Raw genomic sequence first — 115343 nt, forward strand, 5'->3', positions numbered from 1 at the left:
TTGATTGTTGGTGTTTCGCACATTCTGACTTTTGTCGGAGTAGAAGGCCTGATGAAGCTACGGGTTGGATTGTATTTGATCTCGTTAAGTGTATTTCTTCTTTCTCTGATCTACTATGGGAAACTTGTCAAAGTCTCACCGCCAACTGCTGGGGCAAGGGGAAATGCGAGGGGCCCAACAATCAAAACTAGCAGTGAGGATGAAGACAATAAATAGGATTCCTAATTTTGTCAGTGAAGACAGGAGAGTCCGATACTACTGCAGTTCTCGGTCACAATCCAGAGTATGTTCATTCACTATGATTGAGTTGAGAGATATAGGAGTTCAGATTTCTTTCTTTCCACCAGTAGCTTGGTACGCCCGTTCTGTTAGACGAGATTCTACGTGATCATCATTAAGAATGTGGATTAATTCCCACACATTTTGCCTATTTTCGACTTCAATCCATTGATCTCCATTTTCTTCTACGACCTCGATTCCCTCTCGTGCATATTCAGTGATCACCCAATCAATATCGTCCATATCGATCATATCGTAGAGTCCCGTCCTTTGGACATCATCAAATTTCCTCATCATAATTGGATTGCTAAGGATAGCGTCCTCAACCATATCCATATCTTCAAACTCGATATCATTTTCTTTCACCGTTTCAATGACATCCTCCGCAACTTCTTCATATACTTTATGATAATCAAACATCTGTTCGAATCTCCAATCATTAAATATGTACAAAACATCCTCATAATAGACTGCATCCAAACGATCTGGAATCGAAATGATTGGCTCATCCATTGGCTCATGGCCCTCATCATTATAGTAGAGGTTAAAGAGGCTTGTATTACCCAGAAGCTGATTTTTCCAATAATGTTGCAATCCGACCACCATGTTGTCTTCATGATCTCGGATTCGGATTGCTTGGAAATCAGGGTCAATACCCTCATGATATGTTGTACTTTCGATATCCCGTTCGTTGAATAGTTCCTCAATCCGTTCTAACATCGGAAAATCTTCGATGGTGAGATATTTTATATATTCGCGGTTGTCTCTTGCCTCACCATATCGGCATAATCGCTTTCGATTATCGCGGAGGGCTGCAGCATTTACTTTGACTCGTTTTCGTACAAGCTCTTGCAGTTCATCTAATGATTCCGGTGGAAGTTCTACATCACCAAATGAGAAGGAAATATCATCACTATCGCCGTGTTTTTTTGCGATAATAAAATCGCGATATCGATTAGCTCCGTTCCTTGCTAATTCTCCCTCATGAGTGAGGAACTCAGGAATTTCAGAGAAAGCCTCTCTAAGATCCTCGTCGCTTGGTGGCATGATATAAGAGTGATTGAACAGAGATGTTAAAAATCTATTCTTACACTGCTATATATACGTTCGAACCCGCCCGCACCGCATCTAAATGTGTTTCAGTAGAAAGCTGTTCAGATTTCGGGGCGACAACAAGATCAACATTACCAGAATCAGCATCCTCAACCTCGTAAATATGGTAGCCGAATGCTGCTAAGACAGGATTCACATATAGTTGATCGGATTGAACTTGTATTGATCCTAACACACCAAAGAACACTGCTAAAACGAACCAGCTCTCCCAGAGAGCATAATCTAGACTAATGAACGGGAAGATATATGCAACCAAATAGCTCGTTAGAAGGTCATTCCGACGACGAACTGACGAAATATGCTTTGGGTTTGGCTCTTCGCTTTCTCGGAGATCCATGATCTTTTGAAGAACCCATCCAGAGCCGATCAAGAGTACTATAAATACTATAGACACAGACGGTATTTCATATCCTACAAGAGTGTGGGTGAGATCGCGAGTTATCACAGCCATTATAGCATAGAAGGGTATATAAGAGCTAGCGAAGAGCGCGATTTTCACCCAAAGCCTAAATTCTCTCATGAAGATTCTCTGTATCGAGGGTTGAACAGCTTCTTTCGTGTCAGTTGATTGTATGGGTAAGCTCTTACAGGTTTCGATGAGGCTATTGATTTCTAAACGGGGATTCCTATTATGAACGCGGTGGTTAAGACTCAATCGGATTTGAGACCAATCAAAAGTTCAGCGGCTTACCGAATCCACGTAGTTGTACCTAGCAAATTCCGGTGTCCTCGAAGTCCAGTTTTGACTCTACAGAACGTGAAAGATTGAGCCGTTCGTTTAGAAATCAGCCTTGGCCTCGCTTGAAATGTCCTCAAGGACGGGGTTCGCGGACGTAGTCAAAGATTCTGCCATAGGAGGAACTCGACAGGAAAGTATGAAGTTCAGTGAACCGAGTGGTGGTCTATGGGAGGACTTCCGTTCGAGATCGGGCAGGCATACCACCGGGTCGAGGATATTCACGAAGAGTTCGGCGGAAACAGATATAGTGGAATCGCACCGTGTGCGGATCACCCGTACGTATTCATCTTCTTCGGCGAATCCGGGGAATGGCACGGGTATGACGACGAACTTCTCGATGATGGGAGGCTACTCTATACCGGAGAAGGGCGGGATGGAGATATGGCGATGGATGCCGGAAACGCAGCGATCCGGGATCACGCAGAAAATAACGACGAGATCCATGTCTTCGAAAGCGGCGAAGGCGCGTGGGAAGTGTCCTACGTCGGCCAGTTCGAATATGAGGTTCATCACTGGACGCGTCTACCAGACCGAAGCGACAATATGCGCGATGCAGTTCGATTCGAGCTCGTCCCCGCTGGTGGTGTAGAAATCGATACTGGGGTCACGAGCCTGGATGATATCTCCGTGGACGAGCTATACGATCAGGCCGAGGCAAGTGTGAACGGCGAAGGCCGAACGACAAGCGAATCGCGATCTCGTACCACGTATCCGCGATCGGAGGTCGTTAGAAAATACGCGCTCCGAGTCGCTGACAGTGTCTGTCAAGGCTGTGGCGACGATGCACCGTTTCTCACTGATGATGGAGATCCTTTCCTCGAGGTACATCATCTTTGGCGGCGCAGTGATGGTGGGACAGACCATCCGAAGAATGTCATCGCACTATGTCCGAACTGCCATCGACGGGTCCACCATGGACGTAATGGAGACGAATTCAACGAGGACCTGATTGACAAAGCAGAGGAATTGCGGCCAAGATAATGGGATTTTCTTGAAAACGGTCTTCATCGGTATGGTTACCCAATCATGTGAATTCCATCACCATTATGGAAATGCTTATTCTGATTCGATAACATGTTTACTGTAGCAAGTTACATGAGTGAACAAACGGATTACCAACCGGATTTCGAAGCTGAAAGGGTCCCTGCTTGGTATATTAATACCGAGGGTACAATCGCGTATCATCTTTATCCAGACTGTGGGCATATAGACCAACATTCTGAGCGTGAACTCTCCCGGACAACGGTATTGTTTAAATCAGAGGATCTAGAATCATTGGAAGAGTGGCGTAATCAACTAAAAAATAATCGTCACATGTGTAGCCACTGTATGAATAGATTTGAAAAAGGTTTGTTTGCGCACACTCACTAAATAGATAAGACTGTTCTTGTCACCCTTCTGCCCGAGGGTAGTCATCCGAATTGATTACAGATACTTCCCACGTCCCAGTATCAGTCCGCGTTACCCGCACTGGCTGATCTTTCACGTTTCCGTCTTCATCGACCAATCCAAGCGCCCGAAGCTCGCCCTTTGGGAGCACGACTCCGCCCGACGTACGACCAACTTGTGTCAACTGATGGATCGGCATAGCTACATTCCTAACTAGTCCGGAGACCGTTTAAACATTGGTCTCACCAGTACGAGACTATGATATTCCCGACCGCTATCACTCGCTCGAGAGTTCCATCTGAGCATGGGTGCAGACAACCCGCCACCGACAGACGGCAAAGACATCAACGATGTCTACCATGACCGGAATCTCCTCGCGATCGCCTTCGCGAGAGCGATCAAGCTCACTTGGGGCCCGGACACTGCGGGCTGGTACTGGCACGACGAGTGGCCAGTCGTCTGGGTCGCTACTCCGACTGGCCAGAAATCCTGGCACGTCACGCCCGACCTCGAGGATGTCCTCGAGCGCTCGTCGCTCCAACAGACCAGGCCAACCGACGGCTACGACGGCCACTCGCGGACGCTCAAGAACTGCCGGCTCGCCCGCTACATCACCGGAGCCTACTGATGACCGAACGGATCGAGTTCGGATCGAAAGCGGCGGCCGACCAGTTCCGCGACGAGTACGCCGACCACCTCTGTACCGACGACGATCGTCGGCTCAAGACCGTCGCGATCTCCTCGGACGCGCCCGACCACGTCCTCGAGGCGGCGACGATAGAGGCCGCAGCGGGGCGTTCCGAACGCGGTGGCCGCGGTGGTCAGGCCGAACTAACCGACCACGAGCGCAAGTCGATCGACTTCTCCCGAACGACGGTACCCCACGCCAGGAGCGTGAAGGGACTGATGATCGACAAGGGCGTCGACGACTGGCTTGCCTACTACGACCACACGCTCAGCGTCGACGAACACCGAGAGGTCGCCGAGCGAGCAGCCCGTGACGAACGCGGGGATCGGCTCGACGGCGACACCAATGTCGACGATCGTCTCGCCGATCTCGAGGGCGCACAAGACGAGCAGTGCGGCCACGCTCGCGACCATTGCGAGGACGGCGAGGACGAGGCCTGCGAGTTCCTCGTCGAGTCGTGCGGCTTCAACGAGGAAGACGTCGAGGCCCTCGTCGGTGAGGCTCGAGCGGACGACCCGCCGGGCGAACTCTACGGCGCGAAGAACCTGGCCTGGCGACGCTACCAGATCGCAGTGGCGGAGGCAAAGGAGGCCGCGGCAGCGATCAACGAACTGAACGACCTTCTTGGAAAGCCGGCCACGGCGTTCCGCGAGCTGGGCCAGCGTGAACTGACGAAAGACGACATCGACTGGTAACACCATGACAGGCTACTTCTGCCCCGTCGAGGGGTGCGACAAACACGACGACGAATGGGACGATGATCAACCGCCCTTTGCCTCGAGAGAGGCGGTCAGGAGCCACATCAACGCGATGAGCGGCGACGACCACCAGCGAGCAAGGGACGAAGGGGCCTGGGAAGGGGCCCCGACCAGCAGCGAAGACACAGACAGCGAGGGGGTCGAGAGCAGCGACGAGCAGCAATCCGAAGGAACCGAGAGCAGCAACGACCAGCCAGACGAGCAGGCAGCAAGCAGTGACGAAGGGGGTGAAAGCAGCCCCTCGAGTAGCGACACGGCCGACGAGAACAACGACGACCAAGGAGACGAGCAAGTGAAACCCGCAGACAGCACCGACCCGTGGGATCCAGACGAGCAGGGAAATGACCAGCAAAAAGGGACCGCTCAAGGGGCCCCGAGCAGTGGCTCTTCTCCCTCGAGCAGCGCCTCGATCGGTGGGCCGAGTTTCCGGACCACTGCCGTTCTGATCGGGGCGGCCATCGCCGTGGCGCTCCTGATCATCTTGTGGCGCCGTCGCCGGTCGAACACGATTGACGCTGACTCGGCCGAGCCGATGTCCAACGAGGACGACTCGAGCGGCAACGGCATCGACCGCGAGGCCGGGGGTGGTCTCGTTGACTGACGACCGAGACGACGATCGCGAGGACGAAGAGTCCCTCGAGGAAGATGCGTACGCAGATATCGACCCGGAGATTGCCGAGCAGGTTGCGGAAGCCGACGCCGAGGATGCCGACGACGAGATAGATGTCGACAACCCGGCGGAGGAACCGGAGGACACCGACGACAGTCCCAGCACCGGTGACCGGAAGACGGTCGGTCACGTCTACTGTCGGGCCCTCGGAGCCGGCGCGGCGATCAGCCAGGATCGGATGGGTTCTGGTGTCGACGACCGATCGGCGGTGATCGACGAGTACGCCGACCTCGCGAAAGAACTCGACCTCGACGAGTACATGGACCAGTGGTATCGGGAGAACCTCAGCGGCAGCTCGGAACTCGGGCCCGGTCAGGGACTGGTCGCGATGACCTCGCTGTTCGCCGTGATGGTCCTCGTCGAGGATACGGAGATGCTCGACGGTGCGATCGACTCCATGAGCAGCGCTACCGCGGAGGTGGAGGCATGAACCTTCGCGAAATCGCGACTGGCGGCGACCCGCGGAAGGCCCTCGCGACGAAGTTCTTCCAGAGCAAGCAGGCCGAAGCCTTCCTCTCGATCGTCGCTCACCGCGAGCGCCGGATCATGAAAGCTGTCGCCGACCTCCAGCAGGCCGTCGACGATGATGACATCGAGCCCCTCGAGGGACTCCCGTCGGTCGACGACCGCGTCGAGCAAATCCGCTCAATGGCGCTCGCGATGATCGACGACTCGCTCCCCTCGTGGTACGTCGAGGAAGCGATCGACATCGACAACGCCGAGGAAGCCGCCCAGTACGCCGACCTCTCCGACGAGGAGTGGCAGACGACCAAAGAGACGTGGGCCGACCGCTATCGCGAGCAGGGCGTCGAGGGCGGCGTCGACGAACTCGCGACCGCTCACGTCCGGACTCGCTTCGATGTCGACGACCTCGAGACGTTCCGCGAGGCCGTCGTCGAGTGGCCCAATGAGCGGCAGCAAGCCGTCCTCGAGGAAGCCCTCGCCGGCGGCCTCGAGATGGCCGAGCAGGGAATCCGCGACGTAACCGATACCGTCGACTCGGAGGACCGATGAACCTCGCGTTCGGTGCCCGCACGAACTGGGGCAAATCGTACGGATTACAGGCGTACACGGAACGCAACGCGCCGGAGTACGACTGGACGGTTCTCGTTGACTACAAGGACGAGTACACCGGCCTCGTCGAGTCAGGACTCCTACAGCGGCTTCCACTCCGACCGGGGACCGACGATCTCTCGCGGGCAGAGTGGCGACGAATCTTCGAGGACAACGGTAGCCTCCAACTCGCCCGCGATGGCATGACCGACGACGCCTGGCGCGAGGCGATCGCCACCGCGATCGCGGCGCTTGCCCAACTCGAGGAACGGACGTTCTTGGGACTGGATGAGGCCCACCGCCTCGCTCCCCAACGGGACGGCTATCCCGACGAGTTCGACACGCTCGCGACGACGTGGCACGGCGACGGGATGGGCGTCGCGTGGGTCACCCAGCGTTTTGCGAAACTCGACGAAGACATCGCCTCGCAGTGTCAGGCGTCGATGCTCGGCGGGTTCGGCTCCGGAAACGACCTCGATAAGGTCCGCGGAATCGTCGAGTATCCGGCGGATGTCCACAAGGCTGACGCCGAAACCTGCCCACGGACACTCCCCGATGATCTCCTCGTCGACGGCGACCCGCTTACACTCCGTCGGTTCAGCGACGACGCGGGCAACACGATCGGCTCTGAGTGGATCTACTCAGACGACACCACTCTCAGACGCATCGATTCACGCGAATGGTCGCTCGAGAGTATCCACTACGGAAGCGACCGCGTCCGAATCAAGCACCCCTTCGACGACTGACTCACAATGCGCACCGATATTTCACTCCGCGAGAGCAAAGCCGATCAGTTCGAAAGAATTCAGAATCGTCTTGAGGAACGACGTGGTCATGATCTCTCACGGACTGAAGTTGTTGGCATTTTGATGGCCAGATTTGAGCAGAATATCGGAGATAATTGGCTGGAGCCAGATGAATTTACTAACAAATAATAGGATATATCCAGCAAACAGGAATAATACTTGAAATAGTCAGAATATGACGTTCATTCTAAATCCTCCATATCAAGGCTATGGGACAGGTCAATCTGTTGTCCAGAGGAGATCTGATCGTTTTGTAGGATGAGAAAGTCACTAATCAGATACTGTATGTAGTACTGTTGGTAGTTTTGTTTAGCTGAATTGAATATTTTGAAACTCCCAACTGCAATAATGAACGCTGTCGATGCTAATACTGCGCTATTCATATTCAGGGTTCCGATGAATGACACATATGTGACTAATTCCGATGGTATGTTCAATATCGATAGGATACTGTATAGCGCGTAAATCAAAAAAAGGCCGATTGAGACAATCCACATACTCCGACAAAAAGAATAGATTGCCTGAAATGATCGTGACCGACCACGTCCATCGATATGCACTACAGACCGAATGTTTCCATATAGTAAGTTAAGTCGCTTCTCTGCATTCTGGACTCCGTTGTCGCCATCGGCGAGTAAGTTATCACTAGTCTCTGGAAGTTGCAGCTCTGGAAAGGCATTACGTGAAACTTTATAGAAGGACTCACAGATCTCCTCATCAAGTATTTCTGTACTTTCGTTTGGGTGTAATTCATTTATGAACCGTTTTCGGTGGCTTGTATCTTCGAAGTATTGTTCTCCAAACAGTTGCCGTAGTACCCCCGCAACAAGCCACCGTTGGATCCAGAGTTTTGCCTCCTGAGGGCGACTATTTTCCTCTATTCTCATCTCCTGAATCTCTTCAACCTTTGAGGAACTATTCTCAATTGCTACTGCAACTGTGTGTACAGCCTGACCAACTGCAAAACCGATTGCAAGAACTGGTAGAAGAACACCTATAGATCCTACTGAAGTCGTTGAAGGGAGAAATGGGAGCACACCAAGAATGAAGACAGTGCCTGGAAGCAGAACACTAAAAAAACTGTAGAGACTAATCCTAGGTGAGCCTTTCCCGAGCATTACCAGTAATCAATACTCGTTACATATAAACATCAATGCATTTGTCACACTCAGCTATAGTACCACCCCAATCGGTAGTATAATGAGGCTCCCTCCTAGATCTAGACCTAGAACTAGGAGGGACGACTATGGCAACTCGACAAAACACACACAGTCCACAAACTAAGACCTCCGTCCAGGTTGGTCTAGATGGCGTTCTTGTTACTGCCGTTGTAGTCCTTGCTATTGCATTATTCGTGCCTCAAGCACGGCAGGATTGGTTAACCGTAGCGCCGCTTATCGGTGGTGCTATAATCGCGATCATTACTGCCTCTCTCCGGTCTCTTTCAGATCAGTAATATCCTCCTTATCAGGTAGATCTCGTCAATCGATGAGATAGGTTCATCACGACGGGTTAGCAGTTATTGAGTGTTCACCTATTGAGCAGACCCGCGTCTGATTGGTGAGAAAGGACGCGGACTGCGTCGTCTGACTGCGCTTTTGACGCGCTGTTATATCCTAATTCGGCCGTTTGGTCGGATCGCATGGCGATGAATTTCGATCAGGCCACGCAGGCCCTGACTGACAGCGACGTGTGGATGGATGTCGGCATGGTCGCAGGCGGCTACCTCGCCCCGTACCTCGTCGACACCGCGACCGGAACGATGCTCCCGTCGGAAATCTTCGGCATCGGCGGGATGGCCCTCGGCGAAATGGTCGTCAACAAGCGCGCGTTCACCCTCGGCTCGGGTGCGTTCGTCGTCCGCGAGGCTGCCGAGCGCTTCAACGCCCAGGGCATGATCAACGAGGTGCTGGCCTAAATGAGCCTCTCGCTCTACGCCGCCCTCGGCGACTCGAGCAAGTACGTCGAGACGAAGACGAACGTCACTGACCAACTGACTCCGGTCCTTTCGATCAGCCCCAAGGACGGCGTCGGCGTTCTCATCCGCAACGCCGTCGACATGGGGAACAAGGTCGGGCTCCCGATCTACGCAAAGCTTCGCGACACCGACGGTAACCCGCTCCCTGCGGATACTCGCGTCGCACTCGGCTACCAGGCTCCCACCGACGAGAGCATTCAGGTCGTCTCCGACCCGAAGTCAACGATCGCGAGCTACATCAAAAACTCCGTCTCGGACCAGCAGGACGACCGCAAGGTCGACGCGGTCAAACACCAGCTCAAGGGCACCAAGCTCGAGGTGAGGGACATCGACGAAGCGTACATCCTCGTCGATTCGTCCGAGCCGATCGACCACGCCCAGAGTGAGATCTACTTCGAGGAGGCGGCGCTGGCGGAGGTGGACCTCGAGTAATGGCGGTCAAACACAAACTCAAGTCGGCAAACTGGGTTCCCGGCAGCGTCTCCCTCCGCGAGTTCGAGACTCAAGCCGCAACTCCCGGCGAGGCGAGTGTCGTCGCCGAAATCCAGCTTGGCCGGTCGCTCCAGCTCCGCGACGACCCGGACAGCGAACTGCGGGTCGTCCTCCCGGCCCACGAACATCGAACGACCAACGGGACGGCAGACGACCAAGAGACGTTCGAACTCGATCACAACCTGATCGAGTGTCCGACCACCGAGTCGTTCGTCCTCTACGAAGACGGCGCGGTCGTCGATCCGGATAGTGTCGACTACGACACCAACACCTTCGACTACACGTCGGCCGAGACGGAGACCGACCTCGATGTCTTCTACGTTCCCCGCGATCCGGCGGCGGTCGAGATCCGCAAGACCGCGCCCGGAGCGGGCGGCAAGGTCAACCAGACGCTCAAGGAGGCACAGACGGCGATCCTGCACACTCGCGACCAGGCCCAACAGGAGATCCGGTTCGGCTTCGACCGAACCCCACTGCAGCCGTACCTGCCGCGAAAGTTCCGGCTGCAGGTCGTCGTCGACGCGCCGTACAAAGTCGCGTTCGAGGCTCCCGAGCGCGCCAACGGGACGCCTCGAGCCCGCAACGCCCTGCTGTCGCTACCGCGGTTCCAGACCGAGGCTCGGATCGAGGGCCTCGGCGCGGCGGTCAAGCAGGACATGATCGGAGTCCGGGGGTGATCCCCCGTGCAGGGCGGCTTATCCGACGGCACCGAACCGGGCGAGCTTGCGGTCACGGCGACCACGACCTCGAGCCCGTCGAACCAGACCCAACCCCAGGAGCCCCCGGAGAGCCCGACGGCGCGACTCGTCTACGGGACGCGGTGGACCCAGGACGATATCATGATCGCCCTGCTGGCGCTGCAGGCGGTGCTGCTGGTGTTCGTCACGATTCGATCATGATCGGACACATGCAGGGGCTCATGGGCCCCACCGACGGTATCGACATGGAGGTGAACTAGATGCCGGGACCTGCGGCGGCGCTGGCCGCTGGCGAGGCGGCCGACCAGGCCGGTGATGTCGCGGAGCCGGCTGCAGAGGCCGCGAAAGAAGTCTCGGAGAGCATGAGCGATGCGGCCCAGAACAGCCGGGGCTTCAACATCGCGATGGTGATCGCCGCGCTCGTCATCGGCTACATGATGTACCGGGTCCTGCAGATGATGAGTGCCCCGGGTGAGACGATGGACGGTATCGGTGACTCGATCGGCAACATCGTCGACGGCACGACCGACGCGGCCGATGGGGCCGGTGATGCGGCTGGCGGAATCGGTAGCGCCGTCGGCGACATCTGGGGCGGCTCAACTGATGCGGCCGGCGGGATCGGCGGTGCGATCGGTGACATCTGGGGCGGTTCAACCGATGTGGCCGGCGGAATCGGCGGTGCGATCGGCGATATCTGGGGTGGATCGACCGACGCAGCCGGCGGGATCGGCGGCGCTGTCGGCGATGTCTGGAGCGGTTCGACCGATGCCCTCGGTGATATCTGGGGCGGGTCGACCGATGCTGCAGACGGTGTCGGTGACCTCGTCGGTGACGTGACCGGCGGCCTCTGGGACGGCTCAACCGATGCTGCAGACGGAGCCGGCGACTTCGTCGGTGACATCGCCGATGGCGCGACCGACGCCGGCGGGGACCTCTTCGGTGGCCTGCTCTCTGGCGGCAACGATGCTGCTGAGGGGGTAGCCGACGCTGGCGACGATTTCGTCGACGATGCAACTGATACCGGTGGCAACGTGATCGATGACGCGACCGACGCCGGGGGCAATCTCGTCGACAATGCGACCGACTTCGCCGGAGGGCTGATCTAAGATGGAGCCGACTGCACTCCTCAACAACTTCGGATTCCCCACCGTCGCGTTCCTGCTCATGTACCGCCTTTACCTGAAGGAACGCGACCAACGCCGCGAGGAGCGGGGCAAATGGCTCGAGGCGATCCAGGAACACACGGCCGCAGTCCGCGATCTCCGTCGCGATGTCCGGACGGTTGCGACCGACGGCGGGGGCGAACAGGAGGGGGAGGCATCATGATCGGGTCGTCAACAGTCGGCCCGAACAGTCCGATCGAGCGCGTTCTCGCCGACTACGGCGTCGACGCCTCATCCTGGGGCGAGGACCTCGTTGAAGACGATACCGAGCGGTTGCTACTCGCGCTCCTGCTCGAGCATCGTGGGGAGAACGCAGTCGAGGCGCTCAACCCCGAGTCGGACGACAACCGGGAAGCGGCGTATTTCGTGACTGAAGAGCCGCTCCCCGTCACCTCGACGGACGAAGAGCGTCTCAACTGGGGGTTCCCAGCCACCTCAGTGACGATCTGGGGATTCACCGAGCCGATTTACGTCGCGTTTCGCTCGGACGGCGACTTCCGGAAGATTCCCGTCGAGCCGGGAAAATCGCCGTATCACGAGGCCCCACAGGGCGGGCTCGGTGCCTCGAGTGTCTGGATTAGCAAGCAGAGTAGTGAGACGAATAATACGCAGGTCATCGTGAAAGCTAACAAATGACTGTTATTGGAGAGAAAACGGCAACGTGGTCAACGCTACTGGACGATCTCGCTGGTGCACTGCTGACGTTCTCGAATTGGTCGGACGCGGATAGCTACGTCGTGAACGACGGCACGGCCAAATCCGAAAATTACGACGATTCGAGCCCGTCGGGCGACGACTGGCACAACAACGGACGGGTACTGCAGGACTCGAATACGGGTCTTTACCTGCTCATGTACCTTTACGGAAGCACTAACATCGACGGCGACTATTGGTCCGGGCTTCGGTTCGTGCTGTCGACGGACTGGGAGTTGACCGAGCACCACCCTGCCGGATACACGACGATTGAAGGAGACGACGCACGGTACGGACTCAGAGAGTTCGTCGGCAACCAACGCTCCCAGAGCTACGATGATATCAACACCGACGACGGCAACGGCCTCGGATTTGGGATCTGGGGCAGCAGCAACAGCCTCAACGCCTCCACGCTGCGAGAGACCGAAATCAGCTATCTGTTGTCCGTCAATTCAGACGGCTTCAATTCCGGGGTGTGGAACGACAACGACGGCAACGACGGCATTGCATCCGTGACGTTCTACGACTATCTGAGCAATCGGTTCTTCGACGATCCCGGTGTGCCGCTCGCGTTCGGTGTCACGTCGTCGATGGGTGATCACGTCCACGGCTACGGGTTCTCATCATTCCACGGCTCTAACGGAGGATATCGCGACCGCGTGGGTTATGGCGCGTCCGCAATCGAGGAAGCCGACTGGGGGATCATCAACCCGTCAAGCGAGGACGATACGTTCTTCTTCCGCTATCCAGCGGTCTTTAAGAACTCGGGCCAGACCGTGCCGGTGGCCTACGTCAGAGAGGTCATCCCGAACGACACGGAGGAAGGCGGTGCCCACGGCGACGACTTCAGCCATGATGGCACCGATTACAAGATCTTCAAGCAGTCAGGTGCGAGTACCTCGGGGCCCGTTAGTCTCGGTCTCAGGCACGAGTAAGCATGGTGACGCTCGCCACTCCCTCGGCAATGGGTCACAGTGGGATCGCGGTGATCGCGGCGAGTGACTTCAACAGCACGCGTCTCGGACCGACGGCCGACCCATCTCGCCAGACGGTCGCATTCGATCCGACCGCCGGGGAGGGACTGACCGCAACGAGCAGACGAACGCGAGCTGGTGCCGGTCCGACGGCCACAGCACCGAGAATCTCTGCCGCGGACACCACCACAGCCCGACGCAGTCCGTCGGTGCAACCGACCCGACAGACTGTTCCGTTCACACCCTCAGCGATCGGGTTCGATACTCGAGACACGGTTTCGAGAGCAGGGTTCGGCGGCCACCTCGAACAAACGACGCTGATTCCGGGGTCGTACTTTCGGACTCTCGAGGGGATCGCTGTCGATACGGACGGGAAGCCGATCGGAAACGCGAAGTACATCATAGCGATGGGGGATCTCCCCACGGTCGGCCCGGTCGCAGACGATGGGACATTTAGCGTCTACACGCTCCGTTCGGACTACGACGACTTCATCCTCGTCGCGAGTTCCGGGCGAGCAGATGTCGACTACACCTGGTACACGCCGATCGATGTCGAAATCAGCCCGACCGACGACGATATCGTCCTCGTGTTCGAACCACGCAAGCTGACCGGACTGTACGCCGGGCCAGGGACTGAAATGGGTGGCTCACTTCGCTGAGCCGGATCTCGAAAAAGAAGGGAGCTTACGCGACTGCTTTTTCTCCCGCGTCGACGATGTCCTCACCGTCGGTGTAACACATCGGTCGAACGAATACCCACACGCTCTGGTTGCCTGGCTCGACTGAGATATACCCCTCGCTCTCGAGAGGTTTAATGATCTCGTCGAGGACGGCGCTCTTGGGGGTGTTGTTGTCGTAGAGCTTGTTTTTCGCAGCCTCGAGGCGGACTCGGCGCTTGGTTTTGTGGGGTGCCGACGCCCGCTTGTGGAGCAGCCGATAGGCTTCAGAGAGCCGCTCGTCATCGGGAAGCATCGGTTGGGGCTCGTTGAGATCCCCTCTCGCCTCGACTTCGTTCGCGACCATCTCGCGGAGCTTCTCGCTCCGATTCTTGTCTTCCCGCTCGGCGATCTCGTCGAGCATCTCGAGCAGGTTGTCGGGACAACCGAATGAGACGCGGCTCGAGGGGTCGTGATCCATCCGGCCCATCAGCGATTCACCCCGATTTGCATATCCGGTGAATACGGGGACGGCGTCGGGTTGTGCAGTTCGTATGCAAGGGGGGTGGGGATGCCTACGGAGGCGGCTATCGCGCGGGTGTGCGTGCGCGTCATGGCCGCACCTCCGCCTCCCGCTCGTGGCGTCGTGTCTTCTCGATCGCTCCATCATGTGGCTCGCCCTCGAGCGCCTCGTTGGTCGCGTGGCGCATCTCGTGTTGGTCGTCGGGACTGCCGTCGGTCGACTTCACATCTATCAGCTCGAGGAAGGCAGCCTTCCGGAGCGTGCAGAGATGGGCGCACGGGCCGTCGTGGTACTCCCAACCCTTGCAGTCGCATCGACCGATGTACTCGCCGTCCTCGAGGCCGAGCGCACAGTAGTGGACGCTCTCGCCGTCTCTGAGCGTGACCTTGTACCCGAATCGGCCGAACGATTCGATCAACGCCTCGCGTGGATTCGCTCGAGCCCACGACTCGGTGTCTGCGTCGCGTTCTTCAAGGAAGTCGATGGCCTCGCCGTCGGTCGGCTCTGGGAAGGCGCTCATCGTCCTCGAGACACCTCCTGCAGATCATGTGGGCCGTTCTCACAAACGCGACGGGGGAGGCCACCGGTCGAGGTCTTGGTGATCATTCGACCACCGCAGTGCGGACAGTATCGGGTCACGCGCCGACACCTCCGCCGTACTGCGATTGATTACAACCGCGGATTACAGTTGCCCGCCCGGCGAGTCCATTCCTTCACGTCGTGTTACTCGTTCAGTCGTGAACTCGCCGACCATCGCAAACGCTTCGGATTGCTCGACCCTGACGAGTTCAGTTTCCGACGTCGCTTCTTCGTTTTCGAGAATGTGTCGAGCGCGGTAAACGCGTCGGGTGACACTGTACTGACGAGTTCACTGCGGGGTTGCGTCGCCACGTACACTTTCGTCGGGGGTCGTCGTTGGAGGTGGTATGGAGGACCGGGACCGGGATTTGGACCGGAAACGGCGCACTGGGTCGTTCGAGAGCCAGTCGGGGACCGATCTCACGTACGAGACGGCTGCGGAGTCGCCGATCAAACGCTGGCTCTTGCTGGACGGGAATCGGCTGTTGATCGCCGGGATACTCGCGGGCGGACTGTACGGACTCGTCGTCGGCTGCCAACTCGCCGGCGTTATCGAGGTGACGGATGCCGAGGCGGTCGGCTCGCTGTACAGCGCGCTCGTTGGCGGAACGCTACCCTTTATTACGATCGTGCTGGCGATCAATCAGCTCGTGCTCTCGCAGGAACTCGGCTGGCCGAACGAACTGACCGAGCGCTTCGAACGAATGACCGAGTTCCAGCGCCGCGTCGAGGGAGTGACCGACGTGACGGTGAGTCCGGCCTCGCCGGCAGCGTTTCTCGAGGTTATCGTGCAAGCGACCGTCGATCGGGGGCGACAGCTTCCGACATCGATGACAGCCGACGCAACGGCGCACCAGCGCGAAGAGGTTGCACGCTTTGTCCGCGAACTCGAGGCTGACGGCGAAACAGTTGCGGGGACGCTCTCCGAGGCCGAATTCGGGACGTTCGAAGCGCTCTCGGCCGTGCTCGGACATCATCAGGGGAACTACTACCACGCTGCCCGCTTCTTTAAGGCGGAGTGGAGCGAGGGATTCGAAGAGACGCAGCCACTCGAGGACCTGATCGAACTGCTCGGGCTACTCGCGATCGCTCGGCAGACGTTCAAGACGTTATACGTCCAGCACGAACTCGCCGTGCTCTCTCGGCTGTTGTTGTACGTCGGGTTTCCGACGCTCGTCGGCGGCGGGCTGTTGGTGGTCTCGTATCCGACGCTCGTGACGACGGTGTCGAGTACGGCGGTCTTGCTCGCGATCGCCGCGGGCGGGGTCGCCCTCGTCTTTCTCCCGTTCGTCGTGCTGTTGAGCTACGCGCTTCGAATTGCGACGATCGCCGCTCGAACGGCCGATTTCGGCCCGTTCGTGCCGCGGCGGCCGTCGTGACGGTGTCGATCGGCCGTTCGCTGCTGGTTCGTCTATCCGTTAGCTCCGCGAAGTCCCTTTTGATCGACAGCGACGAGAGACGTTCCACCGAACGAAAGTGATCCTCAACCTTTACGCCCCCGTGTGGCACATCCATCGGTATGCGAATCAGCGAGGCCGTCATCGAGCGGTTGGTGGCAAACGAGATCGACACGCTGTTCGGAATTCCCGGCAAGCAGACGCTCCCGTTGAACGAGGCGATCAGCGAGCGCACCGACATCGAGTTCATCATGGCGCGCCACGAGACGGCCGTTTCGCACCAGGCGTGGGGCTACGCCGAGAGCAGCGGCGGCCTCGCGGCGACCGTCGTTATTCCGGGACCGGGAGATATGAACGCGATGAACGGGCTGAAGAACGCGAAAAACGACTGCACGCCACTTGTTCACATGGCCGTTGAGACGGAGCCCGACGTCCGGGGTGGCGACGGAATCCACGAAACGCCGCCGAACACGTACGATAACGTCGTCAAGGAAAACGTCACCGTCGAGACGCCACAGAGTACGATCGCGGAACTCCAGCGGGCGATCGATATCGCGCTGACGCCGCCGAAGGGGCCCGTTCGCGTCGGCGTTCCGAAGAACTTCCTGCCGATGGACGCTTCCCTCGCCGACCCCGGCGAGACCGACCCGCACTCGCCCGCCGCGCCGGCCGACGACTCGGTCGGCGACGCCGCGGCCCTCCTCGCAGCGGCGGAGCGGCCGATCATCGTCGCCGGCGGCGGCGTTCGCGCCGCGGACGCGAGTTCTGAACTCGCGGCCGTTGCGGAACGGCTCGGGGCACCGGTCTTTCCCACCTACAAGGGCAAGGCCGTCTTCCCCGACGATCACGACCTCTTCGGCGGCGTTCTCTGTGGCGGCACCGGGACCGCGGTCAAAGAGCACATCGCCACGGCCGATGCGGCGCTCGGCGTCGGGACCGACTTCGATGCCGTCTCGATGCACCACTGGGAGATCGACGTTCCCGACGACCTCGTTCACGTCACCCTCGACGCCGCCGACATCGGTACCGGCTACGATCCGGCGGTCGGCATCGTCGCCGACGCCGGGCGCACGCTCGCCGCCCTCGATACTGAACTCGCCGAACGCTCGATCGCGGCGACCGGCGGTCGCGAACGCGCCCGCGAAACGAGAGTCGCCGTCGACCGTCGGCTTGCCGACCTCCGCGCGGTCGATGAATCGCCGATCACGTCGGTCAGCGCGTTGGAAGCGGTTCGGGACGGCGTCCCTCGCGACGCCGTCGTCACCGCCGACGCCGGCGGCTCTCGGATCTGGGCGCTCGTCGCGTTCGAAACGTACGCGCCGCGCGACTACGTCAACCCCGGCTCCTGGGCGACCATGGGATCGAGCCTCCCCTCCGCCATCGGTGCAAAAGCCGCGAATCCGGACCAACCCGTCGTCGCCCTCGTCGGCGACGGCGGCCTGATGATGTGCGTCCACGAACTCCACACGCTCGCCGACGAAGCCCTCGATGTCACCGTCGTCGTCTTCACCAACAGCGACTACGCGATCATCAGCGAGGACGCCGAACGAAACTACCGCATGGACGAAGGCGAGTACGGCTGGCAGAACGTCCCGCTCGAGTTCGACGCAATCGCGTCTGGTATGGGACTCGAGACGATGCGGGCCGCGACCCCGACGGAGATCACCGAAACCGTGGCTGCCGCGATCGACAGCGACGGCCCGACGCTGGTCGAGATCCCTACCGACCCGTACGAACCGCAAGCGAGCGTCTGGCTGAACGACTGACGAGTGCAAGCGTTGTGTCGGGTGGGTGGCCACGGGTGCGTGTGCGTGTCCGGACAGTATCGCTGGCTTAGCAACCATTATGCCACGTGCAGTGCGTGTGAAACCTAGTATGAGTACTGCCCAATCGGGTCGACTCACCGGGAACGACAGGTCGATCACCGGGTTCGTGATGATCGCCCACGCCGTCGTTCACACCTACGAGCTCTCGATCCCGATTCTGATGGTGATCTGGCTTGCCGAGTTCAGCGTCAACACCGCCGTCCTCGGGGTCGCCGTCTCCGTCGGCTACGCGCTGTTCGGTCTCGGTGCGCTGCCGGCCGGCATCCTGGTCGACCGGTTCGGCTCGCGCGAACTCGTGATGGGCTGTCTGGCGGGGATGGGTGGCTCGTTCTTGCTGTTGAGCGCCGCCCAGGGAGTCGCGATGATCGCGGCCGCGCTCTGTCTCTGGGGCATCGCGGCGAGCATCTACCACCCCGCCGGACTCTCGCTGATCTCGACCGGCGTCGAACAACGCGGCACCGGATTCGCCTACCACGGCATCGCCGGCAACTTCGGCATCGCGTTCGGGCCGCTGCTGACGGCGGTGTTGCTGTTGTTCTTCGACTGGGAACTCGTCACGGCCTTGCTCGTCGCACCGGCCGCGATCGGCGTGCTCTACGCGCTGACGGCGAGTTTCGACGAGACGGCTGCGGTGCAGACGGAGCCGGACGGCGGCACCCGAGGGGACGACCGGCAGATGTCGCTCTCGCGGTTCGTCGCGGATAGCCGGGCGCTGTTTACGGTCGGGTTTACGGTCGCGATGGTCGTCGTCATGATGAACGGGCTCTTCTACCGCGGCACGTTGACCTTCCTGCCCGACGTGCTGGGCGACTTCATGCCGAACATCGTCGAGCAACTCCAGTTGTTCGATCCCAACAGCCCGATGGCCGAAGAGTTCGATCCGGCCTCGTACCTCTACGCCGGGCTGTTGATGGTTGGCATGGCCGGCCAGTACGTCGGCGGCAAACTCACCGATCGCATCCGAACTGAGACCGGGATGACGGTCATCTTCGCCTCGCTCGCCGTCGTCGCCGTGGTGTTCGTCCCGGTCGCACAGATGGGGTTCGTCCCACTACTGATAATCGGGTCCCTGCTTGGCTTTCTGCTGTTCTCGCTCCAGCCGATGTATCAGGCGACGATCGCGGAGTACAGCCCGCCGGGAGATCGCGGCCTCTCGTACGGATACACCTATCTCTGCGTCTTCGGCGTCGGTGCCGCCGGCGCTGCGATCGCGGGTTCTCTCCTCTCGCTGATCTCCGTCTGGCAGACCTTCGCTCTCCTTGCAGTGTTTCCCACGACCGGCGCTCTCCTCTCGGTCGTCCTCTCGAAGACGGGCGACCGGCGAAACTGATCCGCCCCGAGGCGGCCGTCGCGGGCGGTCGCGATTCGAGTTGTCCGTGGTTCGAACGCTGTGGGATGATCTAACTCCAAGGTTAAATCGAGTCGAATTGCGGGACAACAGTTAACTCGCACCGAATGGATGTCACTGTCATGTTAGAAGGACCCACGGAGGAATCGACGGCGGCTCCGACGACGATACCCCACTGGTACGACCCCGACAGCGACGCGTTAGCGATTACGGACGGCGACGGCACGACGGTCGTCGACGAGACGGGCACGACGTACCTCGACTTCGTCTCGCAACTCTACTGCGTCAACGCCGGTCACGGCAACCGGACGATCATCGACGGCATGACCGAACAGCTCGAGCAGATCCAGTACGTCTCCGCCGCGAAACGCTCGCCCGTCCGCGCCGCTCTCGGCGAGCGACTCGTCGACCTCGCGCCGCGCTCTCTTTCGCACGCACTGTTCTCGGTCACCGGCAGCGAAGCCAACGAACTCGCCGTCCAACTCGCGCGCAACCACACCGGCGCATCGAAAATCCTGACCCGCTGGCGCTCCTATCACGGCTCGACCTACGGTGCAGGCAGCCTGACCGGCGACCCCGAAACCCGCAACCTCGTCGAAACCCACGCCGCCACGACCGGCGCGGCGAAGTTCCTCCCGCCGATGGCCCACCGGTCCCCGTTCGACGCCGAGACGCCGGCCGAACTCGCGGACGCGGCGGCCGACCACCTCGAGTTCGTCATCCGAAACGAGGGACCCGACAGCATCGCGGCGATCATGATGGAACCCGTCGCGGGCTCGAGCGGCGCGTACACGGCACCGCCGGGCTACTTCGAGCGCGTGCGCGAACTCTGCGACGAGTACGACATCCTCCTGATCGCCGACGAGGTCATCACCGGATTCGGCCGCTGCGGCGAGTGGTTCGGCGTCGAGACCGAAGGGATCGAACCCGACCTGCTCACCTTCGCGAAGGGCGTCACGAGTTCGTACGCGCCGCTGGCCGGCGTCCTGGCGCGACCCGAACTCGTCGCGGATATCGAGCAGGAGGGCTTCGACCTCGGCCAGACCTTCGGCGGCCACCCCGTCAGTTGCGCGGCGGGACTCGCCGCCATCGAGGCCTACGACAACGGACTCATCGAGAACGCCCGAGAGAACGCTCCGGCCCTCGAGACCGGGCTGGACGAACTCGCGTCTCGAACCGACGTCGTCGCTGACGTTCGAGGCCGCGGCTACCTCCGGGCGGTCGAGTTCGCCGATCCCGCGACCGGCGAGCCGTTTTACGATCCGCGCGTCGACGATATGGGAGATGACGAGCACGAAGGTGAATCCGAGAATCCGGTGCCGGCCGTCGCCGCGGCGCTCGAGGACCGGGGCGTCATCGTCGGCACCGGTCGTCCGGCCACGCAGCTCCTGCTCGCGCCGCCGCTGTGTGCGACGGCGACGGAAATCGAGACGGCGCTCACCGAACTCGACGCGGCGATCGACGAGGTGTTCTGACGCGGCCGTTCGTTTCGCTTTCCCACCGCGTTCGCCGCTTGTGACGGCTTTTTCCTCGTCGAGCCGAAACGAGTATGCATGACGGACACGCTGTTTCTCACCAGCGAGGAGATCGACGACCTTGCATCGCCGGCGGACTACGTCGACGCCGTTCGGGACGGCTATCGGCAGGTCGGCAACGGCGCACCCGCGTTTCCGCGACAGAAGTTCTTCCGCGAGGACCCCGCGGGGATGTTCACCAGCTACGCGGCCCTCCTGCCCGACACCGGCGCGATGGGAGGCTACATGTACGGCGCTGGCTTCGGCTCCGGCGACGGCTGGTTCATGACGCCGCTGTTCGACGCCGAGAGCGGCGAGCCCCTCGCCCTCCTCGACGGCGCGAGCATGAACCCCTTCAAAACCGGGGCCGCCGGAGCCGTCGCCGTCGACGAACTCGCCCGCGGCGATGCCTCGACGCTCGCCGTCATCGGCAGCGGCCCGCAGGCCCGCGGCCAGGTCCACGCCACCGCGACCGTCCGCGAGTTCAGCGACGTTCGCGTCTACTCGCCGACCCGGGAGAGCCGGGCGGCGTTCGCCGACGAGTTCGACGAGGCGCTCGACGCCGACGTCGCGGCCGTCGACTCGAGTGCGGCGGCGATCGACGGTGCGGACGTGGTCATCACGGCGACCAGCGCCAGCGACCCGGTCTTCGACGGCACCGACCTCGATCCCGGGACTCACGTCACGGCGATGGGTCAGTACCAGGAGGGCAAACGTGAACTCGATACGACGACGATCGAGCGGGCGACCTACGTGCCGGACCTCCGCGAGCGTGCCACCTACGACGCGGGCTCGTTCCTCGCCGCACTCGAGGCGGGCGCCGTCACCGAGGACCACATCCACGCTGAACTCGGCGAAATCGTCGCCGGAGCCGAACCCGGGCGGACGGGAGACGACGAGATCACCGTTTTCGACAGCGGCGGGACGGGCATCGAAACCGTCGCCGCGGCACACATGCTGTACGAACGCGCGACGGAGGCGGGCGCGGGCTCGACGATCTCGTTCGCGCCGGCGAGCGAAGCGCTGACGGGGAAGCGGCCGTAGATCGGCGGTCGACCCCGATTCGCACCGCTCCCGGTTCGGCTGGCTTTAGTAACTGGTCGCCAAACGAGTTCGTATGATCGAGGCGACGCTCTGTTTCGTGCTTCGCGATCGCGGGGATGGGCGGCCCGACGACGCGGCTGGTGCGCCGAATGCCACCGACGAGGTCCTGCTGATCGAAAAACGCCGCGGCCTCGGCGAGGGCTGGTACAACGGCCCCGGCGGGAAACTCGAAGGCGACGAAACGCCGCGCGAGTGCGCCGTCCGCGAGACGCGAGAGGAAGTCGGACTCGAACTCGATCCCGCGGCCCTCGAGAAGGCGGGCGAACTCGCCTTCCTGCTCGACGGCGCGGTCCACACGCGCTGTCACGTCTACCGGACCGAGACGTTCGCCGGCGAGCCGCGCCCCTCCGACGAAGCGCGTCCCGAGTGGGTTCCGATCGACGAGGTACCCTACGACCAGATGTGGGAGGACGACCGGCTTTGGCTCCCGGGGATACTCGAAGGCCGGACCGTCGCCGGCGAGTTCAGGTTCGCGGGCGGGCAACCGCTGGACGAGGCCGAATTTGTCGATCACGAACTCGAGTGGGACGCGTCGTTTCGTGCGGCAGAGAGCGATTGAATAGCTTGAACGCGTTTTCGCCAACTAACTCCGTTGGAATCCGGTTTTTCAGCGGTGCCGTCGTGCGGAATGGACGCTTGCTACACGCGCTTACTGAACGTCGTCGATCCCTGATTGAGATCGTTTGTCGTCATCTGTGTCGTCAGAAAAGAACCGTCGATAGATCGTTTCTACAAGATCGAAAACCAACTCGATGGTTTTGATGAATAACAAGACGATTTCGTCCATATCTGTTACACTGTGTTCGTTGGAATAAGGGTTGCCCGTACGTATCGCTGAGAAGTCCACCGCATCGCGTCGACGAGAGTTCAATAGCGCCTCTCTCGGAGGCACCGAGAGGACCACAAAGCACTTTGTAAGGTCCGTTGTATCCGCGGAGTGCCGGTATCGCAGGGAATCTTCCGACGAACGGTCGATGGTAGCTACCCGCGTCGTCCGTTGCTCCATAGGCTGTCTTTGACAGCAACACGACCGAAACGGGCGAGGAATCGTCCCGAACTCGAACTGGATGACGGTCGCCGCGACGGGGGTCGGTTTTTGAGTATCTCTCACTCACTATTTCCGCCCTCTGGCCTCCCGCCCCACCCTTCACTCTACAGTTCTAACCGCTCACCTTTCACTTCAGTGAGTTATCTGTCACCGCACGTCAGGGCTTCAGCACGACCTTTCCCGAACTCTTGCGGTCCTCAATGTACTGGTGGGCCTCGGCCGCGTCTTCGAGTGCGAAGTCCTCGCCGAGAATAACCTCGAGGTCGCCGCTCATCAGGCCCTCCGTCAGATCGGGGACGGCCTTCATGATCCGCTCGGGGTCGTGGTAGGAGGCCTGCCCGAGGTGGAAGCCGGAGACGGTCTTGTTCTCGAAGAGGAGTCGGCGGTTCTTCGCGCTGGCGGGAACGCCGCTCGCGACGCCGTAGGTGACCATGCGCCCGAAGTGGGCCATCGCGTCGAGGCTGCGCTCGAAGACGTCGTCGCCGACGGACTCGAGGACGAGGTCGACGCCTTCGCCGTCGGTCTCCTCGTCGACGACCTCGCGGAAGTCCGTCTCCGTGTAGTTGATCGGGTGGTCGCAGCCGAGTTCAGCGGCGAGATCGAGTTTTTCCTGCGTGCTCGCGGTGCCGAAGACCTCCGCGCCCGCGTTCGAGGCGAGCTGGACGGCGGCGGTGCCGACGCCGCCCGCTGCGGCCTGGATCAGTACCGTCTCGCCGGCTTCGAGGCTGCCCCACTCGAACAGACAGCTGTGAGCGGTGAGAAACTGGACGGGGAAGCCGGCGGCTTCCTCGAAGCTCATGCCATCGGGAATCGGAAAGAGCATCTGCGCGTTGGCCGTGGCGTACTCGGCGTAGCCGCCGGTGTCGAGCATCCCGACGACGCGGTCGCCCTCGTTCAGATCGACGCCCTCGCCGGTCGCGTCGACCGTCCCTGCGGCTTCCATGCCGGGAACGTAGGGGGTTTCCGGACCGCCGGGATACGCGCCGCGGCGCTGCATGATGTCCGCGAAGTTGATGCCCGCGGCCTCGATCTCGATCCGGACCTCCCCGGCGTCCGGTTCGGGTAGGTCGGTGTCGATTTGCTCGAGCTGATCGCTGTCGCCGTACGCTGTTACTTCAATCGCTCGCATACTCGTACATTTGTAGCACGAGCGCATAAAGGGGCGAGAACCGGAAGGAACCAACCAACCGTTGTCAGCGGCAGTTCGTCCGTTGCCGGGCGGCAAGCGCTACTCGTCTTCCCAGCCCTGATGAGACGGGTGACGATCCGTCCGGTCGTGATTGGAGCCGCGCTCCCACACGTCGCCGGTGTCGCCGGACGGGCCGCGGCGCGTCTTCCACTCGAACTCACCGGGATCGTCGACGGTCACTTCCCAGATGTCGCCGTCCGTCCAGGTGCCTTCGATGCCGCCGCCCCAGTTGGTAAGTTCGTCGGTGCTGCCGGTGAAGTAGACGGACTCGCCGTGATCGACGCCGACCGTCACTCGGAGCGTGAGTTCGCCCGACCCGCCGCCGCTCTCGGGTGCGTACATGACCCAGCCTTGTGAGGGAACGGTAATCTCGACCCGCCCCTCCTCGTCCGTCGTCACCTCGTCCTGCCCGCCGGCGTGATCGACGAGCGTCTCGTTCGGCCAGGACGTGTCGACCCACTCGGTTCGGTCGTCCCACTCGTCGTTGTTGATGCCGGCCAGCAGATTGAACTCGCGCTCGAAGACGTAGAGAGCGTCGCCGACGTACCGATCGATCAGCGCGCCGGTCGCCAGATTTCGTTTGACCCAGATCAAGTCTTCGAGGTACGGATCGTCGATTTCGGCGTCCCCCTCCGAAGAGAGAAAGAGCATCGGCAGTCCCGGAGACGAGAGGAGATACGCGTGTGCGAGTTCAACGGCGATTCCCTCCGCTGTGTAGTCTCCGGGGTCGTCGCCGTCGTCGATGCCGACGTTCGGGCCGGCGGTATCGTGGTTCTGGACGAACGTCACCGCGACGCTCGGATCCTCGTGAACGATACCGCGCGCGTTCTCCCGTGCGAGGGCGGTCATGTCGCCGCCCTCGAAGGCGTCCATGATGGCGTAGTAAAGCGGATAGTCGAAGACGCTCATTCCGGTGTCGGCGAACTCCATGACGGTGTTCGTGTCGCCGTCCCAGATTTCGCCGACGCGCCAGAGGCCGAGGTCGTCGGCCAGCGGGTTGATCTCGGAGGCGAAGTACCACGGCCAGATGTGGCCCGCTGCGTCGAGTCGGAGGCCGTCAGCGCCCAGGGCGGCCAGCCGTTCGAGATGAGCGGCGTGCTCGTCCTGAACGTATCCGTGTTCGTGGTCGAACGACGGAAGCCCGAGCAGGTCACACTCGTACTGGGCGCGCTCTTCGTCGTTTCCTTCACCCTGCCAGTAACAGTCCTCACCGAGCGTGCCGTAGTCGTGAAAGTGCTCGTCGCGGTCGAACTGCGGGAGGTCGACGGGACCATCCGGCCCGTCTGCCGTCGCCATGTGGTTGAGGACGACGTCGAGAACGACCTCGATATCGTGGTCGTGGGCGGTGTCGATCAGCGACTCGAGTTCAGCCTCGGTGCCGTGGGGTGAGTCGAAGGTCTCGAGGTCCACCGGCTGGTATCCGAGCGGCGGATTCGGCTCGAGGTAGCCGTAATACGGGTGTGGATCGCCGTAGTAGCCTTCTTGGTCCGCCGTCGTCTGGTCCTCCCAGTCGAGTTTGCTGACGGTCGGCTGGGGCAGCCAGACGATGTCGATACCCACATCGGCGAGTCGCGGGATGTCGGCCTCGATTGTGGCCCACTCGGTGTGAAAATACTGGTAGGCGACGCTGTTCTCGTCGAGGTCGATGGAGTCCGCGTCGGCGCTTGCAACGCTGGAGCCGCCCGCAAGCCCGGTGGCTGCGGCTGCGATGAGCGCTCCGTTCGTCTGCAGGAACCGCCGTCGTTTGATACTGCTCGATCGGCCTTCGTCATCGTGGTCATGGTGGCTGTTACCATCCATACACCAACCCCGTCCAACGAGAGTAGTAATAATACATCATGATTTTAACACACTTCTAGAACGCAGTCACTGTCAGTTCGGCGGATCGATACAGGCCATCCGATGTGCTCGCTGATCAAGTGCTGAGAGCGCTCTGACGATAGTCGACCGACGGCGCTCGCCAAACACTGCGGATTTATTTCCCCGGTCGCAAAGGAACTCGTATGAGCAACGAAAGTCAGGAACTCGGCATCACCGAGTCGAAATCGCACAAACCCGGTGACTGGTACGCCGAGGTCGTCCAGAAGGCGAACCTTGCGGACTACGCACCCATGGGCGGGTTCATCGTCACGAAGCCCCGCGGCTACGCCCTCTGGGAAGCCATCCAGGACGCGCTCGACGGCTGGTTCAAAGAGACCGGCGTCGACAACGTCTACTTCCCGCTGTTCATCCCCGAAAGCTTCCTGGAGCGCGAGAAAGACATCGTCGAAGGCTTCGACCCCGAGGTCGCCTGGGTAACCCACGGCGGCCACGACGAACTCGAAGAACGGCTCGCGGTGCGACCGACGAGCGAGTCGATCATCGCGCCGTTTATGGCCGACTGGACGCGCAGCCACCGCGACCTGCCCCTGCGGCTAAATCAGTGGTGTTCCGTCGTCCGCTGGGAGGCCACCGAGACGAAGCCGTTCTTCCGGACGAAGGAGTTCATGTGGCAGGAAGGCCACACCGCCCACGCGACCGACGAGGGAGCCTGGGACGAGGTCTGGACCCGTCTGGGGCAGTACGAACGCGTCTACGAGGACGTGCTCGCGATTCCGGTCCTCCGCGGGAAAAAGCCCGAACACGACAAGTTCCCCGGTGCCGACACCACGACGACGGTCGAGGCGCTGATGCCCGACGGAAAATCCGTTCAGGGTGGAACGAGTCACAACCTCGGGCAAAGTTTTGCCGAGGCGTTCGACATCACCTTCGTCGACGAAGACGAGAACGAACAGACCGCCTACACGACTTCGTGGGGGCTCTCCTGGCGCGCACTCGGCGCGCTCATCATGACCCACTCCGACGACCAGGGACTCGTGCTCCCGCCGACCATCGCACCCACGCAGGTCGCCATCGTCCCCATCTGGCAGGAAGAGACCAAAGACGACGTCCTCGAGTACTCCGAGAACATCGCCGACGAACTCGAGGACGCCGGCTTTCGCGTCGAACTCGACGACCGAGACGAGCGCAATCCCGGCTTCAAGTTCAACGAACACGAACTCAACGGCGTTCCCCTCCGACTCGAGATCGGCCCCTACGAGGTCGAAGACGAGGAGGTCACGCTGGTTCACCGGCCGGACAACGAAGAAAGCGTCGCGGACCGCGACGGCATCGTCGAAACCGTCGACGAGCACCTCGACGAAATCTTCGACAAACTGTACGACACCGCCGAGGAGAACCTCGAAAACAACATCCGCGAAGCCCACAGCCCCGAAGACATCCTCGGCACGCTCGGCAAACACGGCGGCTACGTCAAGACGCCGTGGTGTGGCGACGAGGCCTGCGAGGAGGCTATCAAGGAGAAAATCGCCGCCGAAATCGTCATGCAACCGCTCGAAGACGAGGGCGGAACGACGGCCGGCGAGGTCCCCGAACCGGACCACGACGAGTGCGGCGTCTGTGGCGACCCCGCCGACGAAATCGCCTACTTCGCGAAGTCGTACTGACGGATTACCGACCGCAACCCGCTCGTAGCTCGCGCTGCTCTCGCTCGTTTCCATCGCGATACGAGTTCAGAATCGCTCTCCGAAGCGCAGTTTGAGCCCTCGAACCCAGCGTTCCACCGAGCGTCGAGTGTCGAATTTCGGAACCTAATGGTTTAACCCAAGAGTGCTTACCGGTGGCGTGTGAACTCGTGAGTGTGGTGTTCACTCTGGTGGGTGAGCACTACGTGCCTCTGACACTTTTCCCGGGCTGAACGGTACAATCGCCTCCTTGCTGTCCAGGTTTTGTCCCGAATTCCAGAACGCACGGCCGGACGCGCGGACGAGCATCATCACGATCCCGCGAACAATACACCTTATACCGCATTATATGTGTTTATAATACACTTAGTCATTATGGATTACCCTCTTATAGGTCGTCTCGGTATGCAGTGGTATGCCACAGCCACACAGCGAAGCATCCGCCGAGCGTTCGCAGGGACTTTCAGACCCTGCTGACGCACGGTCGAACTGCGGTGTCGGCGTCGTCATGGACCTCGATGGGGGATCGAGCCACGACATCGTCGCCGACGGACTCGACCTTCTCGTCAATCTCGAACACCGCGGGACGACCGGCGCGGAACCCAACACCGGCGACGGTGCGGGGATCATGCTCCAGACACCACACGCTTTCTTCGACGGTGAACTCGACATCGATCTTCCTGCCCCGGGAGCCTACGCCGTCGGCTCGCTCTTCTTGCCGGCCGACGACGACGCCCGCGCCGCACTCGTCTCTCTGCTCGAAGATACCTTCGGAACCTACGACCTCGACGTGCTCGCGTGGCGCGACGTGCCGACGAACAACGCCGACCTCGGCGCGACGGCGCTCGAATCCGAGCCCGACGTCCGGCAGGTCGTCGTCGCTCCCGCAGACGACGTGACCGGCGACGAGTTCAACCGACGGCTCTACGTGGCTCGTCGCGCGCTCGAAAACGCGGTCACCGAGGCGGATATCGACGGCAAAGAGCGGTTTTACGTCTGTTCGCTCGACTCGCAGACGCTCGTCTACAAGGGCCTGCTCAAGGGCGAGCAGGTCGCTTCCTACTACCCCGATCTCACCGACGAACGCCTCGAATCGACGTTCGCGATGGTTCACGAGCGGTTCTCGACGAACACGCTCGGGGCCTGGCACCTCGCACACCCCTACCGGAACGTCATCCACAACGGCGAGTTCAACACGATCAAGGGGAACATCAACTGGATGCGCGCGCGGGAGACGGACCTCGAGAGCGACGTCCTCGACGATTTGGAGGCCGTCAAGCCGATCATCGACGACCCCGGCCAGTCCGACACGGCGAGCGTCGACAACGCGCTCGAACTCCTGTTGCAGGACGGGCGCGACCTGGCGCACGCCCTGCGGATGCTCGTCCCCGAGGCCTGGCGCGGGGACGACGCGATGGACGAGGACCGCAGGGACTGGTACGACTTCCACGCCTCGCTGGTCGAACCCTGGGACGGCCCCGCGCTCGTGGCCGCGACCGACGGCGACCGCGTCGGTGCGGTCCTCGACCGCAACGGCCTCCGTCCCTGCCGGTACGACGTGACGACGGACAACCGCCTCGTCATGGCGAGCGAGGCCGGTGCCCTCGACACCGATCCCGAGGAGATCGAAGAACGCGGCCGCCTCAAGCCGGGCCAACTCTTCCTCGCCGACCCGGACGAGGGACGGGTCATCCCCGACGAAGAGGTCTTCGACGACCTCACCGACGACCGCTACGGTGAGTGGGTCGATCGGGAGCAGGTTCACCTGCCCGAAATTCAGTCGACTGGCGACAACACGCCCCAACAGCCCGTCTCGAACCTGCGGGCCCAGCAGGCCGCCTTCGGCTACACTCACGACGAACTCGAGAACCTGCTCGAGCCGATGACTGCAAAAGGGAAAGACCCCGTCGGCTCGATGGGCGACGACACGCCGCTGTCCGTCCTCACCGAGTTCAACCGCCCGCTCTTTTCGTACTTCAAGCAGCTGTTCGCCCAGGTCACCAACCCGCCGCTCGATTACATCCGCGAGGAACTGGTGACGAGCCTCGAGAGTCGCCTGGGCTTCCAGCGCAACCTCCTCGACGAATCGCCCGCCCACGCCCGCCAACTCGTTCTCGACTCGCCCGTGCTGACCGACGCCGAACTCGGGGCGATTCGGGACTGCTCGACGAACGGCATTACCGCCGAAACGATCGACATCACCTACGAACCGACGAGCGACGAGTTCGGCTCGGACCTCGAAGCGGCGGTCGAACGCGTTCGCGAGGACGCCGTCGCGGCGATCGAGGCGGGCCACGACGTGCTCGTCCTCTCGGATCGCAACGTCGACGCCGAGCGCGTCGCGATTCCGAGCCTGCTCGCGACGGGCGGCGTCCACCACCACCTCGTTCGAAACGGGCTTCGCAACCACGTCGGCCTCGTCGTCGAGTCCGGCGAACCCCGCACCGTTCACCAACTCTCGACGCTCGTCGGCTACGGTGCCGGCGCGGTCAACCCGTACCTGGCCACCCAGACGATCGCCGATCTCACGGCCGGCCCGGACGGTGCGGACACCGAGGCCGCCATCGACGCCTACGTCGGCGCGCTCGAGAACGGCCTGCTGAAGGTCATGGCGAAGATGGGCATCTCGACCGTCGAGAGCTACCAGGGTGCCCAGATCTTCGAAGCCGTCGGCCTCGACTCCGACCTCGTCGACGAGTTCTTCGCGGGCACCGAGAACCGCACCGAGGGGATCGGCCTCGCGGAGATCGAAGCGGACCTCCGGGAGCGCCACGCGACCGCCTTCGGAGCGGACGACGAGACTGAACTCGACCGCCACGGCGAGTACGAACACCGCTCGGACGGCTTGACTCACCAGTGGAATCCGGAAACGGTCGGCACGCTCCAGCAGGCGGTTCGCTCGAACGACTACGAGCGGTATCAGGAGTTCGCCGAACTGATCAACGACCAGAACCAGAACCTCCAGACGCTTCGGGGCCTGCTCGAGTTCGATTCCGACCGCGAGCCGATCCCGATCGAGGAGGTCGAACCGGTGACGGACATCGTCGAGCGGTTCTCGACGGCCGCGATGAGCCTCGGCTCGCTCTCGCCGGAGGCCCACGAGAACAACTCGATCGCGATGAACCGGATCGGGGGCAAGAGCAACACGGGCGAGGGCGGCGAGCCGCCGGAGCGCTTCGACACCGAGCGCGAGTGCAACGTCAAGCAGGTCGCCTCGGGCCGCTTCGGCGTCACCTCGACGTACCTCTCCTCGGCCGACGAACTCCAGATCAAGATGGCCCAAGGGTCAAAGCCCGGCGAGGGCGGCCACCTCCCCGGCGAGAAGGTAAACGAGATGATCGCCCACGTCCGCAAGTCGACGCCGGGCGTCGGCCTCATCTCCCCGCCGCCGCTGCACGACATCTACTCCATCGAGGACCTGAAACAGCTGATCTTCGATCTGAAGGCGGCCAACGAGGAGGCGGACATCAACGTCAAACTCGTCTCCGAGGCCGGCATCGGCACGGTCGCCGCCGGCGTCGCGAAGGCAAACGCCGACGTGGTCCACATCTCGGGCCACTCCGGCGGCACGGGTGCCTCGCCGCGCACGTCGATCAAGAGCGCCGGCCTCCCGTGGGAACTCGGTCTCGCCGAGGCGAACCAGATGCTCCGTGCAACCGGCCTGCGCGACCGCATCCGCGTCTCCGCCGACGGCGGGATGAAGACCGGCCGCGACGTGGCCGTCGCCGCCCTGCTCGGTGCCGAGGAGTACGTCTTCGGTACCGCCTCGCTCGTCACCTCGGGCTGCGTGATGGCCCGACAGTGTCACAAAAACACCTGCCCGGTCGGCGTCGCCACCCAGCGCGAGGACCTGCGCAAGCGATTCCCCGGCGAACCCGAACACGTCATCAACTACATGACGTTCATCGCCCAGGAGCTGCGCGAGATCATGGCCGAACTCGGATTCGAGACCGTCGACGAGATGATCGGCCGGCCGGACGCGCTCGCCCAGCGCGACACCGTCGACCACCCGAAAGCCCGCTCGGTCGACCTCTCAGCAGTGCTAGCCGAACCCGACGGCGACGTCCGCCGGAAGGTCCGCGAGCAGGATCACGAACTCGATAGCCAGCTCGACTACGAGTTCATCGACGCCGCCGCGGACGCGCTCGATGGCGGTGAACCGGTCGCGCTCTCGGCGGACGTGACGAACGTTGATCGCGCGGTCGGGGCGATGCTCTCGAACCGGGTTACGAGCCGCTACGGCGAGGCTGGCCTGCCGGAGGATACGATCACGGTCGACCTCGAGGGGACCGCCGGCCAGAGCGTCGGTGCGTTCCTGGCGAGCGGAGTCTCGCTGCACCTGAGCGGCAGCGCGAACGACTACGTCGGCAAGGGCCTCTCCGGCGGCAAACTCACTGTTCGAACGCCCGACAGGGCGAGTTACGACCCGACCGAGAACATCGCGATCGGAAACGTCGCGCTCTACGGGGCGACCGACGGCCAGTGTTACATCAACGGCGTGGCGGGCGAGCGCTTCGCCGTCCGTAACTCCGGTGCCAAGGCCGTCGTCGAAGGCGTCGGCGATCACGGTTGCGAGTACATGACCGGTGGCGTCGTCGCCGTCCTCGGCGAAACCGGGACGAACTTCGCGGCCGGCATGTCAGGCGGCGTCGCCTACGTCTACGACCCCGACGGCGAGTTCGCCGACAGGGCGAACACGGGGATGGCGACGCTCCACGAAGACCTCGAAGAGGAAGACGAGGAGATGCTCCGCCGTCTCGTCGAAAACCACGTCGCCTACACGGGCTCCGACCGCGGCGCGAACCTGCTCGACGACTGGGAACGCGCCCTCGATGCGTTCGTGAAGGTCATGCCCGAGGCCTACCGCGAGGCCATCACCGAGCAGGGCTCGGACGACGTCCGCGGCGAACTGCCGGGAATGGCCGAGACCGAACTCGAAGCCGAATCGACCGGATTCGCCGCGAGCGACGACTAGCAGATCCCGCGCCGCACGACGAGTCTGCCGCCAGTTTGCCGCTCGGACTAGTCGCGACCGAGCGTGTGGAACTCGTCGTTCGGCCGCATCTCGGCGAACATTGCCATCCGGTTGCTCAGGTTGTAGAACCCCGTCACCGCGGCGATATCCCAGAGCGCCTCCTCGCTAAAGCCGGCATCGCGGAGTCGTTCGAGGTCGGCGCGTTCGACCTCGGTCGGGCGCTCGGTGAGCGTCACGGCGACGTCGAGCATCGTGCGGTGAGTCTCGTTGATATCCGCCGTTCGGTAGTTCGCGACGAGCTGGTCCGCCAGTTGTGGATCGTCGGCGTAGATGCGGACGAGTGCGCCGTGGGCGACGTTACAGTAATAGCAGTGGTTGACGCCGGAGACGGCGACGACGATCATTTCGATCTCCTCGCGCTCGAGCGCGGTGTCCTCGACGAGCGCGTCGTGGTACTGGAAGAACGCGCGGAAGTGCGAGGGTTTGTACGCGAACGCCGAGAAGACGTTCGGCGTGAACCCGGCCTCCTCGGTTTCGGCTTCGATTCGCTCTTGGAGGTCCTCCGGGAGATCCGCGAAGTCGGGAACGGGGAAGTTGGCCATCGCATCGTCCGCGAGCGTCGGTGTGACGTTCGTCGCCGAATCGGTGTCGTCAGTGTCGTCGGTGTCGGTCATACCCGCCAGTTCACACGTCGGGATAATAACTCACGGTCCCTGCTCGCTCGGCCGCACGCCGTCGTCGTTGGCTACTGTTACGGAGGATACCGCGACGGAAATCTGAACTCGCTCCTCGTGCGCTCGGTACGGCGTTTCGTGAAGAAAAACGGACCCTAGCAACGACCGATCCGGCTATCCGGATCGTCTCTCGTCGCGGTCTTCGTCCCGCTCGCCGACAGGGTCCCGTTCGTGGACGTGGCGTCGGTTGCTCATATCACTGGTTGCGTCTCGATCACCGCTCGCGCTTCTTCCGCGCTCCTCGTCGTTCCCGCGCGATTCCCGGTCCGACGTGTCGGTCCAGTGCCCTCGCTCCGATCGGTGCCCCGCCTGCCGGTACTGGAGCCCGCCGCCGGACCGATTCTGCGGCGCAGTTCCCGTCTCCGATCCCGAGCGATCGCCCTCGTCGAGCGAGCGCGCGTCTCGTCTCCTGGTTCGACGGTCACGTTGACTGCGCTGTGGATGTGGCCGCCGCTGCGGATCGGACGTTGCCGCCGGTTCGCGCCGAGATCGCCGTTCCGCCGGCGGTTCCCGGGACTGACGCTGTTCTCGGCGCTGTCCTTTCGCCTGTCTCTGTCCTCGGGTGCGTTCCTGACGCCCTTCCCGATCGCTCCCTCGCTCCGGCACTCGATCCGATTCCCGCTCCGACTCTCGATTCGGCAGTCGACGAGTTCGGCCTGGCTCCTGACTGTGCCGTTCCGCTCCTTGGTGCTGGCGCTCGTCGCCACCGCCCCGCGGCTCCGGCTCGGACTGCCGGCGCTCGTCACCTTTTCGCCGCGGTTCCGGCTCGGGCTGCCGCCGAGATGTCGACTCCCGGAACCCCTGGCTACGCTGGTGCCGGCCCGCCGTCGCCTGCCCTTGGCGGGGTCCCTGTTCCCTCCGGCGAGTATTCTGCGTGCGATTTCCCTGCAGTCTGTCGTCGGGGGCACCCGGCTGCTCTCGCCGCGTCATCGACCGGGTGCGCTCCCGTCGGTCCGGTTCCGGATTTGGGGGCTGTCGTCGGTGCTCCGGTGCCTGTTCCTGTGGCTGTGCACGATGCGATCGGCTCGACTCACCCGTACTGAACTCGGGTTGGGCTCGGTGGCTGCGACGCTGAGGGGGGTCATCGTGTCCGCCGACACGTCGCTGTTGCGGTTCGGGTTGGGGGTGGTGACTCCGCTGGTGCTGTGACTCGGGTTGTCGGCGCTGATCGCGCCGTTGGGAGTCCCGCCGATCGACCCCTCGCTCGCGGCGAACTCGTTCTCGACCGCCTTCGCGGGATCGGTTCGGCTGTCGGGCCTCACCGCCGTATTCGAGCGATCCTGCGTCTTGTACGTTCGTTTCGAACGGACTGTGCTGATCCGGCTGTCGAGATTGGCCGTGCTGGGCCGATCGGCCCGCCGGTTCCGGTCGACGACTCGGCTCGTTCTCGGGCATCCGCCGCTGTCGTTGTTGCTGCGACGGCTGTTGTCTGGTCTGGCGTCGTCCGCGTGAATTGTCTCGGTCCCACTGTTCCGACTGCCTCGAGTGCTGTGGTTGGTGAGCTGGCTGCTGGCGTGACTGCTGGGATCGCCGTTGCTGTGATCGCCGCCGAGGTTGCCGCTGCCGCGTGGTCTTTCGAGGGCGTTCCTGTCGTCGATCTTCTCGCCGGCCGCGGTCAGTCTCTCCTCGCCGATCGTGGCGCGCTTCACCGCCGTACTCGAGCGAATCTGCGTCGTGAATATCCGTTTCGAACCCACGTCGATGGTCGCTCCGGGTGCGAGAGCGGTTGCGGTCCGAATCCGACGACCGGCTTCTCCCCCGTTCGTACTGCCGAATATCGCCGCGAGGGCGTCGTTCTCCGAACTGTCCTCGGTCCCGTTGATCACGTCGGTTCGACGACTGATGTCGCTCGTCATCCTGGGGCCGCTGGCTCCGTTCTCCCCGCGATTGAAGGTCCCGTACCTGGCGTTGGTACTCCTCACGGGTCTCCTCGCGGGCTGGACGCTCGTCTCGGTCCGTGGTCGGTCGCTCCTGTTCGCGTTCGTTCGTCCGTCGGTGTCGGCGTTCGTTACGGTCGTCCATGGTTTATCGTGTGAAATGAGACTGAATTTCGGTCGTCCGCCACCGTGCGACGCATGTCCGCCGACTGCAGTCCGTCCGACGGCGGTGCTAGGCAGATCGTGCAGATAAATCCTGAGCGTGCGTAAGCGTGCATCTCACCTCTCGGCTCGATAACCCGCTAACGGCTCCCGCTCGAAGCCCAGACGGGCCGTTCCGCTATCGTTTTCCGCCATCCTCGAGTGGATCACGTATGGACAGCGCACTCGTCATCGGTGGGACGCGCTTTATCGGCCGACAGCTCGTATCCGACCTGCTCGACCACGGCTACGACGTGACGCTCCTCAATCGTGGCACGCACGAAAATCCCTTCGCCGACGAGGACCGCGTCGATCACATCGAAGGCGACCGGACGAACGACTCCGCGCTCGAGGCCGCGGCCATGACCGCCGATCCGGACGCCGTCTTCGACTGCGTCGCCTACCAGCCGAGAGACGTGCAGGCGGCGACGCGAATTTTCGCGGACTGTGGGGCCTACGTCTACATTTCGAGCGGTGCGGCCTACGGCCGCGAGGACATTCCCAAGCGAGAAGGCGAGACGCCGCTCGAGTCCTGCACGCCCGAGGAGGCGACCGACGACACCATGGAAACCTACGGCAAGCGCAAAGCGGAGGGTGATCGTGCGATCGCAGCCGCCGCCGAGCGCGGCGTAAACGCCATGTCCGTTCGGCCCTGCGTCGTGTACGGTCCACACGACTACACCGCACGCCTCGACTTCTGGATCGACCGCGTGAACCGCTTCGACCGCATTCTCATCCCGGGGGACGGCACCAACGTCTGGCACCGCGCCTACGTCGACGACGTTGCCAGCGCACTCCGACTCGTCGCCGAACGCGGCGCGGCCGGCGAGGCGTACAACGTCGGCGACCGCCGCCTCGTCACGATAGAAGAGATGATCGATCTGATCGCCGACGCGCTGGAGACGACCGTCGACGTCGTCCACGCCGGCCCGCGCGAACTCGCCGCCGCCGAGATCGAACTCGCCGACTATCCGCTCTATCGCGAGTACCCGCACATCCTCTCGACGGCGAAGCTCGCCGAACTCGGCTGGGAGTCGACACCCCTCGAAACGGCGATGGACCAGTCCGTCGAGGACCACCTCGCAAGCGACCGGACGGGACGCGAGAACGGGCCGGGCCGCGACGCCGAAGCGCGAGTTCTAGAAATTCTCGACACGGTCTGACACTGCCGAGTGCAGTACGGACAGCGAGACGGATCGGCGGGCGGTCGTGTCGGCTCGCAATTGTCGCGACTGTCGCGGATACCGAGGACGCCACGGATGCCACGGATGTCACGGATGTCAAGGAAAAACACGTATATCCCGCGGGTGAATCAGGGCAACTATGTTCGAGAAGTCGACGTGGATTCGCCTGCCGCGAAACGTCGTCGTCGGGCACGGCGTCCGGTCGTCGGTCGTCGAGGTCGTCGACGAACTCCACCTGCAGGGCAGACCGCTCCTCGTCACGAGTCCGACGCCGCGAGCGGTCGCGGCGGAACCGGTCGCCGCCGATTTCGAGGCCGCGGGGATCGATCCCGCGATCGTCACGATCGAGTCCGCGACGTTCGAATCCGTCGAAACCGTCATCGAGGCCGCCGAGGCCGAGGCCGCCTCCTATCTCATCGGCGTCGGTGGCGGCAAGGCGATCGATATCGCGAAGATGGCGAGCCACCACCTCGATATGGGATTTCTTTCGGTGCCGACGGCGGCGAGCCACGACGGGATCGTGAGCAATCGCGGCTCGGTCCCGGACGGCGATACGCGCCACAGCGTTGCGGCCGAACCGCCGCTGGCGGTCGTCGCCGACACCGAGGTCCTGGCCGAAGCCCCCTGGGAGCTAACGACCGCCGGTTGTGCCGACATCATCTCGAACTACACGGCGGTGATGGACTGGCGGCTCGCAAAGCGGCTCAAGAACGTCGAGTTCTCCGAGTACGGGGCCGCGCTCTCTGAGATGACCGCGGAAATCCTCGTGGACAACGCCGATCACGTCCGGCCCGGGCTCGAAGAATCTGCCTGGGTCGTAACGAAGGCGCTCATGTCCTCCGGTGTCGCGATGAGCATCGCCGGCTCCTCGCGGCCGGCGAGCGGGGCCGAACACCTCTTCTCGCACCAACTCGACCGACTGGCACCGGAGGCGGCGCTGCACGGCCACCAGGTCGGTGTCGGTTCGATCATGACCGCCTACCTGCACGGCGGCGAACGCGGCATCTGGCGGGACATCCGCGACGCCCTCGACAGCATCGACGCGCCGACGACCGCGACTGAACTCGGGCTCGACGACGAAACCGTGCTCGAGGCGCTGACGACGTGCCACGAGATTCGCGACCGCTATACGATCCTCGGGAACGGAATGGACGAGCGAGCGGCTCGCGAGGGGGCGACGAAAACGGGCGTTATCGACTGAAAACGAAGCGGGCCGTCCTACCCGAGATCGGCGCGTCGGAACCGCCAGATCNGGCGACGAAAACGGGCGTTATCGACTGAAAACGAAGCGGGCCGTCCTACCCGAGATCGGCGCGTCGGAACCGCCAGATCCCGAGCCCGAGCGGAACGACGACCCAGGCAACGAGGATCACGAGCATGAACCACTCCTGTAGGTAGAACACGTCGAACCCGGACCCAACCTGTCCGGGAAACTGTTCAGCCGGGAACGCAAGCTCCAATGCGTTGAGATAGGCACCCGTCGGGCTCAGACTGAAGATGAACTCGAGGTGAGAGTCGGCGTAGTTCAGCCCCAATTCCTCGAAGACGAACCGGGCCATGTACGCAGGTCCGATCGGCAGGAAATTCCAGATGATATTGAAGACGAAGAAGAAGCCGATCGCACCGCCCATCGCTCGCGAGCGGCTCGCGGTGGCCGCCGAAATCGCGACGGCGATGGAGACGTACGCGAGCGCATACAGGAGCGTAAGAGCGACGAAAACGGCGTAATCCCCGTACTCGACGCTCATCTCCGGAACGAGCGTCCATGCGGCGACGAGGCCGATTGCGAACGAGGCGAGCAACGCGCCGCTCACGACGCCGACCCGGGAGAGCAGTTTGCCGAGGACTACGTCCGTCCGCGAGACCGGTAAACTCAGCTGGTACCTGACACTCCCCGACTCCCGCTCGCCGGCGACCGAGAGGTACGCTGCGACGAGTGCGACGAGCGGGATGAGTAACACTCCGCCAATCGTCGCGAGACTGAGCATAATCCGGTAGAAACTCGGATTCATGCTGTTGCTCTGCCCCCAGTAAAACAGGAGCATAAACAGCACGTACAGCGCGACTGGAACCCAGATGAGTTTGGCGCGACGGACATCCAGGAGATCCCGTTTGGCGACCGAAATCGCGTTCATGCGGTCACCTCCTGCTTGCGCGTGTCGCCCTCGCCGGTCGAGCCGGTCGACTCGCGTGGTCCGCCGTGTGCAGTACCGCCGGTATACTGGTTGAACAACTCCTCGAGAGAGGTATCCGTCGAGTGGATATCCGTCACGGTCGTTCGCTGGTCGAGGGCGCGAGCCACGTCGATTTTCACGCTTGGGTCGGCGCAGACGGCCGTCACGACGCCATCTTCGACGGTCGTTTGTTGAACACCGTCGATGGCGTCGAGCGCGGGCATCTCAGGGTCCACCGAGGGTTCGGCTTCGAATTCGAGTTCGATTGTCGCTCCGCCGGTCGCCTCATCTCGCAGGCCGTCGATGCTGTCCAGGGCGACGAGTTCGCCCTCGTTCATGATTCCGACGCGATCGCAGACGGCTTCGACTTCCGAGAGGATGTGACTCGAGAAGAAGACGGCCGTCCCCGAGTCAGCCTCCGCGCGGAGCAGGTTCCGCATGTCCTGGATGCCGGTCGGATCCAGACCGGAGGACGGTTCGTCGAGGATCAGTAGCTCCGGATCGCCGACGAGCGCCATGCCGAGGCCGAGTCGCTGGCGCATCCCCTTCGAGAACCCGCCGGTCGGTCGGTCGGCGTCCTCGAGGATGCCAACGCGTTCGAGAATCGCATCAACGTCCGCATCCGCGCGTTTCGTTTCGGCGACCCACTCGACGTGTTCGCGGGCCGTGAGCCGCTCGTAGAGGGTTGCGCCCTCCGGAAGCACGCCGATGCGTTCGCGGATCGCTTCCGTCTCCGTCTGGGCGTCGTATCCGAGCACCGTCGCGGTTCCCGAGGAGGGGCGGACGAAGTCGAGGAGCATGTTGATCGTCGTCGACTTTCCGGCTCCGTTCGGACCGAGGAAGCCGAATATCTCCCCTTCGCCGACCGTTAGATCGAGGCCATCGACGGCGAGGACAGTTTCTCCGTATCGTTTCGTCAGGGCGGTCGTTTCGATAGCGGGCACAGTCGACCATTCAGCGAATATCTTGTAACTCTTTCTAAAAGATCCGCTATGTATCACGTTGTGCTGCTGGCGACAGATTGGCGTCGGATGACGGATGCCGCGCTTGTAGCGCTGGGAACCATGACGGTCCGAGAAGGACGAAGGCACGCCGACTACATCGGTCGTGAACACCAATCCGATGCGAGAGGGGGCCGCTGGGGCGTCTCCCATCCCCAACCGTCCGCCGTGGCTCTGCCACCGGTGTCTCGATCAGACGTGCTCGTCGAGGAACTCGGCGATGGCGGAGTAGGCTTCGATGCGGTTTTCGAGCTTCGAGAACCCGTGTCCCTCGTCGTCGAAGACGAGTTTTCGAACCGGGACGCCCTGTTCGCCGGCCCGATCCGCGATCTGTTCGGCCTCCCCGACCGGCACGCGCGGATCGTTCTCGCCGTGGAGGACGAACAGCGGGGCCGCGATATCCTCGATGTTGTTCGTCGGGGAAATCTCCGCCAAGAACTCGCGATCCTCGGCCAGGCTCCCGTACTCAGCCTCGCGGAGTTCGCGCCGCCAGTCGCCGGTGTTCTCGAGGAACGTCACGAAGTTGGCGATGCCGACGATATCGATGCCGGCGGCCCAGAGTTCGGGATACGTGGTCAGTGAAGCGAGAACCATGAAGCCGCCGTAGGAGCCGCCTTTCGCGACGATGCGGTCGGGATCGACGGCGGGATGGTCTTGCAGCCACTCGACGCAGGCCTTGATGTCGGCGACCGAGTCCATGCGGTTCTCGACGTCGTCGAGGGCCGCGTAGTCGGCCCCGTAGCCGGCCGAACCGCGGACGTTCGGCTCGAAGTAGGCGTAGCCCCGATCGAGGAAGTACTGCTTGACGCTCGAGAAGGAGGGGCGGCGCTGGCTCTCGGGGCCGCCGTGGATGTCGACGATAACGGGCGTTTCGCCGGCACCGTCGCTACTCTCTGCACTGGCGCTTCGATCGTCCGGAAGCGCGAAGAATCCCGGCACTTCGAGCCCGTCGAAACTCTCGACGTGAACCAGTTCGGACTCGTCGAACGTCTCGCGCGGAATGCCCGCCGTCGGTGCATCCGTCCAGCGCTCCGCGTTGCCGGACTCGACGTCGACGACGAAGACGTTCGTGTTGACCGTATCCCCGGTCGTCGACAGCGCGAACCGCTCCGCGTCCGGACCGAAGCTTACGCCGCCCGATACGCCGCCCGGCAGGTCGGGCACGGGGAACTCCTCGAACGCCGTCGGGTCGTCCGCGCTGAACTCGCCGACGGTGAGTTCGGTGTACCCCTCGACGTTCTGGGAGTACACGAACCGGCCGGTTTCGTCGTCCAGCGCGATGCCGTCGACGTTCCACTCGTCCGCGACGACGGTCTCGAGTTCACCCGAGGCGATGTCGAGGTAGGCAAGCGAGAGGGTATCGCCGTCGCCGCGGTCCGTGACGAGGTAGATCCCCTCTCCGTCGGGTGCCCAACTCGCACTTTGATAGCGAACGTCGCCCTCGTGTGGTGTGAGGTGCTCGAGCTCTTCGGTCTCGAGGTCGAGAACGTACAGGTCCTGGTCGAAGTTCGAGTAGGCCTGGGAGACGAGCAGTCGGGAGTCGTCCGGGCTCCAGCCGGCGAGCGAGAGCCAGCCGTCGCCCTCGTGGAGACGGGTTGCATCGTTTCCATGTTCGCCTCGGTGCTGGACGTACACGTCGAAGACGGCCTCGTCGCGGCGATTCGACGTGAACGCGAACCGCTCGCCGTCGTGGCTCCAGCCGCCCCAGCGGTGCTTGGCGTCGGGCATCGCCGTCAGGTTCTCGATTTCACCCGTCTCGGCGTCGAGTCGGAAGAGTTGGGCGCGCTCGTTCCCGCCCTCGTCCATTCCGAAGATCAGTTCCGGGCGCTCCGGGGACCACGAGGCAAACGTGACGCGCTCGTCGGCGAACGTCCGCTGCTGGGGCCACTCGCGCGGGCCGTCGAGCGTCCAGACCTGCGGGGTGCCGGTCGTGTCCATCAGAAACGAGAGTTCGTCGCCGTCGGGGCCGAACGAGACGCCGTACGCGCTGCGAATGTTGAGATAGCGATCGATGTCGTAGGCTGCCATAGCAGACGGTGCGTGTGGCGGGCCGGTAGTCGTTTGGGTTCCGGAGACGGGCCCCGACAGTAGCCGGTGACTACCGTCATTTCACAATTGAAACTGCCACGGCAGCTACCGTAACCACCGCAGTTTCCGCCGAAGCGAGCGGCTACCTCTGTTTGCGTTCAGTTTCAGCTGTGCTCGAATCGAGCGCTTGGCAGGTGCCGATACTGTAGCCTTGGCATACGCAGTAACAGTCCCCCGGTTCGGTGCCCACCGAATTGCTGTGCTTAACAAAGGCCACACGGGGGAAGCAACGACCAATGACTGGCGCGGACGAAACCGGCGAACCAACTACCGAGGGGAACGGTTCAGTTGGGATGCTCATGGTCACGATTCTGGTCGTTCTCGTCGCGTTCGGAATGACTGTCGCTGTCGTCGGTCCGGAACTAGGCGGTGAGCCCTCGACAGGAAGTGGATTCGGCGTCCTCGAGACGAACGGCGACGACAACGGGGCCAGCGATGCATCGACGAGCGATAGTGGATCGTCCACACCGAACTCGGGCGATCAGGAAGGAGGCGAAAACGGGTTCTCGATGGGGTCCGGTGAGGATGGAGATGACGAGGGTTCGGATGACGAAGATTCGGATGATGAAGACGCGGATGACGAGGATACAGAGGACGAGGCGGAAGGTGACGAAGATTCGGATAGCGAGGACGGGGATGAAAACGGAGAGAGCGACGACCAAGAGACCGGTGATGAAGACGAGACGGACGAAGAGGGGGACGAGGATGAAAGCGAGGAAGGCGGTGATGGCGGTGATGATGAAGATGCGGATGACGACAGCGATGGCGAAGATGAAGATGGAGATGGAGATGATGACGAGGAGGATGACGACAATGAGAATGACGAGGAGGATGACGGCGGCGAAAGTGGAGACGGCGGTGACGACGGTGAAAGTGACGCCGGATCGGACGAAACCGACGAGAGAAACCGTGACAGTGACGACGAACGTGAGGACGATGACGGCGAGAACGATGACGGTGACGACGGGGACACCGGCAACGAGGAGACCGACGACGAAACAGCGGGTGAGAGCGACAGCACCGACGCTGAAACGGACGGTGCAGACGAAACCGGCGAGACGGAGACACCCGGCAACTCACGATCTACTGAGGACAGTTTCACGGACCGACTCGACTCGGCTATCGAGGGCGCGATGAACGATCTTCGCAGAAACATCGCTGACGAGAACAGCGACGAATGAGACTGTTGAGCAACAGCCCGTGAATACCCGATCGTGGCTTTCGGGCCGTCGCCGCAGGGACAGCCATTCGCAGCCGATCAATTACTGAACCCGTTACTCGGTCCTTCCGCTATTCATCAGCGCTGGCGAAAGCTGGGGTGCTCGCTGGTCTCTGTCCCCCGATCCGTCGCGTATCCAACTCGAACTCGGGCGACTGCCAGGTTTCCCAGTGGTCCTCGTTTTCGGGCTCTCCGAGGGTGTGCAGGACTTCCACCTTGAGCGTGTACGTCCCCTTCGGAACCGGCCGCGTATTATCGCTTTCTCCGGCCTGCGTCAGTCCCATCCACGGGAACTCGTAGTACGTATCTGGACTCTCACTTCGCGAGAGGTACCGATCTTCCATCACGAGATACTCGTGCCCGCGCTTCTGATCAACCGCGTATATCCGCATCTCACGCGGGAAGTGCCCGAAGAACGCCTCGACGATCGGATAGTCACCGTCCGCAACGGTGAACTCGTGGCCCTCCCCGACCGGTTCGGTGATCGGATTCCCGTCTTCGTCTTCACCGACGATCGCCGACACCCGCGGTTCTCGCTCGACGAACTCGTCGACGCTCTCGTAGTATCCGAACAGCGGCAGGTCGTGATAGTCTCCATCGTAACCGGCGTACGGAACCCGAAGCGTCGCCGCGGTCTCGTCCGCCGGGTCAAACTCGATGTAGCCACCGTACTGGTGATTCGGAAGTCCAAGTGCGGGCGCAGTCAGGCGGACATCGACTTCCGCAGCGCCACCTGCAGGTACCGCGACAGTCTCCGGCGCTTCGAGCGTGCTTCCGGCTCCGTAAAACGACGGTGCGAACGTGTTACCCGCAGTACCGATCGTGCCGACGTGACCGATCGAATAGACGAGTTCCTCGTCACCATCGTTTCGAATCGTCACTGTGGCGTCGGTTCCGGACCCGTCACCAACGGCGATCTGTCCCGGAGACACCCGTTGGTTGGCTTCAATCACCTCGTCGATCTGAATCATCCCAGCACCTTGCCGGAAGCTATGATCCAGGCCGAGATCCGGCGCGAGCGACCACGGCGCGGGTTCGGCCGTATTCTGGAGCCGATCGCGTACCTCGACCGGATCGAGACCCGACTCGGATTCACACAACAGTGCGACTGCGCCAGCGACGTGTGGGGCACTCATCGACGTTCCCGATAACATCGCGTACCCGTCTAGCGCCAGTGGATACGTGGAGGTAATCAAGCCCCCCGGCGCCGTGACGCTCGGGCCGAACTCGAGTTCAACATCCTGTCCGTACGAACTGAAATCCGACAACAGGCCGCCGTTCGGATTCGGAACGGTCGCTGCGTCGCTTGTGAACTCGAGCGAGACGTCGGTCCCGTCTTCGAGGAGCGTCGCGAGCGATTGACCGTCGGTATCGCTGATCCCGGCACTCCAGACGCCGTCGACACCGGCGTCTTGGACCGTCCCCGAGAAGAGTCCCGAGACGTTATTGTAGATCACGACGCCCGTGGCACCGGCTTCGACGGCGTTCAGGTACTTCTGTGCGAACGAACAGTGGCCGCGCTCGATCAGGGCGACATGGCCCTCGGGGAACTCGTCGAAATCACTGCTATCGCAGCCGAAGTAACCGCTTTCACCCTCGAGTTCACTCGCACTGGGGAGTGCGAGTGGCGCAGATTCGCCCTCGGTTGGGGGCCGTTCTGCGCCGGTCATCTCGAGATACGGGACCGGCTCTGTACGGTGGTCGACGCCGAAAAGCTGCGCTTCGAGGTGCGTGTTCTCGGCACTAGCGACGCTAATGATATCGTGGCCGTTCGCCGGCGCGCTCATGCTCCAGGTGCCGAGTCCGCCATCGTTGCCGGCGGAGTTGACGACGACGACGCCCTGTGCGGCGAGTTCGTTACTCGCTGCTGTCGTCGGGTATTCCTGCCCCCACGCCAGCGTTGCCCCGAGTGACATGTTTATGATATCCATGCCGTCTTCGTAGGCGTCCTCGAGAGCCGCGACGATAATGTCGGCTGAACTCGAGCCGACGTCGAATATCTTGTACGCGCCGAGTGCCGTATCGGGGGCGACGCCGGAGACACCGTCTTCGGCTGCTGCATCTGCACCGACGATTCCGGCGACGTGGGTCCCGTGTCCCTGTCTGTCCATCGGGTCGGGGCTCGGGTTCGGCTCCGAGGTAGCAGGATCGCCAGTATCGAAGCCTTCGCCGACGTAGTCCCAGCCGTGGCTGATTCGGGGATGGTGTTCGCCGTCGGGGTCGGTGAGGGTCCGGTCGTGCTCGGCGACAGCAGTATACGTCTCGTTTTGGTTTCCACTGCCGCCGAGGTCCGGATGATTGTAATCGATGCCCGTGTCGACGACTGCAACGCGTTGACCGGCACCGGAGTATCCAAGTTCGGACTGGGCGGTCGCAGCACCGGTCATTTCGAGTGCGGTGTCGAGCGCTGGCGATGCGTCTTCGGGCTCGGGACGGTCGACGATCGCAACCGGATACACCGCGTTGACGCTCTCAAACGTGCTTACCGTGATGGCGGTCGCTAGATCGGCGTCGACTGATAAGCCGTTCCACAGCGTGGTGTAATCGAACTGCTCCGTAAACTGGGCCTCTTCTCGACGAGCCTGTGCGCGCAGATTCGCTCGTTCGGATGCGTGAGCGTGCACGTTGCCGCCGCGAGCAGTCGGCGGTGCGTCTAGCTCGACGAACCATCGATTTCGTGCCCACCGATCCGGGAGGTCATCGCGACTCTCCCACGGTGGGGAGCGTTCCGGATCGACCGACAGATCGTCTCTCGAGTTCGTGTCGGCGAGTGCCGTTCCCGAAAAGACCGCACCGAGGCCGACCACGCTGGCGAGTTTCAGCGTCGTTCGTCTGTCTATTCGATGCTCGTCCCCCACATGAGAGTTATCATCTACCATGATTTTTCGAGCGGCGGTAACACGTCGAACGTGTGCTCTCAGACCACTGAGGCGGCCGACCGATTCTCGATCCGGTATCGATCAGTCAATCACGTTTTCGATCGGTTTCCCTGACAGTCGCCGCTCAGTGAAATTATATGAAAGAATACACTCGTTACTCTAGTGGAATAGGAAATTAATTCCGGTAATCTCTATCACTGGCTGTGGGATGTCCAGTTGTGAAACCCGCCGACCCCGATAGTACCGGCCCTACAACGGCTATGCGGTCGGGCGTGCAGTAACTTGCAGTGGCCACTATGGGAATCGTAATCGAATTGAAACCAGTCCGAGAAAGAACTCGTTCGAGATGCAAACCATCTCTCCGGAGAATTGATCCGTCTTCAAACACTTCAGCGGCATTCGGCCGGTGCTGCCCACGGAGTGGATTGGTCGAATACGAAAGAAGTGATTTTTTATCCTCTCGCTTCGTGGCCGTGGCATATGCGCGTCGCGTTCGTCTCCTCTGAAACGGTTTTCCACCACGACACCGAGACGAACCAGCGACTCCAGACCGTTCTCGAACTCCTTCGAGACGCCGGCCACGAGATCCACGTCTACTGTACCCAGTTTTGGGACGGCGAACACTCGACGTTCGAACGCGAGGATATCACCTATCACGGCGTCTCCGTCGGTCCCGACGCCCGAGCGTCGTTTCTCGTTCGACTGCCGTTCGTCCTCGCCGCTTCAAACCCCGACATCATCCATGCCAGTGCCGACCGACCAAAACAGGTTCTCGCCGCCAGTTTGGGCGCAACGCTCGCTCGAACCCCGGCTGTGGCCGACTGGTACGGCCACGGCGGTCTCCCGACGGACCGCTGGCGACAACTCGCCGCGCGTTCGGTCGACCGGAACTTCGTCCCGTCGGAACTGGTCGCAACCTGGGTCCGCAAACTCGGCGTCACCGAACGCGCCGTCGACACGTTTCCGAACCCGATCGATATCGACCGCATCCGCTCGGTCACGCCTGGCGAGCGCGCCGACGTACTCTACGCCCGTCGCCTCGACGACGGTGCGAACCTCGAGAGCCTCCTCCTCGCACTCGCCGAACACCGGACCCGCGACTGGCGCGCCACCGTCATCGGCGACGGTCCCGAACGAGCGGCCTACGAACAGCTCGCGCGTGACCTCCGGATCGACGACCGCGTCACTTTCGCCGGTACCCTGTCGCTCGACGACCGGATCGCCGCCTACCGCGGCGCTCACGTCTTCGCCCAGACCGCAGAACGCTGCGTCTTCCCCACCGAAATGCTCCGGGCATTGGCCGCGGGCTGCGTCGGCGTCGTCGAATACCACGCCAACTCGAGCGCCCACGAACTCGTCGAAGGCTGGGACCGCGGCTTTCGAACCACCAGCGAAGACGAACTCGGCGACACGATTCTCGACGCCGGTGAACTCGAGTTCCGCGACATCGACGACCACTTCGCGACGTACGACCGAGACGACGTTCGCGACCGGTATCTAACGACCTACCGAGCGTTACGGGAGTCGGCGGGTATTTTCTGAGCGCGAAGACGGGCAGACGGGTATATAATCGTCTGCCGAGAGGGCGTTCGTATGAGCGACGACGGGAGAATTGCAATCGACGGCATTGCGGAGCGAGAGTACGGCGAGCCACAACGCGAGACCCCCTGTGAGTTCTGTCACATCGTCGCCGGAGACGAATCAGCTGCCCGCCTCTATGCCGACGAGCAAACGGTCGCGTTCCTCGATCAACGGCCGGCCGTCAGGGGCCACACCCTGATCGTGCCCCGCGCACACGAGGGGGAACTGTTCGACCTCGACGCGGCGGAAACGGCTGCGGTGTTCGAGACAGTACAGACGATGACCGACGCACTCGACGCCGCGCTTGAGCCAGCCGGATTCAGCGTCTTCTACACGAGCGGGCCGCTGGTCGGAACCGTCGAGCACGCCCACGTCCATCTGGTTCCGCGGTTCGAAGACGATTCCGTGTCTCTGGCGCTGTCGCGCCGTCGCCTCGACGATTCGGATGCGAATGAACTCGTCTCGGCGATTCGAGAATACTGCTAGTCGTCAGAGTTCGAACTTTTCTGCGGCGGTCTCCATGTCCTTGTCGCCGCGACCCGAGAGATTGACCAGGATCGTTTCGTGTTCGCCGCGTTCGGCGAGTTCAATCGCGCGGGCGACGGCGTGACTGGACTCGAGTGCCGGGATGATCCCCTCGGTTTCGCTCAGTTCTCGAAACGCCGCAAGCGCCGCCTCGTCCGTAATGCCGGTGTACTCACAGCGGCCGACGGCGCGGAACATGGCGTGTTCGGGGCCGACGCCGGGATAATCCAAGCCGGCCGAGACCGAGTGTACCTCGACATCGTCGTCGAGGACGCGGGTCTTCATACCGTGGATAGTGTCGTCCGTCCCCTTCGCGAGCGGGGCCGCGTGCCGGCTCGAGTTCGTCCCCTCACCGCCGCCTTCGGCACCGTAGAAGTCGACCGGATCGTCGCGGAAGGCGTGGAAGAGTCCGATGGCGTTCGAGCCGCCGCCGACGCAGGCGACCGCGGCGTCGGGGAGGCCGCCGGTCCGCTCCCGGAACTGCTCGCGGGCTTCCGTACCGATGACGCTCTGGAAGTCCCGGACCATCCGCGGGAACGGGTCCGGACCGACGACGCTGCCCACGAGGTAGTGGGTGTTGTCGACGTTTTCGGCGAAGTCCTCCAGCGCGGCGTCGACGGCGTCCGCGAGCCCCTGCCCGCCGCGGGTCACCTCGTTGACCTCGGCTCCCAGCAGCCGCATCCGGAAGACGTTCATCGTCTGGCGCTCGACGTCCTTTTTCCCCATGTAGATTTCCGTCTCGAGGCCGAGCAACGCGCCGACCATCGCCGTCGCGGTGCCGTGCTGTCCGGCCCCGGTTTCGGCGATGAGTCGGTCCCGTCCGGCGCGCTTCGCGAGTAGTGCCTGCCCGAGACAGTTGTTGATCTTGTGTGCGCCGCCGTGGAGCAGATCCTCGCGCTTGAAGTAGAGTTCCGCGCCGTAGCGCTCGCTCAGGTTCTTCGCGTAGTAAAGCGGCGTCGGTCGCCCCGCGAACTCCTCGAGACAGTCGCGAAACGCCGTCTCGAACTCGTCGGTCGCCGCCACCTCGTCGTAGGCGTTTGCAAGTTGCTCGAGCGGCTCCTGTAGCGGCTCCGGGACGTACCGCCCACCGTATCCCTCGAACTCGCCCCCGCTCTCGTCTCCGTCGAACTCTCGTTCAGGCATATATCCGGCCTGTCGGGCCTCACCGGCAAGTAAGTTCCGCGCTCGGAGCGCCGCTGCCGCGGAATCGGCGCGTCGCCTGCTAGCTGGGTAGTATCCGGTCAGCCGTGGTATTTCCCGCGCACCCATTATGACGGAAGATACCGCCGCTCCGGCCTGGGAACCCGGGCGAATCGATTCCGTTCGACGCGATGTCCGACCCGAGGTGGCGATGTGGCCCGAAGGATTTCACGGCTGCTCGCTGGCGAGCGGTCGACGCCACCGGGACTGCCAAACTTCGACTCGACGACGGTGTTCATCCGGACGGTCGGGATCGATCGGCTCGGAAATCGAGAGCACTAGCGCCCGATCGTCGGACGGATCGCCCTTTCAGCGGTTCGCGAAAGAATAGGAAAGTATTCCCGCTACCTTCGACGGACGTTTGATTTCGACGCGGCGGTACGGCGACTCGAAGGCTGCGGACCGCTCACGCCGACGAGAACGCCAGTAGAAGCACCGCGAGCGACAGCGTGCTGGCGACGAGCAGCGCCAGCAGCACGACGAACGCAGGCGTCACGCCGGTCTGTCGCAACTCGTCCAGCCGGATTTCGGTCCCGAGGCCGACGAACGCGACCAGGAACAGCCAGTTGTAGGCATTCTCGAACGAGGCCCGCTGTGCCGCCGAAAACGCGCCGAGGCTCGAGAGCACGGCGAGCGCGAGGAAGCCGAGCACGAACTTCGGGAACTCGCTCCAGAGCGTTCGAACCGTCGAGTTCGCGACGCCGGCGGACGGAGCGCTACGACCGCCGTCCGTGCGATTCGCCTCTCGGGCGTAGTAACTGGCGTACGCGAGGACGACGACGCCGATCAGCGCGTTGCGCGCGAGCTTCGTTATCGTCGCCCACTGGCCGGCGACGTCCGAGTGGGCGAAGCCGACGGCGACGGCGGGCCCCGTCGAGAACATGCTGATTCCGGCCCAGATGCCGAACACTCGCCCCGACAGACCGAACAGTTCGCCGATCACCGGGTAGATCGCGATCGTCACGGCGTCGAACAGGAGCACCGTCGCCGCGGCGTAGGCGACCTGTTCCTCCCGGGCGCGGATCGCACCGGCGACGGCGACGACGGCCGAGACGCCGCAGATGCTGCTTCCCGCCGCGAGCAGCGAGCCGAGCCGATCGGTCAACCCGAAGACGAACCGCGAGAGGAGCTCGACGACGAGCAGCGTGGTTCCGACCACGGTGAGGATCGCGAGGAGGACGAGCCAGCCGGCGTCACGGACCGCACCGAGGGAAACGGACGCGCCCATGAGGACGATACCGGCGCCGAGCCAGAGTTTGTGCGTCGCGATGCCCGGCTCGAGACGGGCCGGAACGCCGACCGCGTTGGTCAGGACGAATCCGAGCGCGATGGCGAGGAGCAGGTGGTTGAACCCGATAACTGGAGCGAGCGCTCGGACGAAAAACGCACCGATACCGAGGACGGCGAGCCCCGGAAAGAGCCGGTGAACCGCCATCCGTCACCAGGGGATCTGCACTTCGAGTAGGCCGGTCGTGACGATGATCGTCGCGGCGACGACGACGCTCTGCCAGTCGCGTTCGAGTCCCGTCCAGCGGGACCGAACGACTGTGACACCAGACTCCCATCGATCGAGCGACATTCGTTCGGTTGCACCGGACCCGCGAACTTAACGCTTGTCGATTCGTCAGGGATATAGGACTATATTGCATCTTTCTGTGACGCGTGAACGTGCCGACGAGACGGCTCTCCGGTCGCTGGCACGTGCTCACTCGGTCTAGATCCGGTTCCCGCTCGTACGACGAACTCTTCCCGCCGAGGACGCCGAGAACAGTAAGGACGGCACGGACCTCCTCGATCGAGCCCGCGAGCTCCTGCGTCGAGCGAGCGACGCGGCCGACCGAACGGTTCAGAAATGGGGTCGACTCGCTAAACGAGGGGCCGTCCGAGGAACAGGACGGGCACAGGACGCAGACGGAACCAGGACCGAAACCCGATCGGATCGCCGAGGTGGCGAAAAAACTCGACGGGCTCGAGTCGGAGGCGGCGGGGACGGCAAGCGAGCACATCGCAGCAGATCGGGACTGCTGTCTGGAGTACCTGGACGGGATCGAAGAGGAGGACGGAGATGAAGGCGGGAACGGGAACGGAGATCGAGACAGGTGAGCAGAGAGCGGAGACGCGGGTAAAGACCGGGACGGGGTGAGCGGAGGGCGGAACGAGGACAGGAACAGAAACGGAGAACGGGGCGGGCGGCCGAATGCCGATCATCCATCACCCGACGCGTCAGACTGCTACCGGTCGACGCTTCCGAGCACGATATCCAGACTGCCGAGTGAGGCGATCAAATCCGGGACGTACTCCCCCTCGGACATCTCGGGAAGCGCGGACAGGTTGTGAAAGCACGGGCTCCGAATCTTGAACCGGGCCGGCTTGTTCGACCCGTCCGTTCGGAGGTAGATACCGAGTTCACCCTTCGCCGATTCGACCGCGCGGTACGTTTCGATGTCCGGATCCGGTTTCAGCGTTCGCGGGACGTTGCTCTGGACGGTCCGCTCGTCTTCCGGCCAGTCCTCGATCAGGTCGAGACACTGCTCGATGATCTTCGCCGACTCCTCGACCTCGCGCATGCGGACGAGCACCCGCGCGTGATTGTCGCACCCGTCCGCCGTGACCACGTCCCAGTCCAGGCGTTCGTAGTAGCCGTACGGATCGTCCCGCCGCAAATCGTAGTCGATGCCGGACGCGCGGGCGACCGGCCCCGTACAGCCGTAGGACTTCGCGACATCGGGCTCGAGAACTCCCGTGTTGACCGTCCGAATCTGGAAGATTTCGTTGCCGCTGATGAGCGCGTGATACTCGTCCATCTTCGCCGGCAACTCGTCGAGAAACGCCCGACACTTGTCGATGAACTCGTCGCGAGGCTCCGGCAAGTCCCAGGCGACGCCACCCAATCGGAAAAAGTAGAACATCATCCGCTGGCCGGTCAGATCCTCCAGGATGTCCTGGACGACCTCGCGGTCGCGGAACGCGTACTGGAAGATCGCCGTGAACTCGCCGTACACGTCGAGTGCAAAGGTGCCGAGCGCGAGGAAGTGTCCGAGCATCCGGCCGAACTCGGTCGCCATCGTGCGAAGGAGTTGCGCGTACGTCGGGACCTCGATATCGGCCACGTCCTCGATAACGCGGGCGACCGCCCACTCGTTCGGCAGGTTCGCCGTGTAATCCCACCGGTTCGAGTAGGGGATGATCTGGTAACGATAGGTCCCCTGTTCGCACATCTGCTCCTCACAGCGGTGGAGGTAGCCGACGTCCGGATCGACATCGACGACCGTTTCGCCGTCGAGGGTCGCCTTGAGGTGCAACACGCCGTGGGTCGCCGGATGGTGCGGCCCGATGTTCAGGACCATCGTATCCGTCTCGGTTCTGCGGTCGGGCTGGAGCGGATTCGCGTGTTCGGCGTATTTGACGACTTGCGGTTTGGTCTGGTCGTACTCTCGCGACAGCGGGTGGCCCTGCCAGGAGTCGGGGAGGAGGATTCGTCGCGGGTCTGGATGGCCCTCGTACTCGATGCCGACGAGATCGAATATTTCCCGTTCGTGCCAGTCAGCGGTCCGAAAGACCGGCTCGGCTGTTTGAGAGACGGGCGCGTCCGTCGGGAGTTGCACGACGAGCGTCACCTCGTGGGTCCGCCGGTCGTACTTCGTCACGTGTAAGAGCGACTCGTAGCGATCCTCGTACTCCTGGCCCGTGATACACGAGAGGTGATCGAACCCCGCCTCGTCCCGAAGGAGGGTCAATACCGCTTGCACGTCGTCGGGTCGGATGACGAACGCGGGCGCGTTCTCGTGGTCGTCCCGCCCGACGGTGTACCCAGCCAGCAGCGATTCGAGTTCGGACTCGTCGACGCCATCCTCGCGGCGGTGGTCGTACTCGGGATCGATCTCCGCGCGGGTGCGCTGTGATTGGTCGCTCATACTGGATCGGTCGCCGACGTGGCGACAGTTCCTCGGAGCTACAACCGACCGTGAAATGAGAATTTTCCCGTCTTTGGGTGACTGTCAGCGAGAGCGGACGGGAGAAATAGCGCCCGCCCTCAGGTATCGGCGTCGGCGTCGTCGGTGTCGGACTCCACTTCGTCGTCGGTCACGTCGGATGAGCCCTCACCATCGTCTTCGGCTGCCCCATCCTCGTCACCGGATTCCACCGCTGTATCCGACGCTTCTTCGTCGCCCGAACCCGAATCGCCGTCCGGCGTCCGCTCCGGTTCGGTGGCCTCGGTCTGGACGGGCTCGGCCTGTTCGGGGTCGGGACCAGTCGCCTCCGAGACCTCGTCTCTCGTCGCCGACTCGGAGACGTCGATCTCGAGGTGATCGTCGTCGTCGGTGTTCCGTCGCGGATCGTGCTCGTCGGAGTCGAGTTCGGGCTTCGAACCCGTCGGCGATGCCGCCTCCTCCTCGTCGTCGACGAACTCGATTCCGGACGACGCGTCCTCGTCTGCGGTCTCGTCACTGGGGGTCGACTCCTCGGCCGTCTCGGCGAACGACGCGAGTGCAGTCTGGGTGCTGCCATCCTCACGGCGCTTTCGTAGCCCGTAGCCCAGCAGGCCCAGGCCGGCAGCGCCGATCGGAAGCGAGCGGAGCCGCCCGCGAAGCAGCGATCGAAGCCCGGAGAGGGCCAGAATCGCACCGCCGACGACTGGCAGCGTTCCGGGGGCGGAAACGGAACTGGAAACGGAATCGGGAACGGAAACGGAAACCGAATCCGCGTTCGGCCCCGTCGGGAGCGCCGTACCGGAGCCGTACTCGTCGCGTTGCTCTTCACCGTCGCCGTGATCTGACGGATGCTCTCCTGTCATCGAAAGACACCGAGCACCGAGCGTAAGCGATCGGGCTCGTCGGTGCTATGCGCTCCTTACGGTTGAAAGTTAGACCGGCAACTGACTACCGAAGCCGATCCGGTCAATCGAAATCGGACCGCGACCGGCGACTCACCACTCGAACCGCTCCGGATCGCGCGTCGCAAGCGCCGTCCGCACCGCGGCGACGTTCTCCGGCACGTCGTGGACCCGGACGATGTCGGCCCCCCGATCCGCCGCCAGCGCACTCGCCGCGACCGTCGCCTCGCCCCGCTCGCCCGCATCCCGTCCGACGTGCGCAAACATCGACTTGTGAGAGTGGCCGACCAACACCGGACACCCGAGCGCGCTGAACTCGTCGATCCGGTCTAGCAGCTCGAAACTCTCGGCCGCGGACTTGCCGAAGCCGATACCCGGGTCGACGACGATGCGGTCGCGGTCGACGCCCGCCTTCTCCGCGAGCAACACGCGCTCTGCGAGCTGGTCGATCACGTCTTCGACGACGTCGTCGTAGGTCACCTCGCGGCCCGGCACGACCGGTGCGTCGATGCTGTGCATCACGATCAGCCCCGCATCGTGGTCGGCCGCGACGAACCGCATCTCCGGATCTTCGAGCCCCGACACGTCGTTGATGATGTCCGCGCCGGCCTCGAGCGCGGCGTCTGCCACCGCGGCCTTTCTGGTGTCGACCGAGAGTTCGACGTCGAGTTCGGCGAGCCGTTCGACGACGGGCACCACGCGATCGATCTCCTCGTCGGTCGGGACGGGATCGGCACCGGGACGCGTCGACTCGCCGCCGATGTCGATCACGTCCACGTCGGCCTCGACCATCGCCTCTGCGCGCTCGACGGCATCGGCCAGCGCGCTGAACTCGCCGCCGTCGTGGAAGCTATCGGGCGTGACGTTCAGGATGCCCATGACTGCGGTGCGGTCGTCGGTCCAGGGGCGGGTCACGGCGTTGTTTGCGTCCGCGTCCGTCTCCATATCTACAGCTACAGCTACAGCTCCATCTGCATCCGCGTCATCGCCGGGGACCGAGAGTTCGAGCGTGTCTACGAGTTCGCGAGCGACGGTGTCGAGTCCGTTTCCGTCCGCATCCGCCCCCGTCGACGCGAGCGTCTCGACGAGCCGTTCGAACTGCTCGAGCGTGCCCATCAGCACGGCATCGACGCGCTCGTCGTGCTGGCGGTCGGCTCCCGACAGGACGCATTCGCCGTCGAGGCGCACCAACTCCTCCCGGAGACGATTCGCCTGTCGAGCCTGTAGATTCGTCCTGACGACGCGATGGACGGCCTGCTCGTCGAACCGGTCGACATCGCCCGGAGCGACCTGCGCCGATTCGAGCGCGTTGCGGGCGTCCGCCCGGTCGCGGATACGCTTCGTCACACCGGTCGTCGTCCAGCGCGAACGCGCCTCCGCGACCGCGAACAGCGACCCAGCGACGAGCACGCAGTCGTCCGCACCCGCCCGCTCGAGCGCCATCGAAAGGCCATCTTGAACGCTCCGGGTCGTTTCGACGGCCGACGCCCCGGCGTCCTCGAACACCGTCGCAAGCACGTCGCGGTCCTCCGCCCGATCGAGACCCGGCTCCGTCGTGACCACCGACGCCGGCGTCGGCAACGCCGCGGCCATCTCGCGGTGATCCTTGTCGTGCATCGCCCCGAAGACGAGGTGCAACTCGCTGAACTCGTAGGTGTCGAGCGTCGCCGCGAGCTGCTCGCAGGCTCCGGGGTTGTGCGCGCCGTCGAGGACGACGAGCGGGTCGGTATCCATGACCTCGAACCGGCCCGGCCAGTGGGCGTTCCGAAGCCCGCGGGCGAGTTCAGCGTCGGAGATCTCGGTAACCTGCCGAGCGAGGGTTGCGGCGATACCGGCGTTTTCGGCCTGGTGGGGACCCAGAAGCGGAATTTGGGTTGAGACACCCCAGTCGTCGGCGTCGATCGAGATGGCGGCTTCGGTGTGGTTCGCACGGCCGTCGTAGGAGACGCGGATATCGGGAGCCGCCGAAGTGGAGTCAGCGTCTCCGTCCTCGGACGCTTTCGGTTCGGTCTCCGCTGGCGCGCCGTCGTCTGCGTCCTGCCCGTCGCTCTCGTTGTGTTCGTCTCTCTCATCGCTCGCGTCGCTTGCGTCGCTCCCGTCGCTCGAATCCTGATCGGCGCCGGTTCCCGTGGCCACACCCCTCGATCCGACTGTAACGACCTCGCCTGCAACGTCGCGAATCGCATCGAGCGTCGGTCCCGAAACGCCGGTGACCAGCGGCGTGTGCTCGTCCTCGGGGGCGACGTGGGCCTTGTCGCGCGCGATCTCGGCCTCGGTCTCGCCCAGGATACCGGTGTGTTCGAGCGTCACGCTCGTCACCGCGCTCGCGACGGGATCGACGACGCTCGTGGCATCGTAGCGCCCGCCGATACCGACTTCGAGCACGGCGACGTCGACGGCCTCGCGGTCGAACTGCCACAGCGCCATGGCCGTCATCGCCTCGAAGAACGTCGGCGATTCGCCGGCCGCAGCCCGCTCGGTTAGATAGTCGTGAATCGTCTCGACGTACGCACAAACCGCAGATCGGGGCATCTTCCGTCCGTCGACCTGCACGCGCTCGCGGAGGTCCTCGAGGTGTGGGGAGGTGTAGAGTCCGACCGAGAGCCCGGCCTCGCGGAGCGTCCGCTCGACCATTCGCGCCGTACTTCCCTTTCCGTTCGAGCCGGCGACCTGCACGAACGCGACCCCGTCGTGTGGGTCCTCGAGGTGGGCGAGCAGCTGTGCCGTCGACGCCGTCCCCGGCTTGGGTCGAAAGCGCCGCAAGCCAAAGAGAACGTCCGCCGCCTCGTGATACTCCATATCCGAACCACAGAGTCAGCCCGCTTTAGGGTGTCGGACTCGGGTTTCAGGTCGCCCCTCCTCACCCCCCTCACGCAGACTGATGATCGGCGAATCGGCCACCGTTCCAGCCGCGCAGCCGCGACCGGAGCCAGTTTTCGAACGCCGCACCGATGAGGAGACCGACTGCGTAGGGGCCGAACAACAGAATGTGGACGGGGCTGTCGGTCGCGGTGAACACCTCGATCGTCAGAAAGTACGGCACCAACAGCGCGAACAGGACGGTCGGCAACAACAGTCCCCGCGTCAACAACGCTGCGAGCGGAACGGCAGCCACGGCGGCCGCGGCGACGAAGACGAACGGCGCTGCCGCCCGCGGGTTGATTCCCGCTCGGAGCACGAGCCGCGTCGTCGCAACGCCGAGCAATCCGGCACCCACTGTAACCATCCCCAGCACTGCGGTGCGCGAGAGCGGTATCGACGGCAGATTTCGGAGCCGCCGATCGCCGAGTCCGTAGCCGCGTCGAACGCCGAACTCGACCAGTCCGGCGATCAGTAGCAAGGAGAGCCAGACATCCCACGAGTTCGCGTAGCTCCAGACGTGAGTCGGTCCCTCGACGACGACGTAGCCGCCCAGCTCGCTCCACTCGGGCATCGGCGTGGTGAGTTCGGCGAAGACGGTGCCGAGGAGGACGACGACGAAGCCGACCGCGGGCGTCAGCAAGCGGGTGTGTGCCGAGACGAACAGCGAGACGAACCCGAGCGCGAATCCGGTCGCCGCGAGGACGGCGAGTTCGGGCGGCGATTCGAGTGCCGGATAGTCCGCGCGGGCGAACAGCGCGAGAACGGCGACGACGTTGGCGGCCCCGCCCAGCGCGGCGAGTGCGAGCGTCGGCGGCGACGGACGGAGGGATGAACGCGTCATTCGTACCGGTGAGTGGTGGCGTCGACTGTCGGCCGGCTTACTCGAACGACGGCTCGACGCTCGCGCCAGCTTCGCGTCGTTCGTCTGACGATTCCTTCGTGACTTCGAGGAACGCATCCTCGAGACTGCGAGTCTCGCCTGTTTCGGCGCGGGATTTCAGCGTCTCGGGGTCGTCTTCGGCGACGAGTTCGCCGCCGTGGAGGACGCCGACGCGGTCGGCGAGGTCGTCGACGACGGAGAGGATGTGCGTCGAGAGGAAGATGGTCATCTGCTGGTCGGCCAGTTCGGCGATCGTCTCGCGCATCGTCCGAGCGGCGCGGGGGTCGAGACCGCTGGTCGGTTCGTCGAGGAAGGCGACGGCGGGTTCGTGGAGGACGGCCTGGATGACGCCGACCTTCTGGCGCATCCCCTTCGAGTAGTCCGAGATCCGTTTGTCGGCGTCGGCTGTGAGATCGAAGCGAGCGAGCAGGGACTCGATACGCTCCGTCGATTCCGCTTCGGGGAGGTCGCGCAAGCCGGCGGCGTACTCGAGTTGCTCGCGACCGGTGAGTTCGTCGTAGATCGGCGGCTCTTCGGGAAGGTAGCCGATGTGGGGCGTGACGGCCTCGCGGTCGGTGATCGGATGGCCGGCGACGCGTGCAGAGCCCGACGTCGGCTTCGTCAGCGTCGTCAGCATCCGCATCGTCGTTGTCTTGCCCGCGCCGTTCGGCCCGAGGAAGCCGTAGACCGTTCCGCGCGGGACCTCGAACGTCAGATCGGAGACGGCACTCGTCTCTCCGTAGTGTTTCGTAAGCCCGTCGGTGGCGATCGCGGGAGCCGTTTTCGGGGTCGGAGACGCTGTGTCGAACTCGGGGGCCATACGTCCCGTTTTCTCTCCAGAGAGTTAAATTCATGACATTCCGCGTTGACGGGCGGGAATGACAACGATTCAAATTGTTTATCACCGCCATCGTTGAAGTGACCGTATGGTCCGTGATCCGCCCGTTCTCGCGTCCTTCCACGTCCCGGTTCAGCTTCCGATAGGTGGTCCTCGATGAACTCGCGTGCAACCGTCATCGCTCGGACGGAAGTCCGTCGAACCGTTCGGACGGTCGTCGGCAACCGGACGAAACTGCTCATGATGGCGATCATGGTCGCCCTCATGCTGGGACCGATAACAGCCGCTGGGGCATTTTTACTTCCATCTCTCGGAGAGGAGGCAGCCACCGGTGTTATCGATCCAGAGACAGCGTCCATGCTCGTAGAGGTGCTCGCAGGAGGTACTGCACTCGTCTGGCTGTTCGCAGTGCTGATGGCATCAATAAGAACGGTAACGGCGGCCGCCGATGTCGATCAACCTGCTCTGTTGTTACTTTCGGCACCGCTTCGATCCACCGTTATCGGTATCGTAAGTGCGGAAATCATCCTCTTTGCGATTTGGCCGCTTCCGTCAGTGATTGTCCTCTCAATTGCGTTCGCAAATGGCACAGGATCAGTACTTCCTATCCTCGTTGGGCCGCTTCTCGTCATTTTGTTGCTCGTCACTGCGGTCCCCCTCGGTTTTGTCATCGGAATCTGGGTGCGACACCTACTCACAGTCTACGAACCCGTCGCTCGCTATCGAACGCCGGTGATCGCCGTCCTCGCACTCGCGTACTTCGGCTCAATCGCGACCGGCTGGTTCGATACGATCACCGCCGGGCTGTTCGACCTTCTCGGCGGTGGCCCACTCGGCTGGTTCGGCCACATCCTCGTTCTCGGTATCCCGAATGTCGACCCCTCGATGGGTGCGATCGTCGGCGCACTCGTCGGCTCGGCCGTCCTGGTTCCGCTGATGATCGGTGCCGGCGTCGTCTCCGCACGAGTTCACTGGTACGCCGATCCGGCGCGGGTTGAAGACGACACGGAGGCGACACCGGAGTCCGAGAGTCGCCTCGACGGAGTTTTAGAATACGGTCTCTCGAAACAGCTTCGAACGCTGACGCTGACGACGATCCGGCGGACGAAGCGCGCTCCGATTCGGCTCATGTACGCCGCCTATCCGCTGTTCGGGTCGCTCTTTTTCGCGCAGGAGATCATTCAGACGGGCACGGTGCCGTCGTACATCGCCGTCATGCTCTGTCTGTACGTCATCTGGGGAACCGGTGTGTTGTTCTCGCTGAACCCGCTCGGGGACCTCGGCCAGACGCTGCCGGCGGTGTTGTCCTCGCCGGTCAGTGGGACGACGATGATTCGCAGCCGGATGATCGCGAGTTCGCTCGTCGGCGTGCCACTCGGCGTGCTCGTGGCGCTGGCGGCGGGACTCGCGAGTCCGATCTCGCTCGAGTCGACCGCGGTTTTGCTCGCGGGGACGGTTCTTGGCGCGCTCGCCTCACCGGCGCTGGCCGTCGGCGTCGGGTCGGCGTTCCCGCGCTTCGGAAGCGTTGCGATCACCGGCAACCGCGAGGCCGTCATGCCGAGCAAGATGTCGTTCGTCGTTTATACCGCCGGAATTATCTTCCCGATCGGGGCCGCCGTCGTGCTCTATACCGACGCCGCGGCGCTGGTCGCTCAGATCGCAACGGCGATGGCCACGATGCTCCCGCAGGTCGAAGTCGGGCTGACGGCGAGTCAGGTCACGATGATGGCGTGGATAGTAGTCGCGATCGGCGTCGTCGCACCGCCGGTCGCGTATCGGTACGCGGTCGAGCGGTTCGACTGGTACGCGCTCGAGTGAGCCGGACGAAAGGGTCCGCTACGTCGGCGTGATCCACTCCCCTTCGACGTAGCGCTCGACCGTCAGCGGTTCCGCGTCGGGTACGTCCAGTGCGAGGGCTGTAGTGTCGACCGCCGTCGAATTCGTTTCGTTCCCGTCGCTGTCGGAGTCGTCGGAGTCACCGGAGTCGACGGCCCGCTCGAGGATCGTCCCGCCGTCGCCGACCGCGACGTCGTACGACGATCCCGTCGCGACGCCCTCCAGTTTGGACTCGAGTTCGGTTTCGTACTGTCGCCACTGGCCGGCGGATTGGCGTTCGTACAGCGCGCCGCCGTTGCCGGCCGCGAGGCCGTCGGCTCCGTCGCGGTCGATCGCGCGGACGGCCCGTCGGGCGTCGTCGACGACGTGGGGCGTCCAGCGGAAACCGTCGTAGCGGTAGACGATCCCGGAGCCGGCGGCGACGTTCACGTCTCGCTCTCCCTGGCTCGCGAGATCGAAGAACGCGCCGCCCGCGAAGTCGATACCGATCTGCTCCCACGTCTCCCCGCCGTCGACCGTCTCCGCGACGAACTGGCTCGTGCTGCAGACGTGCCCCGCGTCCTGGGAATGACAGTCGATAGCTGGGATCGTCGAACCGCCGCCGGGTTTGATTACCTCCGCGTACTCGATCGCGCCGCTGTCTTGGCGGATGCCGACGAGCAACTCGCCGGACCCGTTGACGAAGTAGAGGCGCTCGTTCTCGCCGGCCCTTCCCCGTACGGTGCAGTCTTCCCACGTGCTCGTCTTCCCGTTCGGCGCGGAGTAATTCGTCAGGGTCTGCGTCTCGACGTCGTACTCGCCGATGACGCCGCTTCCGCCGACGAACCAGACCGCCCGCCCGTCGTCGGTGGCGTCGACGCCGGTTAGACGACGGCTCCGGGCCTGCGGGCCGTACGCGACGACCGTCTGCCAGCCGTCTTCCCGCCGGGCGAGGACGTTACCGTCGGCACCGACCGCGAACGGCCCCGCGGCGGTATCGACGGCGTCGTTGAGCGCCTTTCCGGTCGGCGACTCAGCCTGTTGCCACTCGGTCTCGTTCGTTTGGGCGGCCGCCGATCCGAGCGCGAGAACGCCGGTTGCTACCGATGCGGTCGCGAACTGAAGGACGTCGCGTCTGGTCTGTTCGGACATGGGTCGCGACCCGGGGTAGCGGCTGAACGGGGAAAAGAATGTGAGATGGTATACATTTCTACACCGAATGCCGCAAGCCGTTCGCGCCGAGGAACAAAATCAGTTCGCCGCCGGATGCTACAGCTACGTCGGTGTCGACGAAGCTAACGCCGTAATTGGATTCGCTCTGAAGGATCGGATCATCGCTGGCGATGGCGTCGCACGGACCGACGGTGGGACCACAACGAGGGGCGACGACTTACTCCGACACGCCCCACCGGGCCGTTCTCTTCGGACGGTCGGTCACGGACGCAACCTCGAGTTCACCCGCGAAGCTCTCCAGTCCTCCGACGTAGGCCTCGGCGCTCGCTTCCGTCGAGAGGTACGGCACTTCCTCCTCGACGGCCATCTCGAGGGTGTCGCGGTCGCGGCTGACGACGAAGTCGACCTCGCCCTCGCGGATCGCCTGGGGCACGTCGTCGAAGTCGGCCACGTCGAAGTGGTTTTCGAAGCCCGCAACGTCGAGGTCGACGACGGCGGTACCCTCGTTGACGTCGTTGTGGGCCGCCTGTTGGGCTTTCCAGTAGGCCGTGCCGAACTCGCTTGCGGTGCCCATGACCTCGCCGGTCGATTTCATCTCCGGGCCGAGACGCGGGTCCGAGCCCGGCAGGCGGTCGAACGGCAGAACGACTTCCTTGATCGAGGTGTGTTCGGGCACCTGTTCCGTCGCGTCGAGGCTCGAGAGCGTCTCGCCGGCCATGACCTTCGCGGCGAGTTTGGCGATCGGGACGCCGGTCGCCTTGGAGACGAACGGGACGGTCCGCGAGGAGCGCGGGTTCGCTTCCAGGACGTACACTTCACCGTCGCGGACGGCGAGCTGGACGTTCAACAGGCCGCGCGTCTGCAGCGCCTCGGCGATGTCTTCCGTGACCTCGCGGACGCGGGCGAGGGTGTCGTCGTCGAGCGAGCGCGGCGGGATCATACAGGCCGAGTCACCGGAGTGGACGCCGGCGCTCTCGACGTGTTCCATGATGCCACCGATCAGCACCGAGCGGCCGTCCGAGACCGCGTCCACGTCGAGTTCGATCGCGTCTTCGAGGAAGTCGTCGATCAGGATCGGTTTCTCGGGGCTGACGCGGACGGCCTCCTCGATGTAGGTTTCGAGTTCGGCGTCGTCGTAGACGACGTCCATCGCCCGGCCGCCGAGCACGTAGGAGGGGCGCACGAGGACGGGGTAGCCGATGTCGTGGGCCAGATCGAGCGCTTCGTCCTTCGAGAAGGCGGTGCCGCCCTCGGGCTGGGCGATCTCGAGTTCGTCCATCAGGGCGTTAAAGCGGTCGCGGTCCTCCGCTAAGTCCATGGCCTCGACGGAAGTGCCCATGACCTCGCAGTCCAGTCCGCGGCGGGCGAGTTCGTCCTCGAGCGGTTCGCCGATGTTGACGGAGGTCTGGCCGCCGAACTGGACCATCACGCCGTCGGCACCGGTCGCCTCGGCGACGTCCGCGACCTCCTCGGCCGTGATCGGTTCGAAGAACAGCCCGTCGGAGGTGTCGTAGTCGGTCGAGACGGTTTCTGGATTGTTGTTCACCACGTGCGCGTCGATTCCCAACTCTCTGAGCGCGCGGACCGCGTGGACCGAACAGTAGTCGAACTCGACGCCCTGGCCGATGCGGATCGGGCCGCCGCCGACGACGATCACGCTCTCGACGTCGGGGTCGACCTCGAGTTCACCCGCGGCGGCCATCCCTTCGTACGGTCCGGTTTCGAACTCGTTCTTGCGCGCGGAGTAGTAGTAGGGGGTTTCGGCTTCGAACTCGCCGGCGCAGGTGTCGACCTGTTTGTACGTGCGGCCGGGGACTTCTTGCTCGACGGTTCCAACGTCGGATCCGGCGGTGGCGGCGATCGACGCGTTGGTGTGGCCGGCGATGGCGGCCTCGGTGAAGTCTCCCTCCTGCGCGGCGAGCGTCGAGTCGGCGATGTTCTTGTAGCGCTCGGTGTACCACTCGAAGATGCCGGTCAGATCGACGACCTCGTCGAGGGTGTAACCGCGTTCGAAGGCCTCGAACATGGCGTACGGACGGTCGGGGGACGGCCGTTCGAGGTAGTGCGCCTCGAGTTCGTCGTCGCTGACCTCGGCCCAGTCGACGTCGGGCTCGTATTCCGTGGAGCGAAGCGCCTTCAACAGACTCTCCTCGAAGGAGCGGCCGATGGCCATCGCCTCGCCGGTCGATTTCATCGCCGTCGTCAGCTCGAAGTCGACGTCGTCGAACTTGTCCTTGGGCCACCTCGGAACTTTCGTAACCACGTAGTCGATCGCGGGCTCGAAGGCGGCGGTCGTCTCGCCCGTGATCTCGTTTTCGATCTCGTGGAGGCGCTTGCCCAGAGCGACCTTCGCGGTCACGCGGGCGATCGGGTACCCCGTCGCCTTCGAGGCCAGCGCGGAGGAGCGGGAGACGCGCGGGTTCACTTCGACGACGCGGTACTCGCCGCCGGGCGTGCCGTCGTCGTGCCAGGCGAACTGGATGTTACAGCCGCCCTGAATGCCGAGTTCGCGGATCACGTCGAGCGCCGCGGTGCGCATCTCCTGGTGGCCCTCGTCGGGGACGATCTGGGAGGGCGTGACGACCGTCGACTCCCCGGTGTGGATGCCCATCGGGTCGATGTTCTCCATGTTGCAGATGATGATACAGGAGTCGTCGGCGTCGCGCATGACCTCGTACTCGTACTCGACCCAGCCGGCGATGGACTCGGTGATCAGGACCTCGCTGTTCCGGGAGAGGCGCAGTCCCTTGCGGACGCGCTGGAGGAGTTCGTCCATCTCCGCGACGACGCCCGATCCGGAGCCGCCGAGCGTGTACGTGGTGCGAGCGATGACCGGGAGCCCGCCGACCTCGTCGACGGCGGCCTGCACGCGCTCTTTCAGATCCTCCTCAGTCATCTCCGATACCTCCTCGCCCTCGTCGAGCGAGATGGTCGTCGAGGCGGGCACCGGCTGGCCGATCTTCTCCATGCGCTGGCGGAAAAGGTCGCGGTCTTCCGTCGCGTAGATCGTCTCCAGGGGCGTGCCCATGATGTCCACGTCGAACTCTTCGAGGACGCCCTCTTCGGCGAGTTCGGCGGTGACGTTCAGTCCGGTCTGGCCACCCAGGCCGGCGATGACGCCGTCGGGGTTTTCCTTCCGGATGATCTCGGCGATGGCGTCGGTCGTGATCGGCTCGATGTACACCTCGTCCGCCATCTCCGGGTCCGTCATGATCGTCGCCGGATTCGAGTTCACCAGGACGACGCGGGCACCTTCCTCCTGAAGCGCCCGGCAGGCCTGGGCTCCCGAATAGTCGAACTCGGCGGCCTGCCCGATCTGGATCGGGCCGCTCCCGATGAGGAGGATCGTGCGTCCGTCCCCTGCTGTATCGTTGTCCGTACTCATTGGTCTTGTCCGTTCGAAGTTCGCACATCGTAATAAGCCCCACGATACAGTACGATTCTCGAAATCAGTTTTCGAATTTCGTACCGGTGCGAACGCGAACGAATTCCCCACCGCTCGAGCCGTTTACCCGACCACCCGCTCGCATCGCAAGGTAACACGCCCGTTAGTCGGTGATACTGATGTCCAAGAATCGATATATAGGTTCGAGTTCGTACCTGGTAACGTAATGCAATCAGTAACCGGTATCGACGCGACTCGTGCGAATCCAATCAGAACCGACGAGTCCGAACGCGAGGTGCTCGCCTGATGTTCGACGCGACCGGAACCGATCTCCTCTTTCTGGTTTCGCGGCTGCTCTTCGGCGGCGTCCTCGCGTTTATGGGGCTAAACCACTTCCTGGACATCGAGGAGATGGCCGGCTACGCGGAGTTCAAGGGCATCCCGGCACCCACGGCCTCGGTGCTGCTCAGCGGCGGATTGCTCGTCCTTGGCGGGCTCTCGCTCATCGTGGGCGTCTTCCCGGCGCTCGGAGCTGCCGGACTCGCGCTCTTCTTGCTCGTCTCGGCCGCGACGATGCACGACTTCTGGAACGCCGACGGCGCGGACGCCCAGGACGAGTTCACGAGTTTCCTCAAGAACGTCTACGGCACGGGGGCCGCCCTGCTCTTTCTCGCCGTCAGCACCGTTCACTGGCCCTACGCGCTGAACGTCGGACTATAGGGTTCGACTCGTAGCCCTCGGAGAACGAAGCTCTTCTCTCGCCGTGCGAGCCGCCGGATCGATCACTATCTGTCTCTCGTATCATCATCAGAAGATGTATTGAACGTGACCCGGGATATCAGGTAAATGAACGAAACGGCGATTCGACGCCGGCTCGATCTCATTATCGGGCTCCTACTGGTGAGTATCGCGCTTCGCCTCTTTCCGATCGCACCGGACGCCGCCCGCGCCGCCGTTCTTCTCTTGCTCCTCGTCGGCACCGGCGTCCTGCTCTGGCGGCTGAACGACGCCTTTCGATTGTAGCCCCCAAACCGCCGGGCTAGCGCTTCCGTCCCGCATCGCCCCACCGACTCTTCTCAGACCGGCCGGTCGTGCTCGCTCTCGAAATCCCGCTGCCGGCGGTACTGCTCGACGAATTCCGAGACGTCGAACTCGAGCATCTGCGACTCGAACTCGCTCACCGCCGCGTCGTCCTCCGCGTGACTGATCGCGTGCTCCATCAACTCCACGACGAGTTCAACGACGATCTCGTGCAGCCGTCGGGAGTCGAAGTCGGTGACCCAGACCATCGAATAGCCGACCGCCCCGTCGTCGCTCGCGTCGTGCGTGACGACTCGTTCCGGAAACTCCTCCAGCACGACGCCCATGAGGTGGGGCGTGCCGAAGTCGCCGAAGTCGTCCTCGGTATCGATCGTCTCCTGGAGAATCGTCACGAGCGATTCCGGGAAAAAGCGAGACGGCGGATGCACGTCGGTGACGACCGCGTGGGACTCCCCGCAGGACGGACAGGTGAACTCGCGCATCCCGAGATCGATATCGTGCGGATCGATCGTCGCACCGCAGGGTAACTCGAGTTGCCGTTCGTCCTCGGGACCCGGCACGCGGGGTGTTGCCATCAGCTATCGTTGGGCCGGGCCGGCCATAAGCGCGACGACTTCGCCGCTCGTGAACTCGGAACGGAACTCGGTGAAAAGGAAACAATGCGTTACGGCCAGTCGTCTCGCACTGGTTCCGAGTCGTCCGTCTCCTCCTCGACGCTCGTCGCCAGCACCCAGTCGGCCGCCTCCGCAGCGTCCTCCACGTCGAGATACTCCCACTCGACGTCCTCTGCGAGTTGTTCGTCCGCGTCGTCGATGCCGACGTAGACGTAGCGTTCGGTGTCGAACTGGTCCTTGACGCCCGCTAGACTCTCCTCCTTGCCGCGCGGACCCGAGAAGAAGTCCTGCCGAATGCGATTCTTTCGGGTGAAGTTCGTCACGACGTACGTCGGCTTCTCGGAGACGACGCCGATGTACTCGGTCCAGCCGCGGGCGTCCTCGAAAACGTTCTCCGGCGATGCGAACTCCTTCAACGCCTCGAGTTCGAACGCCAGGGTCATGTCGCTACCGCCGTTCATACTGTCTCAAAACGGTGCACCGGGGAAAACGGCTTCGATACGTCGGACGGCGGACGACGATGCCGTGCCGCCTCGTCCCTGTCGTCGTGCTATTACCACCTTGACACGAGACGGCCAAGGCGTCAAGTTGATAGCGAGAGAGTCCTTCGGATTAGCCTGACTATGCCGCTCGCTTCAGCCGCGGCCGACGCAGCGCCGGCCGCCGGCCTCGAGTTCGCAGGCGACGCCGTCGCGCTCACAACCCCATCCCTCTCGGCGATCCTGAACTCGCCGCTGACGGACGCGCTCGCGTGGATCGCGATCGGCGCGTTCATGTTTGCGGCCCTCCTGCAGTGGTTCGGAAACGTCGATTCGGCGCGCCTTCTGGCCGGAGCCGCCTGGCTGGTATTCGGCGTCTTCTGGCTGACGATGGTGCCGTACTACTTCGCGGACGCCCAGAGTCCGATCAAGACGCTCCTCGCGCTCGCGGCGTTACCGTTGTCCGCGTACACCGCGTACCTCCTCTACGGCGGTCGCACGTCGTTGCTCTTGCTCTCGAAGGCGGTCGCCTTTATGGGCCTGATCTACCTGCCGGCCGAGACGATACCGGTCGTTCGGACGTGGCTGATCGAGACGACGGCGGCCCAGACCCACTACGGGATGGAACTGCTCGGGTACAGTCCCGGGCTCATTGAAGGGGCAAACGGCTACCAGAGCAAGTTCGCCTTCGATCCGTCCGAGACGGTGACCGGCCGGACGACCTACATCGTCCTCTCCTGTACCGGAATCGGGAGCATGGCGATCTTCGGCGGGCTGATCGCGTCGGTGACGGCACCGCTAAAGCGAAAGGTCTCGGCGTTCGCCGTAGCGATCGGCGTCATCTGGATCTTGAATCTCGGACGAAACATCTTCATCGGCCTGGCATCGCCGTGGGGCTGGTTCCAGCAGGATGTGCTGGTCTCACTGCTGACCACCTACATGGGCGCCGAACCCGACCGCGTCTCGTTTCTCGTCTCCCACAATTACATCGCCCAGTCGCTGTCGATCGTCGCCCTCCTCGGGATCACCTACATCGTCGTCAAACTCGTTCCCGAGGTGCTCGCGCCCCTGGAAGATGTGCTCTACATCCTGACCGGCACCGAGTACGACCTCTTCGAAGCCCTCGACGTCGAGGATCGGCGGCCCGCGTACGCGCCGAGCGCCCTCGAACAGTAGCGAAACAGTGACTCCACGCCCACCCGACGTTCCGTTCGTCCTCCGCTCGCGCGCCGCCTTCGTTCCCGACTCGGCAACGCTCGTCGTCGCGGATCTCCACCTCGGCCGCGGCACCGCCTCCTCCGTCGACGCTCCGATCGCCGACAGCACGAACGCGAGTTCACGAGCGCGCCTTCGAACTCTGCTCGCGGAGCTGGGGCCGGCGACCGTCGTCGTCGCCGGCGACCTGCTGCACGCGTTCGATCGCGTTCCCCGGGGAGTCACGGACGCGCTGGCTGCGCTCGAGTCGACGGTCGCCGGTGCCGGCGCATCGCTCGTCGTGACACCCGGCAACCACGACGCGATGCTCTCGTCGGTGTTCGACGGGGAAACGAGGGCGGCGTGCCGACTCCCGCCCGCGAGTAAGAACGAGAACGAGAATGAGAACGAGAGTGAGTGTAAGAGCGAAGCCCAAGAGAGCGTGGTCGTCTGTCACGGCCACGAACCGCCCACTCTCGACGCCTCCCTGTACGTCGTCGGTCACGACCACCCCGCCCTCTCGATCGAGGGCCGCAAACGCCCCTGTTTTCTCTTCGGTTCCGGGGCCTACAACGGGGCGGACGTACTCATGGTGCCGGCGTTTACTGAACTCGCCGCCGGAGCGGCGGTAAACGGCATGTCCGCTCGGGACTTTCAGTCGCCGCTGGTCACCGACGCGGACGCGTTCCATCCGATCGTCTGGGACGCCGGGGCCGAAGAACCGTTGTGGTTCCCGCCGCTCGGCGAGTGCCGGCAACTGTTATAGCGTTCCGAACTCGCGGTCACAAATCCGTCAGTATCCGAAGCACGATTCCCAGCACGAGCGCGATCGGACCGAGAATCATCCCGACCGGTGGAATCGGTGCGATGATGAGGACGATCCCGAGAAGGATCAAGATCGTTGATGGTTTGACCATACGAACTCATTACCGCCCAAACGGGTAGCAGTACGGCCGGCATTCACAACGACTCCAGAACCAGTACCGCACTCGTTGATCCTCACTCAGATAGACTGCTGGAAGTCAATTCCGGCACAACTGCGACCCGTTACCCGTCCTGCGGTTGTGCCGTGAACTCGGTGCAGCAGACCGCTCAGTCGTCGGCCGCGACGACGTGGTCGAGATCGAGTTCACCGGCGTCTTCGAGGAGGCGGTACTCCCCGTCGTCGAATTCGACGATGCCCTCGTGGTGGAGGTGATCGAGGTGGGCGTAGGCTTCGCCGGGGCCGTGGACGATGTGGATCCCGTCGAGGTCGCCGAAGAGGTGCGCGCTGACGGTCCAGGGGTTCGCCGGGCCGTGGTCCGCGAGCACGTCGAGGACGTTCTCCGTTCGCTCGCGGTGGTGGTCGACGATGGTCGTCGCGCGATCGCTCGGGTCCGTAATCGGGTCCCGGTGGCCGGGCCAGACGCGGTCGTAGTCGCGGTCCGCAATCGTTCGCAGCGTCGTGAGGTACTTTTCGAGCGGCCGCTCGACGCGGACGTCAGCCCCGCCGACGTTCGGCGTGTAGACCGGCAGGAGGGCGTCGCCGACGAACGCTGTGTCGTCGTCCGCCGTTTCCGGCCCGTCCACGAGTTCGAAGCAACAGAGACCCGCCGCGTGGCCGGGTGCGTGTACCGCTTCCAGCGTGCGACCGCCGACCGCTATCGCGTCGCCGTCCTCGATCGGCGTCGCGTCGACCGGTTCGCCCTCGAGCCGCGAGGAGGCGTCGACGAACGCGAGCAGTTCCGATTTCGGGCCCTCGGGAACGCCCCACTCGTCGAGGGACGCCCGTCTGCGATCGTGGAGCGCAGCGGTCGCTTCGGCGTCTTGTTCGACCAGCGGCGCGTCGGCCTCGTGGACGTAGACCGTCGCCCCGCTTGCGTCCTGAATCTCGCCGGCGAGGCCGGCGTGGTCGACGTGAAAGTGCGTGAGAACGATCGCGTCGACATCGGCGAACTCGTAGCCGCGGTCTGCCAGCCCCTCCCGAAGGTCGTCGCGAACGTCGGGGGTCGCAACGCCCGTATCGACGAGTGCGAGTTCGTCGCCGTCCGGGTCCTCGAGCACGTAGGAATTGTTGTGTCCCTCGAACTCGTCGTTACCCAGCGAAATACGATCCATACCGGGATGCATCCGTCGAGCGATAATAACTCACTGGGTACCGGAACGACGCGCGGGGATCGACGGTGGTGAGTGAGAGAGCGAGCGGCTGCGGAAGGGTGAATGCGGGTGAGAATGTGGGTCAGCGCGAGCGCGAGTCCGAACGTGAGTGATCGGCTGAGTGAACGCGAGCGTGGACGCGAGTTCGTCTGTGTGAAACTGAGCGAACGAGCGAGGAAAACCCGTTAGCTCTCGAGTTCAGTCCGGAGCAACTGATTCACGTCGCCGGGATCGGCGCTGCCGCCGGTCTTTTGCATGACCTGGCCGACGAGGAAGTTGATCGCGCCGTCGTCGCCGGACTCGTAATCCTCGACCGCCCCGGGGTTCTCGTCGATGGCTTCGACCACGGCCTGCTGTACTTCGTCCTCGCCGGTCTTGCCGAGTCCCTCCTCGGCGACGACCTCGTCCGGCGTGCGGCCGTCGTCGAGCATCGACCGGAGGACGGTCTCGCGGGCGTTCTTCGCCGTGATCTCGTCCGTCGCGACGAGTTCGACGAGGCGGGTGACCTCGTCGAACCGACCTTCGAGGTCGGTGATTTCCATGTCGCGGTAGTTGAGCTCGCCGAGCAGGTTGTCCGCGACCCAGGTCGCCGCGAGGTCGGGATCGAACTCGCTGGCCACGTCCTCGTAGAAGTCGGCGACCTGCTTCGTCGAGGTCAGTTTCGAGGCGGCCTCCTCGCTCAGACTGAACTCGTCCTGGAATCGTTCGCGGCGGGCCGAGGGGAGCTCCGGAATCGAGAGTTCGTCCTTCCAGTGGGAGACGCGAAGCGGCGGCAGGTCGGCTTCCTCGAAGTACCGGTAATCCTTCTCTTCTTCCTTCGAGCGCATCGAGACCGTGATGCCGCGGGATTCGTCCCAGTGGCGGGTTTCCTGTTCGACGGCGCGGCCGCGCTGGATGGCGTTTTTCTGGCGGGTCTCCTCGTACGCGAGCGCTTTCTCCGCGCCCTTGTGACTCGAGATGTTCTTAACTTCGGTGCGGTTGGCGGCGGCGAGTGCGTCCGCACCGATCTCGTCGATGCCGTCGCCGGCGATTTCGTCCGCGGGGATGATCGAGAGGTTCGCGTCGATGCGCAGGCTGCCGTCGCGCTCGGCGTCGAAGACGCCCAGGTACTCGAGCACTTCCTCGAGTTCGGCGAGGAAGGCGCGGACTTCGCTCGGACTGCGGAAGTCGGGGGCGGTGACGACCTCCATGAGCGGCGTGCCGGCGCGGTTGTAGTCGACCAGCGTGTAGTCGGCGGTGTCGATGCCGCCGCCGACGTGCTGGAGGCTACCGGGGTCTTCCTCCAGGTGGGCGCGCTCGATGGCGATCGTGCGGCGGTCGCCCTCGACGGCGACTTCGAGTTCGCCGTCGGCGCAGATTGGTTCGTCGTACTGCGTGATCTGGAAGTTTTTGGGCAGGTCGGGGTAGTAGTAGTTCTTGCGGTGAAAGCGGGTTTCCTCGGGGATGTCGGCGTCGATGGCCTTCCCGACCTTGACGGCGGCTTCGACGGCACCTTCGTTCAACACCGGCAGCGCGCCCGGGAGGCCGAGACAGACGGGGCAGACGTTCTCGTTCGGCTCGTCGGTCTGGTCCGTCGAGCAGCCACAGAAGATCTTCGTGTCGGTCTCCAGCTGGACGTGGACCTCGAGCCCGATGACGGTCACGAGGTCGCCCTGCTGGACGGTTTGGGCAGTCATTGAGCCACGATTCGGCCCGGTGGGGGTAAAGCGTAACGGGATCGCATTCGCGGGGGAGTCGTTTGCGGCCGCGGTTGCGACCCGGGTCACGGGTGCGAGCGCCGGTCGGCCGGCGGTTATACTGTCGGACAGAAGTCAATACGAAGTCAGTCGCTCCGCTGCGGCCGTCCCCACTGGCGACGGCCGCAGCGGAGCGACCGATCTTCACGTAGTTCTGTCCGACAGTATTAGTACTGCCGCTCGATCACCATCCCCGACTCGCCGACGACGAGTTCGGGTGCGCGGGACGTGCCGAGCGCGATCGCGAGCGGATCGTTTTGGGCTGGGAGCGTCGTTTGCGTCGTCCAGCCGTCGAAATCGCGCTCGAAGAGGTCGCCGGAGGAGGCGATCGCCAGCGCGTCGTAGCGGTTCCGGACCAGGGCCGTGATCGCCGTTTCGGCGAGCGACGCGCGCGACCAGTCGACGCCGTTGTAGGACCAGACGGTGCCGTCGCCGCCGGCGACGGAGACCGCCCCGGAATCGACCGCGGCGACGGCGTCGAAATCGACGGCTGCCGCATCGATGCCGATACGCGTCCAGGTATCGCCGCCGTCCCGCGATTCGAACGCCCCGCCGTCCGTGTCGACGGCGTAGACGTACGACAGCGGCGTGATATCGACGTCGGTGACGCTCGAGCCGGTGCCGGGTTCGATCACCTCGGCCCACTCGACCGACGTGCCGTCGCGTTGCCCGTGGAGGAGTTCGCCCGAGCCGTTGAGCGCCGTAATTCGCTCTTCGCCGGCGAGACCGGCGACGGCGACCGCCGTCCAGGAGGACGTCATCTCCTTCGGTGCCGAGAAGTCCACGGCCTGGTCGGCGACAACATCGTAGAGGCCGAGTGCACCGCTATCGCCGGCGGCCCAGACCGCCCGGCCGTTGTTCGTCACCGCGAGCGAACGAAGCGTATCGGCTGTCTCGCCGGGGCCGTTCGGAAGTGCGACGCTCCACGACTCGTCGTCTCGAGTCAAGACGATCCCGTCCTCGCCGACGACGACAGCGCCGGTCGCCGTCGTTCCGACGTCGTACAGCGTCGCGTCGGTCGGAACGGCGGCCGGCGTCCACTCGGCGGTCGTCTCGCCGCAGCCGGCCAGCGACGCCGAGACTGAAACCGCAGCCCCGCCGATCGCGGCGAGGACGGTCCGCCGACGGATTCGATCACGCCCCGTCGCCATGGGTCTCGACCTCCCGTTCCTGCTCTTGAACTCGGGTGCTCGACGGGCCGTTGTTCAGCCGCTGGTCCGGGGCGGTCGCCGCCGGTTCGCCGTCGGCGGTTTCGATTCCGGCTTCGGATGGACGGCTCGGCGGGGACGACGGCGTGAACGCGCCGGGGGCGGACGTACGTTTGAGGACCGCGGAGATGCGAACGACGTACGCGAAGAGGACGCCGAGCGGGCTGAACGCGACCGCGAGCGCGAGGCTCACGAGGACGAGCAGCGGGCCCTCGTGGGCGACCGGCGGATAGCCGCTCGCGTAGATCATGATGACCAGGGTCGAGAGCAACAGCGCCGCGGTGCCGCTGTAGGTGATCCATCGCGACAGCCGCGCGAGGTCGCGCTGGAGGTAGATCGTCGTGAAGTACTGTCGCGTGGCGTCCGCGGCGACGAACAGTTCCCGGAGTTCGGAGAGCAGTTCCGACGCCCGGTCGGACAGTTCGTCGTCGAACCGTCGCCGAAACCGCCGTGCCTCGGTAGCGGCACCCGCGTAGTCGTGGTCGATCGTCGGCAAGACGACGTCGAAGACGGAGTCCGTTCCGCCGGTAAGCGTCGACGAGAGGTCGCGCGTGTGGTCGCGGGTTTGCGATGCGAAGCGTCGAATGGACTCGAAGGCGTCCATCGAACAGCCCGCGGTTTGGTCGTCGGCCGTTGACTCGGATGCGGCTTCCCCGTCGCGTTCGCACTCCGAGACGAGCGCGTCGGCGCGGCTGCCGAGCGTTCCGGCCAGGCGGGCGAGAAACGGTGCAGGATTGGTCGGGCTCACGCCGTCCCCTTCCGTCTGTTGCTCGATACGCGTGCGAAACTCCTGGACGCCATCGATGCGATCGGTCAGTCGGTCCGGCGTGCCGAACAGCCGCGAGATGATCAACTGGTTGACCGCGACGACGATCGGGATGAACGAGAACAGGCCCGCGATCATCGTGCTGAACATCGTCGTCACGAAGCGACTCTCGCGGACCCCGATGACGTCGCTCACGCCGAGCAAAAGTGCGATGAGGAAGATACCGACGACGAATCCGCCGATGATCACGCGACGATCGCCCTCGAGTAAGAGCCAGCGGTGGCTGTCGCGGCGGGATTTCGTTTCGGTGAGCAGTCGAATGCCGATTCGAGCGCCGACCCAGAGCAAGCGTCCGCCCACGAGGAGTCCGGCGACGGTCAGCCGAACGATGTAGACCGCGAGGGAGAGACCGAGCGATGACTCCTCGTCACCGGAACGATCTGACTCGGAGTGCGACCGCTCGGAGAGGGTTGTCGAGTCGTCAGCGGGAGCGTCAGCGGTTGTGTCGGCGTCATCGCGGACGGTTTCGCCGGCCGTCTCGGAATCGCCGTGGTCGGGCGCACCGAGTGCAGTCGAGTCCTGTGCCGTGTCGGAGGACGTTTGCGAGGTCGCAGTGTCCGGGTCTGGGTCGGTCGATGTGGGGTCGGGCGATGAGGAATCGTCAGTCATGGGATGGGGAGTGAGCTCGTGTGGTGCTGGGATCGTCCAGCGGCTGGGCGCAGTCGGCGGATCAGAGGAGGGCCGAGACGAGTTCGAGCAGGCGGAGTGCGAGGACGAGTAGGATGATCAGTACGACGACGCGTCGCAGGATGGCGCTTCGCGTCGTTCTGATGCGGGCGCGGTCCGACGGGTGAAAGCCGACGGTCCAGAGCGTTGCGATCGACCCGACGTTGATCGCGATGAGGTTGACGGCGACGACGACGAACGATCCGAGCGTCGCTTCGGGTGCGCCCCAGGCGACGCCGACGCCGATGACGCCGATCGGCGGCATGAGTGCGGCGGCGATCATCACCCCGATCAGGTCCGTAATGCCCGTGGTTGCCATGCCGAGCCCGCCGGCGACGCCGGAGCAGATGGCGACGGTGACGAGCAGGGATGGCGGTAAGCCATGGCTGCCGAGTCCGAGGCTCGCCTCGAGATCGACGACGGAAGAGATGATCGTCGACGTGCGTGCGAACGCCGCGAAGGACAGGGCGCTGACGAGGGCGACGACGATGCCGAGCAGTTGGAGTTTGACGCCGCGGGCGAACAGCGGTCGGTCGTCGAGGACCGTCGCAACGCTTGCGGCCATCGCCGGGCCGAGCAGCGGGGCGATGACCATCGAGCCAACGAGGACGGGCAGCGAGTTCAGGAGGACGCCGGTGGTTGCGACGACGCTGCTTATCGCCGTCATCGTGGCGAAGATGATGAACGAGGGGAGCTGCGAGCGGGCTTTCGACCGCAATTCGCTTCTGGAGACGCGCTCGAACGAGAGCCATTCGGGCCGTCGGTTGGACCGATTGCGCGCGGAGTCGCTGCCGGTTTCGAGGATCGCCATCGGCGCTTCGACGATGACGGTAACGTTCCCGGTGATCGCCTCCAGCTGGTCTTCGACCGGTTCGACCGCGTGTGCGGGGACCGGAACGGTAAGCGTCCAGTGCTCGCCGTCGGAATGATCGGTGAGGCTGTACGTGAGGTCGTGGGACTCGAGGACGGCCATCACCTCGTCGATACTCGGCTGTGTGTCTGCGAGTACCGTCACGAGGCGCATATTCGACCGCCACGTTCGTCTCGGTGATGATCGTCGAACGCCGTCGCGATCGATCACAGTAGCGTGAGTGCATCGGCCTCGGACAGTGAATAGGTGGGAAACGTTCGATTGAGAAGCGAACGGACGAGGTGGCGGATCACCGCGAGTTGATCCCTTCCAGTGTCCGTGCACACGGTTCCACAGCGGCCGATCAATCCGTCCGCTCCGTCGAGGTACGTCAGGCGGCCGCCGCAGTTCTGACATCGCGGCTCGACGTGGTTGGTCATCCACTCGACGGCGAACTCGTCACGAGCGAGTCGCTCGCCGAGTGCGTACCAGACGATGACGTCGCGCTCACCTCGGCCCGACGCCGTCCGCTTCAATCGCGTGAGCGTGACCGCGGCGCGGGCGTACAGTTCATCGTCCGGGACGGCGTGTCGTTGGTGACAACGCCGGAAGTACGTCAGCAGTGCTCGCTTCGACGACCGTCGCTTTCCCGTCGTCAGTGGCGTCTCGAGAGCGACGTTCTGCGAACAGCCGTCGGCCTCCGGCGCGCGTTCCGGACGGCCGCGTTCGTCGTAATGGCGCTCTCGCGAGAGAGACGCACCGCTGGTCGGACAGAATGCGTGTTCACCAATCATTTGTTAGTTGTTGGGACGGCCGAACCGGGCACCGGTCCGACCGACTACCTCAGCGTAGCGGTGCCAACGGGATAAACTGACACAGTATTGAGAGTATCTAAAATAAATAGAGCGACCCATATCCTACTCTAGAAACGTGTTACAGATGTTTTCCATATATTTCTAATGTTTGTTGATACCTTATCCGTGCCCGGCTACTACGACGATTGCACCATGTCACGTGGTGATCTTCCAGCCGTCGATTCGACCGATTTGGCACCGTGGTACTGGTACATACTGATCGGCTACCCCGTATTGAGTCTGCTCGGGATCATCTCGCTCGCCCGCCTCACCGGCGGCGGCTCGGTACTGGCCTCGAGTGTCGGCAGTATCGCACTTCTGATCGTCATCGTCGCCGCAAGTGCCATTACGCTTCCGGCGATCTGGCGGGACGCCGAGTTCGTTGCGACCGAAACCGATGCGTGGGACCCCGACCGACAAATCTACGTCGGTGCAGCCGTCGCCGTTCCGCTGCTTCTCGGCGTTCTCTCCGGACTGGCGGCCGGGTTCGGAATCGCGATCGCGATCACCGTCCTCGGCTTCCTGCTGTCGACGGTCACTGTCTGTTCGGCGTACCTGTACAACCGCCACCGCAGCGTCGGATTACTCGCTCGCTGATACCGCCGGGCACCGCTCCCGTCGCCGCTGCGAGTCGATACACGCCCGATTGCACGACTGCTCTGCGATCGGTGGGTGACTCGTTGCAGCGCGGGCGCAGCGGCCCCCACTCGACGACGACAGCGAGTTCGGATCGCGGTTTCACCGACGTCTGGCCGACAGGATACCTGCCCGATACCTACCACCGACCGCCGCGGCAGTCCGGTTTCGATCCGCTCACGCCGCGTTGGTCTATATTCTCTAGGTTTTGCCCATATTTATGTGGTCACAACTTCTGGCTATAACTGTTAGTAGCCCGGACGACACGCCACCGTCGCCGGCGTGGATGACCTCCTGGCCAACCGACACAGCCGCCACTATCCTCACTTCCCCGTCGCGGTATCCGGTTTCGACCTTCGCGCGTCGCTCCCTGCTCGACCGGTGCCGATTCCCCGTCACCGCTCACCCCACGCCGACAAGCCACCGCCTCGACACCGAGTTCACCCAGCCATGCTCTCAGAGATACACCTGCTCACCGACCAGGCCAGTCTCTGGCCCGTGTCCGGCCACCAGTTCGTCTCGCTGCTCCGATTACTGCTCGTCCAGAGCCACCTCGAATCCGGGTCGGCCACCATCAACACTAGCACCAACATCACCACGGCCACCACGGCCACCACCACCATCGCTATCGCCCTCTCGGCTGAACTCGGCTTCGTTTTCGGACCGGTCACCGGCGGCGGACTCGACCTCGCGGCCAGGCTCGCCGGGCTGCTCGGTGCCCTCCTGATCCAGCTCGTGACGGCCCTGGTCATCGCGCTCGAGATGGCCTGGGATACCTGGTGGGCGCTCGTCCTCGGCTTTACGATCACCGGTGCCATCCAGGAGTTCGTCGACGAGGATCGGCTCACCGACTACCTTGGCGACGACGGCTGGCGGGAGATCGGCTACGGGACCGTCTTCGGCACGGCCTCCTCGAGTTGCTCGTTCTCCGCGGTCGCGATGACCCGATCGCTGTTCACCAAGGGTGCCTCGGCCGCGTCCACCCTCGGAGCGTTCCAGTTCGCGAGTACGGATCTCGTCCTCGAACTCGCACTCGTCGTCCTGACGCTGCTCGGCTGGCAGTTCGCCGCCGCGGAGATCACCGGCGGGCTAATCGCCGTCGTCGTCCTCGGCATCGTCTACCGGCGGTTCGTCCCCCCATCGTGGATCGAGCGGGCACGCGCCCACGCTCGCGCGCTCGACGAAACCGAATGCGCGACCTGCGGCATGGCCGCCCCGCCGACCGACGAGGAGACGATCACGCGAACGTTCGCCGGCGAGCGCCGCTACTTCTGCTGTGGCGGCTGTCTCAACGCGTACGACCCGGCCGACGACCGCGAGGCCGTTACCGCCGGCCCCGAACTCCTCTCGGGAGACCGCTGGCAAAGCGCGATCGCGAACACGATTCGCGAATGGGACATGCTCTGGCGGGACATCCTCTTCGGATTCCTCCTCGCCGGACTCCTCGCCGCATTCGTCCCCGACGCCTGGTGGACCGCCCTCTTCGGCGTCGGTCCCGAGGGAAGCCTCACGCGCCTCCTCTCCAACGTCGTGCTCGGAGCCATCGTCGGCGTGCTGACGTTTCTCTGCTCCGTCGGCAACATTCCCTTCGCCGTCGTCCTCTGGCAAAACGGCGTCTCGTTCGGCGGCGTCCTCGCGTTCATCTTCGCCGACCTGCTGATCCTCCCGCTGGTCCGAACGTACCACCGCTACTACGGCCTCCGCATGGCCGGCGTCATGTTCGCCGCGTTCTTCGCCGCCGCCGTCATCGCCGGCTTCCTCGTCGAACTCGTCTTTTCCGGACTCGGACTCGTTCCGTCACCCGGCACGTCCGGCGGGACGGTCCCCGGAGCGTACACGTCCCTGTTCAACGTCGTTACGCTCCCCCTCTTCGCCGTGCAGGTGTACGTCGCCCTCGAACCGGACCAACGCGTCCGCCTCGGCAACCGAATCGCACCGTACGTCGCGGGCGTTCTCTATCACGCCTACGACCTCGTGAGACGAGTCGCGTACGCGCTCGAATCGCGCGGCCTGAAGTAAGTCGCTTCCACCCATGACGACATCCCACCCACAGTCCCAATCCCAGGGCCAGTCCCAGTCTCGGCCCCAGCCACGGCCACGACCACCCGGCGGACGGTTCGATCCCGTCCGGATCGTCCTGCTCGTCACCCTCGTCACGAGCCACGGGTTGATCCGCGTCGCCGAACGCTACTTCCCCGAGTTCCTGTCGGCACTCGGCTACGGGCCGATCGTCGCCGGACTGCTCGTCAGCACCGGCCTCGGTGTGGCCGTCGTCGTGACGGCATCCGCGACCGCCGGGCTGAACTCGAGTGACGAGGCAGAAACTGGTGATAGAAACGCCGAAACTGGCAGCCTCCAGGCGCAGGTGATCGCAGTTGCCTCGGTGTTGTTGGCGACCCTCGGACTGTTCGTCTGGACGGGCGCACCGACGCTCGATACGCTCCTCGGCACGCCGCTTTCGGCGCTCGGATGGCTCGCAGTCGGGGTCGTGCTCCTCCAGGCCTGGCACAGTTTCGGCCCGGTGCGGACCCTCTGGCCGATCGATACCAGGATCGTCGGTCGAAAAACGCGATCGACCCGAACCGAAGCCGACGAGTTCACTCCGTCGGGAGCCGGTCGAGCCCACGACGCCCGTGCGGACGCCGTCGTCGGAGCGCTGGGAATCGGTGCCGGCGCGCTGGTCGTGACCGCAGCGATCGCGATCGTCGGCGGCGTCAAAACCGGGTTTTCGATCGTCGCGGCGACGGGTGCGGCGGTCACGCTCGTCGCGGCGATTACGCGGGGGGTCGTCGGCGAGACCGACCGGCTTCCGCTCGTCGGTCGCACCGAAGCGCCGAGTGCGGCGAGGAGCCGGGTTCCCGATTCGGTCGCGTCGGTTCGCCGGGCGATCGCCGCCCTCCCCGACCGTCGGCGGTGGACGATCACCGGCGACGCGCTCGTCAGGCTGGCGCTCGTGGGGAGCACGCCGTACCTGGTGTTGCTGTTCGTCGAGGAACAGCCGCTTTCGCTCTCGGTCGGCGGGCGGTCGCTGATGCCGGCTGCGCTGTTCGGCGCGTTCGTCCTCGCGGAGGCGGGCGGGGCGCTTCTCGGCGCGCTCGCCGCTCCGCGACTCGTCTCGGCGGTCGATCGGCGGTGGCTCCTGGCCCTCGGTCTCGCGGGCGTCTCGCTTGTTCCGATGGCCCTCGTCGCGACGTCGTCCGTCGCCATCGTCGCGCTGCTGTTCGCCGTGCTCGGCTGTCGGACCGCGATCGAACCGCTCAGACCGACCGTCGGACCGACCACCCGGCCGAGCCACGACGTGAGCCCCGACGCGGACGCAACGGCGCTCGGTCTCCCGCCACCCGAGCCCCTCCAGACGGCGGTTCGGGTCGCACTCGTCCCGGCCCCGCTCGTCGGCGGCCTCCTGTACGCGATCCACCCCGTTGCGGCGTTTACCGTCGCGACGACCGTCTCGCTGCTCGGCGTTCGCGAACTGCTCAGATCGTTCGATTCCGAACGAGCGGGCGACTGATCGCACGAGAACCGATTCGAACTGAGACGAGCGCTTGTACTGACTTTACGCGGTGACCAGCATGCCACTACCCAACTCATCCGACGACAGTGACGATGACGCTGGCGACGCCGACGGCACTGAACTCGACGCGGCGAGCGAGCCCGTCGAAACGGGCCGGCGATTGATCGCCGTCGACCACGTCCGACTCGGGCGGTGGTTCCTCGTCTTCGCGCTGGTGATGGGGCTCTGGGGCGGCCTCGACGCCGTGCTCCTTCGGACGACGCTCGTCACGCCGACGCTGGATCACTGGTCGGCCGACGTCTACAGTTCGCTCTTCACGACTCACGGGCTGACGATGTTGTTCCTGTTCGCGGTCCCCGCAATATGGGGCTTTGCGTACGCGACGATTCCGTCGCTGATCCGGGCCGAGCGAACCGCGTTTCCCGCCGTCGCTGCGGCGGCGTTCTGGCTGCAGATCCCGGCTGCGATACTGGTTCGGGCCGGAACGATCGGCAGTGCCCTCGACGTGGCGGGACTCGACCCCGTCGCGATCGGCTGGACGCTGTATCCCCCGATGAGCGTTGCATCGTCGAATCCCGCCGTCGACGCGCTGGTCGCCGGCCTCCTGCTCGTCGCGATCAGCACGTCGCTGACCGCGGCGAACCTCGTCGCCACGATCTGTCGCCGGCGGACGATTCCGTGGAGCGACGTCGACACGTTCACCTGGACGGTGGTGACGAGCGCAGCGATGGCGGTCGTCGCCTTCCCGGTTCTGGCCGGTTCGCTCGCGCTCTTGCTCCTCGAACGGGCGGCTGGGGTCGGGCTCCTCGTCGGTCGGAGCGGCCCGATGGTCTGGCTGAACCTGTTCTGGTTCTTCGCCCATCCACTGGTGTACATCCTGGTATTGCCGCCGATGGGTATCGCCAGTCACGTGCTGCCGCGGTTTGCCGGGCGGCGACTGTTCGGCCGCCGATCGGTCGTCTACTCGACGTTTGCGATCGGCATCCTCTCGTTTACCGTCTGGGGACACCACCTGTTCATGGCCGGGATGGGCGTCGGCGTCCGCGCCGTGTTCATGTTCGTGACGCTGGCGGTCGCCGTCCCGAGTTCAGCGAAGCTCTGTACGTGGCTCGGCACGCTGTGGGGTGGCGCGATCCAGCACACAGCGCCGATGACTGCAACCATCGCGGCGATCGCCTTCTTCATCGTCGGCGGCGTGACCGGCGTCTTCCTCGCGGTGGCTCCGATCAACGTCCTCTACAACGGGACGTACTACGTCGTCGCCCACTTCCACATGATGCTCGTCGGATTCGTCGCGTTCACGCTCGTCGCCGGAGCGTACTACTGGTTTCCGCTGCTTACCGGCCGGTGGTACGATCCGACGCTCGCTCACCTGCACGTCTGGCTCACCATCGTCGGAATCATCGTGACCTTCGGCGCGCTCTTCGTCGTCGGCTTCGCGGAGTTGCCGCGACGAATCGCGACCTACCCGCCCGCGTTCGCGCCGATTCACCAACTCGCCACCGTGGGCGCCTACGTCATCGCCGTGGGACAGCTCGTCTTCCTGCTCAACCTCGGTCGGTCGCTCTGGGTCGGCGAGCGCGCCGGCGACGATCCGTGGGGCCTCGCCGACGAGCCGTCACACGCACGAGAATGGTGAGCTGTCGGCCGAGTAACGTTAATATCGTATTACGACGGCGGTCAGTCCCAACTCCGATATCGAGGCTTCCCGTAGCTAGCGCTGCCTCAGACACGATCCTGACCCGATCCCGACTCGATTCCGAGTCGCGAGCGACGGGCCTGGCACTGGCCCAGATCCAGCCCAGACCCAGCCCGACCGGACTCCGACGGGAGACATCCCCCGACCTACCCGCCGATCAGCCCTACCGCTGACCACGACAGTAGCCCCCTCGGTCGTGACCGCAGCGACTCACCCCGTCCTCCCCACTCCTCGCACAGACATCTCACCACTCACCGAGACAGCACACCCGCTGCGCATCGGTATCCCGACTTCTGACCCACAACCTATGGCATCCACCACAAGCACCGACGTTGCACTGATGCTCCTGCAGTTGATCGCACTAACGATTCCACCGGCCGTCGTCCTGATCGACCAGCTCCGCCGAACGCAGAACCTCGAATGGACCGTGCGAAAACTGAGCTTCGGTCTCGTGTTCTCGAGTGTCACCCTCCTGCTCGGCGGCGCAGTCGCCGTCCTGCTGTACTTCCTGACCGTATCGCTACCCATCACTCTCATCGCAGGGCTGCTCCTCGTTTTGCTCGGCCTCCTCCCGCTCGGGGCGTTCGTCCTCGTCCTGTACCGAGAACACCGGAAAGAACACGGCCCCTAATCCGGCCCTTGCTACGTCCGGACTCGGCCGGGAGTGGGTTCGACCCCCACACGTAGCTTCGGCGGTCTTCCCGCCGATGATGCACCGATGTGTAGGAACATCCCTACCAACCACGACGACAACGACGAGCACGAATCGAGTATCGACGGGTCGACACCCCCTCGCCCACTGACGAACCTGACCGGGTTCAAACGCGACCAGCTATTCGTCATCCGACTGCTGGCCGAACGCAACCCCCACGGGCTCGTGATCAAAGACAAACTCGACTGCTACTACGACGAGGACATCAACCAGGGCCGACTCTACCAGAACCTCAGTGAACTCGTCGACGAGGGGTACGTCGAAAAGCACCCACTCGACGGACGAACCAACGCCTACCGGCCGAGCACGCACGCCAACAGGCGTCTCGAAGAGCACCACGAGTGGGAACGACACTGTCTCTTCTGTGACCCCTGACGCGGAGACGGAACTGCCACACCTGAGACACTGAGAGACACTAAGCGACACTGAGACACGGCTGCATTCAGACCGGTAACCGGTATTCAGCCACACGCGATCGAAACAGCCGGTGCTGTGCAGACTGGCTGTGTCGACGCGGTCGAACCAAGCGCACCACCAACGCACGCACAAAACTGCTCGAAACAACCGATGACTACTCCGCACGATGCTTCAACCGACACGACCAGCCGAACCGCTCCCGCACTCGATGCTCCGTGGAGCCACCTCCGAACCGCCGCCCACCGTCTCTCGGTCCCAGATGATATCGAACAGCGGCTCCTGTACGCGCGCCAGCGCCAGCAAATCGCCATTCCGTTCGAACGCGACGATGGGACGATCGACGTTCGAGCAGGGTACCGCGTTCGCCACGACGACGTTCGCGGCCCCTACATCGGCCCGCACCGCTACGTCCCCGGGCTGACAATCGGCGACTGTGCCGGACTCGGGGTCGCAACTGCCGTAACCGCCGCACTCGCCGATGTGCCGTTCGGCGGCGCAGCGGGCGGCATCGACTGCGATCCGGAAACACTCTCGTGGGACGAACGCGCCAGACTCACGCGCTCCTACGCGCGACGAATCACCGACCTCGGCCCGAACAGCGACGTTCTCGTTCCCGATCTGGGAACCGACGAACGCACCATGGCTCGCGCCGCCGATGCCGTCGCCGAACGCGTCGACGGCCCCCACACCGCGACGGCCGCCGGAAAACCGGCCGTTCTCGGCGGCTCGCGAGAGTTCACCTGTGCCGGCGGCCACAGCGTCGCCCACGTCGTCCGTGATATTCTCGAAACGGATCTCGACCGCTCGCTGGACGAGGGAACCGTCGCCGTGTACGGCACCAGCACCGTGGGTGCGACGACGGCGCGCTTGCTCGACCGCTGGGGCAGCACTATCGTCGCGCTGTGTAGCGATCACGTCGGGCTTGCTGCCGACGCCGAGGGTGATGGCGACGGCGATAGTGATAGTGACGGGGAGAGCGAGACGCTCGAACAGGGAACTGGCGATGAGGACGGTGACGACGACGCTACCGACGACGGCATCGATACGACCGTCGCACCCAGCTACCTCGACGGACCGGGTGCGATCGACGAGTTCAGCGGCGGCACGATGACCGGCACCGAGAACGTCCTCGAAGCGGATGTCGATGCGCTGGTTCTCGCCGGATCGGGGACGGCGGTGACGGCCAGAAACGCGGAGACGATCCGGGCGGATCTCGTCGTCGAAGGCGCGTACGGCGCGGTGACCGCCGGCGGGCAGCGCGTTCTCGAGGAACGGGATGTCGCCGTCGTGCCGGCCGTGCTGTCGCTCGCCGGCAAACTATCGGCCGCGAGCCTCGAATGGCGTCGTCACGTCGGCCGCAGCGAGATGAGCGACACGCGCATGGCGAACGAACTCTCGTATGCGGTTATCGACGCCGTTTCCGACGTTCGGGCCCACCGCGTGCGCCGCGACGTGGGCTGGCGCGACGGCGCGTACGAACTCGGGCTCTCGCGGCTCGTCTCGGCTCACGAGGTGGTTCGATGATCGATCGTCTCGACGACTCGCTCGGCGACGCGATCGAGTGGCTGACCGAGATCGGTCCCGAGATCGACCCGTCAGCCAACTCCGAATCCGATTCTGACTTCGACTCCAACCCTGACTCTGAATCCGGATCCGACTCCGAGTCGGAAGCCGCCGATTCCGCATCGAACGCCGCATCCCGGGACGGGGCTGTACCGCGGTCGGACGGCGGTCGCGAGACCGATCCGTCGGGTGCCCAAGCGGCCGCCGACTGGGAAGAAGCCGACTCGCCGACCTCGAGAACGCTGCACGGCGTCGTCCACGGCGCGGACGGTGCCTACGCCTGTGGCGAGGGCGGTATCCTGTTGCACCGGCGCGACGACGGGTGGCAGACGCTGATCGAACGCGGTCCGGGCGTCGCGGACAACACGTTGCGGACGATCGACGCAACGGCCGACGGCTGTCGGCTCTGGTTTGCCGGCGACAGCGGTGCACTCGGGTACTACGACGTCGCCGACGGCTACTTGAGCGACTACTCGGCACCGGGGGAAAAGACGAGTACCTGGGAGGGAATCGCCGTGTCCGGGCCAACTGGCGAGGAGCGCATCCGCATCGCGAACGGCTCCGGCGAAGTTCTCGACTGCACCGTCGAGGACGGCTGTCCGGCCTGGGGAGACGTCGTCGAACCCGGCGGCGGGTCGACGATACCCGGCCTGACCGCCGGCCCGGACGGATTCTACGCCATCGACACCAGCGGCGGCGCGTACTACGCGGACGCGAACGGCGAGTGGGAACGAATCGGCGTTCGCAACGCCGAAGTCGACTTCTACGACATCTGGGCCGGCGATGAAACCGTCTTCGTCGCCGGTGCCGACGGCGTCGCGTATCGGTACGACCCGCGCTGCGAGAACTGGACCCCGATCAACGTCGGACAGGGTGCGCTCCAGTCCATCCAGGTGGACGAAGGCAGCAACACTGCCGTCGCCGTCGCAACCGGCGGACGCGTCTACGAGCGCATCGAAAGCATCCGCTGGGAGGAACGGGACACGCCGACGGAACAATCCCTTCTCGATCTCGCTCTCGCCCGCCAGCGGTCGGACGACGAGGGACTGGCGACCGTTCCCGTCGACATCGCCGTCGGTGCTGGCGGCACCGTTCTCGAGCGCCACCGAGACCGTTCGGACACCACGGACTAACGCGCCGCCCGCCGGCCCGCACTACCGCTCACAACCCCTTCCACCCCCACCCCCCACCCTCACCCTCACCCCCACTCGCGCAACGGACCGATCCGCATGACAGCCCCACCGTTTCTGTCTCTTCCACCACCGTTCGGTACCGTCGTACGAACCGTTTTATCGTCGAAATCCGACCCCGAACCGCCGATCGTCCTGCTACTCACTCGATGCTCCCAGACAATCCACTCTCGTTCACCGCTCGTATCGATTCCGACTCGCTCCCCATCGCCGAACTCGCCACCCTCTCGCTCTCGGCACTCCTTTGGCTCGTCCTCTTCGAAGGCTGGCTTCCCGACCTCGGCCCCGCTCCCGCTGAACTCGAGGCACCGATGGCCGCCCCCGGCGTCCCCGAAGCGATGGCGACGGCAAACGGACTCTCGGGTACCGTCGCGTACCTGCTCATGTGGGGCACGATGATGCTCGCGATGATGCTTCCGTCGCTGATCCCGGTCGTTCGACAGCACCTCGATGACGTGTGCCAGAATCCGTCCGTCGCCGTTCCGTCGATCGCCGGATTTCTCGGCGGCTACGGTCTCGTCTGGACGGCGATCGGCGCAGTGCCCCTCGCGGTCGAACTGCTCGTCTCGATTCACGAGTTCTCGACCGCGTCCGCGTTCGGGCTCGGTGCGGGGGTGGTCCCAATCGCCGGACTGCTCGCGTTCGCCGGCGGCTACCAGCTGACGCCGTTCAAACGCCGGCTGCTCTCGCGGTGTGCGTCCTGCCAATCGATTCCGCACTGTCCCAACGTGAATCGGATGGTTCGCAGGGGGATCTCCTACGCGACGAACTGCGTCGCGTGCACCTGGCCGCTGTTCGCGCTGATGGTTGCGCTCGGGTCGATGAATTTCCTCGTGATGGTCGGCCTGACGCTCGTGGTTTCGATCGAGCGCCTGACGCCGGACGGCGAACGCGTCGCGTTCGCTATGGGCGTCCTGTTGATCGGTGCCGCCGTGTTCTCGCTGCTGTTCGGCGTTCCGGCGGTCTGATCGGCGCGTAACGCCGACGACGTAGTAGTCGGTCGCCGCGATAGAACCGGCCACATCGTCACGCATTCCCCTGATTTCTCTCGGGCCATCGTGCCTAGCTATACCGGTACCGACGCCGTCGACGGCGGTTTGCATCCGTAAAAATAGACGGTGCACCTGCGTATCGCAGGCTGTGCGTTCTCGGGACCGGCTAGTCGGTTCGCTTTTGACGATCCTCGACCGGTGCCGATCCGAGCGTTACCTCCGCAGTGCCGAACGGCTGCAAAACGTCGTCGAACGTCGCGGTCAGTTCGGTACCCGGGAAGAATCCGATAATCGACGTTGTCTCGTCGCCGTCGTTGTGAAGTTCGTGCGGTTCCATTTCGGGGACGACCGCACACTGTCCGGCGTGCAGCCCGATCGTCTCGTCGCCGTGTGAACGGTGGTCTCCAATTCGATACGGACGGCCTGAATCACGTATTCAAAGGCTCGTCAGGACGATAACGGTTTTTCAGAATCCTGGGAAACACCGTCCCACCGACAGAGATCCGCTCAGTCGAGACGTAACGTTTCGACAGCGTGCGTTATCGGGCGGCCTCGAGTTCATCGAGCGCCGCCGGGTTTTCGATACTGCTCATATCGCCGAGGTCCTCGCCCGTGTAGGTCGCTTCGATCGCGCGACGGATAATCTTGCCCGACTGCGTCTTGGGGAACTCGTCGACGAACAGGATTTCACGCGGGCGGAAGGGCTTGCCTAACTCCTCGCCGACCTGGGCGCGCAGTTCCTCGCGAAGGGCGTCGGTTTCGTCGATGTCGTCTGCGAGGATCGCGTATGCGACAACCGCGGTGCCGGTGGTGTCGTCCGGCGCGCCGATGGCGGCGGCCTGGTTGACCGCCGCGTGGTCGATGAGTGCGCCCTCCACTTCGGCGGGGCCAACCTTGCGGCCGGCGACGTTCAGCGCGTCGTCGGCGCGGCCGTGGAGGAACCAGAAGCCGTCCGCGTCTTTTTGGGCCCAGTCGCCGTGGTCCCACATCGCCGGGTCCTCGAAGGTCGACCAGTACTCGTTCAGATAGCGCTCGTCGCCGGACCAGAGGGACTTGGTCATGGAGGGACAGGAGTCGCGGGCGACGAGGAAGCCGCGCTCGTGGTCGTCCGCAACCGATTCGCCCGCGGAGTCGACGATGTCGATGTCCATGCCGATCCCCGGCCCGCCGAGCGTGCAGGGTTTGAGCGGTTCAGTCGGCATCGGCATCAGGAAACAGCCGCATATTTCGGTGCCCCCGGAGATGTTGATGATCGGGCACTCGCCGCCGCCGACGTTTTCGTAGAACCACCGCCAGGATTCGGGGTCCCAGGGTTCGCCGGTCGAACCGAGCAGGCGCAGCGAGGAGAGATCGTGGCCCTCCAGCCAGTCGTCCCCGTGTTTACGAAGTGCTCGGATGGCGGTCGGCGAAATACCGAACTTGGTGAGCTCGTGGCGGTCGATCATCTCCCAGAAGCGATCCGGCTCGGGGTAGTCGGGCGCACCCTCGTACATGAAGACGGTGCCGCCGAAGGTGTGCGTCCCGATGAGCGTCCAGGGGCCCATCATCCAGCCGATGTCCGAAACCCAGAAGAACCGATCTGCAGGTTTGAGGTCCATGCCGAAGGAGACCTCCTTCGCGCACTGGACCTGCACGCCGGCGTGGGTGTGGACGATCCCCTTCGGCTTCCCGGTGGTGCCCGAGGAGTAGAGAAGCATCGACTCCTGATCCGAGGGCAGCGACTTCGTTTCGAACTCGTCGTCCGCGGTTTCGACGGCCTCGGCCCACCACTCGTCGCGGTCATCGTTCCAGGGAATCTCGCGCTCCGCCTCGTCCCCGCCGGAACCGAGCCTGTCGAAGACGATCGTGTCCTCTACGTAACCCGCCTCTTCGATCGCCTCGTCGGCCCCTGACTTGAGGTAGACCGGATCTCCGCGGCGGTAGAAGCCGTCGCCGGTGAAGAGAACCGAACACTCCGAATCGGCGATCCGAGTCGCCGCCGCGTCGACGCCGAAGCCCGAGAAGATGGGCACCGCAATCGCGCCGACCTTGAAACAGCCGTACAGGATCGAGACGACCTCCGGCACCATCGGCATGTAGAGCCCGACCGTGTCACCCGTTTCGATACCGCGCTTTTCGAGCGCGTTCGCCACCTGGTTCGACTGCCGGTGGAGTTCGTGGTACGTGATTTCGCGAACCTCCCCGTCCTCGCCCTCCCAGATAGTCGCAACCTTGTTGCGGCGCTCCTCGTCGACGGCGGCGTGGCGGTCGACGACGTTGTGCGCAACGTTCAGTTCGCCGCCGGGATACCAGTCGGTGAACTGCGGTCCCTCGCTGTCATCTCGGACCGTCTCGTACTCCTCGTAGAACTCGATGTCGAGATAGTCGACGATCTCGTCCCAGAACCAGTCGACGCCCGACGCCTCGACACCCTCGAGTTCAGTTGTCGTCCGTTCGATCAACGCCTCGTAGTCCTCGATCCCGTGGGTTCGCATGAACTCGGCGACGTTCGTCGACTCGACGAACTCCCGGCTGGGTTCGTGGACGATCTCGTCAACGTCGTCGAGGCTGGTGTTCGCGGTCATGGTGATGATGACACGCACAGGTTGGCGTCAGCCCCCTATCAAACAACAGGTCGTAGCGCGCTGACTCGCGGACAGTGGTGGCGTCTCCTGGCGTCCAAGCTCCATCTACCGACAGATCTGTGCGAAAGAGAGTGTGGGACCGATAGTAGCCACTGCAAGTCAGTGCACACCTGATCGCACGAGGGCTGTACGATCAGTGTGGAACCCGTTTCAGTTGTTCCTCTAGCCGGCGGCAGTAGTTTCAGTTGTTCCTCTAGCCGGCGGCAGTATGTACCAAAACAGGTAGGTGTGTCTGACGTACGTTTATGTGGCAGGCAACAGCCCTAGAACGTATGTCGAACAACCGCGTCGAGCAGCTCGAATCGACGGTCGCAGAACTCGAATCGACCGTAGAGGGCCTGACCGACGAACTCATCGAAGCCAAAGAACGCATCCGCGTTCTCGAAGCCGAACTCGATACGGAGACGCCGACTCGCGTTCCCGAGCGCCGCCAGAACGAAGCCGGAACCGGTGCCGGTACCGATGCCGCCGACCGCGATTCGGAGACCCCGGAAGCCGCTCCGGAGGAAGTCGAAGAGGCGACGGCCGATGCCGATACGGAAACCGAGTCCCAATCCGGCGACGAAGCGGAAGACTCAGGTAGCGACGACATTATTGTCGCATAACTGCACGGCGGTTCGCTTTCGGGGGATCGGACCGGCTCGTCGCAAGCCGGAATCCGCCGGAACCCCGAGTGCGATCCCCCACGGCACGGAGGGCTCGAGAAGAGAATGTACATCAAGGCAGTCGTTCTGGACAAGTTCAAGAGCTTCGGTCGAAAGACGAAAATTCCGTTCTACGAGGATTTCACCGTCGTCACGGGCCCGAACGGCTCGGGAAAGTCGAACATCATCGACGCCGTTCTCTTCGCACTCGGACTCGCACGGACCCGCGGCATCCGCGCGGAGAAACTCACCGATCTCATCTACAACCCCGGCCACGAGGACGGCGCTGACTCCGGCGGCCCGCGCGAGGCCATCGTCGAAGTTATCCTCGACAACTCGGACGCAACGCTCGATCGGTCGCAGGTCGTCAACGCCGCAGGTAGCGAGGATGTCGGCGACGTCGACGAAATCCGCATCCGTCGCCGCGTCAAGGAAACCGAGGACAACTACTACTCCTACTACTACGTAAACGACCGCTCGGTCAACCTCTCGGACATTCAGGACCTGCTCGCCCAGGCCGGCGTCACGCCGGAGGGGTACAACGTCGTCATGCAGGGCGACGTGACCGAGATCATCAACATGACCCCCCACGCCCGCCGGGAGATCATCGACGAAATCGCCGGCGTCGCCGAGTTCGACGCGAAGAAGGAAGACGCCTTCGAGGAACTCGACATCGTCGAAGAACGCATCGACGAGGCCGAACTCCGCATCGAGGAAAAGCGCGACCGCCTCGACCAGCTCGCCGACGAGCGCCGGCAAGCCATGCGCTACCGACGGCTCCGCCGCGAGAAAGAGGAGTACGAGGGCTACAAGAAGGCCAGCGAACTCGAAGAAAAGCGCGCCGAGCTGGAGACGGCCGCAGCGGCCGTCGACGACCTCGAATCCGACCTCGAGGAGCTCCAGCGCGAACTCGACGAGCGCCAGGGGAAAGTCGTTCGCCTCCAGGAGGACCTCGAGGACTTAAACGCCGAAATCGAACGCAAGGGCGAGGACGAACAGCTCCAGATTAAAAGCGAAATCGAGGAGATCAAAGGCGACATCTCGCGGCTCGAGGACAAAATCGAAGCCAGCGAGGAGCAAATCGAGGCGGCCGAATCGAAGCGGCGCGAAGCCTTCGTCCAGATCGATCGCAAGCAGGAGACGATCGAGGAACTCGACGGAGAGATGCGCGAGCACAAACTCGAAAAGGCCTCGCTCAAGACCGAAATTCAGGAACGCGAGGCCGAGCGCGACGAACTCGAAGCCGAAATCGACGCCGTCGACACCGAGTTCGACGAACTCAAAGCCGATCTCGCGGCGCGAAAGGACGACCTCGAAGACGCAAAGACCGAGCGCAACGACCTCCAGCGCGAGCAGGACCGACTCCTCGACGAAGCGCGACGACGGTCGAACACGATCAGCGAGAAGGAGACGACGATCGAGGAGCGCCGCGAGGAACTCCCCGAACTCGAAAACCGGCGCAGCGACCTCCAGCGCGAACTCGAGAAGGCAAAGAAAAATCGCTCGAACATCGCCGAGGTCGTCGACGACCTCAAAGACGAGAAGCGCCGTATTCAGGCCGACATCGACGAGGCCGACGACAAACTCCAGGCGAAACAACAGGAGTACGCCGAACTCGAAGCCAACGCAGGCGAGAGCGGCGACTCCTCGTTCGGCCGCGCGGTGACCACGATCCTGAACTCGGGGATCAACGGCGTCCACGGCGCGGTGGCCCAGTTAGGAAACGTCCCCGGCGAGTTCGCCGTGGCCTGCGAGACGGCGGCGGGCGGTCGACTCGCAAACGTGGTCGTCGACGACGACGTGGTCGGCCAGCAGTGTATCGAACACCTCAAGTCGCGCAACGCCGGGCGGGCGACCTTCCTCCCGCTGACCGACATGAGCCAGCGCCGGCTTCCGAACGCCCCGAGCGATCCCGGCGTCGTCGACTTCGCGTACAACCTCGTCGACTTCGACGACCAGTTCGCCGGCGTCTTCTCGTACGTGCTGGGCGACACCCTCGTCGTCGAGGACATCGAGACCGCCCGTTCGTACATGGGCGACTACCGGATGGTCACCCTCGACGGCGACTTGGTCGAAAAAAGCGGTGCGATGACCGGCGGCTCCCGGAAGGGCTCGCGCTACTCCTTTACCGGCGGCGGCGAAGGCCAACTCGAGCGCGTCGCCAAACAGATCACGGACCTGCAAGAGGAACGCGAGTCCCTCCGAGAGGACCTGCGCGGCGTCGAGGACCGCCTCGACGACGCCCGCGACCGCAAGACCGACGCCGCAGACGAGGTCCGCTCGATCGAAAGCGAACTCGACTCCCTCGATTCCACCCGCGAGTCCATCGAGAACGAAATCGAAACGCTCGAGGCCGAACTCGACGACCTCCGCGAGGAGCGTGAATCCGTCGACGAGCGGATGAACGAGATCGCCGGCGAGATCGACGAGCAGACGGCCGACATCGAGGCCATCGAGGCCGACATCGACGACCTCGAAGCCGAACTCGCGGACTCGAAAATCCCGGAACTCACCGCCCAGATCGAAGCCCTCGAAAGCGAAATCGACGACCGCGAGGACCGGATCGACGACCTCGACGGCACGCTCAACGAACTCGAACTCGAGAAAGAGTACGCCGAAGACGCCATCGAAGATCTCCACGACGACATCGAGACCGCCCAGAACCGCACGGCCGAACACGAAGAGCGCATCGCAGACTGCGAGGAAACCATCGCCGAGAAACGCGAGACTCTGGAGGCGAAACATGAAGCCGTCGAAGAACTCGAGGCTGAACTCGCCGAGCTGAAAGACGACCGTAGCGACCTCAAAGAGGATCTTTCGGAGGCCCGGACGAAGCGCGACCAGCAACAGGACCGCGTCAACGCCGTCGAGAGCAAACTCGAAGACAAACGCGAGCGCGTCGGCGACCTCGAATGGGAGATCGAGAGTCTCGAAGCCGAGGTCGGCGACTACGACCCCGAAGACGTCCCCGACCACGAGACCGTCCTCGAGATGATCGACCTCCTCCAAGCCGACATGGAGGCGATGGAACCCGTCAACATGCTCGCGATCGACGAGTACGACGAGGTCCGCGCCGATCTCGACGAACTCGAAGACGGGAAAGCGACGCTCGTCGAGGAGGCGGCGGGGATTCGAGACCGAATCGAACAGTACGAAACGCAGAAAAAACAGACGTTTATGGACGCCTACGACGCGATCTCCGCCCAGTTTACGGAGATTTTCGAACAACTCTCGGAAGGGACCGGCACGCTGCACCTCGAGAACGAGGACGATCCGTTCGACGGCGGCCTGACGATGAAGGCCCAGCCCGGCGACAAGCCGATCCAGCGCCTGGACGCGATGTCCGGCGGAGAAAAATCCCTGACGGCGCTGGCCTTCATCTTCGCGATCCAGCGGCACAACCCGGCCCCGTTCTACGCGCTCGACGAGGTCGACGCCTTCCTCGACGCCGTCAACGCCGAGCGGATCGGCGAGATGGTCGAAGAACTCGCCGAAAAGGCCCAGTTCGTCGTCGTCTCCCACCGCTCGGCGATGCTCGATCGCTCCCAGCGAGCGATCGGCGTGACGATGCAAGACGACAACGTCAGCGCGGTGACGGGGATCGACTTGAGCGAGGAAGGCGAGGGCGAGGGCGAGGAGGTACCGGCTGATGACTAAGGAGGGCCCGAGGAACTGAAGATGACACAAGAGCCCTCGACAGATGCGAACGACGAAGCCGCGAGCGGGGAACGAGGAGACCCGCGAGATAGCGACGGAACCGAAGAGCCGTCGCCAGCGCGGGACTCGTCGACGGACGAGACAGCCACCGAGAGAGACGACGGACCGGATAACGAGGACGAGGACGAGGATGAGGATGTGGATGTGGATGAGGGCGAGGACGACATCCCCCTCCAGATCGTCGGCCACGACGACCGAGAACGACCCGGAGCAGCCACCGATACGCAAGGCGAGGAGGGCACGCTACTCGAGTTCAGCGAACCCGACGACGCTGGTTCGCGGGCGGCTGTCGGAGACGAGAGCGATATCGGTGCCGGTACCGGCACCGGTGACGAAGACACCGAAGGCGGCGAAGACGACGAAGTCGAACCCGTCGAACTCCTCGTCCAACTCGCCGAAAACGGCGACATCGACCCCTGGGATATCGACGTGGTCCAGGTCACGGACAAGTTTCTCGAAGCGCTCGACGGCGCCGACCTGCGGACCTCGGGGCGGGCGCTGTTCTACGCGAGCGTGCTGCTCCGGATGAAAAGCGATGAACTCTTCGCGACGGACGAGCCCGAGGAGGACGAACTCCCGCCGTGGGAGGCACCATTCGCCGACGAGGGGGGGATGGGCGGCGGTGCGTCCGATCCTGCCGGCGGCGACGTGCCCGGTGACGGATTCGATCCCGTCGAAAGTCTCGAAGCCGAGATGGATCGCCGACTCGAACGCAAGCACGTCCGCGGGAAGCCCGAGACGCTAGACGAGTTGGTCCGCGAACTCCGCAGTGCAGAACGGGGGACCTGGTGGAAAGAATCCCGCAGCTACGACACGAGCGACTCGCCGCACGGCTACGACCGCGGCGTCCAAGAACTGAGCTACCACTCGGGCGACGACTTCCGGGTGGATGACGAGCCGACCAGCGACGACGTGACCCACACCACCCACGAGGAAGACATCGAAACCGTCATCGACGACGTCGAGGCCGAACTCGCCGCGCGCTACGAGCGCGGACGCGACGAAGTGCTGTACGCGGAGATCGCAGAAACGGGCGGTTCGCGCGTGATGACGTACCTCGCGCTGCTCTTTCTCGCCCACCGCGGCCGCCTGACTCTCGACCAGGACGAACTCTTCGGGGATCTCTGGATCCAGGATGCGACGACGGCCCCGGCGAACGATGCAGTCGCCGAGTGACGAGTGCTCGGGAGCGGGATTAGGGATCACGGAACTCTTCGGTTCGAGCGGCCGTCTGATGCCACAGATAGCGATATACCGTCCCGAAAAGCCTGTCGTAACCACTCGAGGCAGCGAAAAACGAGTGCAAGCACGACATCGTATGAACGGTAGGAAGTGCCAGTGCCGACTCCAGTCTCGGACGCAGTTCAAGCGAGTTGACTCACGACAGCCAGTGCCAGCACGACCGTCGCAATGACGGTGCTGCTGGCCGTAAGAGCGGGCGACGCGAACACTCCCAGCGATGCGATTCCGAACAGGCTCACGGCTCTCTCGGCAATGATATTCGACGACTCGTCGCCTGCGTTCACCGCCGGTTTCTCGGTCGTCACAGTCCCCGTCTGCTCGGCCGTGCCCCCGCTCGTTGGCTCGGGCTCACTCTCCGTGAACTCGAGGGTGGACTCGACAGCTGCGCGGTCGGCCGTCAAGCGAACGGTTCCGCGAGCTTTGTCGTACTCGACGATGTCTTTGTCGTCGAGTTCAGGGAGCAGCGACTGGTAGAGGGCGACGTAGACCGGTTGCCGCTGATCGGCGGAGAGAGCTGTTGGAGCGGTTTCGTGTTCCGCGGCTGCCACGTGATCCGTTACGGCACGGATCGTGACGGGGCCGTCAGTATCGAGGAGAAATTGCAGCGTGTCGCGCTTTCGAGGGGAAATCGGGGTCTCGAGCGACAGCGAGCGGTCTCGGTCGGACGGAGTGGCCGTCAGACTGGCGTGCGCTTGACCGGCCGAGTCGTCTGTCGGGCGAGAGTGGCACTCGGAATCGGGGCTCATATCTTATGCTATGTCCCCGATGGTGATAGTCAGTGTGCCAATTATATTTGGTTCGGGTGATAGTCACCCACATGTATTTATTTCGTGTGTGATAAATCAGTCGAGGTACTCACCGGCCAGCAGATCCACGCGTTCGCGCGTCTCGTCGGGGACCGCCTCCGTCGGCGTGTTGATCGTCCCCTCGAGTGCACTCCAGGCGTCGCTTTCGAAGTCCTCGGGCATCGTTCGGATCGCGCGTTCGATCACGGCGTTGATCGAGTCCTGATTTGCCGCGGCGTTCTCGAGGACCTCCTCGAGCGTCACCTCGTTGTCCTGCTTCCAGACGTCGTAGTCGGTTATCCCCGCGACCGTCGCGTAGCTCAGTTCGGCCTCGCGGGCGAGTTTGGCCTCCGGAATCGTCGTCATGCCGACGACGTCCCACCCCTGCGAGCGATAGAACTCGCTCTCCGCTCGCGTGGAGTACTGTGGGCCCTCGATGCAGACGTAGGTGCCACCCCGCTCCGTCTTCGTCTCCGCATCGGTCACCGCTGCGGCCGCATCGGCGAGGTGCTCGACCATCTCGGGACAGTACGGTTCGGCAAAGCCCATGTGGACGACGATGCCGTCACCGAAGAACGTCGGCGAGCGGTGTTTCGTCCGATCGAAGATCTGATCCGGAACGACGAGCGTCTGAGGCGGCAGATCCTCGCGGAGGCTGCCGACCGCGTTCGTCGAAATGACGCGGTCGACGCCGACCGATTTGAGCGCGTAAATGTTCGCCCGGTACTGCGCGTCGGTCGGCGTGTGCTGGTGGTCCTCGCCGTGGCGCGGCAGGAACGCTACCTCCTTGCCGGCGAGTTCACCCAGCGTCACGTCGTCGCTGGGGTCGCCGTAAGGCGTGGTGACGGTCTCCGTACGTGTATTTTCGAGCGGAAGCGCCTCGTAGATGCCGCTGCCGCCGATAACTCCGATCGTCATGGGCGAGCATCGTCGGAGGAGCACCGTAAACGGTCCGGATTCTCGGGTGCACACACGCCCGGCGCTCTCGCCGACGAGTGCAATACGGTACCACATCTCCCGAGTGGTCAAGTACGCCGCCCGACACTGTGCGGATATGTCTGCTGGCGCGACGGCGGACGAGAACTCCCTTACCGAAGGTGAACTCGTCCGACCGATGTTTCGGTTGGCCTGGCCGCTCGTCGTTATTCAACTGTTGCAGGTCGCCTACAACGTCGGCGACACGCTGTGGCTCGGGGCGCTCTCGCCCGCCGCCGTCGGTGCGGTGAGCCTCGCGTTTCCGTTGCTCTTCTTGCTGATTGCGGTCGGGAGCGGGTTTACGACTGCCGGAGCGATCCTGATCGCCCAGCACACGGGGGCCGACAGCGACGAGGACGGGATCATCGCCGGGCAAACGCTGTCGTTTATTTCGCTTGTCGCGGTCGGACTCGGTATCCTCGGGTATCTACTGAGCGATCCGATGCTCGCCGCGTTACCGTCCGATCCCGACACCGAGGCGGCGATCATCCCGCTCGCCGCGGAGTACCTGGAGGTGTTCTTCCTCGGGTTGCCGTCCGTATTCGGCTTCTTCGTCTTCGTCGCGCTCATGCGCGGCTACGGGAACACGCGCGCGCCGATGCGAGTGATGTTCATCAGCGTCATCATCAACGTCGCGATCGACCCGCTGCTGATCTTCGGGGTCGGCCCGCTCCCGCGACTCGAGGTTCAGGGAGCGGCCGTTGCGACGGTCATCTCGCGCGCTATTGCGACGGCGATCGGATTTTACCTGTTGTACTATACGGACACCGGACCGGCGATCAAGGCGTCACATATTCGGCCGCGCCTCGAGTACGTCCGCGAGATTACGCGATTGGGCGTTCCGACGGCGTTCGAGCAGTCGATGACGGCGCTTGCGCTGGTTGCGATGATGGCGATCGTCGTCACGTTTCCAGCCGAAGTCGTCACCGCTTACGGGCTCGGGAACCGGCTGGTATCGCTCGCGTTCCTGCCGGCGCTCGGCATGGGACAGGCGACGGACTCGATCGTCGGCCAGAACCTGGGTGCAGGAATGGCGGATCGCGCAAAGCGGGCCGTCTGGATCGCTGCGGGGGTGATCGGATCGATCATGTTCGTCGCGGGCGTGCTCGCGTTCTTGCTGCCGGAACCGTTCGTCTCGGTGTTCCTGACGGCGGAGGCGGAAGGACGGGCGGCGACGATCGACTACGGTGTGACCTACCTGCGGTTCTCCGCGGTCGCGTTCGTCTTCATGGGCGTCATGCAGGTGGTTCAGGGCGCGTTCCGCGGCGCGGGGAACACGAAGACCGCACTCGCGTTCGCCGTCCTCGGCCTGTGGGTCGTCCGCGTCCCCGTCACCTACATCCTCGCCTTCGTCCTCGATTGGGGCCCGACGGGCATCTGGGCCGGCGTCGTCATCGGCGACATCGTCGGCGCGATCGCGGCGACTGCGTGGTTTACCCGCGGGACCTGGACGGAGTCGATCGTCGACGAAACGAGCGAAACCGACTCCACGGACGCCGCGTCAGCGACTGCAGGCGAGGCGGGGACGGTCGGCCCGGACCGCGAAGCGGAAACGAGGACGGAATCGAAAACGGGAACAGCAGCGGAAACGGACGCAGAACCCGACCCCACGCCAGATTCCGAATCGTTCGCGGAATAGTCGCGGGTGCCGACCACCGCTGGCACTGGTTCCCATCGCTGGCGAACCGGGTCGTTTCGGCGGTCGAAATCGTCGCACTGCGTGTCGTTCACAAACTCAAAGGGATCTTTGAGTTTCGCGTACGAATATATCACCCCGGTGAAAACGGGACTGTAGGTACGATGAGCTCTCTCTTTCCGCTGAAACCATCGTCGGCATTGGACGACCGCGAAACCGAGCCGAAACTCGTCGAGTTCACCGAGACGGAAGCCGAACACATACTGTCATCCGTCTCGTCGACGACGGCGCGGACGATTCTCGCGATGCTCTACGAGGAGCCGCGGACGGCGTCGGATATCGCCGATCGGATGGACGCCTCGGTGCAGAACGTCAGCTATCATCTCGAGCGCCTCGTCGAAGCGGATCTGATCGTCGTTGCCGGGACGTGGTACTCGAGCCAGGGACGGGAGATGGACGTCTATGCGCCGGCGAACGGTCCGCTGGTGCTGTATACTGGGGCCGAGCAGACGACGCCGTCGCTTTCGGGTGCACTGCAGCGAGTGCTCGGTGCGAGCGTGTTCGTGGGTCTCGTGAGTGCGCTCGTTCACACGCGGTGGAACGCACCGCAACCGGCACAGCCGAGACTGCTCAGTACCGCACAGCCACCCGAGCCGACGCTTCGCGAGTCACTTCTCGAGTTCGCAACCGGGCCCGGCGGGTTCGTGCTCGGGGCTGGACTGTTCGCGATCGGGTGTTGGGTGGGCTACTGGTACTGGATGCGGTATCGACCGGCGACGCGGCGACGAGCCGGCGGCGGCGAGTGACCGGTGGAATTCGGGCGACGAACGGGACTCAAAGGCGGCTTTGAGTTTGGGATAGTGGGAAGGACCTCCCACCGAACGGGACTGTATGGAACGACGAACCGTTCTGGCATCGATCGGAATCGGACTGACGACCGCGGCAGCCGGCTGTCTCTCTGAAACGGACGCGACGGCCGATCCGGGATCGGAGTCGGAACCGGACTCGGAATCAGAACCCGAAAGCGACGCCCGATCGCTGGCGACGCAGGCGGAATCCCAACCGACCACCGTCGAGAGCGGGGCGACCGCGGATCGGCGCATCGGTGACGAGACGCTCGCGGACAGCGGCCTTCGAAAGCCGGTGCAGGTCGCCCTCACGAACCGAGCGAGCGAGACGCACACGCCCGCGCTCGTCATCGAGCGAAACGGAACGACCGTTCTCGAGGAATCGTTCGAACTCGGCGCGGACGCGGCGGTTCACGTCTTGCTCTCCGATCTCGACGAGTTCACCGTTCGCGCGACCCTCCCGGACGCCGAGCAGGCGGAAACGGTCACCGTCGGCCGCGATCAGTTCGACTGCAACGCGACGACGGCGACCGTCGCCGTGCGGGACGACGGCACGCTCGAGTCGTCCGTCGTCTCCACGCTCATGGCCTGCCGGGGAGTCGTAACGACGACCGTCGAACGCGACGAGACGAACTCGACGACCGTCGGAGCCGTGCCGGGTGCTTCCGAACGGGAATCGGCCGACGCCCAACACGGAGTCGTCGTTCACAATCCGACAGCACAGACCTGGACGACGCGCATCCTGCTCGAAGAATCGTCCGATCCGACCTTCGACGGCGTGTACACGCTCGAACCGGGTGCGACCGCCGAGATCGAACTCGCGGAGAGCGGCGAGTACAGTCTCGACGTGACCGTCCTCGAAACGGACGCGACCGACCACGAACGCATCGGCGCGACGTACTTCGATTGTAACACCTCGACGACGCAGGCTGAACTCGACGCGGCGGGAACGGTGGATCTAACGACGATTTCGACGCGAATGGCGTGCCCCGATGACGAGTTCAGCGAGTAGCGTGATTCCGGATAGGTGGTAATCGATGTCGACTTCCGTCGAATCAACGGACCGTTCCGTCGGGAAGCGACTGCAGGAAACTGCCGTCGCCGGTGTGCGTGCGATCGCGTTCTGGATCGCGGTCGTGCTGCCTGTTGCGTACCTGCCGGTGCTGTCTACGCTGCTGTTACCGAGATCTCTGACGGTTGTACCGCTCGATCCGTTCCTCGCGCTGGTCGCGTCGCTCGGAATACACGGGAGCTGCGTGCTTCTCGGACACGAGCACGCGCCAGGGTACGAGCGACGCGTCTCGTCCGTTCGTTGACTCGAGTTCGTGTCCGTCAGTCGACCGTCGTACGGATAGCGAAAGCGTGGTTCACCGGGCTGGTGACTGCAATCGGAGACATCGAGGCGGTCGGCGAATCCCTACGAATCGCTACAAAGCGCCCACTCTCCGTGGTCGCGCATCTCGAGTTCCTCTCGGCGTTCCATCTCCGAAAGGACTTCCGTGAGCCGGTTCGGCTGGGCGATTTCCATCTCGATCCGTTCGATCCCGTGGAACTCGGTGAGATAGTGGCGCAGATCCTCCTGCGAGAACGTCTCCTGGTCGGCTTGCTCCATCGCGCTCGAGAGCAGGTCGATCATATCTTCGATGAAGTTCCAGGGGTAGACGACCCAGGTCCAGGTCTCTAGTTGTTCGCCGACGTAGTCCGGATCGAACTCGCTCGTGCCGAGCAGTTGCAGGGTTGCAGTGCGGACCTCGCCAGCGTTTCGGTCCTCGACGTACTCGTATGCGCGTTTGATCGAGCCGCCGGTGTCGGCGATGTCGTCGATGATCAACACGTCCTTGCCTTCGACGCTGCCCTCCGGCATCGGATACCGGACGGTCGGCTCGCCCGACTTCTCCGCCGTCCCGACGTAGTGTTCCATCTTCAGGCTCGTCAGGTCGTTCAGGCCGAGGAAGTCACACAGACACCGTCCCGCGAACCAGCCACCGCGTGCGAGGGCGACGATGACGTCCGGTTCGAACTCGTCGCGGCGAACGTCGTCGCTGACGTCGCGACAGAGGCTGTAAATGTACTCCCAGTTCGTAATCGTACAGTCGAAATCGTCCGGTAGATCGGACATCTGGTGGCCACCTACTCGGGACAGAATGGGGCGACCATTATAAGTGGGCTGAAAGACGCCTCGTTTATCCGTCTTAGACTATCGTGTAATAATATCCAGCTATAACTAACGGTATCACGAACGGTTACGTGACCGATGCCCTCGACACCAGACTACGAGTTCTTACTCGAGTGCGAGAACGTGATCGGCGTCGACTACGACGAGGACGCAGAGCAACTCACGGTGTTCGTCTCGCAGAAGCGGCCGAAATCGGCGCTCGACGCCGCGGACGACGTGGAAACCCGTCTGGCCGATGCCGGGGACGACGTGGACGTGACGGTCGTCGACGCGGGCTACGACGAGACGCGCGAAGGGTTCGACGCGCTGGATGCGAACACCGAAACGGATACGGAACCGATCGAGGCGGTCCCCGAGGCTGCGCCCGGTCGGCAGGACCGCCACCGGCCCGTCCCCGGTGGCGTCAGCGAAATCAACGCCAATTCGACGGCCGCCACCGCCGGGCCGTATCCGGCCCGCGTCGACGACCCGGAGGCGTCGGCCGCGCGCTGGCGCGAAGACGTGGCCGCGGGCGACCTCGTCCGACTGGCGAACAACCACACCTACGCCCGCTCGAACGCGGCCGAATTCGGCGAGCCGATCCTCCAACCCTCGCCACAGGACGGCGGCACCGCCGACGCCGACGCGGTCGGCGAACTCGTCGGCTACGTTCCGATCGAAGACGACGGGCGCGTCGACGTCGCCGCCCGCTCGATCGATCCCGAACAGGAGACGGCGACGTACTACGAACTCGACGAGTCGTGGCCGACCGGCGTCTACCGGGACGACTACGCCGCACTCCGGGGCGAAACGGTGACGAAAACGGGCCGCACGTCGGGCGTCACGAGCGCCGAACTCGAGGCCACGAGCGCGAGCGTCCGCGTGGATATCGGCGATCAAGAGCCCGCGTTGTTCCGCGAGCAACTCGTCGCCGGGCCGCTGTCCGAACCCGGCGACAGCGGCTCGCCGGTCTTCCTCGACGACGGCGCGCTCGTCGGCCTGCTTTTTGCCGGCTCGAGCCAACAAACGATCTGTAATCGGATCGCGGCCGTCGAAACCGAACTCGGCGTCGAGGTGCTGACCGCCGAACCGGACGAGGAATCCGAGAGCGGCACTGGCCCGGAGCCGACGGCGTCCGTGCCGGTCTACACGACGACGATGGATCACACCATCGACGTGGATCTGGCGGTCGAGACGCCGTCGCCGACGCTCGACTCCCTCTCGTTCGGCGGCAAAATCCGGTCGGGCGACTCCGTCGACGTGACTGCCACGATCACCGCCGTGCCGGGAACCTACTGGCTCGCGATCGATGGGGAACGAACGACGGTGACGGTTCCAGAAACGGAGCGCGAGGCGGAAAACGAAACGAGGACAGCAGCGGCGACGGTCACGGTTTCGATACCCGACGAGCCCGACGACTCGCTGTCGCTTCGTGTTCGGGGAGGGCCGGTCGGCTCGCTCGACCAGTAGCCAGCGCCGTTCGAGTTTTTCCCAGTATTCCCCGTATTTCTGCCATAGAGTGGATTCTATCGGCGTATTAGCCTAGAAGGACAGTTATTTATAACTCGATAGTACAACCTAGTTATCGATGCCATCCACCCAGCTAGCAGCCGCCCGCGAGGGAACGGTTACCGACGAGATGGAACGCGTCGCCGACCGCGAGAACCGCGACCCCGAGTTCGTCCGCCAGCAGGTCGCCGAGGGACAGGCCGTGATCCCGGCCAACCGACACCACGACGCGCTCGACCCGATGACGATCGGCCGCGAGTTCGCCACGAAGGTCAACGCCAACATCGGCAACAGTGAGACGACGAGCGATCGCGACACCGAACTCGAGAAGCTTCACACGGCGGTTCACTACGGTGCGGATACCGTGATGGACCTCAGCACGGGCACCGATCTGGACGAGATTCGGGAGATGCAGATCGAGCACTCGCCGGTCCCGATCGGGACGGTGCCGCTGTACGAGGCCGTCAAGCGGGCCGGAAGCCCCGAAGACATCACGACGGAGTTGCTGCTCGACGTCATCGAAAAGCAGGCGAAACAGGGCGTCGACTACATGACGATCCACGCCGGCATCCTGGCGGAACACCTGCCGCTGACGGACGGCCGCACGACCGGGATCGTCTCCCGCGGCGGGTCGATCATGGCGAAGTGGATGGAAGAACGCGGCGAGCAAAACCCGCTCTTTCAGGTCTACGACGACATCTGCGAGATTTTCGCCGACCACGACGTGACGTTCAGCCTCGGGGACAGCCTCCGCCCCGGCAGTATCGCCGACGCCTGCGACGAGGCCCAGTACGCTGAACTCGACACCCTCGGCGACCTGACCCGGCGCGCCTGGGAATACGACGTGCAGGTGATGGTCGAAGGGCCGGGCCACATCCCGATGCACAAGGTCGCCGAGAACGTCGAGCGCCAGCAGGAGGTCTGCGACGGCGCGCCCTTCTACGTCCTCGGGCCGCTGGTGACCGACATCGCCCCCGGCTACGACCACATCACGAGTTCGATCGGCGCGGCGATGGCAGCCCAGGCCGGGGCGGCGATGCTCTGTTACGTGACGCCGAAAGAGCACCTCGGGCTGCCCGAGGAAGAGGACGTTCGCGAGGGACTGGCGGCGTACCGGATCGCCGCCCACGCGGGCGATATCGGCACCGGTCGGGAGGGCGCTCGCGACTGGGACGATGCGCTCTCGACGGCTCGGTACGAGTTCGACTGGCGCGAGCAGTTCCGCCTCGCGCTCGATCCCGACCGCGCGCGAGAGTACCACGATCAGACGCTTCCGGGGGACAACTACAAGGAGGCGCGCTTTTGCTCGATGTGCGGCGTCGAGTTCTGTTCGATGCGCATCGATCAGGATGCGCGCGAAGCCGGCGAAATGAGCGACCTCGAGACCGAGACGGATCTCGACGCATCCCCGGCGGCCGAGGTCAATCTGCCGCCGGTCGGGACCCACGCCGGCAGCGGAGCGTCGGCGACTGAACTCGATTCGGTAGCACCGCAGTCGGAGACCGAGCCCTCGGAGAGCGACTGACGGGTAACGGGCCGCATCGACGCGACGAGTCAAAAGGCCGAAGACTCTGCGAGCGTATCTCCGAATATGCCCACCGATTCTGCCGCCGGGAGCGCGCGGACGACCCGCGTCCTGCAGGTCGACGCCTTCACCGACGAACCGCTGGCCGGCAACCCCGCCGGCGTCGTGCCGGCTGCCGACGACCTCTCGACGGCCCAGATGCAGGCTATCGCCGACGAGATGGCCCTCAGCGAAACGGCCTTCCTCCAAGAAAGCGACGAGGCCGACTACCGCGTGCAGTACTTCACGCCAACCCAGGAAGTCGACCTCTGCGGGCACGCCACGATCGGCAGTTTCGCTCACCTCCACGACGAGGGCCTCGAGTCCGGCACGACGACGCTCGAGACAAACGTCGGCGTGCTCGACATCGACATCGACGCCGACGGAACGGTCTGGATGACCCAGGATGCGCCCCAGATCCGCGAGGTCGACGCCGGATACGACCGCGTCGCCGACGCCCTCGGCGTCGAACAGGCCGCGCTCGAAGGGGCGCGCGACGACATCCCGCTCGCCGTCTCTTCGACCGGCCTCCCCTTCCTGATCGTCCCGATCACGTACCTCTCTGACCTCGGCAACGCGACGCCCGATATGGGCGCGATCGAAGACCTCGCCGACGAGTTCAGCGCGGCCGGCGTCTATCTCTTCACCTTCGACGCGCTCGACGCCGACTCGACGCTGCACGGCCGAATGTTCGCACCCGGGGCCGGCGTCCCCGAAGACCCGGTTACCGGCACGGCCAGCGGCGCTGTCACCGCCTACCTCGATCGCTTCGGCGCGTTCGACGACGACCTGCCCGCGGAACTCCGCCTCGAGCAAGGCCACTACGTCGACCGGCCCGGATACGTCCGCGCTGAACTCGACGGACCGACGGTCCGGGTCGGCGGTCGTGGTGTAACGGTACTCGATGGATCGATTGCCGTTCCTGACGACGACGAGGATGAGATTCTCGAGGCCTGAATCGTCCGCTTCTCTGACGGAAACCACGGCGAAATTCGCCGCTCTGCGGAAGTGTTCATTCGGTTCTGAGTAGCGAATCGTGCGGATCGTTCGCAACCTTCTTTATCGGGTCCCCTGTCCACACAACTACAGATGGCTGTACTCTGGCTGGACGAAATCAACGCCGGCGATCTCGAGAAGGTCGGCGGCAAAGGCGCCTCTCTGGGCGAGCTTACCGGAGCCGGGCTCCCCGTACCGCCGGGCTTCGTCGTCACCGCCGGGACCTACCGGTCGTTCATCGAAGCGGCCGGCATCGACGAGGAACTGTTCGCGGCGGTCGATGTCGACGTCGAGGATTCGGCCGCGCTCGCGGACGCCGCCGACCGCGCGCAGGAACTCATCCTCGAGACGCCGTTCCCCGAGGACCTGCGCGAGGAGATTCTCGAGTCCTATTCCGAGGTCGGCGACGGGGACGCCTTCGTCGCCGTTCGCTCCTCCGCGACGGCGGAAGACCTGCCCGACGCCTCCTTCGCGGGCCAGCAGGAGACGTTCCTCAACGTCACCGAGGAAAACCTGCTCGAACGAGTTCGGGAGTGTTGGGCCTCCCTCTTTACGCAACGGGCGATCTACTACCGCCAGGAGCAGGGCTTCGACCATTCCGCGGTCAACATCGCGGTCGTCGTCCAGCAGATGGTCGACGCCGAGAAGTCCGGCGTGATGTTCACCAGCCACCCCTCGACCGGCGATCCGACGATGATCATCGAGGCCGCCTGGGGACTCGGCGAGGCGGTCGTCTCCGGGGCCGTCTCTCCGGACAACTACATCGTCAGCCGCGACGACCGCTCGATCGAATACACCGTCGCCGAGAAGAAGGTGATGCACGTCAAGGACGAGGCAACCGGCGAAACCGTCGAGCGGGAGGTTCCCCAGGACGAACGGAACGCCCGCGTCATCGACGATGCGGAGATCGATACCCTCGTCGACCTCGGGGAACGCGTCGAGAACCACTACGACGATCCGCAGGACGTCGAGTGGGCGATCGCCGACGGCGAGGTCTTCATGCTCCAGTCGCGCCCGATCACGACGATCGACGACGAGAGCGCGGCCGACGCCGCCACGGGATCGGGTGCCGGCGGCGCGGACGCGGCACAGGGCCTTACCGACGGCAGCGGCGGCGTGCAGGCGGCCGGCGGCAGCGACGCTGAGGACTCGACCGCGGACGCTGGCACCGGCGATGTCATCGTCGACGGCCTCGGATCGAGCCCCGGCACGGTCAGCGGAGCCGCTCGCATCGTCACGAAACTCGACGACCTGGACAAGGTCAGCGACGGCGACATCATCGTCACCGAGATGACCATGCCCGACATGGTCCCCGCGATGAAACGCGCCGCGGGAATCGTCACCGACGAGGGCGGCATGACCAGCCACGCCGCCATCGTCTCGCGCGAACTCGGCGTCCCCGCCGTCGTCGGCACGACCAACGCCACGACCGTCCTCGAGGACGGCCGCGTCATCACCTTAGACGGAGACAAGGGCGCGATTCTCGAAGGCCAGGAAGTCGAACCCGAAGAGGAGACCGAACCCGTCGAGGAGGTCCGCCCACAATCACCGGTCAAGCCGATGACCGCAACCGAGGTAAAGGTCAACGTCTCCATCCCCGAGGCCGCCGAACGCGCCGCCGCGACCGGCGCCGACGGCGTCGGCCTCCTGCGCATGGAACACATGATCCTCTCGCTGAACCAGACGCCCGCGAAGTTCATCGAGGAACACGGCGAGGACGACTACATTACCGAACTCGTCGAGGGCATCCGCGGCGTCGCCGACGAGTTCTATCCGCGTCCGGTTCGCGTTCGAACCCTCGACGCGCCGACCGACGAGTTCCGCCAGCTCGAGGGCGGCGCGGACGAACCCGAGGAACACAATCCGATGCTCGGCTACCGGGGCATCCGTCGTTCGCTCGATCGCCCCGACGTGTTCGCTCACGAACTCGAGGCGTTCCGTCGGCTCTACGAGATGGGCTACGACAACGTCGAGATCATGTTCCCGCTGGTCAACGACGCCGAGGACGTCTATCGGGCTAAGAAGCTCATGACCGAGGCCGGCATCGACCCCGACAAACGCAAGTGGGGCGTGATGATCGAAACGCCGGCTTCGGCACTGGCGGTCGAAGAGATGGCCGACGCGGGCATCGATTTCGCCTCCTTCGGCACCAACGACCTCACCCAGTACACGCTCGCAGTCGACCGCAACAACGAACACGTCGCCGACCGGTTCGACGAACTCCACCCCTCGGTCCTGCGCCTGATCGGCGACGTGATCGAGACGTGTCGCGAACGCGATGTCGATACGAGCATCTGCGGGCAGGCCGGCTCCAAGCCCGAGATGGTCCAGTTCCTCGTCAACGAGGGCATCAACTCGGTCTCGGCGAACATCGACGCCGTCCGCGACGTCCAGCACGAGGTCAAACGCGTCGAGCAGAAGTTGCTGCTGGATTCGGTTCGATAACCGCCCGGGCCCGGAACGGGTTCGAAATCCGACAACGCAACTACTAAACCGCCGACAGCCGACGTACGTGATATGCAAATCGAGCCCCAAGCGTTCGACCGGGTGCTCTCGTCGATGTGTACGGAGCCCCACCCGGTCGCACGGGAGGCGGCCGAACGATTTCTCGCGACGAACCCCGGCGATCCCGGGACGTACCCCGCGATTTCGTCACTCGAAGACGAGGCTATCGAGCGACTGGGCGAAATCGCCGGTCTCGCGGATCCAGCCGGATACGTCACGAGCGGTGGGACCGAAGCGAACATCCAGGCCGTCCGAATCGCCCGCGAACGCGCCGAGACGGCGACACCCACCATCGTCATGCCAGAATCCGGCCACTTTAGCTTTCAGAAGGCGGCCACCCTGCTCGAAGTCGACCTCCAACTCGTCCCCACCGACGACGACCACCGGGCCGACCTCGACGCCGTCCGCGCCTGCGTCGACGACGACACCGCCCTGATCGTCGGCGTCGCCGGCACCACCGAGTACGGCCGCGTCGACCCGATTCCCGAACTCGGCGACATAGCGCAGTCCGTCGACGCCATGCTCCACGTCGACGCCGCCTGGGGCGGTTTCGTCCTGCCGTTTACCGATCACGACTGGAACTTCGATCACGCCCCCGTCGACACCATGGCGATCGACCCCCACAAGATGGGCCAGGCCGCGGTTCCCGCCGGCGGCCTGCTCGTCCGAGAGGATACTCTCCTCGACGAACTCGCCGTCGACACGCCCTACCTCGAATCGACCTCGCAGGCGACGCTCACCGGAACGCGGTCCGGGGCCGGCGTCGCGAGCGCCGTCGCCGCGATGGACGAACTCTGGCCCGCAGGCTATCGCGAGCAGTATACCCGCTCGCAGGCCAACGCCGAGTGGCTCGCCGACGCGTTGACGGCGCGAGGCTACGACGTCGTCGCCCCCGAACTCCCGCTCGTCGCGGCCGACGTTCCCGCCGCGACCTTCGAGGCGCTTCGCGACGCGGGCTGGCGCATCTCCCGAACCGGCACCGACGACCTCCGCATCGTCTGCATGCCACACGTGACCCGCGAGATGCTCGAGGCGCTCGTCGCCGACCTCGACGACCTCGGCGGCCAACCGGGGACAGCCGGAACCGAAACCAGCCCCCGCCCGGCGGAAACTGGACCGGCGAGGACGAACCTGAACTCGGCGAGCCCCAGCGGCGGCTCCGAGACGGACCAGTCACGGACGTGCCGGAACGGACCGACACCGGGCAGCGCCGGCGACTCGAGTAGCGACTGACCGGCGCGACGAGAAAGGGCAGGGGGGACGGCTGAATACTGAAACGAATCGGTCCAACACACGTCAACGTTATAGAGCACGACTGCGTACGTATGCGTACGAATGACGACGCGTGCTGTCGACGCTGACTGTTCTCGTCCCATGCGGATGTAGCGACAGCGCCGTCTCCGGGTGGAGTGCCGCGAACGCGACCGGTCATACGGAATACAGGCTTCTCGTGGCGTCGAAACCCGGGTATCCGAGTTCAGCTGTTCGCCGGCTGTGTTCGCGGCTTGTGAGTGACAAGAAATGCATCCCGGCGAGAAATCGAAACCGGCGGGTTTTACGCCCGCGACCGACTGACCACGCATATGAGCACTACCAACGACGACTTTCCGACGGACCGTCCCGCGGTCGTGACCTGCGGGTTGCCCTACGCGAACGGCGACCTGCACATCGGTCACCTGCGGGGATACATCGGCGCTGACGCGTTCAGCCGTGCGCTCGAAACGCTCGGCCAGGAGACGGCCTACGTCTCCGGGTCGGACATGCACGGCACCCCGATCGCCGTCAACGCCGAGCAGGAGGGGGTCGATCCGGAGGAGTTCGCCCTGGAGTGGCACGAACAGTACGCCGAGACGTTCCCGAAGTTCAACGTCGAGTTCGATAACTACGGCCACACCCACGACGAGACGAACACGGAACTGACCCGGGAGATCGTCCGGACGCTGGACGAGGAGGGGTACATCTACGAGAAGGAGATCCAGGTCGCGTACGATCCGGATGCCGACCAGTATCTCCCGGATCGGTACGTCGAGGGAACCTGTCCCTACTGCGGCGCGAAGGCCCGCGGCGACGAGTGCGACGAGGGCTGTCAGCGCCACCTCGAACCGGGCGAAGTCGAGGAGCCGAAGAGTACGGTCACCGGGAACCCGGCGGAGTACCGCGGGCGCACGCACAAGTTCTTCGAGGTTTCCGAATTCGCGGACTTCCTGACCGAGTTCCTCGACGGACTGGAGGGGACCTCGAACGCACGCAACCAGCCCCGCCAGTGGATCGAAGAGGGGCTGCAAGACTGGTGTCTCACCCGCGACATGGAGTGGGGGATCGATTATCCGAACGGCGACAATGAGACGACCGAGGACATCGTCCTCTACGTCTGGGTCGACGCGCCGGTCGAGTACATCTCCTCCACGAAGCAGTACGCAGAGCGCGTCGGGACCGACGAGTACGACTGGCGGCGCGTCTGGGAGGACGACGGCGAAATCGTCCACATCATTGGCCGCGACATCATCCAGCACCACACCATCTTCTGGCCCGCGATGCTCGAGGGTGCCGACTACAACACGCCCCGCGCCGTCGCCGCGACCGGCTTCATCACGATCAACGGCAAGGGCCTCTCGACGAGTCGCAATCGTGCAATCTGGGCGAACGAATACCTTGACGAGGACCTTCACCCCGATCTGCTGCGGTACTACCTGACGACCACCGGCGGCCTCCAGCAGGACGTGGACTTTTCCTGGGACGCCTTCCAGGAGAAGGTCAACGGCGAGTTAGTGGGCACCGTCGGCAACTTCTGGTACCGCTCGCTGCTCTTTGCCTACCGCAACTACGAGGGCACCCCCGAGGCGGACGTCTCCGAAGAGGTGTCAGAGCGCATCGAAGGGGCGATCGGCGACACCCGAGAGGCCGTCAACGACTACTCGCTCCGGGACATCGGGCAGGCCGCGACCCAGCTCGCCCAGTTCGGCAACGAGTACATCCAGCGTAACGAACCCTGGAAGCTCACCGACGACGACCCCGAACGGGCCGCACAGGTCATTCGCGACTGCGTCCAGATCGCCAAGGCCGTCGGCGTCCTCCTCGAACCTATCGCACCAGAAAAGGCCCAGCGCCTCTGGGAACAACTGGGCGAAGACGGCGACATTGCGGACGCCCACCTCGAAGACGCGCTCGAGGCACCGCCCCGAACCTTCGACGAACCCGGTGAACTCTTCGCGAAGATCGAAGACGACCGCGTCGACGAACTCAACGAGAAACTCGCAGAACGCGTCGCGGCGGCGGGCGGCGATGAAGACGAAGACGAGGACGAGGACGAAGCCGAAGGCGAAGAGACGGAAACCGAAACCGACGACACCGCCTCGGACGAATCGGCTGCCATGGCAGACGCCACCGCGGACACCGACGCCCTCGAGCCGCTCATCGAGGACCGCATCGGTTTCGAAGACTTCCAAGAACTCGACATTCGCGTCGGGCGTATCGAGTCGGCCGAGGGAATCGACGGCGCGGACGACCTCGCGAAACTCGAAGTCGACATCGGCTTCGAAACCCGCCAGATCGTCGCCGGAATCAAGCAACTCCACGACCTCGACGAACTCCCTGGCGAGAAGTGCATCCTGCTCGCGAATATGGAACCCGCCGAGCTATTCGGCGTCGAATCCAACGGCATGATCCTCGCTGCAGGCGACGAGGCGGACCTGCTGACGACCCACGACGACGCCGTCGTCGGCGAAAAGGTGCAGTAGACGGCCGTTCGAGTTCACGGTCTCTATTTCGCTTCTGTGATCGCAATTGCTCACGCTCGCTTTCGAGACGACCTAGCGGCGATAACGGAAGCGACGCCAGCAGTACCGATCCTTGGTTACCGGACCCAGCATGAATATAAGAGTGACATGGGGACTAATATAGGAAAATTTTGGTCAAGGAGAACAGTAGCGCGTATATTGGGATTCGCTATTGGAATGAGTGTATCTAACATAACGGTTGCCGTGGCACATGACGGGAAAGGATACACTCGGCCCCGAGTAAGTCACCTATCTTTTTGCCCGTGCTCGCGATAGCACAAGGCATGAGAAACGCAAAGATCGTCTGTACGCTCGGGCCTGCCTCGAGCGATCGCCGGACGATCCGGAACCTCGCGGACGCCGGCATGTCGGTTGCTCGGCTGAACGCGAGTCACGGAACTCGAGAGGATCGTGCCGCACTCATCGACCGCGTTCGCTCGGTCGACGAGGAACGAGAGAAACCCGTCTCCGTCATGCTGGACATGCAGGGGCCGGAAATCCGGACTGCACCGCTCCCCGAGGGAGAGACGGTCACGCTCGAAACCGACTCGGAGATCAGGTTCGTCGAAGGGGACGATGCCACGCCCGAAACCGTCGGCCTCTCGCTGCCGGTTGGTGCCGTCGAACCGGGCGATCGAATTCTGCTCGACGACGGACTGATCGAGACGACCGTTCGCGAACGCGACGGCGACGCCGTGGTGGCACACGTCGATACGGGCGGCGAACTGGGCGGCCGAAAGGGCGTCAACGTCCCCGGTGTCGACCTGGATCTCGACGTCGTCACCGAGTCCGACCGCAGGGATCTCGAACTCGCCGCCGAGAAGGAAGTCGACTTCGTGGCGGCGAGTTTCGTCCGGGACACAGCGGACGTCTACGAGGTCAACGAGGTCATCGAGGACGCCGGCGCGGAGATTCCGATCATCTCGAAGATAGAACGCGCCGGTGCCGTCGACAACCTAGACGACATTATCGACGCCTCGGACGGGATCATGGTCGCTCGCGGCGACCTGGGCGTCGAATGTCCGATGGAGGACGTACCGATGATCCAGAAACGCATCATCCGCCGGTGTCGCGAGGCCGGTCTCCCGGTTATCACGGCGACGGAGATGCTCGATTCGATGGTCCACGCCCGCCGACCGACCCGAGCGGAGGCCTCGGACGTGGCAAACGCCGTCCTCGACGGTACCGACGGCGTCATGCTCTCCGCGGAGACCGCGATCGGCGACCACCCCGTCGCGGTCGTCGACGCGATGGACAGCATCGTCCGCGAGGTCGAACACTCCGAGGAGTACGCCGAACTCCTCGAACAGCGCGTTCCCGCCGCCGGCGAGGCTCGAACGGACGCCCTGGCACGCTCGGCGCGCTTTCTCGCCCGCGACATCGGTGCCGACGCCATCGTCGCGGCGACCGAATCCGGCTACACGGCGCTGAAAACCGCAAAGTACCGTCCCGGCGTCCCGGTCGTCGCCTCGACGCCCAGCCACCGCGTCCGCCGCCGGCTCGCCCTCTCGTGGGGCGTCACACCGCTGTACGCCGAAGTCTCCGATCAGGGAGCCGACGCCGTCGTCGAGAAAGCCGTCCAGGCCGCTCTGGAAGCCGGCGTCGCCGAAAGCGGTGATACCGTCGTCGTCCTCTGTGGCATGATGACCGAACTCGAGGGCGCGAATACGACGAACATGTTGAAGGTCCACGTCGCGGCGGAGGCGCTGACGACGGGCCGCGTCGTCGTCGAGGGCCGTGCGACCGGGCCGCTGGCACGAGTTCAGGATGGCGATCTCACCGACGTACCGGAGGGTGCCATCCTCGCGCTGCCGACGGAGTTCGACGCGGAGTTTACGGGCGATGTCTCGAAGATCGGTGGCATCGTCAACGCTCGGCGAGGGATGACGGGATATCCGGCGCTGGTAGCACGAGAGATGGACGTGCCGATGGTAAGCGGGGCGACGATTTCGGAGATGGAGGCGGGAACGGTCGTCACCATCGACGCGGAACGAGGAGTCGTCTACGAGGGCGACATTCGGGATCGAACGGATCGGTAGGAAGCGAGAGCGGGAACGCCGCTCGCGGTCGATCCTGGCCGCTGACCCTACCCGCGGGCAGACGAACGCGAGACGGGGCATACCAGGATCACCTGTGTTCGGGACGGCGGATTTTTGACGCCACGGCGAGTACGACACTGTATGGCAGATGAAACGTCCGGACCCGACAGCCGCGGAGACGACTGGGGCACGACGGAGACGGGTGTAACTGGGTCGGACGGATCGAAGGGTGCAGCCGACGAGTCGACCGATGGCGAGCACGGGGAGGCCGACGAGTGGGGGACAACCGCCGGGGCTGACCGGGCCCGTGACAGGGAACGGAGTGGTGCCGAAACGGAATCAGCCACCGAACGGATTCCGATCGACCTCTCCGCAAGAGGGACCGACGCGGAGAAC

99 protein-coding genes (1 of these 99 running past the window's edge) are annotated in these 115343 nt (G+C 63.8%); 60 read left to right on the top strand and 39 right to left on the bottom strand.

The window, feature by feature from the left end; genetic code table 11:
* Window positions 1-324 precede the first annotated feature (324 nt).
* A complete protein-coding gene (locus C480_RS04630; protein WP_083873337.1) occupies window positions 325-1326 on the bottom strand; it encodes a Kiwa anti-phage protein KwaB-like domain-containing protein in 1002 nt (333 codons plus the stop codon).
* Between the two features lie 40 nt (window positions 1327-1366).
* A complete protein-coding gene (locus tag C480_RS22930) occupies window positions 1367-1912 on the bottom strand; it encodes a hypothetical protein (RefSeq protein ID WP_152424008.1) in 546 nt (181 codons plus the stop codon).
* A 384-nt stretch (window positions 1913-2296) separates the two neighbouring features.
* Here C480_RS22930 and C480_RS04635 point away from each other — a divergent pair, with 384 nt between their 5' ends.
* The 7 genes from C480_RS04635 (at window position 2297) to C480_RS04665 (ending at window position 7435) form a co-directional block, all read left to right on the top strand.
* Window positions 2297-3112, top strand: coding sequence for an HNH endonuclease (locus tag C480_RS04635; protein ID WP_006664461.1), 816 nt, complete (start codon window positions 2297-2299; stop codon window positions 3110-3112).
* Window positions 3113-3824: 712 nt separating this feature from the next.
* Window positions 3825-4148, top strand: a complete 324-nt coding sequence (locus C480_RS04640) for a hypothetical protein (protein ID WP_006664462.1) — start codon at window positions 3825-3827, stop codon at window positions 4146-4148.
* On the top strand, window positions 4148-4903 hold the full coding sequence (locus tag C480_RS04645; protein ID WP_006664463.1) for a hypothetical protein: 756 nt from the start codon (window positions 4148-4150) through the stop codon (window positions 4901-4903). The genes C480_RS04640 and C480_RS04645 overlap by 1 nt, the downstream gene beginning before the upstream one ends.
* Window positions 4904-4907: 4 nt before the next feature.
* Window positions 4908-5567, top strand: a complete 660-nt coding sequence (locus C480_RS04650; protein WP_006664464.1) for a hypothetical protein — start codon at window positions 4908-4910, stop codon at window positions 5565-5567.
* The gene (locus C480_RS04655) at window positions 5551-6066 is read left to right on the top strand and encodes a hypothetical protein (protein WP_006664465.1); all 516 of its coding nucleotides are present in this window, start codon (window positions 5551-5553) and stop codon (window positions 6064-6066) included. Before C480_RS04650 ends, C480_RS04655 begins: the two co-directional genes overlap by 17 nt.
* The gene (locus C480_RS04660; protein ID WP_006664466.1) at window positions 6063-6650 is read left to right on the top strand and encodes a hypothetical protein; all 588 of its coding nucleotides are present in this window, start codon (window positions 6063-6065) and stop codon (window positions 6648-6650) included. Before C480_RS04655 ends, C480_RS04660 begins: the two co-directional genes overlap by 4 nt.
* Entirely contained in the window at window positions 6647-7435 is a 789-nt protein-coding gene (locus C480_RS04665) for an ATP-binding protein (protein ID WP_006664467.1), read from the top strand. The genes C480_RS04660 and C480_RS04665 overlap by 4 nt, the downstream gene beginning before the upstream one ends.
* 242 nt (window positions 7436-7677) lie before the next feature.
* Here the strand turns inward: C480_RS04665 and C480_RS22935 are convergent, their stop codons facing one another.
* A complete protein-coding gene (locus C480_RS22935) occupies window positions 7678-8613 on the bottom strand; it encodes a hypothetical protein (RefSeq protein WP_152424010.1) in 936 nt (311 codons plus the stop codon).
* Window positions 8614-9137: 524 nt separating this feature from the next.
* On the opposite strand from C480_RS22935, the gene C480_RS04680 reads away from it, so the two are divergent.
* Genes C480_RS04680 through C480_RS04720 form a run of 9 tightly spaced genes read left to right on the top strand, consistent with a single transcriptional unit; the run spans window position 9138 to window position 14152 of the window.
* Entirely contained in the window at window positions 9138-9413 is a 276-nt protein-coding gene (locus C480_RS04680) for a hypothetical protein (protein ID WP_006432817.1), read from the top strand.
* Window positions 9414-9905 (top strand): hypothetical protein, encoded by a 492-nt coding sequence (locus C480_RS04685; protein WP_006664470.1) that lies wholly within the window; start codon window positions 9414-9416, stop codon window positions 9903-9905.
* Window positions 9905-10642: a hypothetical protein gene (locus tag C480_RS04690; protein ID WP_006664471.1), complete on the top strand. Its 738-nt coding sequence runs from the start codon at window positions 9905-9907 to the stop codon at window positions 10640-10642. Before C480_RS04685 ends, C480_RS04690 begins: the two co-directional genes overlap by 1 nt.
* Window positions 10643-10648: 6 nt before the next feature.
* A complete protein-coding gene (locus C480_RS04695) occupies window positions 10649-10864 on the top strand; it encodes a hypothetical protein (RefSeq protein ID WP_006664472.1) in 216 nt (71 codons plus the stop codon).
* A gap of 59 nt (window positions 10865-10923) precedes the next feature.
* Window positions 10924-11769, top strand: coding sequence for a hypothetical protein (locus C480_RS04700; RefSeq protein WP_006664473.1), 846 nt, complete (start codon window positions 10924-10926; stop codon window positions 11767-11769).
* Window position 11770: 1 nt separating this feature from the next.
* Window positions 11771-11989, top strand: a complete 219-nt coding sequence (locus C480_RS04705) for a hypothetical protein (RefSeq protein WP_006664474.1) — start codon at window positions 11771-11773, stop codon at window positions 11987-11989.
* Entirely contained in the window at window positions 11986-12462 is a 477-nt protein-coding gene (locus C480_RS04710; protein WP_006664475.1) for a hypothetical protein, read from the top strand. Before C480_RS04705 ends, C480_RS04710 begins: the two co-directional genes overlap by 4 nt.
* The gene (locus C480_RS04715) at window positions 12459-13454 is read left to right on the top strand and encodes a hypothetical protein (RefSeq protein WP_006664476.1); all 996 of its coding nucleotides are present in this window, start codon (window positions 12459-12461) and stop codon (window positions 13452-13454) included. Before C480_RS04710 ends, C480_RS04715 begins: the two co-directional genes overlap by 4 nt.
* Before the next feature lie 29 nt (window positions 13455-13483).
* Window positions 13484-14152: a hypothetical protein gene (locus tag C480_RS04720; protein ID WP_241433781.1), complete on the top strand. Its 669-nt coding sequence runs from the start codon at window positions 13484-13486 to the stop codon at window positions 14150-14152.
* Between the two features lie 25 nt (window positions 14153-14177).
* On the opposite strand, the gene C480_RS04725 is transcribed toward C480_RS04720, so the two are convergent.
* Window positions 14178-14639 (bottom strand): ribbon-helix-helix domain-containing protein, encoded by a 462-nt coding sequence (locus C480_RS04725; RefSeq protein ID WP_006664478.1) that lies wholly within the window; start codon window positions 14637-14639, stop codon window positions 14178-14180.
* A gap of 121 nt (window positions 14640-14760) precedes the next feature.
* A complete protein-coding gene (locus tag C480_RS04730; RefSeq protein ID WP_006664479.1) occupies window positions 14761-15192 on the bottom strand; it encodes an SWIM zinc finger family protein in 432 nt (143 codons plus the stop codon).
* Between the two features lie 406 nt (window positions 15193-15598).
* Between C480_RS04730 and C480_RS04735 the strand changes: the two genes are divergently transcribed.
* From C480_RS04735 to C480_RS04760, 6 genes are all read left to right on the top strand, one after another.
* Entirely contained in the window at window positions 15599-16630 is a 1032-nt protein-coding gene (locus C480_RS04735; RefSeq protein ID WP_006664480.1) for a hypothetical protein, read from the top strand.
* Window positions 16631-16770: 140 nt separating this feature from the next.
* On the top strand, window positions 16771-18414 hold the full coding sequence (locus tag C480_RS04740; protein ID WP_006664481.1) for a thiamine pyrophosphate-binding protein: 1644 nt from the start codon (window positions 16771-16773) through the stop codon (window positions 18412-18414).
* 109 nt (window positions 18415-18523) lie between these two features.
* On the top strand, window positions 18524-19804 hold the full coding sequence (locus C480_RS04745; RefSeq protein ID WP_006664482.1) for an MFS transporter: 1281 nt from the start codon (window positions 18524-18526) through the stop codon (window positions 19802-19804).
* 140 nt (window positions 19805-19944) lie between these two features.
* Entirely contained in the window at window positions 19945-21297 is a 1353-nt protein-coding gene (locus C480_RS04750; protein ID WP_049903326.1) for an aminotransferase family protein, read from the top strand.
* Between the two features lie 78 nt (window positions 21298-21375).
* Window positions 21376-22380, top strand: a complete 1005-nt coding sequence (locus C480_RS04755; RefSeq protein ID WP_006664484.1) for an ornithine cyclodeaminase family protein — start codon at window positions 21376-21378, stop codon at window positions 22378-22380.
* Window positions 22381-22453: 73 nt separating this feature from the next.
* On the top strand, window positions 22454-22999 hold the full coding sequence (locus tag C480_RS04760) for an 8-oxo-dGTP diphosphatase (protein WP_006664485.1): 546 nt from the start codon (window positions 22454-22456) through the stop codon (window positions 22997-22999).
* Window positions 23000-23089: 90 nt separating this feature from the next.
* Here C480_RS04760 and C480_RS23410 read toward each other — a convergent pair whose 3' ends face one another.
* The 3 genes from C480_RS23410 to C480_RS04770 form a co-directional block, all read right to left on the bottom strand.
* Window positions 23090-23227, bottom strand: coding sequence for a hypothetical protein (locus C480_RS23410; protein WP_161606994.1), 138 nt, complete (start codon window positions 23225-23227; stop codon window positions 23090-23092).
* 418 nt (window positions 23228-23645) lie between these two features.
* Window positions 23646-24617 carry a quinone oxidoreductase family protein gene (locus C480_RS04765; protein ID WP_006664486.1) on the bottom strand — a complete coding sequence of 324 codons (972 nt, stop codon included), beginning with the start codon at window positions 24615-24617 and terminating at the stop codon, window positions 23646-23648.
* 99 nt (window positions 24618-24716) lie between these two features.
* Window positions 24717-26477: an alpha-amylase domain-containing protein gene (locus C480_RS04770; RefSeq protein ID WP_006664487.1), complete on the bottom strand. Its 1761-nt coding sequence runs from the start codon at window positions 26475-26477 to the stop codon at window positions 24717-24719.
* Between the two features lie 203 nt (window positions 26478-26680).
* Here C480_RS04770 and proS point away from each other — a divergent pair, with 203 nt between their 5' ends.
* Together proS and gltB are read left to right on the top strand one after the other, a co-directional pair.
* Complete coding sequence (proS, locus tag C480_RS04775; protein WP_006664488.1) at window positions 26681-28162, top strand: proline--tRNA ligase; 1482 nt, start codon at window positions 26681-26683, stop codon at window positions 28160-28162.
* 433 nt (window positions 28163-28595) lie between these two features.
* Window positions 28596-33155 (top strand): glutamate synthase large subunit, encoded by a 4560-nt coding sequence (gltB, locus tag C480_RS04780; protein ID WP_049903231.1) that lies wholly within the window; start codon window positions 28596-28598, stop codon window positions 33153-33155.
* A 47-nt stretch (window positions 33156-33202) separates the two neighbouring features.
* Here gltB and C480_RS04785 read toward each other — a convergent pair whose 3' ends face one another.
* From C480_RS04785 to C480_RS04795, 3 genes are all read right to left on the bottom strand, one after another.
* Window positions 33203-33829 carry a peroxidase-related enzyme gene (locus C480_RS04785; RefSeq protein ID WP_006664490.1) on the bottom strand — a complete coding sequence of 209 codons (627 nt, stop codon included), beginning with the start codon at window positions 33827-33829 and terminating at the stop codon, window positions 33203-33205.
* 251 nt (window positions 33830-34080) lie between these two features.
* Window positions 34081-34635 (bottom strand): hypothetical protein, encoded by a 555-nt coding sequence (locus tag C480_RS04790; protein WP_152424011.1) that lies wholly within the window; start codon window positions 34633-34635, stop codon window positions 34081-34083.
* Window positions 34636-34815: 180 nt separating this feature from the next.
* Window positions 34816-35811 (bottom strand): hypothetical protein, encoded by a 996-nt coding sequence (locus C480_RS04795; RefSeq protein WP_241433782.1) that lies wholly within the window; start codon window positions 35809-35811, stop codon window positions 34816-34818.
* 329 nt (window positions 35812-36140) lie between these two features.
* On the opposite strand from C480_RS04795, the gene C480_RS04800 reads away from it, so the two are divergent.
* Both C480_RS04800 and C480_RS04805 read left to right on the top strand, forming a co-directional pair.
* On the top strand, window positions 36141-37130 hold the full coding sequence (locus C480_RS04800) for an NAD-dependent epimerase/dehydratase family protein (protein ID WP_006664493.1): 990 nt from the start codon (window positions 36141-36143) through the stop codon (window positions 37128-37130).
* A gap of 160 nt (window positions 37131-37290) precedes the next feature.
* The gene (locus C480_RS04805) at window positions 37291-38352 is read left to right on the top strand and encodes an NAD(P)-dependent glycerol-1-phosphate dehydrogenase (protein WP_006664494.1); all 1062 of its coding nucleotides are present in this window, start codon (window positions 37291-37293) and stop codon (window positions 38350-38352) included.
* A gap of 97 nt (window positions 38353-38449) precedes the next feature.
* Here C480_RS04805 and C480_RS04810 read toward each other — a convergent pair whose 3' ends face one another.
* The 3 genes from C480_RS04810 to C480_RS04820 form a co-directional block, all read right to left on the bottom strand.
* The gene (locus tag C480_RS04810) at window positions 38450-39286 is read right to left on the bottom strand and encodes an ABC transporter permease subunit (RefSeq protein WP_006664495.1); all 837 of its coding nucleotides are present in this window, start codon (window positions 39284-39286) and stop codon (window positions 38450-38452) included.
* Window positions 39283-40269, bottom strand: a complete 987-nt coding sequence (locus tag C480_RS04815; protein ID WP_006664496.1) for an ABC transporter ATP-binding protein — start codon at window positions 40267-40269, stop codon at window positions 39283-39285. The genes C480_RS04810 and C480_RS04815 overlap by 4 nt, the downstream gene beginning before the upstream one ends.
* 249 nt (window positions 40270-40518) lie before the next feature.
* On the bottom strand, window positions 40519-42354 hold the full coding sequence (locus C480_RS04820; protein ID WP_006664497.1) for a S9 family peptidase: 1836 nt from the start codon (window positions 42352-42354) through the stop codon (window positions 40519-40521).
* Between the two features lie 296 nt (window positions 42355-42650).
* On the opposite strand from C480_RS04820, the gene C480_RS04825 reads away from it, so the two are divergent.
* Window positions 42651-43595 (top strand): hypothetical protein, encoded by a 945-nt coding sequence (locus tag C480_RS04825; RefSeq protein ID WP_006664498.1) that lies wholly within the window; start codon window positions 42651-42653, stop codon window positions 43593-43595.
* A 109-nt stretch (window positions 43596-43704) separates the two neighbouring features.
* Here C480_RS04825 and C480_RS04830 read toward each other — a convergent pair whose 3' ends face one another.
* Window positions 43705-46512 (bottom strand): S8 family serine peptidase, encoded by a 2808-nt coding sequence (locus C480_RS04830; RefSeq protein ID WP_049903234.1) that lies wholly within the window; start codon window positions 46510-46512, stop codon window positions 43705-43707.
* A gap of 480 nt (window positions 46513-46992) precedes the next feature.
* On the opposite strand from C480_RS04830, the gene C480_RS04835 reads away from it, so the two are divergent.
* Both C480_RS04835 and C480_RS04840 read left to right on the top strand, forming a co-directional pair.
* The gene (locus C480_RS04835; RefSeq protein ID WP_006664500.1) at window positions 46993-48054 is read left to right on the top strand and encodes a glycosyltransferase family 4 protein; all 1062 of its coding nucleotides are present in this window, start codon (window positions 46993-46995) and stop codon (window positions 48052-48054) included.
* A gap of 51 nt (window positions 48055-48105) precedes the next feature.
* Entirely contained in the window at window positions 48106-48579 is a 474-nt protein-coding gene (locus tag C480_RS04840) for an HIT family protein (RefSeq protein ID WP_006664501.1), read from the top strand.
* Window positions 48580-48582: 3 nt separating this feature from the next.
* Here C480_RS04840 and trpB read toward each other — a convergent pair whose 3' ends face one another.
* On the bottom strand, window positions 48583-49761 hold the full coding sequence (trpB, locus tag C480_RS04845) for a tryptophan synthase subunit beta (RefSeq protein WP_006664502.1): 1179 nt from the start codon (window positions 49759-49761) through the stop codon (window positions 48583-48585).
* A gap of 210 nt (window positions 49762-49971) precedes the next feature.
* On the opposite strand from trpB, the gene C480_RS24485 reads away from it, so the two are divergent.
* Window positions 49972-50100 carry a hypothetical protein gene (locus C480_RS24485; protein WP_006664503.1) on the top strand — a complete coding sequence of 43 codons (129 nt, stop codon included), beginning with the start codon at window positions 49972-49974 and terminating at the stop codon, window positions 50098-50100.
* A gap of 124 nt (window positions 50101-50224) precedes the next feature.
* Here C480_RS24485 and C480_RS04855 read toward each other — a convergent pair whose 3' ends face one another.
* Together C480_RS04855 and C480_RS23740 are read right to left on the bottom strand one after the other, a co-directional pair.
* Window positions 50225-51253 carry a YeiH family protein gene (locus C480_RS04855; protein WP_006664504.1) on the bottom strand — a complete coding sequence of 343 codons (1029 nt, stop codon included), beginning with the start codon at window positions 51251-51253 and terminating at the stop codon, window positions 50225-50227.
* Window positions 51254-51256: 3 nt separating this feature from the next.
* Complete coding sequence (locus C480_RS23740) at window positions 51257-51397, bottom strand: hypothetical protein (RefSeq protein ID WP_006664505.1); 141 nt, start codon at window positions 51395-51397, stop codon at window positions 51257-51259.
* Between the two features lie 89 nt (window positions 51398-51486).
* On the opposite strand from C480_RS23740, the gene C480_RS04860 reads away from it, so the two are divergent.
* Window positions 51487-51921 (top strand): hypothetical protein, encoded by a 435-nt coding sequence (locus C480_RS04860; RefSeq protein ID WP_241433783.1) that lies wholly within the window; start codon window positions 51487-51489, stop codon window positions 51919-51921.
* 128 nt (window positions 51922-52049) lie between these two features.
* Here C480_RS04860 and C480_RS04865 read toward each other — a convergent pair whose 3' ends face one another.
* From C480_RS04865 to C480_RS04885, 5 genes are all read right to left on the bottom strand, one after another.
* Window positions 52050-53732, bottom strand: a complete 1683-nt coding sequence (locus tag C480_RS04865; RefSeq protein ID WP_006664507.1) for an NADH-quinone oxidoreductase subunit D — start codon at window positions 53730-53732, stop codon at window positions 52050-52052.
* Between the two features lie 119 nt (window positions 53733-53851).
* Entirely contained in the window at window positions 53852-54613 is a 762-nt protein-coding gene (locus C480_RS04870; RefSeq protein ID WP_006664508.1) for a prolipoprotein diacylglyceryl transferase, read from the bottom strand.
* 132 nt (window positions 54614-54745) lie between these two features.
* Window positions 54746-57451: a dihydropteroate synthase gene (gene folP, locus C480_RS04875; protein ID WP_006664509.1), complete on the bottom strand. Its 2706-nt coding sequence runs from the start codon at window positions 57449-57451 to the stop codon at window positions 54746-54748.
* A gap of 70 nt (window positions 57452-57521) precedes the next feature.
* Window positions 57522-58355 carry a hypothetical protein gene (locus tag C480_RS04880; protein WP_006664510.1) on the bottom strand — a complete coding sequence of 278 codons (834 nt, stop codon included), beginning with the start codon at window positions 58353-58355 and terminating at the stop codon, window positions 57522-57524.
* A 37-nt stretch (window positions 58356-58392) separates the two neighbouring features.
* Entirely contained in the window at window positions 58393-59214 is an 822-nt protein-coding gene (locus tag C480_RS04885) for an ABC transporter ATP-binding protein (RefSeq protein WP_006664511.1), read from the bottom strand.
* Window positions 59215-59388: 174 nt separating this feature from the next.
* On the opposite strand from C480_RS04885, the gene C480_RS04890 reads away from it, so the two are divergent.
* A complete protein-coding gene (locus tag C480_RS04890) occupies window positions 59389-61050 on the top strand; it encodes a hypothetical protein (protein WP_006664512.1) in 1662 nt (553 codons plus the stop codon).
* 18 nt (window positions 61051-61068) lie between these two features.
* Here C480_RS04890 and C480_RS04895 read toward each other — a convergent pair whose 3' ends face one another.
* Both C480_RS04895 and carB read right to left on the bottom strand, forming a co-directional pair.
* Window positions 61069-62199, bottom strand: a complete 1131-nt coding sequence (locus C480_RS04895) for a WD40/YVTN/BNR-like repeat-containing protein (protein ID WP_006664513.1) — start codon at window positions 62197-62199, stop codon at window positions 61069-61071.
* A 238-nt stretch (window positions 62200-62437) separates the two neighbouring features.
* A complete protein-coding gene (gene carB, locus C480_RS04900; RefSeq protein ID WP_006664514.1) occupies window positions 62438-65605 on the bottom strand; it encodes a carbamoyl-phosphate synthase large subunit in 3168 nt (1055 codons plus the stop codon).
* 306 nt (window positions 65606-65911) lie between these two features.
* Here carB and C480_RS04905 point away from each other — a divergent pair, with 306 nt between their 5' ends.
* Both C480_RS04905 and C480_RS23415 read left to right on the top strand, forming a co-directional pair.
* Window positions 65912-66325 (top strand): DoxX family protein, encoded by a 414-nt coding sequence (locus C480_RS04905; RefSeq protein ID WP_006664515.1) that lies wholly within the window; start codon window positions 65912-65914, stop codon window positions 66323-66325.
* A gap of 126 nt (window positions 66326-66451) precedes the next feature.
* Window positions 66452-66628: a hypothetical protein gene (locus tag C480_RS23415; RefSeq protein ID WP_160164229.1), complete on the top strand. Its 177-nt coding sequence runs from the start codon at window positions 66452-66454 to the stop codon at window positions 66626-66628.
* A 53-nt stretch (window positions 66629-66681) separates the two neighbouring features.
* On the opposite strand, the gene C480_RS04910 is transcribed toward C480_RS23415, so the two are convergent.
* Both C480_RS04910 and C480_RS04915 read right to left on the bottom strand, forming a co-directional pair.
* Window positions 66682-67221: a DUF5815 family protein gene (locus C480_RS04910; protein WP_006664516.1), complete on the bottom strand. Its 540-nt coding sequence runs from the start codon at window positions 67219-67221 to the stop codon at window positions 66682-66684.
* 89 nt (window positions 67222-67310) lie between these two features.
* Window positions 67311-67721 carry a DUF7124 domain-containing protein gene (locus C480_RS04915; protein ID WP_006664517.1) on the bottom strand — a complete coding sequence of 137 codons (411 nt, stop codon included), beginning with the start codon at window positions 67719-67721 and terminating at the stop codon, window positions 67311-67313.
* 162 nt (window positions 67722-67883) lie between these two features.
* Here C480_RS04915 and artA point away from each other — a divergent pair, with 162 nt between their 5' ends.
* Together artA and C480_RS04925 are read left to right on the top strand one after the other, a co-directional pair.
* Window positions 67884-68915, top strand: a complete 1032-nt coding sequence (gene artA, locus C480_RS04920; RefSeq protein WP_006664518.1) for an archaeosortase A — start codon at window positions 67884-67886, stop codon at window positions 68913-68915.
* Window positions 68916-68922: 7 nt separating this feature from the next.
* The gene (locus tag C480_RS04925) at window positions 68923-69699 is read left to right on the top strand and encodes a metallophosphoesterase (RefSeq protein WP_006664519.1); all 777 of its coding nucleotides are present in this window, start codon (window positions 68923-68925) and stop codon (window positions 69697-69699) included.
* 16 nt (window positions 69700-69715) lie between these two features.
* Here the strand turns inward: C480_RS04925 and C480_RS04930 are convergent, their stop codons facing one another.
* From C480_RS04930 to C480_RS04960, 7 genes are all read right to left on the bottom strand, one after another.
* Entirely contained in the window at window positions 69716-69850 is a 135-nt protein-coding gene (locus C480_RS04930; RefSeq protein ID WP_049903238.1) for a hypothetical protein, read from the bottom strand.
* 175 nt (window positions 69851-70025) lie between these two features.
* Window positions 70026-71030, bottom strand: coding sequence for an MBL fold metallo-hydrolase (locus tag C480_RS04935; RefSeq protein WP_006664520.1), 1005 nt, complete (start codon window positions 71028-71030; stop codon window positions 70026-70028).
* 224 nt (window positions 71031-71254) lie between these two features.
* A complete protein-coding gene (gatB, locus tag C480_RS04940; RefSeq protein ID WP_006664521.1) occupies window positions 71255-72745 on the bottom strand; it encodes an Asp-tRNA(Asn)/Glu-tRNA(Gln) amidotransferase subunit GatB in 1491 nt (496 codons plus the stop codon).
* Between the two features lie 227 nt (window positions 72746-72972).
* The gene (locus C480_RS04945; RefSeq protein ID WP_006664522.1) at window positions 72973-73956 is read right to left on the bottom strand and encodes a beta propeller repeat protein; all 984 of its coding nucleotides are present in this window, start codon (window positions 73954-73956) and stop codon (window positions 72973-72975) included.
* Window positions 73940-75448, bottom strand: coding sequence for a hypothetical protein (locus tag C480_RS04950; RefSeq protein WP_006664523.1), 1509 nt, complete (start codon window positions 75446-75448; stop codon window positions 73940-73942). The genes C480_RS04945 and C480_RS04950 overlap by 17 nt, the downstream gene beginning before the upstream one ends.
* A 61-nt stretch (window positions 75449-75509) precedes the next feature.
* Window positions 75510-76529, bottom strand: a complete 1020-nt coding sequence (locus tag C480_RS04955) for a TIGR00341 family protein (protein WP_006664524.1) — start codon at window positions 76527-76529, stop codon at window positions 75510-75512.
* 53 nt (window positions 76530-76582) lie between these two features.
* Window positions 76583-77149, bottom strand: coding sequence for a hypothetical protein (locus C480_RS04960; RefSeq protein ID WP_006664525.1), 567 nt, complete (start codon window positions 77147-77149; stop codon window positions 76583-76585).
* A 213-nt stretch (window positions 77150-77362) separates the two neighbouring features.
* On the opposite strand from C480_RS04960, the gene C480_RS04965 reads away from it, so the two are divergent.
* The 9 genes from C480_RS04965 (at window position 77363) to C480_RS05005 (ending at window position 87908) form a co-directional block, all read left to right on the top strand.
* Window positions 77363-77806 (top strand): beta/alpha barrel domain-containing protein, encoded by a 444-nt coding sequence (locus C480_RS04965; protein WP_006664526.1) that lies wholly within the window; start codon window positions 77363-77365, stop codon window positions 77804-77806.
* 489 nt (window positions 77807-78295) lie between these two features.
* Window positions 78296-79864: a permease gene (locus tag C480_RS04970; protein WP_006664527.1), complete on the top strand. Its 1569-nt coding sequence runs from the start codon at window positions 78296-78298 to the stop codon at window positions 79862-79864.
* Between the two features lie 13 nt (window positions 79865-79877).
* Window positions 79878-81356, top strand: coding sequence for a hypothetical protein (locus tag C480_RS04975; RefSeq protein WP_006664528.1), 1479 nt, complete (start codon window positions 79878-79880; stop codon window positions 81354-81356).
* A gap of 61 nt (window positions 81357-81417) precedes the next feature.
* Complete coding sequence (locus C480_RS04980; RefSeq protein WP_006664529.1) at window positions 81418-82998, top strand: cytochrome c oxidase subunit I; 1581 nt, start codon at window positions 81418-81420, stop codon at window positions 82996-82998.
* 367 nt (window positions 82999-83365) lie between these two features.
* Window positions 83366-83689, top strand: a complete 324-nt coding sequence (locus tag C480_RS04985) for a hypothetical protein (protein ID WP_006664530.1) — start codon at window positions 83366-83368, stop codon at window positions 83687-83689.
* Between the two features lie 87 nt (window positions 83690-83776).
* The gene (locus C480_RS04990; protein ID WP_006664531.1) at window positions 83777-84145 is read left to right on the top strand and encodes a helix-turn-helix transcriptional regulator; all 369 of its coding nucleotides are present in this window, start codon (window positions 83777-83779) and stop codon (window positions 84143-84145) included.
* Window positions 84146-84337: 192 nt separating this feature from the next.
* Window positions 84338-85711: a Glu/Leu/Phe/Val family dehydrogenase gene (locus tag C480_RS04995; protein WP_006664532.1), complete on the top strand. Its 1374-nt coding sequence runs from the start codon at window positions 84338-84340 to the stop codon at window positions 85709-85711.
* Window positions 85708-86883 carry an NHL repeat-containing protein gene (locus tag C480_RS05000; RefSeq protein ID WP_006664533.1) on the top strand — a complete coding sequence of 392 codons (1176 nt, stop codon included), beginning with the start codon at window positions 85708-85710 and terminating at the stop codon, window positions 86881-86883. The genes C480_RS04995 and C480_RS05000 overlap by 4 nt, the downstream gene beginning before the upstream one ends.
* Before the next feature lie 206 nt (window positions 86884-87089).
* The gene (locus C480_RS05005) at window positions 87090-87908 is read left to right on the top strand and encodes a DUF2182 domain-containing protein (protein WP_006664534.1); all 819 of its coding nucleotides are present in this window, start codon (window positions 87090-87092) and stop codon (window positions 87906-87908) included.
* A gap of 190 nt (window positions 87909-88098) precedes the next feature.
* On the opposite strand, the gene C480_RS22825 is transcribed toward C480_RS05005, so the two are convergent.
* Together C480_RS22825 and C480_RS05010 are read right to left on the bottom strand one after the other, a co-directional pair.
* Window positions 88099-88269: a hypothetical protein gene (locus C480_RS22825; RefSeq protein ID WP_241433784.1), complete on the bottom strand. Its 171-nt coding sequence runs from the start codon at window positions 88267-88269 to the stop codon at window positions 88099-88101.
* A 202-nt stretch (window positions 88270-88471) separates the two neighbouring features.
* Window positions 88472-90496 (bottom strand): AMP-binding protein, encoded by a 2025-nt coding sequence (locus C480_RS05010; RefSeq protein ID WP_006664535.1) that lies wholly within the window; start codon window positions 90494-90496, stop codon window positions 88472-88474.
* A 332-nt stretch (window positions 90497-90828) separates the two neighbouring features.
* On the opposite strand from C480_RS05010, the gene C480_RS05015 reads away from it, so the two are divergent.
* From C480_RS05015 to C480_RS05025, 3 genes are all read left to right on the top strand, one after another.
* Window positions 90829-91161, top strand: coding sequence for a DUF7518 family protein (locus C480_RS05015; RefSeq protein WP_006664536.1), 333 nt, complete (start codon window positions 90829-90831; stop codon window positions 91159-91161).
* 105 nt (window positions 91162-91266) lie between these two features.
* The gene (smc, locus tag C480_RS05020) at window positions 91267-94857 is read left to right on the top strand and encodes a chromosome segregation protein SMC (protein ID WP_006664537.1); all 3591 of its coding nucleotides are present in this window, start codon (window positions 91267-91269) and stop codon (window positions 94855-94857) included.
* A gap of 21 nt (window positions 94858-94878) precedes the next feature.
* Window positions 94879-96093 (top strand): segregation and condensation protein A, encoded by a 1215-nt coding sequence (locus tag C480_RS05025; protein ID WP_006664538.1) that lies wholly within the window; start codon window positions 94879-94881, stop codon window positions 96091-96093.
* Window positions 96094-96281: 188 nt separating this feature from the next.
* Here C480_RS05025 and C480_RS05030 read toward each other — a convergent pair whose 3' ends face one another.
* Both C480_RS05030 and mtnP read right to left on the bottom strand, forming a co-directional pair.
* Window positions 96282-96905 carry a DUF7344 domain-containing protein gene (locus tag C480_RS05030; protein ID WP_006664539.1) on the bottom strand — a complete coding sequence of 208 codons (624 nt, stop codon included), beginning with the start codon at window positions 96903-96905 and terminating at the stop codon, window positions 96282-96284.
* 96 nt (window positions 96906-97001) lie between these two features.
* Entirely contained in the window at window positions 97002-97862 is an 861-nt protein-coding gene (gene mtnP, locus C480_RS05035; protein WP_006664540.1) for an S-methyl-5'-thioadenosine phosphorylase, read from the bottom strand.
* 136 nt (window positions 97863-97998) lie between these two features.
* Here mtnP and C480_RS05040 point away from each other — a divergent pair, with 136 nt between their 5' ends.
* From C480_RS05040 to C480_RS05055, 4 genes are all read left to right on the top strand, one after another.
* Window positions 97999-99558, top strand: a complete 1560-nt coding sequence (locus C480_RS05040) for an MATE family efflux transporter (RefSeq protein WP_241433785.1) — start codon at window positions 97999-98001, stop codon at window positions 99556-99558.
* 161 nt (window positions 99559-99719) lie between these two features.
* Window positions 99720-100361 carry an ArsR/SmtB family transcription factor gene (locus tag C480_RS05045; protein ID WP_006664542.1) on the top strand — a complete coding sequence of 214 codons (642 nt, stop codon included), beginning with the start codon at window positions 99720-99722 and terminating at the stop codon, window positions 100359-100361.
* Window positions 100362-100446: 85 nt separating this feature from the next.
* Window positions 100447-101415, top strand: a complete 969-nt coding sequence (locus C480_RS05050; protein WP_006664543.1) for a hypothetical protein — start codon at window positions 100447-100449, stop codon at window positions 101413-101415.
* Between the two features lie 25 nt (window positions 101416-101440).
* Entirely contained in the window at window positions 101441-101719 is a 279-nt protein-coding gene (locus C480_RS05055) for a hypothetical protein (RefSeq protein ID WP_006664544.1), read from the top strand.
* A 101-nt stretch (window positions 101720-101820) separates the two neighbouring features.
* On the opposite strand, the gene C480_RS05060 is transcribed toward C480_RS05055, so the two are convergent.
* The gene (locus C480_RS05060) at window positions 101821-102522 is read right to left on the bottom strand and encodes a phosphoribosyltransferase (RefSeq protein ID WP_006664545.1); all 702 of its coding nucleotides are present in this window, start codon (window positions 102520-102522) and stop codon (window positions 101821-101823) included.
* Window positions 102523-102657: 135 nt separating this feature from the next.
* Between C480_RS05060 and C480_RS05065 the strand changes: the two genes are divergently transcribed.
* The 8 genes from C480_RS05065 to C480_RS05100 all read left to right on the top strand — a co-directional run.
* Window positions 102658-104028: a chymotrypsin family serine protease gene (locus C480_RS05065; RefSeq protein WP_006664546.1), complete on the top strand. Its 1371-nt coding sequence runs from the start codon at window positions 102658-102660 to the stop codon at window positions 104026-104028.
* A gap of 118 nt (window positions 104029-104146) precedes the next feature.
* The gene (gene thiC, locus C480_RS05070) at window positions 104147-105592 is read left to right on the top strand and encodes a phosphomethylpyrimidine synthase ThiC (protein ID WP_049903242.1); all 1446 of its coding nucleotides are present in this window, start codon (window positions 104147-104149) and stop codon (window positions 105590-105592) included.
* Between the two features lie 66 nt (window positions 105593-105658).
* Window positions 105659-106588, top strand: a complete 930-nt coding sequence (locus C480_RS05075) for a PhzF family phenazine biosynthesis protein (protein ID WP_006664548.1) — start codon at window positions 105659-105661, stop codon at window positions 106586-106588.
* Between the two features lie 132 nt (window positions 106589-106720).
* Window positions 106721-109072, top strand: coding sequence for a phosphoenolpyruvate synthase (ppsA, locus tag C480_RS05080; protein WP_006664549.1), 2352 nt, complete (start codon window positions 106721-106723; stop codon window positions 109070-109072).
* 72 nt (window positions 109073-109144) lie between these two features.
* Window positions 109145-110365: a tyrosine decarboxylase MfnA gene (mfnA, locus tag C480_RS05085; RefSeq protein ID WP_006664550.1), complete on the top strand. Its 1221-nt coding sequence runs from the start codon at window positions 109145-109147 to the stop codon at window positions 110363-110365.
* A gap of 350 nt (window positions 110366-110715) precedes the next feature.
* Window positions 110716-112869, top strand: a complete 2154-nt coding sequence (gene metG, locus C480_RS05090; protein WP_006664551.1) for a methionine--tRNA ligase — start codon at window positions 110716-110718, stop codon at window positions 112867-112869.
* A gap of 323 nt (window positions 112870-113192) precedes the next feature.
* Window positions 113193-114947: a pyruvate kinase gene (gene pyk / locus C480_RS05095; RefSeq protein WP_006664552.1), complete on the top strand. Its 1755-nt coding sequence runs from the start codon at window positions 113193-113195 to the stop codon at window positions 114945-114947.
* Window positions 114948-115088: 141 nt separating this feature from the next.
* Window positions 115089-115343, top strand: partial view of a DUF7312 domain-containing protein gene (locus C480_RS05100; RefSeq protein ID WP_006664553.1) — the 5' portion only. Its footprint extends 171 nt past the window's final position; the window shows 255 of its 426 coding nt (coding positions 1-255); it begins with the start codon at window positions 115089-115091; its stop codon lies off the right edge, out of view.

This window comes from Natrialba aegyptia DSM 13077 (assembly GCF_000337535.1).
Taxonomy (GTDB): Archaea; Halobacteriota; Halobacteria; order Halobacteriales; family Natrialbaceae; genus Natrialba; species Natrialba aegyptia.

Excerpts from the sequence above, each read along its gene's own strand:
- C480_RS04905 (WP_006664515.1), top strand. The coding sequence starts at position 65,912 with ATGTTCGACGCGACCGGAACCGATCTCCTCTTTCTGGTTTCGCGGCTG.
- C480_RS05060 (WP_006664545.1), bottom strand. The coding sequence starts at position 102,522 with ATGTCCGATCTACCGGACGATTTCGACTGTACGATTACGAACTGGGAG.
- mfnA (WP_006664550.1), top strand. The coding sequence starts at position 109,145 with ATGCAAATCGAGCCCCAAGCGTTCGACCGGGTGCTCTCGTCGATGTGT.
- C480_RS04785 (WP_006664490.1), bottom strand. The coding sequence starts at position 33,829 with ATGACCGACACCGACGACACTGACGACACCGATTCGGCGACGAACGTC.
- pyk (WP_006664552.1), top strand. The coding sequence starts at position 113,193 with ATGAGAAACGCAAAGATCGTCTGTACGCTCGGGCCTGCCTCGAGCGAT.
- C480_RS04630 (WP_083873337.1), bottom strand. The coding sequence starts at position 1,326 with ATGCCACCAAGCGACGAGGATCTTAGAGAGGCTTTCTCTGAAATTCCT.
- C480_RS04650 (WP_006664464.1), top strand. The coding sequence starts at position 4,908 with ATGACAGGCTACTTCTGCCCCGTCGAGGGGTGCGACAAACACGACGAC.
- C480_RS04645 (WP_006664463.1), top strand. The coding sequence starts at position 4,148 with ATGACCGAACGGATCGAGTTCGGATCGAAAGCGGCGGCCGACCAGTTC.
- gltB (WP_049903231.1), top strand. The coding sequence starts at position 28,596 with ATGCCACAGCCACACAGCGAAGCATCCGCCGAGCGTTCGCAGGGACTT.
- C480_RS05050 (WP_006664543.1), top strand. The coding sequence starts at position 100,447 with ATGGAACGACGAACCGTTCTGGCATCGATCGGAATCGGACTGACGACC.
- C480_RS04840 (WP_006664501.1), top strand. The coding sequence starts at position 48,106 with ATGAGCGACGACGGGAGAATTGCAATCGACGGCATTGCGGAGCGAGAG.
- C480_RS22930 (WP_152424008.1), bottom strand. The coding sequence starts at position 1,912 with ATGAGAGAATTTAGGCTTTGGGTGAAAATCGCGCTCTTCGCTAGCTCT.
- C480_RS04880 (WP_006664510.1), bottom strand. The coding sequence starts at position 58,355 with ATGACGCGTTCATCCCTCCGTCCGTCGCCGCCGACGCTCGCACTCGCC.
- C480_RS05030 (WP_006664539.1), bottom strand. The coding sequence starts at position 96,905 with ATGAGCCCCGATTCCGAGTGCCACTCTCGCCCGACAGACGACTCGGCC.
- thiC (WP_049903242.1), top strand. The coding sequence starts at position 104,147 with ATGCCATCCACCCAGCTAGCAGCCGCCCGCGAGGGAACGGTTACCGAC.
- C480_RS22825 (WP_241433784.1), bottom strand. The coding sequence starts at position 88,269 with ATGGAACCGCACGAACTTCACAACGACGGCGACGAGACAACGTCGATT.
- C480_RS04635 (WP_006664461.1), top strand. The coding sequence starts at position 2,297 with ATGGGAGGACTTCCGTTCGAGATCGGGCAGGCATACCACCGGGTCGAG.
- C480_RS04690 (WP_006664471.1), top strand. The coding sequence starts at position 9,905 with ATGGCGGTCAAACACAAACTCAAGTCGGCAAACTGGGTTCCCGGCAGC.
- artA (WP_006664518.1), top strand. The coding sequence starts at position 67,884 with ATGCCGCTCGCTTCAGCCGCGGCCGACGCAGCGCCGGCCGCCGGCCTC.
- mtnP (WP_006664540.1), bottom strand. The coding sequence starts at position 97,862 with ATGACGATCGGAGTTATCGGCGGCAGCGGCATCTACGAGGCGCTTCCG.
- C480_RS04825 (WP_006664498.1), top strand. The coding sequence starts at position 42,651 with ATGACTGGCGCGGACGAAACCGGCGAACCAACTACCGAGGGGAACGGT.
- C480_RS04960 (WP_006664525.1), bottom strand. The coding sequence starts at position 77,149 with ATGATTGGTGAACACGCATTCTGTCCGACCAGCGGTGCGTCTCTCTCG.
- C480_RS04870 (WP_006664508.1), bottom strand. The coding sequence starts at position 54,613 with ATGACAGGAGAGCATCCGTCAGATCACGGCGACGGTGAAGAGCAACGC.
- C480_RS04740 (WP_006664481.1), top strand. The coding sequence starts at position 16,771 with ATGCGAATCAGCGAGGCCGTCATCGAGCGGTTGGTGGCAAACGAGATC.
- C480_RS05055 (WP_006664544.1), top strand. The coding sequence starts at position 101,441 with ATGTCGACTTCCGTCGAATCAACGGACCGTTCCGTCGGGAAGCGACTG.
- C480_RS05015 (WP_006664536.1), top strand. The coding sequence starts at position 90,829 with ATGTCGAACAACCGCGTCGAGCAGCTCGAATCGACGGTCGCAGAACTC.
- metG (WP_006664551.1), top strand. The coding sequence starts at position 110,716 with ATGAGCACTACCAACGACGACTTTCCGACGGACCGTCCCGCGGTCGTG.
- C480_RS04710 (WP_006664475.1), top strand. The coding sequence starts at position 11,986 with ATGATCGGGTCGTCAACAGTCGGCCCGAACAGTCCGATCGAGCGCGTT.
- C480_RS04640 (WP_006664462.1), top strand. The coding sequence starts at position 3,825 with ATGGGTGCAGACAACCCGCCACCGACAGACGGCAAAGACATCAACGAT.
- C480_RS04835 (WP_006664500.1), top strand. The coding sequence starts at position 46,993 with ATGCGCGTCGCGTTCGTCTCCTCTGAAACGGTTTTCCACCACGACACC.
- C480_RS04985 (WP_006664530.1), top strand. The coding sequence starts at position 83,366 with ATGGCATCCACCACAAGCACCGACGTTGCACTGATGCTCCTGCAGTTG.
- C480_RS05000 (WP_006664533.1), top strand. The coding sequence starts at position 85,708 with ATGATCGATCGTCTCGACGACTCGCTCGGCGACGCGATCGAGTGGCTG.
- C480_RS04765 (WP_006664486.1), bottom strand. The coding sequence starts at position 24,617 with ATGCGAGCGATTGAAGTAACAGCGTACGGCGACAGCGATCAGCTCGAG.
- C480_RS04855 (WP_006664504.1), bottom strand. The coding sequence starts at position 51,253 with ATGGCGGTTCACCGGCTCTTTCCGGGGCTCGCCGTCCTCGGTATCGGT.
- C480_RS04700 (WP_006664473.1), top strand. The coding sequence starts at position 10,924 with ATGCCGGGACCTGCGGCGGCGCTGGCCGCTGGCGAGGCGGCCGACCAG.
- C480_RS23740 (WP_006664505.1), bottom strand. The coding sequence starts at position 51,397 with ATGTCGCTCGATCGATGGGAGTCTGGTGTCACAGTCGTTCGGTCCCGC.
- C480_RS04805 (WP_006664494.1), top strand. The coding sequence starts at position 37,291 with ATGTTCGAGAAGTCGACGTGGATTCGCCTGCCGCGAAACGTCGTCGTC.
- C480_RS04980 (WP_006664529.1), top strand. The coding sequence starts at position 81,418 with ATGCCACTACCCAACTCATCCGACGACAGTGACGATGACGCTGGCGAC.
- C480_RS04725 (WP_006664478.1), bottom strand. The coding sequence starts at position 14,639 with ATGGGCCGGATGGATCACGACCCCTCGAGCCGCGTCTCATTCGGTTGT.
- C480_RS05040 (WP_241433785.1), top strand. The coding sequence starts at position 97,999 with ATGTCTGCTGGCGCGACGGCGGACGAGAACTCCCTTACCGAAGGTGAA.
- carB (WP_006664514.1), bottom strand. The coding sequence starts at position 65,605 with ATGAGTACGGACAACGATACAGCAGGGGACGGACGCACGATCCTCCTC.
- C480_RS23415 (WP_160164229.1), top strand. The coding sequence starts at position 66,452 with ATGAACGAAACGGCGATTCGACGCCGGCTCGATCTCATTATCGGGCTC.
- C480_RS04680 (WP_006432817.1), top strand. The coding sequence starts at position 9,138 with ATGGCGATGAATTTCGATCAGGCCACGCAGGCCCTGACTGACAGCGAC.
- C480_RS05045 (WP_006664542.1), top strand. The coding sequence starts at position 99,720 with ATGAGCTCTCTCTTTCCGCTGAAACCATCGTCGGCATTGGACGACCGC.
- C480_RS04830 (WP_049903234.1), bottom strand. The coding sequence starts at position 46,512 with ATGGTAGATGATAACTCTCATGTGGGGGACGAGCATCGAATAGACAGA.
- C480_RS22935 (WP_152424010.1), bottom strand. The coding sequence starts at position 8,613 with ATGCTCGGGAAAGGCTCACCTAGGATTAGTCTCTACAGTTTTTTTAGT.
- C480_RS04665 (WP_006664467.1), top strand. The coding sequence starts at position 6,647 with ATGAACCTCGCGTTCGGTGCCCGCACGAACTGGGGCAAATCGTACGGA.
- C480_RS04755 (WP_006664484.1), top strand. The coding sequence starts at position 21,376 with ATGACGGACACGCTGTTTCTCACCAGCGAGGAGATCGACGACCTTGCA.
- C480_RS05075 (WP_006664548.1), top strand. The coding sequence starts at position 105,659 with ATGCCCACCGATTCTGCCGCCGGGAGCGCGCGGACGACCCGCGTCCTG.
- C480_RS04735 (WP_006664480.1), top strand. The coding sequence starts at position 15,599 with ATGGAGGACCGGGACCGGGATTTGGACCGGAAACGGCGCACTGGGTCG.
- folP (WP_006664509.1), bottom strand. The coding sequence starts at position 57,451 with ATGGAGTATCACGAGGCGGCGGACGTTCTCTTTGGCTTGCGGCGCTTT.
- C480_RS04890 (WP_006664512.1), top strand. The coding sequence starts at position 59,389 with ATGAACTCGCGTGCAACCGTCATCGCTCGGACGGAAGTCCGTCGAACC.
- C480_RS04865 (WP_006664507.1), bottom strand. The coding sequence starts at position 53,732 with ATGAGCGACCAATCACAGCGCACCCGCGCGGAGATCGATCCCGAGTAC.
- C480_RS23410 (WP_161606994.1), bottom strand. The coding sequence starts at position 23,227 with ATGGACGAAATCGTCTTGTTATTCATCAAAACCATCGAGTTGGTTTTC.
- C480_RS04915 (WP_006664517.1), bottom strand. The coding sequence starts at position 67,721 with ATGAACGGCGGTAGCGACATGACCCTGGCGTTCGAACTCGAGGCGTTG.
- C480_RS04885 (WP_006664511.1), bottom strand. The coding sequence starts at position 59,214 with ATGGCCCCCGAGTTCGACACAGCGTCTCCGACCCCGAAAACGGCTCCC.
- proS (WP_006664488.1), top strand. The coding sequence starts at position 26,681 with ATGAGCAACGAAAGTCAGGAACTCGGCATCACCGAGTCGAAATCGCAC.
- ppsA (WP_006664549.1), top strand. The coding sequence starts at position 106,721 with ATGGCTGTACTCTGGCTGGACGAAATCAACGCCGGCGATCTCGAGAAG.
- C480_RS04745 (WP_006664482.1), top strand. The coding sequence starts at position 18,524 with ATGAGTACTGCCCAATCGGGTCGACTCACCGGGAACGACAGGTCGATC.
- C480_RS04720 (WP_241433781.1), top strand. The coding sequence starts at position 13,484 with ATGGGTCACAGTGGGATCGCGGTGATCGCGGCGAGTGACTTCAACAGC.
- C480_RS04955 (WP_006664524.1), bottom strand. The coding sequence starts at position 76,529 with ATGCGCCTCGTGACGGTACTCGCAGACACACAGCCGAGTATCGACGAG.
- C480_RS04970 (WP_006664527.1), top strand. The coding sequence starts at position 78,296 with ATGCTCTCAGAGATACACCTGCTCACCGACCAGGCCAGTCTCTGGCCC.
- C480_RS04660 (WP_006664466.1), top strand. The coding sequence starts at position 6,063 with ATGAACCTTCGCGAAATCGCGACTGGCGGCGACCCGCGGAAGGCCCTC.
- C480_RS05010 (WP_006664535.1), bottom strand. The coding sequence starts at position 90,496 with ATGACCGCGAACACCAGCCTCGACGACGTTGACGAGATCGTCCACGAA.
- C480_RS04895 (WP_006664513.1), bottom strand. The coding sequence starts at position 62,199 with ATGTCCGAACAGACCAGACGCGACGTCCTTCAGTTCGCGACCGCATCG.
- C480_RS04800 (WP_006664493.1), top strand. The coding sequence starts at position 36,141 with ATGGACAGCGCACTCGTCATCGGTGGGACGCGCTTTATCGGCCGACAG.
- C480_RS05005 (WP_006664534.1), top strand. The coding sequence starts at position 87,090 with ATGCTCCCAGACAATCCACTCTCGTTCACCGCTCGTATCGATTCCGAC.
- C480_RS04995 (WP_006664532.1), top strand. The coding sequence starts at position 84,338 with ATGACTACTCCGCACGATGCTTCAACCGACACGACCAGCCGAACCGCT.
- C480_RS04715 (WP_006664476.1), top strand. The coding sequence starts at position 12,459 with ATGACTGTTATTGGAGAGAAAACGGCAACGTGGTCAACGCTACTGGAC.
- C480_RS04965 (WP_006664526.1), top strand. The coding sequence starts at position 77,363 with ATGTCACGTGGTGATCTTCCAGCCGTCGATTCGACCGATTTGGCACCG.
- C480_RS04760 (WP_006664485.1), top strand. The coding sequence starts at position 22,454 with ATGATCGAGGCGACGCTCTGTTTCGTGCTTCGCGATCGCGGGGATGGG.
- C480_RS04935 (WP_006664520.1), bottom strand. The coding sequence starts at position 71,030 with ATGGATCGTATTTCGCTGGGTAACGACGAGTTCGAGGGACACAACAAT.
- gatB (WP_006664521.1), bottom strand. The coding sequence starts at position 72,745 with ATGACTGCCCAAACCGTCCAGCAGGGCGACCTCGTGACCGTCATCGGG.
- trpB (WP_006664502.1), bottom strand. The coding sequence starts at position 49,761 with ATGCCTGAACGAGAGTTCGACGGAGACGAGAGCGGGGGCGAGTTCGAG.
- C480_RS04975 (WP_006664528.1), top strand. The coding sequence starts at position 79,878 with ATGACGACATCCCACCCACAGTCCCAATCCCAGGGCCAGTCCCAGTCT.
- C480_RS04810 (WP_006664495.1), bottom strand. The coding sequence starts at position 39,286 with ATGAACGCGATTTCGGTCGCCAAACGGGATCTCCTGGATGTCCGTCGC.
- C480_RS04685 (WP_006664470.1), top strand. The coding sequence starts at position 9,414 with ATGAGCCTCTCGCTCTACGCCGCCCTCGGCGACTCGAGCAAGTACGTC.
- C480_RS04730 (WP_006664479.1), bottom strand. The coding sequence starts at position 15,192 with ATGAGCGCCTTCCCAGAGCCGACCGACGGCGAGGCCATCGACTTCCTT.
- C480_RS05065 (WP_006664546.1), top strand. The coding sequence starts at position 102,658 with ATGCCCTCGACACCAGACTACGAGTTCTTACTCGAGTGCGAGAACGTG.
- C480_RS04910 (WP_006664516.1), bottom strand. The coding sequence starts at position 67,221 with ATGGCAACACCCCGCGTGCCGGGTCCCGAGGACGAACGGCAACTCGAG.
- C480_RS04950 (WP_006664523.1), bottom strand. The coding sequence starts at position 75,448 with ATGACTGACGATTCCTCATCGCCCGACCCCACATCGACCGACCCAGAC.
- C480_RS05025 (WP_006664538.1), top strand. The coding sequence starts at position 94,879 with ATGACACAAGAGCCCTCGACAGATGCGAACGACGAAGCCGCGAGCGGG.
- C480_RS04770 (WP_006664487.1), bottom strand. The coding sequence starts at position 26,477 with ATGGATGGTAACAGCCACCATGACCACGATGACGAAGGCCGATCGAGC.
- smc (WP_006664537.1), top strand. The coding sequence starts at position 91,267 with ATGTACATCAAGGCAGTCGTTCTGGACAAGTTCAAGAGCTTCGGTCGA.
- C480_RS04705 (WP_006664474.1), top strand. The coding sequence starts at position 11,771 with ATGGAGCCGACTGCACTCCTCAACAACTTCGGATTCCCCACCGTCGCG.
- C480_RS04750 (WP_049903326.1), top strand. The coding sequence starts at position 19,945 with ATGTTAGAAGGACCCACGGAGGAATCGACGGCGGCTCCGACGACGATA.
- C480_RS04945 (WP_006664522.1), bottom strand. The coding sequence starts at position 73,956 with ATGGCGACGGGGCGTGATCGAATCCGTCGGCGGACCGTCCTCGCCGCG.
- C480_RS04820 (WP_006664497.1), bottom strand. The coding sequence starts at position 42,354 with ATGGCAGCCTACGACATCGATCGCTATCTCAACATTCGCAGCGCGTAC.
- C480_RS04930 (WP_049903238.1), bottom strand. The coding sequence starts at position 69,850 with ATGGTCAAACCATCAACGATCTTGATCCTTCTCGGGATCGTCCTCATC.
- C480_RS04990 (WP_006664531.1), top strand. The coding sequence starts at position 83,777 with ATGTGTAGGAACATCCCTACCAACCACGACGACAACGACGAGCACGAA.